Source organism: Natronococcus amylolyticus DSM 10524, from assembly GCF_000337675.1.
GTDB classification, from domain to species: domain Archaea; phylum Halobacteriota; class Halobacteria; order Halobacteriales; family Natrialbaceae; genus Natronococcus; species Natronococcus amylolyticus.
Genome location: NZ_AOIB01000014.1, coordinates 54688 through 151020 on the forward strand (window position 1 = coordinate 54688; position 96333 = coordinate 151020).

A 96333-nucleotide genomic window follows, 5' to 3' on the forward strand; every position below is an offset into this window, starting at 1 on the left:
GTCCTCGCTGGTTGACTCGGCCGAAGCGAACGACGAGGACGTTCACATCGGTCCGATCGTCTCGGACGACGCCTACTACGCCGAGACGGACGAACACGTCGCCGACTGGGAGAACGCTGGCTTGCTCTGCGTCGAGATGGAGGCCGCCGCGGTCTTTACGCTGGCACGCCGGCGCGGACTCAGTGCGGGCGCGATCTGTACCGTCGACGGCAACCTCGTCGAGGGGACCCAGAAGGGGACCGACACCGAGGACGACGAGCTCCCCGAGAAGGCCAAGAACAACGTCGGCCGCGCGATCGACATCGCGCTCGAGGCGACGACGCAGCTCTGAGCCGTTCCTGGTGAAAAACTAACCCGTTAGGAGTCGTACCGGACGTATGGGAGAAACACTGTTCGAACTCGAGCACGCCTACGACCGCGACGAGCTGGCCGCTATTTTTCGCGAGTTCGCCGTCGCGCTCGAGGCCGAGACCCCCATCGAACTGCACAGCGGCGAGCGCCGGCTCACGATCGACGTCCCCGCGGACGTCGTCGCCGAGCTCGAGGGCGAACACGAGGACGGACGAACCGAACTCGAGTTCGAACTGGAGTGGGACGATCCCGACGGAACCGGCATCCGCGTCACGGACGCCGAGACTGAAGGGGGTACCGAAGACGCCGAAACGACTGCCGTCGACGAGAGCACGAGTACGGGCGCCGACGAGACGAGCGATCGGGTCGAGACGAGTGAGTCTCCAGGACGGCGAAGCCGATTCGAGGTGTACGAGGACCGCGCCGAGGAGTGGCGCTGGCGGCTCGTCCACTGGAACGGCAACGTGATCGGGGACAGTGGCGAGGGGTACGCCTCCCGGTCGAACGCCGAGCGGGCCGCCCGAGGGGTCATGCGAAACGCGCCGACCGCGCGGATCGAACGCCGCGACGAATAGTCGATGACGGCTAGCGCTCGAGCGTCTCCTCGAGTTTGAGGGTCTCACGACGAGTCGCCCGCTCGTACTCGAGCGACGGCGACGCGGTCTCGGGGATCGCCTCGTACTCCCGCAGGAAGTCGAGGACACCGTGCTTGCCACCGAAGTCGCCCCGGTACCGCCAGAAGAGCCGCGGTACGGTCGCGACACCGTCATCGGGGTCGTAGCCGACGGTTTCCTCCAGGTGCCAGCGGATCGAGATGTCCAGTTCCTCGTCGACGTCGGCCGCGGAGTAGACGGCGATCGGCGGACAGTGGTCGCCACCACGACTCAGCGCGAAGTGGATCCGCGGATCGCACTCCTCGAGTCGGAATTGGCGCTCGAATCGGGAGGGGAACGGCCGCGGAACGTAGCCAAAGCCCCAGGGATGTTTCGATCGGCGGAGCATGCCGTGCTGGATATCGTTGAGGCTCAGCCAGACACCGCCGACGGGGATTCGATCGCGGCCGAAGAACGTCCAGCGGTCGACGAGCCCGCCCTCGAGAAGTTCGGGCGACTCCTCGAGCAGCAACTGCGCGTAGGCGTTGTAGCAGTTGAACCAGAACGCCAGTCGGCGCTCGCGACTCGAGAGCGCCCGCTCGAGCCGGGAGCGCTCGAGGGTCGCCAGGTGCGTTCGCAACCAGTCGTGGTCCCCCTCGGTTTTGACCGTGTAGAGAAGATCGGCCGACAGCGAGAGGGGATCGAGCTGGGTCGACATCCGAACTAGGCTAGGTGAACCAGCTTCTTGAAGGCGTGTTGCGACTGGCTACGACACTCCGTTGTCGGAATATGTCGGGTCCGGCTTTATCTTCACGACGCTGGAACAGTAAGTCGTGAATCGCAGCAAAGGGTATCTACTCGTTCTCGTCGCGATTTTTGCCTACCTCTCCTGGCAGCTCGTCGTCCCGTTCTTCCAGTACGTGTTGCTCGCGCTGTTGCTCGGCTTCGTCCTGTTCCCGCTGCAGCAGCGACTCGAGGAGTACGTTCCGCCGGCGCTCGCCGCGCTCTCGCTCGTCTTACTGGCGATCGTCGGCTTCATCGTTCCGTTCGTGCTCGTCGCCGCGGTCGTCGCCGAGGACGCGGCGGAGCTGATCCAGGAGACCGATCCCGACGACCTCCAGATCGCGGAGATCGAGGCGCTGATCGAGGAGGAGACCGGCATCGAGGTCGACATCGTCGGAACGGTCGCCGACTCCGCCCAACAGATCGGCTCGATCGCTCTCGAGCAGGCGACGGACTGGTTCAGCGCGCTCACCAGCGCGCTGATCGGGTTCGGGCTGGCGCTGTTCCTGCTGTTTTACCTGCTCAANCGCTCAGAGATGTGTATAAGAGACAGGTTTTACCTGCTCAAGAGCGGCGACGACCTCATGGACTGGATCCGAGCGCGGACGCCCCTTCCCGACGACGTTCAGGACGACCTCTACGGCGATCTCAACGAGGTCACGTGGGCCGTCCTCGCGGGCCACGTTCTGATCGCGATCATCGAGGGCGTCATCGCGGGCCTCGGACTGTTCGCGGTCGGCATCCCCAACGCCGCGTTCTGGACGTTCATCATGGTGATCCTCTCGCTGGTGCCGCTGATCGGCGCGCCGTTCGTCTGGGTCCCCGCCTCGCTGTACCTCTTTGCAACCGGCGAACCCATCCTCGCCGCGGCGCTTGCCATCTACAGCGCGGTCATCGTCGGCATCTGTGACGACTACCTCCGACCGGTCGTCGTCGACCGCTACGCCGAGATCAGCCCCGCGGTGATCATCCTCGGCGTGCTCGGCGGGATCTACGCCTTCGGAATCATGGGCGTGTTCTTCGGTCCCGTCGTCGTCGGTGCGTTCATCGCCGCCGTCAACGTCCTCGACGAAAACTACGACCGGCTCGGGGCTGAGTCGGGATCGAGGTAAGAGTCACGGAGCCGGCTACCGCGCTCGGCGCCGCATCATCCTGTAACCGGCGTACGCGAGTCCGGCGAGCCCGAGCCCGAACCCGAACGTCGCCTTCCCGGGCGTTCGCCCGCGCTGTCGCAGCCTGGTGTAAAGACTCGACTCGGCGACGTACCCCTCGTAGTCGCCGCGTTCCTCGAGGTCACCCGCGGGCACCTCGAGCCCGCTCTCGGCGTCCGGCCGCGGCGGCTCGTCCTTGCGCTGCTGAGGGCCGAAGACGGTCTTCATCAGCGTGTCCATCAGCTTCGGGGTGTACTTCCCGAGCAGCGTGAACTGTTTCCCCCCGCCCCCGACGGTAACCTCCCGCTGGGGGTGTTCCGCGGCGTGGAGGATCGCCCGCGCGACCGTGTCGGGCGCGTACACCGGCGCCGGTACCGTCGCCGCCTCGTCCATGTGGTTCTCCGCGTTTTGCGGGTAGGGCGTGTCGATCGCGCCCGGTTTGACCAGCGTTACGGTGATCGGTCGCCCCTCCTCCTCGAGCTCCATCCGCAGGGCGTCGGTGAAGGCCTTGACCGCCTGTTTCGACGCCGAGTAGCTGCCCTGCAGCATGATCGAGCGATCGGAGACGATGCTGCCGACGTTGATGATCGTCCCGCCCTCTTCGAGGACGTCGAGGGCCTCGAGCGAGCCGTACAGCAGGCCCCAGACGTTGGTGTCGAACTGCTCACGCATCTCCTCGACGGGGATCTCCTCGAGGCGGCCGTAGATCGAGACCGCGGCGCCGTTGATCCAGGTGTCGACCCCGCCGTAGGTCTCCTCGGCGACGCGGGCGATCTCGCGGACGTCCTCCCGGTTGCCGACGTCAGCGACGACGGAGGTGGCGTCGCCGCCGTCGGCCTCGATCCCCGCGACGGCCTCCCGGAGGACGTCCTCGCTACGCGCCGCGAGGACGACCCGCGCGCCCCGATCGGCGGCCATCCGTGCGGTCGTCAGTCCGATTCCCGACGAGGCGCCGGTGATCACGATCACCTGCTCCTCGAGCGGTTTCGGCTCGGTCTCGGTCTCTCGTCCGCTGGTGAGTCCCTGGAACATCGCTATCGTCCCAACGGGGACGACGGGTTTGCGCTCGGGGCCTGTATGCGCGTGCACGGCGTCGCTCGAGCGCCGCCTCGGAGACTGACGCGAACGGCCCCGATCCGTCGGGCTTTTGGCTCGCGGGATCCGAACGGTACTAACGACGATGGCCCGGTACCACATCGAGACGTACGGCTGCACGTCCAATCGCGGGGAGAGCCGCGAGATCGAGCGACGGCTCCGCGACGCGGGCCACCACCGGGTCGACGGCCCGGACGAGGCCGACGTGGCCATCCTCAACACCTGCACGGTCGTCGAGAAAACCGAGCGCAACATGCTCCGCCGGGCCGACGAGTTGGCAGACGAGACCGCCGACCTCTACATCACGGGCTGTATGGCCCTGGCCCAGGGCGAGGAGTTCGCCGCGGCCGACGTCGACGGACGAGTGCTCCACTGGGACGAGGTCCCCGAGGCGGTCACAAACGGCGAGTGTCCGACGACGACCCCAGACGCCGAGCCGATCCTCGACGGCGTCGTCGGCATCCTCCCGATCGCGCGGGGCTGTATGTCCGACTGCTCGTACTGCATCACCAAGCGCGCGACGGGCAAGATCGACTCCCCGAGCATCGAGGAGAACGTCGAGAAGGCCCGGGCGCTCATCCACGCCGGTGCGAAGGAACTCCGGATCACGGGCCAGGACACCGGCGTCTACGGCTGGGACGAGGGCGAGCGCAAGCTGCATCGCCTGCTCTCCGAGATCTGCGACCTCGAGGGCGAGTTCCGCGTCCGCGTCGGAATGGCCAACCCGAAGGGGGTCCACGGCATCCGCGAGGAACTCGCCACGGTCTTCGCCGAGAACGACGAACTGTACGACTTCCTGCACGCCCCGGTGCAGTCCGGCTCGGACGACGTGCTCGGCGACATGCGCCGCCAGCATCAGGTCGAGGAGTACCTCGAGGTCGTCGAGACGTTCGACGACCACCTCGACTACTGGACGCTGTCGACGGACTTCATCGTCGGCTTCCCGACCGAAACGGATCACGACCACGCCCAGTCGATGGCGCTGCTCCGCGAGACCCGCCCCGAGAAGGTAAACGTCACTCGCTTCTCGAAGCGGCCCGGCACCGATGCAGCCGAAATGAAGGGCCTCGGCGGGACGATCAAGAAGGAACGGTCGAAGGAGATGAGCGCAGCGAAGCGAGAGATCGTCGGCGAGGCCCACGCGTCGATGGTCGGCGAGGTCCGCGAGGACTGTCTCGTCGTCGAGGACGGAACTGCCGACTCGGTGAAGTGTCGCGACTCGGCGTACAGACAGATAATCGTCCAGAACGCCAGCGACCACGGCATAGAGCCCGGCGACTTCGTCGACCTCGAGGTCACGGCCCACGAGACGATGTACGCCTTCGGCGAGCCCGTCTGAACCGCTTCGACCCGTTCGACTGTCCCCTCCCGGGCGCCACCGACACTTTTGCCACACCCGTCCGTACCCGCACGCGATGCTCGAACTCTACCAGCTCGAGGGCTGTCCGTACTGCGAGGTCGTCGCCGACCGGCTCGACGAACTCGAGGTCGACTACGAGAGCGTCTGGGTCGAAGCGCTCCACTCCGAACGCGACGAGGTAAAACGAGTCTCGGGCCAGCGGGGGGTTCCCGTCGTTGTCAACGAGGCCTACGGCGTGACGATGGCCGAGTCCGAGCGCATCCTGGAGTTTCTCGAGTCGACGTACGCCTGAACGGCAGCGCGAAGCGGGCGACCGCTACTCGCTCCCCTCGTCGAACTCGCCGGGATCCCGCCCCGGGTCCTCGACGTTCGGCGCGCCGACCGCGAGGACGATCCCCTCCTCGTCGCCGACGTTGCGGTGGCCGTGGCCGACCTCGGGTCTGGCCAGCCAGAACGCGCCGGCCTCGACCTCGCGGCGCTCGGTGTCGCCGTCGGGGCCGAGGGTCAGCTCGAACTCCCCCTCGAGGGCGAAGTACAGCTCCTCCTGTTCGGCGTGGGCGTGGTACCGGATCTCCTCGTCGGGCTCGAAGTACCAGAGCTTGAGCTGGACGTGCTCGCTCGGGAGGAAGTCGTCGATCGCCCGCATCTGTAGATCCGAGGGCACCTCGTCGATCTCCGAGAGGTCGGTTAGCGGGACGTCGTCGGTGTGTACCACCTCGTACTCCATAGCGTCCTACGTCGAGGCGACGAGAGGGAAAAAACGTCCGGTCGAGCGGTCGAGCTTGCCGGCACCGACCGTTCCCAAGGGACGTTAGCGATCGAGCGCACTCTCGTCGGTCGCCGCGGACCTCGACACGACGCCGATCTCGCCCGCGATCTCCTGGGGACCGGTCCGTCCGAGATCGACGCCGGCCTCCTCGAGCCGATCGACGATCTCGCGGGCGTACTCCGATCGGATGCGACCGTACGTGATCCGATCGGGTTCTGCGATCCACAGCGAGGCGACGACCTCGACGGTCTCGCCGAGGTCCGTAACCCGCACGATCGGCTCCGGCCGCTCGAGGACGTCCGGATGGTCGGCCGCCACCTCCGAGAGAATGCGGACGACGGCGTCGAGGTCGTCACCGTAGTCGACCCGCACCGGGACCGTCAGGCGGAGTCGACCGTTGAGTACGGTGTTGGTGACCGCGTTCGCGGTCAGCTCCGAGTTCGGGACCGCGATCACCTCGTTGTCGAAGGTTCGAACTCGCGTCGACCGGAACCTGATGTCCTTGATCACCCCCTCCTTGTCGTTCCAGCGGATCCAGTCGCCGATGTTGAACGTCGGGTCGGTGACGATGAAGACGCCGCTGACGAGATTGCCAACCACGTTCTGGGCCGCGAACCCGAGCGCGACGGTGAAGGCGGCGACGAGGATCGCGGCGCGCTCGAGGACGAAATCGAGGCCGGCCAGTGAGAGGCCGGCAACGACCGCGGCGACGACAACGCCGACGGTGGCGACCCGCTCGATCCCCTCTCTGAGGGTCCGCTCGGTTCCCCGAAGCTCGAGCGCGAGTCCGAGGGCCGGAAGGACGACGAACCGTCCGACGGCGTAGATCAGCGCGACCGTCACCAGAAACGTCGCGAAGTTGTCGAGCAGAGTGAGGTACGCGCCGAGCAGCTCCTCGAGCGGACGCAACGCGGACACGACGTTCGTGTTCGGTCCCGTCCCGCACAAGGGTTCGGCCGGCACTCGCGGCGTTCCCCGGTCTGCGACCGCCCGCAGTCGGCTCGCTTACTCGAAGATGACGGCACCAGCATCGGAAACGGTCGCACCCTCCTGGTCGGCGAACGCCTCGCGGACGCGCTCGTAGGTGTCCTCGAGGGCCTCGACGATCACCGACGTATCGCCGATGACCGGCATGAAGTTGGTGTCGCCCTCCCAGCGCGGGACGACGTGGGTGTGGAGGTGGTCGTCGATCGAGCCGCCCGCGCCGTCGCCCAGGTTAAGTCCGGCGTTGAACCCGTCGGGGCCGAGTGCGGTCTCGAGGGCGTCGAAGGTACGCTGTTTCAGGCGCGCGTGATCGAGCAGCTGCTGGTCGTCGAGTTTACCGTAGTCGCCGGTGTGTGCGTCGGGGATCACCATCGCGTGGCCAGGGTTGTACGGGTAGTTGTTCAGCAGGACGAACGCGTGCTCGCTGCGCGCGACGACCAGGTTCTCCCGGTCGGCGTCGTCCGCCGAGAACGTACAGAACACGCAGCTGTCGTCGGGGTCTCGCTCGTCCCGTTCGACCCACTCGATCCGCCACGGTGCGAACACCTGGTTCATATCGCGGTACACTCGAGGGATCCCTATAATCGGATCGAAGGACGGCGGGGAGGCCATTCGAGAGACGAACCACAGTATTCCGGTTGTATGACGGAACGTGGCGCCGAGTGGGAAACGTTTCGGAGAAGGGCCGATGAACGATATAAGCGGATCTGAGGGCGTATCGGGGACGAGATCCGGTCGACGAACACGTCAGTTTACTTCTCGAAACGATACAGAGGTTTAAGATGGTACTCCGAGAAGAGAGAAGTAATGGCAACCACAGACGACTCGTTTAACGGGCTGACCGAACACTGCGAGGACTGCGACCTCGATACCCCACACGAGGTGTCGGTCCAGCTCCGAACCGAGAGCCGAAAGGAGGAGAACGCACAGTTCTCCCGGGAACCCTACCGCGTCGCCGAGTGCAAACGCTGTGGTACGCGGACCAGCCAGCGGATGAACAACGCCTAGCGATCCGAAACGATCAGGCCGTCGTCACTTCGCAGCCGTCCTCGGTGACGATGACCGTGTGTTCTTTCTGACTGACGAGACAGCCCTCATCCTCTTTCAACACCGGATAGCCGTGGACGATGTCGTTTCGCTTGAGTCGGCGCAGCGCCATCTCCGGACGACTGGTCTCGAGCCAGCGGGTCGCGAACGGGAGCGTGCGGAACTCCTCGGTGATCTGTTCTAAGGCCTTGCGGGCGTCCCGGTTTCGAACCGATCCCTCGCGCTCGAGCGCGAAGATCTCCTCGCTTGCCCCCTCGGTTACCTTCCCGCCGCCGTCGGTCGCGAACGGCTCGATCGCGACGACGTCGCCGACCTCCAGGGTCGTCCCCTGCGAGACCGCGCGGTTCGGGATCGTCGGACTGGTGTGTTGCTCCCAGTGGCCCAGCCCGTGACCGGTGAGGTTGACGACGGGGTTGTAGCCGTAGCTGGTGATGACGTCCTCGATCTCGGCGCCGATATCGCCGGTCTCGACACCGGGCTCGATCATGTCGATCGCCGCCTCGAGGGCCTGCTCTGGCGCCTCGGCGAGCTCGGGGTTGCCCGAGTGGTCAACGGTGATCGCGGTGTCGGCGAGCCAGCCGTCGATGCAGACGCCGATGTCGAGGTTGATCATCTCCTCGCCGAACGTCGACTCGTCGCCGATCGAGGGGGTCGCGTGGGCCGCCTCCTCGTCGATCGAGATGTTTACGGGAAACGCCGGCTTCCCGCCGAGTTCCCGGATGCGGTCCTCGGCGTACTCCGCGATCTCGAGGTGGCTCGCGCCGACCTCGACGCGGTCTGCGGTCTCTGCGCGCACCTTCGAGAGGATCTCCCCGGCTTCGCGGAGCTTCTCGTACTTCTCGGAGTCGAAGTCCACCTCGGATTCGGCCATGTACCGGAGTTACACCGGTCGGCAAAAAGAGGTTCCGTCTCCCGACGGGCGAGGCGTTCTACCGTTCGGACGCCGACGACGCGATCCAGCGACACGCCGGACAGGTTTCGAGACCCTGGACATTCGAGAGGGTGGTCTCACACTCCGGACACTGTCGAGCGCCGTGGTGGGGTGGCTTGAGCATCGACTCGGAACTCGGTACGACAATAAATAAAAGTATTTCACGACGATCGTCGATATCAGCCAACTGGCCGAGTGCAGTGGTACCGATGAACTAGCCGTTACGCGGAGTAACCAGGCGCAACTGCGCGAAACGGTCGTCGCGGTTTTGTCGCTCGAGAGCGTCCGTGCTCGCGGCGTGAGAGACGCCAGTTCGGGTACCGCACGTGCCGACCGATCCCCGGGGTCGACGGTTCGCACCCGGCGTAACGACTCCCCGGGGATCGTTACCGGTCAGTCGCTCGAGCGGTTTGCATTCCGTCGCTGTTGTATGCCGAGCCCAGCCGACCCCGAGCGTCGATGGCGATGACACCGGCGGTCGCGCCGGTGAGTTCGGCGAACTCCTCGATCGCGAGCTCCGCGGCGGCGTCGGCGTCGAGGCCGCGCTCGACGTGGCCGGCGACCCGTTTCGAGAGGGTTACCCGCGCGATGTCCTCACCGGCACCGGTCGCACTCACCGCCGCCGAGGGACAGCAGTAGAAGCCGGAGCCGACCTGCGGAACGTCCCCGACGCGGCCGGCCAGCGCGAGCCAGCGTCCGCCCGTCGACGTCGCGGCGGCGAGTGCCTCGCCGTCGAAGGCGACCGCACCCACCGTATCGTGGTCGAGGTCCGCGGCGTCCGCATCGACCTCGGTCCCCTCCTCGTCACGGCCGTCGGGATCCGTCCGGCCGTAGCGTTCTCGGATCCACTCGAGTTCGCTCTCGGTACCGCCGCTCGGCGGCTCGAGGTCGGCCCACTTCTCGCGCGTGCGTTCCGACCAGAGGTCGACACCCGTCTCGACGCCGAACGCCTCGGCCAGCGAGACGGCGTGCTCGCCCGAGACGAACCCGTGGGGCGTCTCCTCCATGACGAGTCGAGCGACCTCGACGGCGTGTTCGACGTCGGGCATCGAGCAGGCCGCGCCGACGGAGCGGTCGTCGGTCATAATCCCCGCGTCGGTTCGGATGCGGCCGTCGCTTTGAACCGCGCTGCCGACGCCCGCGTTGAATCGGGGCGAGGACTCGAGAACCCCGACCGCGGCCTCGACGGCGCCGACCGGGGTCGGTCGCTCGGTTCCGGTTTCGGCCGCCCGCTCGAGTACTTGTCGTCTCCGTTCCGGCTCTTCAGGCGTGCTCCCGGCACCGCCGTGGACGAGTAGCTGCATACCGACCCCTGGTGAGGCGAGCACGGTAACGGTTTCGTGACGGTCTGAAACCCTACACACTTACCAGCGGGGGCTGAGTAGCAACGTCGAGGATGACGTCGGCCCTCCTGCTCGCCGGGTTCTGTGCCGCGATGACCGCAGTCGCCGTCGGTCGGCTACTGGCCGGCGACGAGCCGACCCCCTACCAGGGCGGGATCGCGCTCTTCGTACTCGGGATCACGTTACTGGCCGGTTTCTGGAGCGCGATCAGGATGGGATGGTGGACGGAAACGGGACGAGCGCTGCTCGGGGCGAGCGGCGTCGCCGTCGCGGTTGTCGGTGCCGTCCTTCTCGTCCGGTACTGGGGAGCGGCGACCGACGGGGCGCGCGATCCCGCGGGGTGATCGCCGTTCGTCGGAGACGGGTTCGACAGCCGACGAACGAGTGTGTAACGATCGAAACTGTGTTTTACCGGTATGAGGGGTGCTCGAGCGGATTTTTCGACGATCGGCTGCGGTCGACCGATTGACGGTGGAAATCGGACGCAACATCGGCGGAAATGGGAGCCCTTTTAGCCCCATCGGAGCACGGTACAGACGAGATGAGCTACGACAAGATCGAGGTCCCCGAGGAGGGGGAGAAGATCACGCTGAAGGAGGGAACCGACAACGAGCTGGAGGTCCCCGACAACCCGATCATCCCGATCATCTACGGTGACGGCGTCGGCAGCGACGTCGGCCCCGCCGCCCAGAAGGTTCTGGAGGCCGCTGCCGAGGCGACCGGTCGCGATATCAACTGGATGCGCGTCTACGCCGGCGAGTCCGCCCGCGAAAAGTACGACGAGAACCTGCCCGACGAGACCGTCGAGGCGATCAAGGAACACCGCGTCGCGATCAAGGGTCCGCTGACGACGCCCGTCGGCGCCGGCTTCCGCTCGCTGAACGTCGGTCTGCGAAAGCTGCTCGACCTCTACGCGAACGTTCGGCCGACCTACCACCTCGACGGCGTCCCGTCGCCGGTCAAATCGCCCGAGCAGATGGACATGGTCACCTTCCGCGAGAACACGGAGGACGTCTACGCCGGCATCGAGTGGGAAGCCGGAACTGACGAAGTCGAACAGGTCAAGGAGTTCGTCGAGGACGAGATGGGCGAGACCGACATCATCCACGACGGCCCCGTCGGCATCGGCGTCAAGCCGATCACCGAGTTCGGGACGAAGCGACTCGTCCGCCGCGCGATCGACTACGCCCTCGAACACGACCGCGACTCGGTCACGCTGGTCCACAAGGGTAACATCATGAAGTTCACCGAGGGCCAGTTCCGCGACTGGGGCTACGAGGTCGCAGAAGAGGAGTACGGCGACGAGGTCATCACCGAGGACACCCTCTGGGAGGAGAACGACGGCGAGGTCGACGACGACACGCTCGTCGTCAACGACCGTATCGCCGACAATATGCTCCAGCAGATCCTCACCCGTACCGACGAGTACGACGTCATCGCGACGATGAACCTGAACGGCGACTACATGTCCGACGCCGCCGGCGCCCAGATCGGCGGCCTCGGCATCGCGCCCGGTTCGAACTTCGGTGACGGCCGTCTGCTGGCCGAGCCCGTCCACGGCTCCGCGCCCAAGTACGAGGGCCAGGACAAGGTCAACCCGACCGCGATGATCCTCTCGGGCCGCATGATGCTCGAGTACCTCGGCTGGGACGACGCCGCCGACCTCGTCCGCGACGCCGTCGAGGAGACCATCTCCGCGGGCAAGGTTACCTACGACTTGGAGCGCCAGCTCGAGGACGCCGAGAAGCTCGCCACCAGCGAGTACGCTGACGAAGTCGTCAGCAATATCGAAAAGCTCTCGTAGGGAGCTTTTCAAACGATTAGGTGCCTTCGGCGTCTGATAATATTAACGAGCTCTCGTAGAGAGCTTCTCGGGCGGATATATCTCTGATTCTGGCATTTTTGATAACTGTCGTGGACCGTACTCCGGCTCGTCCGCTCTTCCAGGGCTCGGCGGTTCTCGGCGGGCAGTTTAGGTAGTGGATAGTCTCGTCTCGGCCGGATCGACGGGGAGCACGGTCTCGTTTAGAGACGACATAGATACAAATCTTAAAAATTTAGAGGGGCCATATGTGGAAGAAGCAATATTAACAAGGTGGATACGCCCGACTGCTCCGAAGATCGAGACAATATCCATCAGTTTCGTCGATTACGACGGAAGCTATAGAGAAGATTATGAAGTAGCGCCGAAGAGACGTCGGAACGAAGGCATGATACTCGAGGGAGCACACAGTCGGATCTCGACGGGGGAAGGCCACCGATCGGTCGGCGCTAGCGAGGCCGAGCGAACCACGGACAGCGCGTCCGAGCGACGAACGGGCACCGGAGTCGGGGGACCTCCGAGCCGGCTGCCGGCTCGAGGTGAGCCGTAGATGCGTCGGCGGAATCTGCTGGCGGTCCTGGGGGTCACCGCGGCCGGCGGCGCCGCTACCGCGTACAGGGTTTCTCAGCGCGACTCCGACGAGAACGGCGGGACCGGCGACGATCAAAACGAATCGGACGGAAACGGGGACGACGAGTCGGGAAGCGAGGAGTCGAGCGACGAGTCGGCCGACGACGAACAGGCGGACGACCTCGAGGAACGCCTCGAGGGCAGCGAGGGGATGCTCGTCTTCACGTACGACGACAGTCCGATCGAGGACTACACGCTCACCTACCAGGTTCACAAGGAGTACGACGTTCCCGGCTGCGTCGCGGCCTGTCCCGGCTGGATGCAAGACGACGGCGGCGGCGAGTACCTCTCCCCGGACCAGCTTCGCGAGATGTACGACGACGGCTGGGGGGTCATGTCCCACACCTACTACCACCGCGCACTCGGCGAGATAGAGCTGACCGAAACGGCTCAGGAGGGAGACGACCGCATCTACGTCGAGGCGAACCGACACGCGGACATCGAGGAGGATCCGCTGGTGATCTTCGACGACGAGAACAGAGCGACCGCGACCGTCGCCGGCGGGGGGAGCGACTCCACCGGGGAGTACGTCGAACTCGCCGAGCCCCTCGAGGAGACGATCGACGCCTCGGGCCACGTCAGGTATCCGGAGGAGTTCATGCAGGATATCCTTGACGACACGGACGCACAGCTCGAGGAGTGGGGGCTCACGGTCGTCGGATTCGTCTACACGTACACGCGCTACCACGGACTCATCGAAGATCTCGTTCGGGATCACTACGACGCTGTCGCGAACCACCGCTTCGGCGGCGGCCACAACGAGATCGACGGACTCGATCCGACGACGATGCAGCGCCAGTACATCGAAACCGATCGGGCAACCGAGGAGGAGATCGAGGAGTTCATGCAGACCGCCGCCGAGGACGACGTCCTCTCGATCGTCGGCGGCCACTCGCAGTTCGAGACGATCACCGAGGAGCGACTCGAGTACACGATCGAGACCGCTCTCGAACACGACCTCGCGATCGTCACGATGGAGGAAGCGCTGACCGAACTGGGACACCTGTAGCCCCTCAGCCGGTCGGATCGTAACGCTCTCGAGTCACATCGCCGTAGTCGCCCACGATGACCGAAACCCGCGTCGTCGACTCCGACGACGAGCGCGAGGACGCCCTCGCCGTTCGTCACGCGGTGTTCGTCGAGGAGCAGGGCGTCGACGAGAACCTCGAGTACGACGAGCACGACGCCGACGCCGTCCACGTCGTCGCCTACGATGGGTGCGAGCCCGTCGGCGCCGCGCGACTTCGAGAACTCGAGGACGGCGCCGGCAAGGTCGAGCGCGTGGCCGTCCTCGAACCGCGACGGGGCGAGGGGATCGGCCAGGAGCTGATGGCCGTCCTCGAGAAGCGAGCTCGAGCGGACGGGTTCGACGAGCTGAAACTTCACTCCCAGACGCACGCGGCCGAGTTCTACGCGGAGCTGGAGTACGAGCGGTACGGCAAGGTGTTCGAGGAAGCCGGCATCCCCCACGTACGGATGCGAAAGAAGCTGTAGCTGCGAGCGGGCCCGTCGCTATCCCGAACGGGTACGAAGCCGATCCCGAACCGCGGTTCCGACGAGTCCGACGATCGCGAGCGCCATCGCCGCGGCGAAGGCGACGACGAACAGCGCGGTCGGATCGCCCGCCGACGCCGCCGGCAGCTCCTCAAGGACGAACTCGCCCGCCAATACGACCGCGACCGCGAAAAGGGCGAGCCCGCCGAGGTTCTCGAGGAGGGAGTTGGTCTCGCCGACGACGTCGGTATCGTTCAGCAGGACGAGGATCACCGCGAGCGCGAAGGGAGTTCCGACGAGACCGAAGGCGAGCACGAGCACGAGCAGTTCGAAGAAGGCGCCCTCGAGGAAGGCGCCGACGGCGGACGCGAGCGCGACGGCCACGAGGGCGACCCGATAGCGCGGGTCCTCGACGGACTGTTCCCAGCCGAGTTTGTCGGCCAGCAGATATGGCGGAACGATCGTGTTTCCGCCGAGCGTCGAGACCGCGGCGCCCCAGAGTCCGAACAGGAACAGCCAGGTCGCGTATTCGCCCGCAACCGGACCCAGCGCCTGCGCGGCCTGGATCTCGTCGATGGTCGCGGGATCGACGCCGGCCTCGGGGAGGACGCTCGCCGCCACGAGAAAGACCGCGAGACTGAAGATCCCGAAGGCGACGAGCATCGAGCTGACGACGTCGAAGCGCGCGATTCCGCGGTCGCGCTCGGTCCACCCTCGAGCGCGCATCGTGTAGCTCTGCATCGTCAGCAGCGTGATGTGGACGGCTCCGCCGAGGACGCCCGCGGCGACGACCGCCCCGCCGACGCCGGCCGGCATCGATGGAACCAGTCCGGTCGCGGCCTCGGTCGGATCGATCGGGACGACGAACGCCGAGGCGACGAACGCCAGTACGACGAGCGAGACGAGCAGTTTCGCGCCGAGTTCCGCGACCCTGTACCCTCCGCCCGCGAGTCCGAGCGCGAGAATCACCGCCCACGTCACGCCCCACAGCCGTGGGTCGGCCAGCGCCGCGATTCCCGCCGAGCCGACGATCGTCGCGCTGACGTCGGCCAGCGTCTTCATGATCACCAGCTGTGCGAGCCCCGCCGCGAGCACGACGTCGATCACGAGCACCCATGCCCAGAACGAGCCGAGGCGGTCCTCGACGACGGCGACGATCCCCGCCTCGGTGAGCAGGCCGAGCCGCATCGCGAGGTACTGGCCGAACGTTCCCAGGATCGCCGAGAGGACGACGACCCACAGCAACGTGTAGCCGAAGCTCGCGCCCGCGACGAGCAGGCTGACCATCGTCGCCGGCCCCGCGGCGATCGCGCCCGCGAGCCAGGTCGGCCCCAGCCGCTCGAGATAGCCGGTCACGCGTCCGATTCCCCAGCGATCCGACGATCGCGTCTCCGTTCCCATCGGTGTCCCTTTCGCCGAGACGGGTATAACTCCGTGGTATTCGTCAGTTGGGGAGGAATGGTCCGACGCTCGTTAGTCGTCGCCTGGGATCCGGTCCGTCGGGGAGACGTCCGACGCGAACGCCGCGGACGGCCGAGAGACGAACGCGAACGCGAGGAGTCCGAAGGCGAACATCACCAGCGCGACCGGGCCGGCGACCTCGCCGTAGCCGACCTCGGGATCGATTCCGATCGCGGCGGCGCCGCCCAGGAACGCGACGGCGACCGTTGCCGCCGGGAGCGAGCCTCGAGCCGGAATCGCTGGCGGTCGGGAGACGCGCCCGGCGACGGCATCCAGGCTCGCGTGACGGCCGGCGAGAGTGGCGGCGACGATCGCGCTCGCGAAGACGAGGGGAGCGAGGCGAACGAGTCCAAGCGCCGTCAGCAGCGTGAGATAGCCGACGGCGGCGACCCCCGCGACTCGCGTGCGATAGCCGACGAGTAGTGCGATTCCGATCACGGTCTGAACCGCGGCGAACGCGAGGACCCACGCGCTCATCGCCGGCAGCACCGCCAGTTCGATGAACGCGCTCACCGGTGCGACGTGGGATGCGGCGATCCCCTCGAACACCTCGGCCTGGGCGTCGGCGCTCGCCCAGCCCGGGAGGGCGTTCGCGCCCGGCTCGGATCGGACGACGATCTCCTGGAGGAACCGGTAGCCGACGAAGACCCGGAGCACGTCTGCGGCGACTGCCATCGGGTTCGCTCCGCGATAGACGTACGAGAGTCCCCCGGCGACGAGTCCGGCGAAGACGGTCAGCTCGAGGCTCGTGAGGTGGACGCGGGTGTCGACAGTCTCCGGAATCGAGAGCAGGTAGTACGCCCCGACGACGGCGACTGCCGCAGCCAGCGGCGGGTACCAGGCGCGACGGATCGGCAGCGAGGCGTTGACGGCCCGCGTGAGCCGGCCGAGCACGTCCGAACGGTTCCAGAGGACGGCGTCGAGCCCGTAGTACCGTCCGGCGTTCGCCACGAACGCGAACGCGATCGGGACGGTAAACAGCGGCGACGTCCTGATCATCCCGAGGTGAAACACCGGGAGGAAGTAGACGATGCCGAGCAGGGCTGCCGGGCGCGTCCAGAGACCGAGAATCAGTCCGACGGCGGTGGCGATCTGTGCCGCCAGCGCGAGGACGGTCCAGAGCTCGGGAGCCGGGAGGACGACGGCCTCGAGCAGCGCCGCGAACCAGCCAAACGTGCCCTCCTCGATCGCCTGTTCGGAGACCCCGTACACCTCCGCGCCGGCGTCGGCACCGACCCACTCGGGATTCGGCCCAGTCGTGATCCAGCCGAGTTTCCACCAGCCGCCGAGGGTCAGTTCGTACAGCAGGAGAAAACCCGCGAAAATTCGGGCGAACGCGATCCACGGTTCCGCGCGGTCGTCGAGCAGCGATTCCGTCTCCGTGTTCCGAATATTTGGCATGTGATGCTAGTGAATTAGTAACTCTTAATAATTCTATCGAAGATGTTGTTATGGTGTGGGCTGGCTGAAAGCTGCCCCCTCGAGCCTCGAGCGAAACCGGTGTCGCCGCTGTCGAGCGGTATCGTCGGAGAACGAGCCGGTCGGCCGTGCCTTCGCTACTCCTGCCAGGTCGGGTTCTCGCGGGGCGGGCTGAAGATGTCGACGCCCCGAACCGTCTCGTCGCCGCGGTTCTCGGCGGCGTGGGGCTGGTCGCCCGGAATCGCGTAGGAGTCGCCCGGACCGCAGACGGTCTCGTCCCCGTCGCTGTGGAAGGTCAGCTCGCCCTCGTAGATGAACCCCGTCTGTTCGTGGGGGTGGCTGTGCTCCTCGACGGCGGCACCCGGCTCGATCTCGAAGTGCTGGACGTTCATCTCCTCGGCGCCGGCCATGATCGCGAGGTGGACGCCGTCGGCGGCTTCCGAGGTCTCGCTGTCGGAAAGGGACACGCGTTCCATACGTCTCGAGAGGCGAGGGCGGAGCTAATAGTAGTACGCCTCAACTATCACTTTCGCTCCGCGTACCGAACTTTGAACTGCGGTCCGATCCCATCTCGAGCTAGCATGTACGCCGTCGTCGGCTGCAGCGACTGTTCGCACCTCTGGATGATCGAGGGCCGCTCCGAGACGACCCAGTGTCCCCGCTGCGGTTCCAGGAAGGCCTACGAGAAGCGCAAGAAGTTCGTCGAGACCGACGACGCCGACCACGCTCGCGACGTCCGGGCCTCGATGCTGGCGAACCGCCAGGGGGAGGGCGAAGCCTTCGCGAAGCTAGATTCCTTTTCCGATCTCGAGGGCGATGTCGCTGACGGCGTCGTCGACGACGAGGAGTACCTCGAGGCGTCGGGACTGGACACCGACGAACTCGAAGCGGCGGGCGAGCGCGACCCCCGCGGTTCGACGAACAGCGGCAGCAAGAAGGAAATCGTCGAGCGGGCGCTGGCGGAACTCGAGCGACCGACCGAAGCGGAGGTCGCCGACTACGCGAGCGAACGCGGCGTGTCGGCCGGCTACGTCGAGGACGCCCTCGAGAAACTGACCAGACGCGGCGAGGTCAGCGAGAGCCGAGGGCGGTACCGGCGTCTTTGAGCGCGGCGCCCTGCTCCACAGCCACGGCCCTCGAGCGGCAGTTCTTTGCATCCTCAGAGGGTACGAAACGACAATGGACGAGACGGTCGACGTGCAGGCAGTGACGATCGGCGTCGGGACGGTGGTTGCGATCGCGGCGCTGGTCTACGGCGCCGCCGTCGGCGATTCGCTGCTCGGCGTCGACACCACGACACTCGCGGTCGGTGCGTTCGCCCTGACGTTCGGCGCCCTCGCGGTCCTCCACGGCGCGTACGGCCGACGAGACTTCACCGCCGCCTACGGTGTCGCCGGAATCGGACTGGGAGTCGTCGCCGTCGCCTCGAGCGGGTTCGGGGTGCTCGGCGGCTACCTGCTGCTCGCCGTCGGCGGGGGGTACGTCGCGGTCGCGACGGTCCGAGCACGGGCCGACGGGCCGACGCTGCCGCAGTAGCGTTGTGAGACGAGTTTTCGGCGGGGCTCGCGGATCAGGGGCCGGTTCCAACCGTTTTGACCGTCCCCGAGAGAAGCATTGCCACTTCGTCCAGGTCGTCGGGATCGACCGCGACGACATACTGGTGGTTCGCCTCGAGGATCGTGTCGGGCCTGGCGACGTGGCTGGCGTCCGCATCGGTGATGACAAGACAGCCCTCGGGGAGAGGCGCGTCGGCGAGGGTCTCCCCGACGAGCGGGGCGTCCTCCCCAACCTTTACGCGAACGATCTCGATGTCCCCGGTCAGCGCGTTGAAGACGCGGGGCGCGTTGCCGACGATCTCGTTCGCGATGAGCCTCGCCCCGGCCGCCTCGGGGTAGACGACGCTATCGACCAGTTCGCCGTACTCGTGTCTGGACTCGGTATCCGTTCGCAGGATCGTGTAGATCGACTCGTTCATTCGCTGGGCCGCCAGGCAAACCGCCAGGTTCGTCGCGCCGTCCTCCGTCAGCGCGGCGATCGTCTCGCTCGCCGCCGGGTCGGCCTCTCGAAGCACAGGCGGCAGCGTCGCGTCGGCCTCGATCACGGTCGGGAAGTGTTCGTCGATCTCCGCACAGCGGGACGGATTCCGTTCGATGACGACGACCTCGTGGCCGTACCCGTCGAGCAGTCGGCCCGCGCGGTAGCCGACGCGTCCGCCGCCGACGATGATTACGCGCAGCGAATCTGTAGACATGCGATCGATCGTTTCTACCCTTCGCGCTCGGCTTTCTTAGTGGTATGCCAACACATATATCAGTAGATACGCTCTCAGTCGAGCGAAGCGACTCGAGAGACGGTTCACGCGGTGCGAAAACGGGTTCGATTCCCCTGGCGCTACCGCCCGAGGTCCTCGTGGGCGCTCGCGAGGTGGTTCGACGCCAGCGCCGCGAGAAGCGAGAGTTCGCCCGCGAGTGCCGCGACGGCGATGATCTCCGCCAGGGCGTCGGCGTTCGAGCCCGCGGGGTCGCCTCCGCCTCGAAGTCCGAGGACGTCGAGGGCCTCCGACTGCGTGGGGAGCTTGGTACCGCCGCCGACGGTGCCGACCTCGAGCGAGGCCAGCGAGACCGAGGCGTAGAGGTCGGTCGCGCCGTCCTCCGCGTTTCGGGTGTCCATCGTCGTGATCGCGTTCGCGCCCTCGACGACCTGGGCCTCGTCCTGGCCGGTCGCGAGGAAGGCGGCGCCGACGACGTTGGCGGCGTGGGCGTTGAAGCCCAGGCTGCCGGCCTTCGCGCTCCCGACGAGGTTCTTCCGGGTGTTGGCCTCGACGATCGCTTCGGCGGTGGTGTGCAGGCGGTCCTCGACGAGTTCGCCGGGAATCACGACGTCGGCGGTAACCGACCGACCCCGCCCCTCGACGGCGTTGATCGCCGCGGGCTTCTTGTCCGAACAGAGGTTGCCCGAGAGCGCGACCAGCGAGGCCGGCGTCTCGCTCTCGACGACCTCGCAGGCCACCTCGGTCGCGATCGTGGCCATGTTCATCCCCATCGCGTCCTTCGTGTCGTAGGCAAAGCGCAGGTAGACCGAGTCGCCGACGACGTACGGTTCGACCCCCAGCAACTCGCCGTGGCTCGTCGTCGATTCGGCCGCCTCGCGAAGCGCCTCGAGGTTGGCCTCGAGCCACTCGACGGTCTCGGCGGCCTCGGCGACGCCGTCGACCCGAAACACGGGGGCGCGGGTCATTCCGTTCTTCGTGACGCGGGCGTCGGCGCCGTCCGCGGATCCGATCACCGAGAGCCCGCGGTTGACCGACGCTAAAAGCGCGCCCTCGGTCGTCGCCAGCGGAAGGTAGTGGTCGCCGTCGGCGGCGCCGCCGGAGACGGCGACGGGGCCGACGATACCTAACGGAATCTGTGCCGCACCGATCATGTTCTCGATGTTCGGTTCGGCTCGTTCGGCCGGGAACGCGTAGTCGCCGATCGTCTCGAGGTCGGCGTCGGTCTCGCGCTCGACGAGCAGCCGGCGGGCCTCGGCGGCGGTGTCGAAGTCGGCCTCGGCCTCGAGTTCGTGGATGCGAAGCTCCCCCTCCTGGACCCTGTCGGCGAGGGACGCGGGATCTGTCATAGTGGGGCCAACACGCGGCCCGGCCCTAAGGATTGCTGATCGCCTCGACTACCGTCGGGATGCGGTGTCGTCGTTCGCATTGCCGCTCCCGATCGACTCTCGGTAAGCCGCCTGGATCTCGCGCCGGCAGACGACCAGTAGCGCGATCCCCGCGGCGCCGAACAGAAGCAGTGACGGCGTTCCGGTCGGCGCCGCGACGAACCCGACCGCGAACAGCCCCGCGAGGACGGCGGCAACCCCCAGCCTGGTTCGGGACGCGACCTCGTCGTCCGTCAGCGCGAGGTACAGCTGTGGAAGGACGATCGCAACGGCGAACGCGAGTGCGGCGAGCGGGCCGTCGCCGACCGGGACGCCGAGCGTCCCCTCGAAAACCGCGAGGACGGCGAGGGCAAGCACGAACACGCCGAAGGAGGCCATGATTGCCCGGTTCTCGCGGCTTGGCATGCGTGTATCTTCGATTCCAGGATACTACTAGATTCTGGCCTGACAGGGTTGGCTCGCAGCGAGACGTTCTCGAGACGGCGACCACTATCGTTTTGCTCCTCGCGTGTAGGATTTTACCTATGACCGAGGCTGCCGATCTGGTGGTGACGAACGCGCGGATCTACACGCTCGCGGGCGAGGACGACGGTGACGGGGAGGCCGAACCTGACCCCGAGGAGGCGCTGGCCGTCCGGGACGGCGAGGTCGTCCGCGTCGGCGACACGTACGAAATCGAGTTCCTCGAGGGCGTCGAGACCGAGCGGATCGACTGCGAGGGGCGGGTCGTGCTCCCGGGCTTCGTCGACGCCCACACCCACGTCGAGAACGCGGGCCGATACCTGGTCCACGCCGACCTCTCGGACGCCGACGACGCGGCGGACTGTCTGGACCGCCTCGCCGAGCGGGCCGCGGAGACGGAATCCGGGTGGGTGCAGGGCTTCGGCTACGACGAGAGCGAGTGGGACGGCGACGACGGCTACCTCACCCGCGAGCAGCTCGACGAGGTGAGCGAGGACCGTCCCGTCGTCGCCCTGCGGATCGACATGCACGCCGCGTCGCTGAACTCCGTTGCCCTTCGGGAACTCGAAGGTGAACTCCCCGAGGACGACGTTCGCCGCGCGGGCGGGGAGCCCACCGGGGTCGTCGTCGAGGACGCCGCCGAGCGGGTTCGCGAGCACATCGCGCCCGGCTACGACGAGACCCGAGAACTCGTCACGTCGGGCCTCGAGCGAGCGGCCGAGAAGGGCGTGACGGCCGTCCACGACATGGTTCGCAACTCCCGCTCACCGCAGGTGTACCGCGACCTCGAGGCCGCGGGCGAGCTGCCGATCCGGGTGCGGATCAACTACTGGGCCGACCACCTCGAGAGCGCGATCGAGGTCGGGCTCGCGACGAACGCGGGCAGCGACCGGGTGCGGACGGGCGCGATCAAGACCTACACCGACGGCAGCATCGGCGCGCGGACGGCGAAGCTGTTCGAGCCCTACGAGCCCGACGAGAGCGAGGCCGAACCCGTTCCCGGGGACGACGGCGAGTGGGTCATCACCCCCGACGAACTCGAGGAGATCGTCGAGCGGGCCGACGGCGCGGGCTTTCAGGTGACCGCCCACGCCATCGGCGACGAGGCGATCGAGGAGGCGCTGTCGGCACTCGAGACGACCGCCGATCCCGGCGGCTCGCGCCACCGGATCGAACACCTCGAGCTAGCGACTGACAACCAGCTCGAGCGGATGGCGGAGGCGGGCATCGTCGCCTCGATACAGCCGAACTTCCACCAGTGGGCCGGCGAGGGGGGCCTCTACGACCAGCGGCTCGGCCGGGAGCGACGGAACCGGACGAACCGCCTTCGTCGGGTCCTCGAACACGGGATCCCCCTCGCCTTCGGATCCGACTGTATGCCGCTGGATCCGCTGTTAGGGATCCACCACGCGGTGAACGCGCCGACCGAGGCCCAGCGGCTCTCCGTGACCGAGGCGATCCGGGCCTATACTCGAGGAGCGGCCTACGCCGGGTTCGACGAGGACCGGCTGGGAACGCTCGAGGTCGGTATGCGAGCCGATCTGGTCGTCCTCGAGGACTCGCCGTGGGCCCAGCCGGAGCGGATCGACGGGATCGACGTGGCGACGACGATGGTCGACGGCGAGGTCGTCTTCGAGGGGTAACGGGCCGATCCGCGACGCCGCTGCGGGAGCCGTTGGGAGTCGGCGACGCGCCGACCGATCGGTTCCGTCGGGGGCCATCGAACACGTCGGAAGACGATCATGTTGTAAGGGTTAAGACGACAAGTCGTGTACACCCAATGACAGATGGTGGCACACGACACTGGTCCGGGGGCGGCCGCGGTAACGGCCGAGAGCGTCCGCCGAACGTACCACCTCGCCGAGCCGGTTCACGCTATCGACGGCGTCTCGCTGTCGCTGGGTAAGGGTTCGTTCACGGCCGTTATGGGGCCGAGCGGCTCCGGGAAATCGACGCTGATGAACCTCGTCGGCTGTCTCGACACGCCAGACGAGGGACGGATCGAGGTCGGCGGACACTCGGTCGGGGAGCTGTCCGATGCCGAACGGGCGCGGCTGCGGGGTACCGAGATCGGATTTGTCTTCCAGACGTTCAACCTGATGCCGCGGCTGACCGCCGTCGAGAACGTCCGGCTGCCGATGGTGTTCCACGACGGCGTCGAGGCCGATCGACAGGAGCGCGCGCGGAGCCTGCTCGAGCGAGTCGGTCTCGGCGACCGTCTCGAACACGAGCCAAGCGAGCTCTCGGGCGGCCAGCGCCAGCGGGTCGCCCTCGCGCGGGCGCTGGCGAACGAGCCGACGCTGGTGCTGGCCGACGAGCCGACGGGAAACCTCGACACGGAGACCGAAGCCGAGATCATGGAGCTGCTGGTCGAACTCAACGAGGCGGGCGCGACGATCCTGCTGGTCACCCACGAGCGGGCGGTCGCCGAGTACGCTGACCACGTCGTCAACCTGCTCGACGGCGAGATCGAGTCCCTCGAGCACCTGAGCGACGCCCGTGACGTGACCGCCCGCGAGCAAGCGGCGGGCGGGGCGGGGAACCGACGGTCGACGGGGGAGGGTGAGGCATGAACCTCCGGGAGAGCCTGCGGATCAGCTGGCGCTCGATCAGAGCCCACAAGCTGCGGTCGGCGCTGACGACGCTGGGCGTCATCATCGGCATCGCCGCCGTCATCACGTTCATGGTGCTCGGTGGCGGGTTCTCCGAGGACATCGTCGGTGACATCGAGGCCGAGCAGGAGCCCGCGATGACGGTCCAGACCCAGACCACGCCGGAGGACGGGTTCGGCGTCATGCTCGTCGAGACGCCGATCTACACCGAGAGCGACGTCGACGCGCTCGAGCAGCGGGAAGGAGTCGAGTACGTCGCGCCACAGGGATCCCTCGACGTCGTGCAGGCGGAGTCCGGTGGCGAACAGCTGACGGGCGTCGTCGACGCCCAGGCGACCACGGCCGACCGGTTCGAACACGCGACGTTCGTCGACGGCGGGCCGTTCGACGGCGCGGACGAGGCGGTCGTCAACGAGCAGGCCGGCCAGGCCTTCGAGGGGAACGTCTCGGTGGGCGACGAACTCGAGCTCACCTTCGAGGACGGCGAGACGACGACCGTGACGGTCACCGGCGTCGTCGAGAGCGAGCTCGGCGAGCAGACGCCGCCCCAGGTGTTCGTTCCCGCGGACGAACACTACACGACGACCGTCGAGACGCCCGACGGCGACGAAGAGCGGGCGTACCCGACCCTCCAGATCGGCGCCGAGGGACTCGACGACGTCGACCCGGTTCAGGAGACCGCCGTCGACTACCTCGAGGAGGAGTCCCACGCCGCGGAGCTGAAAGGGGACGACGACGAGATTGCCGTCCAAACCGTCGAGGACGCGATCGAGCAGTTCGACGACCTCGTCGGACAGCTCACGGTGTTCATCGGCGCCGTGGCCGGGATCGCGCTCGTCGTCGGCTCGATCGGGATCGCCAACATCATGATCGTCAGCGTCACCGAGCGAACCCGGGAGATCGGGATCATGAAGGCCGTCGGCGCCACGAAGCGCGATATTATGCAGCTGTTTCTCGTCGAGTCGGTGGTCCTCGGCGTGATCGGCGCGGTCGTCGGCGTCGCCGCCGGCCTCGGCTTCGGCTACCTCGGCGTGTGGCTGCTCGGCTGGCCGATGGTCTACCCGCTCGAGTGGGTCGCTATCGCGGTCGCCGTCGGGACCGGCGTGGGGGTCGTCTCCGGGCTCTACCCCGCCTGGCGGGGCGCCCGCGTAGATCCGATCGAGGCGCTGCGCCACGAGTAGCGCATCCGGGGGCAACCCCTGCGCCAACGTGTCGCTTTCCGTACCGGTATCATTATTGTCATCTCGCGACGATACGGACGCATGTTCGGCCCACTGCTCGTCCTCGGCGGACTCATCGCCCTCGCGATTGGGCTGTTGAAGCTCAGGCCGGCCTACCACGTCTACCGGGGCGAGACCGACGACATTGTCGCGGTCGAGCGCGCCGAGGGGCCGGTCGAGATCGAGGGAACCGCGACGTCGCTCGGCGACTCGCTTCGGGCACCGATTACGGGGACGGACGCGATTGCCTACGAGTACGAGGTCGAAGAGTACCGCTCGAGCGGGAAGAACTCCTCGTGGAAGACCGTCGACGAGGGACGGGATGCGACGGTGTTCCGGCTCGAGGACGAGACCGCGAGCATCCGGGTCGAGCCTGCGGGCGCCGAGCTTGCGCTGTCGACCGACACGACGATCGAGGTCGGCGGCGGCGAGCCCGAACCCGAGCCGATTCGGGAGTTTCTCGCCCACGAGTCCGACCTCGAGTCGGAGAACACCTCGCTCGATCTGAAGGTGGTCGAGCTCGCGACCGGAAACGATCGACGGTATCACGAACGTCGGCTCGAGCCCGGCGGCGAGGCGTACGTGTTCGGCCAGTCGAGCTACGACGTCGACGCCCGGGAGATGATGCGTGACGTGAGCGCGGTCGTGAGCGACGGCGACGGAACGCCGGCGTTCGTCGTCTCGGACTCCGGCCAGGAGGGGACGGCGCGGCTGCTGGTGAAGCGACAGCTGCCCTGGCTGGTCGGCGGTCTGCTCGCGATCGGCGTCGGCGTCTGGCTGTTGCCCTCGTCGGGGCTGTTCTGAGCCGACGGGGCGACGCTGCGTCGATCCCGGCGACGGCACCGACGCTTTTGTCCCCGCCCCTCGTCGGATCCTCCATGGACACGGGACTGTTAACGACGAGCACCGACGAGCTCTCGGAGGCCGACGTCGCCGTTCGCGCCGAGGAGCTGGGATACGACGACGTCTGGCTGCCCGAGCTGTGGGGCGAGAGCGGCGTCGTCCGGGCGACCGAGATCGCCACCCGAACCGACGAACTCGGGATCGGGTCGGCGATTCTGAACGTCTACTCGCGTTCGCCGGCCGTCCTCGCGATGACCGCCGCCTCGTTGCAGCGGGTCTCGGACGGTCGGTTCGTTCTCGGAGTCGGCACGAGCACGAAGAAATCGATCGAGGACCTCCACGGCGAGGCGTTCGACCGTCCCGTGCGGCGCGCCCACGAGACCATCGAGCTCGTCCGCGCGTTCACCGCGGGAGAGGGTCGGGTCGAGTACGACGGCGAGTTGCTCGAGGCGAAGGACTTCCCCTCCCTCGAGGCGCCGACGCCGATCTACCACGCCGGGCTGGGCCCCGCGAACCGCCGGGTGGTCGGTCGGCTCGCCGACGGCTGGATCCCGCACAACATCCCCTTCTCACGGCTCGAGGACGCCTTCGAGGAGGTTGCGGCGGCGGCCCGAGAGCGGGACCGAGACCCCGAGGAGATCGCCGTCGCGCCGTACGTTCCCGCGGCCGTCAGCGAGGACCTCGAGGCGGCCCGGGACGCGATCCGCGGCCACGTCGCCTACTACGTCGGCAGCGGGGAGGGGTACCGACGGGCCGTCGGCGCGGCGTACCCCGACGAGGCCGATCGGATCGCCGAGGCCTGGCGCGACGGAAACAGGGGCGAGGCAGCCGACGCGGTTACGGACGAACTGGTCGCCGACCTCGGCGTCGCGGGGACGCCCGAGGACGCCCGAGATCGCCTCGAGTCCCTCGTCGCCGAAACCGGGATCGACCACCCGATCGTGGTGGTTCCCGACCCCGCCTCGGACGAGATCGTCGAGCAGACGCTCGAGTCGCTCGCACCGAGCTAGCGGAGGGCGGATAAACGGGTTGAAGCCGCCGCACTAACGGCTCCGCCGTCGGTCCATCCGTTCTCGCAGTCGATTCATAATCGGTATCTCGAGCGCACGTCGTCGAATTTCTCCCGAGCCGCTCGGTTCCGGGGTTTCCTCGTCGAGTCCGCCGTTCGTCTGTCGCACGACCTTGAGCTCGTCCCACGGTCCCAGGACCAAAACCGGTCGTCGGCCCCAATTAAGGGTATTATCCTTCCAATCCCTAACCAGTTGATGGTACCTGTGCATGGTCCTATATCGAATAGAAAAGTTATTCAATAGTGGTTGGTGTGTGCTACTAGCCACAGGTAACCCAAATGGCCAAACTAGAAACCACGGAGCTCGAAACTGACCTGAGCCTGTTCAAATATGACCACCTCGAACAGCTTCCCTCGGAGTATCGAGGTCTCGAAGAGGACGAGCGAACGAAGCGAATCGAGGCCGCCCTCGAGATCCTCGGCGACGACGTCGTCGTCCTCGGGCACAACTACCAGCGACGGGAGATCGTCGAGCACGCCGATTTCGTCGGCGACTCCTACGGGCTCTCGAGGGAGGCGGCCGCGGCCGACGCCGAGTACGTGATCTTCGGCGGCGTGACGTTCATGGCCGAGAGCGCCGACATCATCACCGACGACGACCAGACCGTGATTCTCCCCAGTATGGAGGCGTCCTGCCCGATGGCCGGGATGGCCGAGGCGCTGCAGGTCGACGCCGCCTGGGCGGAGATCACGGCAGCCGCGCCCGACGCCGAGATCGTTCCGATCACGTACATGAACTCCTACGCGGACCTGAAAGCGTTCTGTGCGAGCCAGGGCGGACTGGTCTGTACGTCCTCGAACGCCCACGAGGCCTTCGAGTGGGCCCTCGAGCGCGGCGACAAGGTCCTCTTTCTGCCCGACAAGCATCTCGGGGAGAACACGGCCCACCGGCTGGGGATGGCCGACGAGACCGTCGCGTGGGATCCGTGGGATCCCGAAGGAAAGGACGACGACGAGGTCGCCGAGAAGGACCTGATCCTCTGGAACGGCTACTGCCAGGTTCACGAGCGGTTCAGCGAGGCTCACGTCGAGCGAGTACGGAAGGAGCATCCCGATGCGAACGTGGTCGTCCACCCCGAGTGTCGCCGCGAGGTCGTCGAGGCCGCCGACGTCGTCGGCTCGACGGCGACGATCCGGGAGACCGTCGCCAACGCCGCCCCCGGCGAGACGTGGGCGATCGGGACCGAAATCCACCTCGCCGAGCACCTGCAGCGCTGGCACCCCGAGGTCGAGGTCGTCCCGCTGTGTGGCGACGCCTGCATGGACTGCAACGCCATGCGCCAGATCGACCCCAACTACCTCGCCTGGGTCCTCGAGGAGCTCGTCGCGGGCCGGGAGCGCAACGTGATCGAGGTCGCTCCCGAAGAGAAGGAGCTGGCCGAACTGGCACTCGAGCGCATGCTGGAGCTCTGATCGACGATGCCCGAGACACCACCCCACGACACTGCGGACGTCCTCGTCGTCGGCAGCGGCATCGCGGGCTGTGCGGCCGCGCTGCAGGCCGCACGCGAGGATGCAGAGGTGCTGCTGGTGACGAAGGCCGAGCGACCCGCCGACGCCAGCACCGACTGGGCCCAGGGCGGCATCTCGACCGCTCGCGGCGACCCGGAGGCGCTGAAACGCGACGTCCTCGCGGCCAGCGACGGAACCGCAGATCCCGACGCCGTCGACGTCCTCGTCGACGAGGCCGACGTGGCCGTCGAGGACGTCCTCCTCGAGACCCTCGAAATCCCCTTCGACGAACGCGAGGACGGCGCGTTCGACTACGCGCGCGAGGCGGCCCACTCCGAGCGACGCATCCTCCACGTCGACGCCGCAACCGGGACTCACATCCTGCGCCCGTTCCTGAACTACCTCGACGACCACGAGCGCGTCGAGGTTCGACAGGACACCGCCGCGCTCGAGCTGATTACCCACGAGGGCCGCGTCCACGGCGTCCTCACCGACGAGGACGCGACGGGCCACCCCGTCTACGCCGGGGCGACGGTGCTGGCGACGGGCGGAATCGGCGCGCTCTACCCGCGCTCGACGAACCCCGACGGCGCCACCGGCGACGGGATCGCGATGGCTGCGCTCGCTGGCGCCGACGTCGCGGACCTGGAGTACGTGCAGTTCCATCCGACCGCGTATGCCGGCGACGACCCGTTCCTCCTCTCGGAGGCGCTGCGCGGCGAGGGCGCCGTCCTTCGGAACGCGGACGGCGACCGCTTCATGCCCGACTACCACCCTGACGCCGAACTCGCGCCCCGGGACGTCGTCGCCCGTGCCGTCGAAACCGAACGCGAGGAGACCGGCGAGGTCATTCTGGACGTACGGACGCTCGAGGGCGGTTTCGAGGACGAGTTCCCCGGCATCGCCGAGAGCTGTCGCGACCGCGGGATCGACGGCGACGAAATTCCGGTCGCGCCCTGCGAACACTTCCTGTGTGGCGGGATCGACGTCGACCACCACGGACGAACCACCCTCGAAGGACTGTACGCCGTCGGCGAGTGCGCCAGGACGGGCGTCCACGGCGCAAACCGCCTGGCGAGTACGAGCCTGCTCGAGGGGCTGGTCTGGGGATTGCGGGCGGGCGAAACTGCGGCCGGCTGCGAAGCGAACCCACAGATACTCGACGCCCCCGAACTCCGGAACAGCGATCCTGCCCTCCCCGAGCGCTTTGCGGCCGAGAAGTTCGACCGACTGCAGCGGACGATGGACGACTCGCTGGGCCTCGAGCGCGACCCCGACGAGATCGCCCGTGCGAGCGCCGTCCTCCGACGGCTCAAGGGCGAGGTCGACGCTTACACCCGCACCCGGACCTCCCGCGAACTCTATGAGCTCCGGAACGCCTGCGTCACCGCACTGTTGATCGCGCGGGCCGCGGGCGAGAACGGGGAATCGCGAGGCTGTCACCACCTCGTCCGCGAGGACGGACCGACCGCCGAGCCGGAGGCACCCCGATGATCACCGACGCGCAGGTCGAGCGCTGGCTCCGCGAGGACGTCGGCCACCACGACGTCACGAACCAGGTCCCCGGCGAGACGACCGGGCGTCTCGTCGCGAAAGAGCGGGGAACCGTCGCGGGGCTCGAGGCCGCCCGCGCAGTCTTCGAGTATCTCGGCGTCGACGTCCGCGAGGCACTCGAGGCGGGGACGCCGATCGAGCCCGGCGACGAGGTCCTCCGCGTCGAGGGGGCCACGCGCGAGGTCCTCCGAGGCGAGCGCGTCGCGGTGAACCTGGTCGGGCACGCCTCGGGCATCGCAACCCTGACCCGCAGGGCGGTCGACGAGGCACGCACGGAGTCGGACGACGTCCGGATCGCCGCGACCCGAAAGACGACGCCTGGCCTGCGGGGTCTCGAGAAGCGAGCCGTCGTCGCTGGCGGGGGCGACACCCACCGCCTCGACTGCTCCCATATGGCGATGGTCAAGGACAACCACGTCGCCGAGCTGGGCCTCGAGGACGCCGTCTCGCGATTCCGGGAGCGAGCCTCGTTCGCGACGAGGGTCGAGGTCGAGGTCGAGTCGCCGGGGGACGCCCCCCGGGCCGTGGAGGCCGGTGCGGACGTCGTCCTGCTCGACAACCTGTCTCCGGCGGAGATCCGGCAGAGCGTCGACCTGCTCGCCGACCGTGGGGGCGTGCTGACGGAGGCAAGCGGCGGCATCACGCTCGAGGACGTCCCCGAGTACGCCGCGACGGGCGTCGACGTGATCTCGATGGGGTCGCTGACCCACTCGGCGCCCGCGCTGGATCTATCCTTTCGAACCGGCGAGAGAGTAGCGTAGAACGCGCCGCTTCGCACACGGTCTTTTTTGTTCTCGAGCGCTACCGACCTCTCGTGACGGAGCCAGCTCGAACCTGCGCGGAGCACGGCCCGTTTGCGACCGACGACGGGAGCTGTCCGCGCTGTGGTGCCCGCGGGACGGAGCTGCTTTCGGGGGCGCGGCGGCGTCGCCTCTCGAAGTTCACGAGCGGTGCTCTCCGACACTTCCCGGAGGACGCCGGTCTCGAACTCGACGACCGAGGGTGGACGACCCTCGAGGAGGTGGTTGCCGCTGTCGAGGGGAACTACGACTGGGCGGAGGCCGAGCACGTCGCGGCCGTGATCGCAACCGATCCAAAGGGGCGGTTCGAGCGAACCGATGGGACGGACGGCGACGACCGCGTCCGCGCGGCCTACGGCCACTCAGTCGACGTCGACCTCGAGCCGATCGACGCGCCGGTGCCTGACGAGCTCTACCACGGCACCGCCCCGGAGAACCTCGCGTCGATCCGCGAGTCGGGCCTGCGGCCGATGTCCCGCCAGCACGTCCACCTCTCGGAGAGCCCTGGGGCCGCCCGCCGAGTCGGGCGTCGTCACGCGAGCGATCCCGTCGTCATCGCCGTCGACGCCGCGGGGATGCTCGCGGACGGCCACCGGATCACGAAACGCGGTCGCGAGACGTACACGATCGATCGGGTGCCGCCGGTGTATCTCGAGGATTTCGTCGCGAGCGACAATCCCCGTCGTTAGAGCAGGAGCGACGGTTCAGACCCGGTCGGTGCCCGTTTTTGGCATTGGACGAGGGCCGCCCGTAACGGATCCTGCGCTGTATCCGACGCGGACTGAGACGCGCCGTACCTGGGCGGCGAGCGGGTTGATCACCGCCGCGGCGGACACGGTCCCTCGAGACTGGCGGCGAGAGCGACGCGGAGGCGGTCGAACTCGCGAACGGCAGGATCCACGGGCCGCCGGGATCGGTCCGCGTCGAGAGGGTCGCGCAGGCCCGCTGTTTGCGGACTGCTACCAGGAATCGACAGGAAATTTATCCGTTTCGGTAGCCATTTCGCGGACATGAGTACGGGAGCGAGTCCCGAGGAAGGGGACGGACGGCTCTGGGGGAGCGTCGACGACGACGCGGCGCTCGAGCGGTATCGGGCGCTCGTCGGTGCGATCGACGACGGCGTCTACCAACTCGATGCGGACGGGACCTTCGTCGCGGTCAACGACGGTCTCGTCGAGATAACGGGCTACGAACGGGCCGATCTCCTGGGGGAACACGTCTCGCTGATTCTGGACGACGGCGACGTCTCAGCTATCGAGGACGCGGTGTCGGCGCGTCTGGAGGGGGCGAGCGAGGGACGCGAAACGTTCGAACTGGGCGTTCGGGCCGCCACCGGCGAGGTCGTCCCGTGCGGACTCCGAGTTAATCCGCTCGCGGACGACGGCGAGCTTCGGGCCACGATCGGCGTGGTGCGGGACCGAACCGAGCCGAAACGGCGACTGGACACGTTCGAGTCCCCGGACGCGCCGTCGGGATCCGTCACCGACGTCCTCGACGAGGCCGACATCGGGGTGTTCGTCCTCGACGACGCGTTCGAGGTCGCGTGGGCCGACGAGACCGTCGAACGGTACTTCGGACTGGATCGGGACGCGATCGTCGGCCGCGACAAACGGACGCTGGTGGAGGAAACGGTAAAACACGAACTCGAGGATCCGGAGCGGTTCGCCGAGACCGTGCTGGCCACCTACGACGACAACAGCTACATCGAGCGCTTCGAGTGTCGCGTCACGGCGGACGACGGTCGGGACGGTCGGTGGCTCGAACACTACAGCAAACCGATCGAGTCGGGCCGCTACGCCGGCGGGCGGATCGAGTTCTACTACGACATTACCGACAGGAAACGCTCGGAGAGCGCCCTCCGGGAGAGCAGGGAGGAGTTTCGCTCCCTGGTCGACGCGATCGAGGAGTACGCCATCTTCCGACTGGATCCGGCGGGTCGCGTCATCAGCTGGAACACGGGCGCCGAGCGGATCAAGGGGTACGACCGCGAGGAGATCCTCGGCGAGGAGTTCTCGGTCTTTTACACGCCCGAGGACCGCGCGGCGGGCGTTCCGGAGCGGAACCTCGAGCGGGCGACCGAGCGCGGCTCGTTCGAGGACGAGGGGTGGCGCGTCCGTGCTGACGGGTCGCGGTTCTGGGCGAACGTTACCATCACGGCGGTCCGGGACGCGGACGGCACTCACCGAGGCTACCTGAAGGTGACGCGGGACGTGACCGAGCGCCGACGATACGAGCAACGGCTCGAGAGCGAACTCGAGGAGGTCTTCGGGCGGATCTCCGACGCGTTCTACGCGGTCGACGAGGAGTTCCGGTTTACCCACGTCAACGACCGCGCCGAGGACCTCCTCCAGCACTCCGCGGACGAACTGCTCGGCGAACGCCTCTGGGACGTCTTTCCGTCGGCCGCCGAGATCGACGAGGTCTGGGACGCGTTCCACACGGCGCGGGAGACCCAGGAGGCGACTAGCTACGAACTCTACTACGACACGCTCGGGTTCTGGGTCGAGGCAAACCTCTATCCCTCGGAAACCGGGATCTCGGTCTACTTCCGGGATATCACCGAACGCAAGGAACGCGAGCAGTATCTGGAGGAGACCAAAGAACAGCTCGAGGCCGCGACCGAGGCCGGCGCGGTCGGGACCTGGGAGTGGGACGTAGCCGAGGACACGTTCGTCACCGGCGCCTCCTTCGCGCGAACGTTCGGACTCGACCCGGAGCGCGCCCGAAAGGGGGTCCCCCTCGAGCGGGTGCTGTCCTCGATCCACGAGGACGACCGCGACCGGGTCGTCGCACGGATCGAGGACGCTCTCGAGACCGGGGGCGAGTACCAAGCGGAGTACCGGGTTCGAAACGCCGACGGCGAGATCCGCTGGGTCTTCGCTCGCGGCCACGTCGAGTGCGACGGGGCGGGCGAGGCCGAGACGTTCCCCGGCGCGCTCACCGATATCACGGAGCGCAAACGGGCCGAACTCGAGGCCGAGAGCCAGCGCCGGCAACTCGAGACGCTGTTCCGAGTGTTACCCGTCGGCGCCGTGGTCGCGGACGGGGAGGGATCGCTGATCAGAGCGAACGCCACGGCAAAGGAGATCTGGGGCGGCGACGTCTTCGATGCCGACTCCGTCGCCGAGTACGAGAAGTACACCGCCGTCTGGGCCGACTCCGGCGAGCCGGTCGAACTCGAGGAGCGGACGATGTCCCAGGTGCTCCGCGGGGAAGAGGTGACCGAACCGAACGTCTACGAGATCCGGACGTTCGACGGCGAACGGCGGATTGTTATGGAACACGGGATGCCAGTCAGAGACGAACGCGGCGACGTGCGTCGTGCGGTCGTTACGGTCACGGATATCACCGAGCGCCGCGAGTACCAGCGGAAGCTCGAGGAGACGATCGAACAGCTCGAGACCTCGAACGAACGCCTCGAGCAGTTCGCCTACGCGGCCTCCCACGATCTGCAAGAGCCCTTGCGGATGGTCTCGAGCTATCTGCAGCTCATCGAGAGCCGCTACGGCGAGCTGTTCGACGCCGACGGCGAGGAGTTCCTGCAGTTCGCTATCGAGGGTGCAGAGCGGATGCGAAGCATGATCGACCGCCTGCTCGCGTACTCTCGCGTCGAAACCGGCGGAAGCTCCTTCGAACCGATCGATCTCGATCGGCTCCTCGACGACGTTCTCGACGACCTTCAACTCCGCCTCGAGGAAAGCGGTGCCGGCGTGACGGTCGAAACCCTCCCCCGGGTGAACGGCGACGCCGATCAGCTCCGACAGGTGTTCCAGAACCTGCTCGAGAACGCGATCGAGTACAGCGGCGACGAACCGCCGACGATCCGCGTCGACGCCGAACGGCTGGACGGGACGTGGAAGATCGCGGTCCGCGACGAGGGGATCGGGATCGCTCTCGACGATCAGGAGCGCGTGTTCGAGGTCTTCCAGCGGCTCCACGGCCGCGGCGAGCACGAGGGAATGGGGATCGGGCTGGCGCTCTGTCAGCGGATCGTCGAGCGCCACGACGGCGAGATCTGGGTCGACTCCGACCCCGGCGAGGGGACGACGGTCTTCGTTACGCTCCCGGCGGTCGAGGGGTCGTAACGGCCGGGCGACCCTCGAGAGGAACTGGGACGGCGGGCGACCTCGAGCCGAGACCCGGGAAACGGCGCTCCGGCGTCTCGCATATTCCGTGCGGCGGCGCCGGGGTAGCCGGTTCGCTCGAGGCAGGCTTGACGGTTTTTTGAACTGCGAGGGAAGAGATTTGAACCACGCCCGAGAACCTGCTCGCTCCGCTCGCAGAACCTCGGTCTGATTCGAACCCTTCGTTTCGCAGCTACCGCTCACGGGTGTTCGCGGTAGCATGCGAGGGAAGGGATTTGAACCCTCGGACCCCTACGGGAGCGGGTCTTAAGCCCACCGCCGTTGGCCTGCTTGGCTACCCTCGCACAGAAGTGCGCTCGAGGGTAGCCACTGGGCGGGAATGTGTGTTTCGGTGTCCGCTCGGTTCCTGGCTTCGGCGGCCGATCTCGGAGCGTAGTTATTTGAGGAGCGACCGATTATCGGAGTGTATGAGTGAGAGTAACTTGCAAGAGGAGCAGGAACCGCTGAAGGCCGAGTACGAGGAGGACCCGGAGTCGGCCCAGATCACGCTGACCGCGACCGGCGAGGAGCAAGACGACAGCCGGAGCTGTAACGTAGACATCGGCCGGGCGATCTACGAGGCAGAACTCCACGAGGGCGCCGGCGGTCCCGGAACCGGGGCCTGTTCGGGCGACCTGTTGCTGGGCGCGCTGGCGGCGTGCTCGCAGCTCACCGCCCAGGCCGTCGCGGAGAACTTCGGCCTCGAGGTCGATATCGGCGTCGAGGCTAGCGGTGACCTCGACCTCCGCGGGACGATGGGCGTCGACGCGGACGCAGCCGTCGGCTTCCAGGACATCCGCCTCGACGTGACTGTCGACGGCGACGTCGACGACGATACGAAGGCCGCACTGCAGAAGTACACCGAGCGGTACTGCGTCGTCTACCAGACCCTCGCGGAGCCGTCGGCTCTCGAGACCGAGTGGACGTTCCGGGAGGAAGAAGCGGACTGATCGAGCGAACGACACGTCGGGGCTGTGCCCTCGCTACCAGTCGACGCTCAGCGTGCCGTCGCCGTGGGGATCTGGAGCGATCTCCTCGTCCGTGCGGCGGTCGATAACGTGGATACAGCCGTCGCCCTTCTTGGCTGGGCAGACCTCCGCGGCCCGAACGTTGTGCTCGAGGTCGTCCTCGCCGAAGAAGTAGGCCTCCAGCTGAGCGATTCCCGACTCGAGGGACATCCCCCAGTTGTCGCTGACCTCGGCGCATTTGCCCGCGCCGAAGCACTTGTTGGCCTCGAAGACGATCTTGTACGGCTTCTCCGAGACCGGCGGCGCGTCCGCGGAGCCGACGTCGCTCGCGCGCGTAATCTCCTCGTCGCTCATTGCGTAGGGATTCGGCCGAACCGTCTTTCACGTTACGGTCGGCTCGAGGAACGGCCGATTAACTCCGGGCCGGAACGCCGGCTTTCGGCTCCGGGAGGTCGTACGTGACACCGGTCAGGTCGCTCGAGACCGCCCACAGCCAGCGGGCCGTCTCCTCGTCGTACGATCGCTTCGAGGAGGCCTGGCGTTCAGGTGTCCCCTGTATGCTCGCGAGTCCGCTAGGGCCGTAGTAGGCGCCGCCCTCGGCCTCGGGCGCGGTCGCGGCGTACAGCGTCGGCAACGCGCCGTCCGTCGAGGGCTGGGCGATCACCGCGTTCATGAGTTTCATCGCCGCCATCCGGAGCCGACTCCCCCGCATTTCGGGGCCTCGGTACTGCAGGTTCGTGTCCGCGTAGCCCGGGTGAACCGCCATGCTGTCGGCGTTCAGCCCGGCCGTGAGAAACCGACGCTCGAGCTCGTACGCGAACAGCACGTTCGCCAGCTTCGACTGCGCGTAGGCCTCCCACTCGTCGTAGGATCGCTCGCCGTGGAGATCCTCGAAGCGGATCCGGCCCCGCTCGTGGACGGCACTCGAGACGGTGACGACCCGCGCGGGCTCCTCTCCGTCGGTCGCGAGGTTCCCGAGGAGCAGGCCGGTCAGCGCGAAGTGGCCGAGGTGGTTGACACCGAACTGCGTTTCGAACCCGTCCGCGGTCTCCGAACGGGGGATCGCCATGACGCCGGCGTTGTTGATCAGGACGTCGATCTCGTTGCCCTCGAGCCGATCGGCGAAGGCCCGAACCGACTCGAGGTCGCCCAGGTCACACTCCTCGACGCGAAGGTCGGCGTCGGGCGCGTCCCGGCGGACCTCGCGTGCGGCCTGCTCGCCCCGGTCGGTGCTTCGACAGGCCATGATCACCCGAGCGCCGTTGCGTGCGAGTTCGCGGGTCGTCTCGAGGCCGATCCCGCTGTTGGCGCCCGTGACGACGATCGTCCGGTCGCGCTGGTCGGGAACGTCCGCAGCCGTCCAGTTCATACGACAGCCAGGGAGGGCATGCTCCTAAGCGTAGCCGTTGCATCGTTCGGCCGAACCGGGAGTCGATCCGGCTCCGTCGATCTCAGTCCTCTCTGAGCGACGGCGACGCGGCGTCGATCGTCGCCTTGAGCTTGAACCCGTCGTAGACGGCGGCGACGGGAAGCTCGAGGAGATCGCCGTCGGTGTCGGTGTAGCCATAGTGTTCCTCGTCGGGTTCGAACTCGCCGAAGACCCGCAGCTCCTCGGCGTCGGTGGTGGCGAGGAACTGCTGGAGGTCGCCGGTGTCGTACCCGATCCAGAGGAGGCCGTCCTCGATCTCGGCGGAGACGGGGTCCGGTGCGTCCTCGTCGACGTCGGCCGTCGCGCCGAAGAACGTCTCGGCGTCGCCGATCTCGGCCGCCCCCTCGGGGACGTCGAAGCAGAGCAGCGTTCGGCCGTCCTCCCGACGAACGGCTCGATAGCTCCCGACGTCCTCGTCGACCCGCAGGATGCGGTTCTCGAGTTCGGGCTCGACCGGGCTGTGCTCCTCGACGTACTCCATCACGGCGGGGCCAAGGACGATCCCGCCCTCCCAGAGCAGCTCCGCGTCGCTGAACGGTGCGTAGTCCTCCGCGGTGTTCTTGAGGTAGTCGGTCGTCGAGACGACGTACGTCTCGTCGGGCTCGAGGGGTTCGCCCTCGACGTAGACGTCACCGACCTCGGGCTCCTCGTGGCCGCTCCACTCATACTGGAGGCCGCCGACCTGCTGGCCCTGCTGGGCGCCGAAGGTGTTGTCCGGGAGCGTGTCGATGCGGTTCTCGAGCACCTGCAGGATCTCCTCGCCGGTCGCCTCGAAGACGACCGCCTCGTTGCCGAACGGGAGGATTCCCAGTACGTCGCCCGCGGTGAGTTCGCCCGGACCGTACGTGGTGTTCGTTCGGATCCCGCCGCCGTTCTGGAAGGCGACCTGCGCGTCGGGGTGCAGGTCGAGCATCGTGTCCGTGAGGAGGTTGCCGATCAGGGCCTCGCGGCCGTAGGTGATCGAACCCGAGGTGTCGAGTTCGACGGCCGTCTCGCCGATCACCTCCGAGAGCTCCTCGTCGAGCTCGTCGTACTGGGCCTCGATGCGCTCCTTGAACTCCGGATCGGCTTCGGTGTCCTCGTCCAAGTCGAGGCGCTCCCAGCTCACGAGATTCCCCTCGGAGTCGAGGGTCATCACGCCCAGGTGGAAGTAGGCGTAGCCGACTTCGCTAATGACGGTTCCTTCGTATTCCTCCGCGGTATCCATCGTGTAGTGGGAGTGCGAGCCGAAGATCGCGTCCAGCCCGTCGACCTCCTCGGCGAGCTCGAAGTGGGTCTCGTGGGGCGTGTGCGACGAGCAGACGACGACGTCGGCGTCCTCCTCTTCGCGAAGCAGCTGGGTCATCTCCTGGGCCGTCTCGACCGGGTCGCGCTGCTCGTAGTCGTCCGGGTAGTCCGTAATCCCATGAAAACCCCGTAGAACGACGTTGAACAGGCCGACCGTGAGGTCGCCGATCTCGAGGGTGGTGTACTCCTCGGTCTCGGGGAACAGCTCGCCGTCGGGCGTGTACAGCGCCGAGTTCAGCCACGGGAACTCGCTGTCAGCGAACCGTTGCTCGGCGACCTCGACGCCGTAGTCGAAGTCGTGGTTGCCGACGCCCGCGGCGGTAAGGTCCATGTCGTTCATGAAGTCGATCTTGTGCTCACCCTCGGTGAAAAACGAGATCGTCGAGGAGCCGAGCTCGTCCCCGTTGGCGAGGAAGACGGCGTCGTCCCGATCCCCGAGTTGCTCCTGGACCACGTTCCAGTAGCGCGCGATGTTCGGCTCGCCGGGTTCGCCGATCTCGCTGTGGGTGTGCAAGTCGTGGACGATCGTGACGGTGTCGCCCTCGGGCTCCTCGGCCGCGACGCCGGAGACCTGCGAGCCGAGCGTCAGCGCACCGGTGGCGGCCGCGGTCGCCCCCATGAACGTTCGGCGGGTGTGCGTTCGTCCGCAGCCACACTCCCGAGCTACCTCCGAGGGCTCCTTGGGACGGAGTTCGCCGTCGTCCTCGACCGCGTAGACCTGGCTCCGCTCCGTCGCCGGTTCGCCCCGCGTCGATCGACTCCCCGTTCGCCGTCCGCAGTCCGACTTGTCGGAAGACATCGATCGGTAATTAAAAATCATCAGTGAAAGTTGTTCTCATACACATCTATACCTGGTGTAATCTGACACGACGGGTAAAACAATCCGCTCGAGCAGCGCATCAAATCGACAGGAGCAGCTCGAAACCGTGGAAACGACGGGCGCAAAACGAGAGAAACGCTCGGGTCCCTACTCGTAGTCGACCGACACCGACTCGAGGACGACGTCCTCGCGCGGTCGGTCGTTGGCGTCGGTCTCGACGTCGCCGATCTCGCGGACGACGTCCATCCCGTCGGTGACCTTGCCGAAGACGGCGTGGCGGTCGTCGAGATGTGGCTGGGCGCCGAGCGTGATGAAGAACTGCGAGCCGTTGGTGTCGGGTCCGGAGTTGGCCATCGAGAGGATCCCGGCGTCGTCGTGGCGCAGGTCCTCGTGGAACTCGTCGTCGAACTGGTAGCCGGGGCCGCCACGACCGGTTCCGGTCGGGTCGCCGCCCTGGATCATGAAGTCCTCGATGATCCGGTGGAAGACCACGTCGTCGTACAGCGGCTCGTCCTCGACCTCCTCGCCCGTCTCGGGGTCGGTCCACTCCTGGCCGCCCGTCGCGAGTCCGACGAAGTTGTCGACGGTTCGCGGCGCGCGCTCGTCGTAGAGTTCGACCTCGATGTCGCCCTCGCTCGTGTGCAGGGTTGCAGTAACGTTGCCCATACGTCGGCCGACGGCCGGACGGGTGAAAACGGTAGTGGTCTCGGAACGGTGTGACCGCCTGCCGCAGGTACATACCGCCGGGCGTAAAACGGTCGTCCATGACCGCCGGAACGCACACGACCGAGGAGGTGACGCTCGCACGGTTGCCGTCGGGCGTCGAGATCACGACGACGGTACACAGCTACGACGGCGCCGACGACGGGCCGACGCTGTACGTCCAGGCCGCCCAGCACGGCCGCGAGATCAACGGCACCGAGGTGTTGCGCCGGTTTCACGACCGCCTCCCGCTCGAGTCGCTGTCGGGACGGATCGTCGCCGTCCCCGTCGCGAACCCGCTGACGTTCGATCGGGTCTCCTACACGACCCCGGAGATCATCGACAGCGTCAACCCGAACATGAACCGGGTGTGGCCGGGCAACGCCGACGGAAGCCTCCACGAACGCATGGCCGCTCGGCTCTGGGAGCACGTCGGCGACGCCGACGCCGTCGTCGACCTCCATACCGGGAGCCCGGACATGCTCCCCCACGTCGTCTTCCTCGAGGGCGACGAGGAGTCGCGAGCGCTGGCCGAGGCGTTCGGCACCGACCTCCTGCTCTCGGAGGAGGCCGACGACGAGGCGAGCGAGGAGTGGCACCGCCGCGGGTTCGCCGGCAAACTGCGGGTCGCGGCCGCCAACGAGGGGATTCCGTCGATCACGCCCGAACTGGCCCACAACAAGCAGATCCTCGAGGACGCCGTCGAGATCGGCGTCGACGGGCTGCTCGATGTCTGTCGTCAGCTCGGACTACTTCCCGGTGAGGTTCCCGCGCGCGAGCAGACCCTCGCCAGGAACCACCTCGGCCAGGTCGTCGCCGACCACTCGGGGCTGTTCCGGCCGGATCCGGCCCTCGAGATCGGCCAGCCAGTCTCGGAGGGCGACGTGCTCGGCACGGTGTACGATCCGACGACCTACGAGGCGCTCCAGGAGGCCGTCGTCGGTCGCGAGGGACTGTTGTACACGCTCACCCAGGAGGCGACCGTCCCGGCCGGCGAAAAGCTCGCCAGCGTCGCGTTGATCCGCGAGGAGTGAGCGGCTACGACAGCCCGAGCGCGGAGAGGCCGGCCACCGAGCCAGCGACGAGCACGACGGTCCAGGCGCCGAGACCGATCGTCAGCCAGACCGCGACGCGTCGCGGACGGCCGTCGACCGTGACGGCGATCAGTGCCGCAAGGTGGATTCCCGCAAGTATCGGCCCGACGAACGCGAACGCGACGAGCCCGTACCGCTCCCAGACGCGTCGCGCGCGCCCGGCTCGGCCGCTCGAGGGTGACCCGTCATCGCCGGAGTGTCGCCGCCACAGGGCGAGTAGGCGGTCCTGGAAGGCGACGAGCAGGAAGACCACGGTGACGCTCCCGGCGAACGCGGCGACGCCCGTCGCGACGGGGTCGAGTCCGAGCCCGATGGCGACCGGAATCACGGCAAACGGTTCGACCGCCGGCACCATCGCGAGCACGAAGACGAGCGCGTACCGGACGAGCCCGCCCGCATCCTCGAGTTCGGTGCCGACGTCGACGAGTGCAATCGAGATCGACATACGAGTGGCACGACGTACCGACGTCGCTAGTGACGACGCAAACAGGCGAGAAAGCGATTTTGGTTCCCTCTCCAAGCGAGCCTCAGCAGGTCGAAAAGCCGCCGTCGACGACCAGCCCGTGACCGCTGACGAACGAGGCCTCGTCGCTCGCGAGAAACAGGATCGCGTCGGCGATCTCCTCGGCTTCGCCGAGCCGCTTGAGCGGGTACTCTTCGGCCATCGCCTCGCGGGCCGCCTCGGGGTCGTCCCGCATCGCCAGATACTGCTCGAGCAGCGTCGTGTCGGTAAAGCCCGGACAGACGGTGTTCGCCCGAACCCCGTAGGGACCCGCCTCGGCGGCGATCGCCCGCGTGAGGTTGAGCACGGCGCCCTTGCTCAGCGAGTAGGCGGCCTGCTTGGGTAACCCGAGGATGCTCGCCAGCGAGCCGACGTTGACGATCGACCCCTCACCCTGCTCTTTCATGTGCGGCAGAGCGGCGTGACAGCCGTTCCAGACGCCCTTGATGTTGACGTCGATGACGAAGTCCCGGATCGAGTCGTCGGTCTCCTCGAGCCGCGAGGAGGGGTGGCCCGTCCCCGCGTTGTTGACGACGATATCGAGCCCGTACTCCTCGGCGACCGTGTCGACGACCGCGTGAAACTGCTCGCTGTCGGTGACGTCGAGGTCGTAGAACTCCGCTTCGGTGTCGCCGTCGGCGAGTTCGGCCGCAACGGCTTCCCCGCCGTCGCTGTCGATATCGGTGACGATGACGCGTGCGCCCTCGTCCGCGAAGCGTTCGGCCGTTGCGCGTCCGATCCCCGACGCTGCTCCCGTGATGAGGGCCGTCTCGTTCTCGAGTCGCATACCACGATGCTCGGACGGCTACTATATAAATTCGTTCGTGGTTTCGACCGATTCTCAAACTTCGTTCGAGATATCGGCACAGATTCAAAACACTGGTAAGCCCGCTCGAGCCGATCGTTAGAACTCGCTTTCGGCGTAGACGCCGATAACGCCACCGAGGGCGCTCAAACCGACGGTGTATATCGTCACGAAGAGGAGCGCGACCAGTCCCAGCAGGCCCAGCACCGCCGAGTTTGCGCCGAATCCGAGGAGAAAAAGCAGGAAGAACCCGATGACGCTCAGCGGGAGCAGCACGACCAGTCCGGCGAGCGCGCCGACCCTCAGTCCATCGTTGGTGTCGCCACCCTCGAGGTAGCCCGCGACGGCGCCCCCGAGCACCGGCGACAGCGGAACGAACGAGAGGACGATCCCGACGACGCCGCCGAGGACGGCGTTGAGCGCGGTACTCGTGCCGCGTCCGGGATCCTGTTCGTCGACCGGGGGCGGCGTCGAGTTCTCGAGCGACGACGGCGGATCGTTCGGAGCCATACGCCAACCAATACACGATAGTTGATATATCTGGCTGTCAGGTCGCCGTAGTGGGCGGGACGATTACCGGCGAGGACTCGATCAGTACGTGCCGACCGCCAGCGGGCTCGACCGTGACGGCTCCTCGTGCGAGTCCGAAGGAAACTCCTCGGCTCAGAACTCGCGTAGCTCCTCGAGGACCGCCTGCGCACTGCTGTCGGCGATCACGTCGCGGGCCCGCTCGAGGACGTGGACGGTTCGGAACGAACGCTTATCCGATACTCCGTCCTATCGTTGGCTATGACCGCAATCGAAATTCCGGAGGAGGTCTACGACGCGCTTCGGCTTCCGGAAGACGAGCGAGAGGGGGTCATGCGCGAGGAGCTCGCGTGTTCGCTGTACAATCGGGGGGCCCTTTCGTTCGGGAAGGCACGGGAACTCACGGGGCTGTCGAAACGGGAGTTCGGCGAGCTACTCGGGAAACGCGGTATCGAACGCCACTACACCGACGAGGAATTGGCCGAAGATCTCGACTATGCCGACCGATGAGGGCGTCGTCGCCGACACGTCACCCCTGCTCAACCTCGCGCTGATCGATCGACTCGAGTTGCTCCGGTCGCAGTTCTCATCGATCACCGTTCCCGAGGCGGTTCGCTCGGAACTGCTCGCCGGTGAGGGCGAGGTCGATCGGCTCGAGTCGTTTCTCGAAAGCGGGTTCGTGACCGTAACCCGGCCACAGCGGACCGATCTCGTTCGAGAGTTTCAAACTGAACTTGACGAAGGCGAGGCCGCCGCGATCGCGCTGGCGATCGAACACGGCGCCGAACTGGTGTTGATCGACGAGCGGGACGGGCGGCAGGTCGCACGCCGTCACGATCTCCCGGTAACCGGCGTTGTCGGTGTCCTGTTGAAAGCCGCCGAACGCGGCGAACTCGCGATCGCGCCGGCCCTCGATGCGCTTCGCGACGCCGGATTCTGGATCGACGACGAGTTGTATCAGCAGGCGATCGATGCCGTCGACGACGGTCAAGACGGAACGTGATTCGTGAATCTGCGTTTCAGAACTCGCGTAGCTCCTCGAGGACCGCCTGCGCGCTGCCGTCGGCGATCACGTCGCGGGCCCGCTCGAGGCCCTCCTCGAGCGAGTCGACGTCCTGACGGGCGTACATCCGGAACGCGCCGTTGAGCGCGATGGCGTCGGCGAACTGATCCTCGCGCTCGCCAGCGAGCACCTCCTCGGTGATCGTCGCGGAGTCGGCGGCGACGTCGTCGACCGCGAGGTCTTCGCTCTCCATCTCCATGCCGTACTCGGCGGTTTCGATCTCGTAGTCGGTCAGGTCCTCCCCCGCGTTCCACTCGGCGACCTTCGTGTACCCCGGCCGAATGTCGTCGTACCCCTCCATCCCCTGGAAGAAGATCGCCCTCGAGTAGTCGAGTTCCTCGCTTTCTCTGAGCAAGTCGGTCAGCTTCTTCGCGAACGCGAGGTGGTAGAAGGAGCCGAGGTGGACGTCAGCCTCGGCGGGGTTGGCGACTGTCTCGATCGTGTTGACGAACGTCCGGACGCCCATCTCGTCGCGTCGCTCGAACAGGTCGTCGATTCCCGGATTGAACGCGGGCTGGTAGTAGAAGCCGAAGCCGGTCTCGTCGACCATATCGGCGCTTTCGTCGGGCTCGAGTTCGGTCCGAACGTCGAGCTCGTCAAGCACGTGCTTGTAGGCGGTCTCCTTCTGGGTCGGAACGCCGTCGCCGGAGTGGACGACGACCGGAGTGCCGGCGGCCGCGGCGACGACACCAGCACCGACGCCGAGCAGCGCGGAGGTGTGCTTGCCGTCGTAGTTCGCGCCGCAGTCGACGGGGTCGCAGTCGGGGGCAGCGGTGACGACCGACTCCTCGCGCATGACGTCGGTGTAGGCCGCCAGCTCCTCGGGGGTGTTTCGCTTCCAGCGGTTGGCCAGCCAGAACGCGCCGAGTGTCGTCTCCTCGGGCTCGCTGGCGAGGATGCGCTGGAACGCCTCGCGGGCCTGTTCGCGGGTCATGTCGTCGGCCGATTTGGGACCGGAGCCAACGATCTCGGTCAGCAGCCGCTTGAGCGGCCACTCGCCGAACGTCTCGGAGTTGTTCGTCATGGATCGTCGTTACCGAAGCGGGCGCAAAAGATTCGCGTTTCCGGCGCTTTTTCGGGGCCGTCTCCGACGCCGAGCGACGTGGCTGGATTCGGACCGGGCCTCGCTCTCGAGGCGTCTTGCGGTTCGTGACCGATCCGAGTGCCAACACCGAGGGCTGTCTCAGCGGACGATCGTAACAGGCACCGGCGAGCGGCGAGTGACGGTCTCGGCGACGCTACCGAGCAGGATGCGACTCGCGCCCGAGCGACCGTGGCTTCCCATGATGATCCCGTCGACGTCGTGGTCGGTCGCGTAGTCGACGATCGACCGAGCGACCGAACCAGTGACCCACTCCGTCTCGATCTCGGCGCCGCGTTCGGCGGCCGTTTCCTCGACTTCCTCGAGGAGCATCCGGGCCTGCTGCTCATAGTTCTCCTGGATCTGCTCGTAGTTGGTCGTGATGCTGCCCTCGATTCCGGTCCCGGAGTAGAACTTCCGCGGATCGACGACGTGGAGTGCCGTGATCGTCGCGTCGGGGTGGACCTCGAGGGCGTACTCGAGGGCCTCGTTCGAGCGCTCCGAATCGTCGATCGGGACGAGTACGGTGGAGACCATGGCGAGTCCTACGACAGGCAGTGCCATAAACCGACTCCTCGAGTGCTGATCGGTCGACTGCTCGCTTGATTCGTCGCTCCGAATCGCACTCCGTCCGCCGATGGATTCCTCTTTCGATGTTTCTGACGAGTAATATTCGGATTGAACGTATATAGTTCACAGAATATATCGATCGGTTGTATCCATAGATTATTTTACACTATCCTGGTAACGTATCTCGCGCCGTATGACACGAAACAGATCGCGTCGAGCAGTGCTAGCGGGAACGGGCGCCGCGGTCGCCGGACTCGCAGGGATCGGATCCCAGGCGGCCGCCGACGGACACGACGTGCCGGTCGTCATCGGGTCGGTGACGCCCGAGCAGGACCTTATCGTCCTGCGCAACGAGGGGGAGTCGACCGTCGATCTTTCCGGCTACATCGTCGACTGGCTGTACAACAATCCGGACTACGACCAGTCCGACTCGCTGCCGAGCGGAACCGAGATCGCGGCGGGAGGAGAGCTTCGCATCACCTCCGGATACTACGACACCGACGCCGACGTCACCTACGACTACGAGGCCGGACGGATCGACAACGAGGGCACGAACGTGATCGCCCTGTACACGCCGAGTCGGTCCAACGCAGTCTCGGTCTACGACACCTCGACGGGTGAAACGGAACCCGGCGATCCCGTCGACGACCCGGAGGACGAGGAGGGCGAAGACGAGGAGCCGGAGGACGAGGAAACTGAAGACGAAGAGCCCGAAGACGGTGAGGAAGAGCCTGACGAGCCGGAGCCCGAGGACGGAGAACGCGAAGACGAGGGGGAGGAAACTGAGGAGAAGCCGGACGAGTCGGAGCCTGAGGCCGAGGAAGAGGAGACGGCCGAACGGAAGGAAGACGACTGCCCCGAGGGGGAAGCTGAAAAAGAGGAGCCCGAAGAGGACGATTGCCCCGAAGAAGAGAAGGAGAAGAAAGATTCCGAAGACGACGACTGCCCGGAGGAAGAGGAGGAGCCCAAGCCCGAGAACGACGACTGTCCCGACGAAGAAGCGGCGGAGCGATCCGAAAAGGGGGAGACAAAGACGGACGAATCGGAGCGCACGGAAGACGACTGCTAACCAGTAACCGGGTAGCGCGATTCGTACCCGGGCCGTAATTTCTTGTAACGAGAACGGCTCGAGCGGGAGCTACCGAAGCGCGGCGTCGACGAGCTGGATCGGCGTCGGGGGCTCCTCCGTGTCTCCGTCGCGGTTCTGCAGCTGGGTCCGACACGAGGCGCCAGGGGCGACAACCCGCTCCCCGGGACTCGAGTCGACCTGGTCGTAGAGGATCGAGGCGATCGCGTCACTCATCGAGCCGTGTTCGGCCTCGTACCCGAAGCTGCCGGCCATGCCACAGCAGCCCGAGTCGAGAGGGTCGACAGCGTAGCCGGCCCGCCGGAGGACGCCGACGGCGTGGTGGTCCTTTGCCGTCGCCTTCTGGTGGCAGTGACCGTGGTAGGTCAGTGACTCCTCGGGCGCGTCGAACGCGAGGCGTTCGTCGAGTCGGAACGCATCGATGTACTCACAGATTCCGTAGCTCGCCTCCGCCAGGGTCCGAGCCTCCTCGTCGGAGAGCAGGTCGAGGTAGTCCGACTGGAGCATCACCGCGTCGGAGGGTTCGATCACGACCACGTCCCACCCTTCCTCGGCCAGCGGGGCGAGCGCCCGGACGTTCTCGCGAGCGGTCTCGCCGGCCTGCTCGAGAAAGCCCTTCGAGAACGCGGGTCGGCCCGTGTCGTCCAGGTCGTCGGGCACCCTGACGGGGACGCCCGCGGCCTCGAGGACGCGCACGGCAGCCTTCCCCGCCTCGGGGTGGCTGTAGTTGGTGTAGGTGTCGGGGTAGACGATCGCCTTCCGATCGGCGCCGCGCTCGGGAACGCGCGAGCCACCTCGCTCCTCGAACCAGTCCCGAAACGTCATCGGCTGGAACGACGGCAGCGGTCGGCTCGAGTCGATCCCGATCGTCGCCTCGAGCAGCTTGCGGGCACCGGGGAGCTTCGGGGCAGCGCTCGAGAGCAGCGGGAACTTCGACCCCCACTTCGAGAGGGTCGAAACGTTCGCGAAGAGCCGATCCCGCAGCGACGAGCCGTTTCGCTCGTGGTACTCGTGAGTGACCTCGGCCTTGAGCTTCGCCATGTCGACCTCGCTCGGACAGTCGATCGCACAGCCCTTGCAGCCGATACAGAGGTCCATCACCTCCTCGACGAACTCGTCGGAAAAGGCCTCACCGGGCTCGAGGTCGCCGCTCATCGCCTGCCGGAGCGCGTTCGCCCGGCCGCGGGTGCTCGTGATCTCCTCCTCGCTCGCCCGGAACGTCGGACACATCACGCCACCCGTCGTCGACTGCTCGCCCCGACAGCCGCCACAGCCGTGACAGAGTTCGACCATCCCCTGAAAGCCGTTGTCGTTGTCCCACTCGAGGGTGGGGTCGAAGCCGGGTTCGAACTCGTAGTCGGGGCCGAAGCGGTGGTGCTCGGTCATCTCCGTGGGATCGTCGTCGCGGAAGACGACCTGGCCGGGATTCAGGAGCCAGTCGGGGTCGAACGCCGTCTTCAGCTCCTGGAAGGTCTCCCACAGCTCCTCGCCGTACAGCTTGCGGTTCCACTGGGTTCGCGCGCGGCCGTCGCCGTGCTCGCCCGAGACCGAGCCGTCGTACTCGACGACCAGGTCCGTCACCGCGTCGGCGATCGATCCCATCTCCTCGAGGCCCGCCTCGGTCTTCGTGTCGATCAGGGGTCGGATATGCAAAACGCCGGGTCCCGCGTGGGCGTAGAAGCTGGCGTAGGTGTCGTGATCCTCGAGTACTTCCTGGAAGTCCGCGACGAACGCCGGGAGGTTCTCCGGCGGGATGGCGGTGTCCTCGAGGAAGGCGATGTGTTTCTCGTCGGTCGTCCGCGAGAGCAGGATCGGGAGTCCCGACTTTCGTAGCTTCCAGATTTGGCTCCGGCTCTCGGCGTCGTGGGCCTCGATCGCGTCGAAGGCTCGGACCTCCTCGTCGGCGACGACCCGCTCTTCGGGTGGGTCTACCTCGCCGACGGGATCCACTGACGGACAGCGGTCCGCGAGCAGGTTCGCGACTCGTCGTTTTCCGTCGGCGTCGTTCTCGGCGTAAAACTCGACGATGAGGACGGCGCCGGTCCCCTCGGGTAGCATCTCCGTGACGGACGCGAACTCGGCGGTGTCCCGCGCGAGGTCGATCAGTACGTCGTCGATGACCTCGACCGCGGCCGCGTCGTGGTCGACAATCGCCGCCACGTCGTCCATCGCGTCGAGGACGGTGTCGTAGGCGAGCAGCGTCATGCTCTTCTCGGCGGGGATCGGCTCGAGCGAGACGGTCGCCTCGGTGACGATCGCGAGGGTCCCCTCGCTGCCACAGAGGAGCTTCGCGAGGTTGACCGTCCCGCCCTCGGCGTCGGGCTCGCCCACCCCGCGCTCGGCTCCGCGGGCGTCCTCGACGAGCCAGTCCAAGTTGTACCCCGAAACGTTGCGCTTGAGATCGGGGTACGTTTCTGCGATCAGGTCGCCTCGCTCCTCGAGGATCCGCGCGACTTCGGCGTAGATCGCCGACTCGAGGTCGTCGCCGGCGGCGAGCTCGGGCAGGTCCTCTACGGCGACCTCGCCGAACCGCGTTCGGGTGCCGTCCGCGAGGACGACCTCCACTTCCTCGACGTAGGCGTCGGTCTTGCCGTACTGCAGGGAGTGGGCGCCCGTCGAGTTGTTCCCGATCGCGCCGCCGAGGGCGCTCTTGTCGCCCCAGGCGGGGTCGGGCGCGAACTTCAGTCCGTGGGGCTCGAGGGTCTCGTTCAGGGTCTCGAGGTAGATTCCGGGCTGGGCGGTCGCCCGACGTGCGTCGGGGTCGACGTCGACGACGCCGTCCATAGACAGCGTGAAATCCAGGACGACGGCCTCGTTGACCGTCTGGCCGGCGAGGCTCGTCCCGCCGCCCCGCGGCAGTACCGGGATCCCCCGTTCGGCGCAGTACTCGACGGTCGCGGCGACGTCGTCGGCCGACAGCGGGAAGACGACGGCGACGGGCGTCACCTCGTAGATGCTCGCGTCGGTCGCGTACAGCTCCCGCGAGTACGAGTCCGCGCGGACGTCGCCGTCGATCAGCCCGCCGATGTCCTCGACCAGCGCCGGCCGATCGACGTCGTCGCTCCGGTAGTCGTAGTCGGCTCTGGGATTGTCGGCCGGGTCGGATCGGGAGGGTGGCGTCGTAGTCATGGGAACGATCGGTGTTCGCCCGCGGTGAAAGTTCCTGTCGCGATACTTGAACGACCGCCGAGAACCGAAGGGGGACGGTCACTGCCGCGCTCGAGGGAGAATCGAACGGCCATTATCCGACCATGAGTGGACCCCACATATAGTTGCTGGGCTAGAGGACGGTTTTCGTCACAGCCCCTCGCGGTCGACCCGCGAACCGACCCCTCGACGGCACCGGGGAGTCGCTCCCAGTGAGTGAGACAGCCACTCGAGGGAACGGGTTGCACAACAGTAATGTGGATCGGGTCGCAGGGTCGAGATATGAGTACCGAATCAGGGTCGCTTCGACGGCGGTTTCAGGATTCCCTCGCCGACCTCGAGGTCGGAGTGAGCCGAACCGAGCCCGCCTCGTTCGAGGCGACGCTCGAGGACGTCGTCGACGACCCCGTCGTGGGAACCCCCCTCCCGTTCGACGGCGTCTCGCTGCCGGCGTGGGTCGACGAGGAACCGTCGCCGCGGACGCTCGAGGCGGCGACGACGGGCGTCACCGCCGCCTCGTTCGGGATCGCCGACTACGGCAGCGTCGTCCTGCCCTCGACCGAGGACGGCGCCGAGCAGGTGAGCCTCTTCCCGGACCTCCACGTCGCCGTCCTCCGGGAGGCGGATCTGGTCCCCGACATGCCGACGGCGATCGACTGTCTCGGGCCGACGCTTCGCGACGGGGAGAGTGCGATCCTCGCGACGGGTCCGAGCGCGACCGCCGACATGGGGTCGCTCGTGAAGGGCGCCCACGGGCCGAAGGACGTCCACGTCGTCCTGCTCGAGGAGGGAACCGATGAGTAAGTCCGACGACCGACAGGCGAAGGCGGCCCGGATTCGCCACCTCCTCGAGACCGAGGGCGACGCCGTCGAGGCCAACACCGCCGGCTTCAACCGGGGACGGTACGAGGCCGTCGCCGATCTCGAGGCCTACGAGGAGCTGAAAGGTGAGGCCCGGGCGATCAAGGAGGACGCGATCGAGCGCCTGCCGGAGCTGCTCGAGCAGGTGACCGAAACCGTCGAGGCAAACGGCGGGACGGTCTACCTCGCCGAGGACGCGGCCGACGCCAACCGCTACATCCGGGAGGTCGCCGCGGAGAAGGAGGCCGACCGCGTCGTCAAGTCGAAGTCGATGACCAGCGAGGAACTCGAGGTCAACGAGGCCCTCGAGGGCGACGGCGTCGACGTCGTCGAGACCGACCTCGGCGAGTGGGTGTTACAGGTCGCCGACGAGACCCCCTCCCACATCGTCGCGCCGGCGATCCACCGCTCGCGCGCCGAGATCGCCCGGCTGTTCAACGAGCGGTTCGACCTCGAGGAACCGCTCGAGACCGCCGAGGAGCTGACGATGTTCGCCCGGGAGCGACTCGGCGAGCAGATCCGCGGGGCCGACGTCGGGATGACAGGCGCGAACTTCATCACGGCCGACTCGGGGACGATCATGCTCGTCACCAGCGAGGGCAACGCCCGCAAGACGGCCGTCGTTCCCGACACCCACGTCGCCGTCGCGGGCGTCGAGAAGGTCGTCCCCTCGGTCGAGGACCTCTCGCCGTTTATCGAGCTGATCGGTCGGTCGGGCACTGGCCAGGACATCACCTCCTACATCTCCCTGCTGACGCCGCCAGTGGAGTCGCCGACCGTCGATATCGACGAGCCCGACGTCGCCTTCGCCGACCGCGAGGACGACCGCGACTTCCACCTCGTGTTGATCGACAACGGCCGTACGGCGATGCGCGAGGACGACCAACTCCGCGAGACGCTGTACTGCATTCGGTGTTCGGCGTGTGCGAACTCCTGTGCGAACTTCCAGTCGGTCGGCGGCCACGCCTTCGGCGGGGAGACCTACTCGGGCGGGATCGCGACGGGCTGGGAGGCCGGCGTCCACGGCGCCGACAGCGTCGCCGAGTTCAACGATCTCTGTACGGGCTGTTCGCGCTGCGTCAACGCCTGTCCGGTCGAGATCGACATCCCCTGGATCAATACGGTGGTTCGGGACCGGCTCAACCGCGGGGGCGACCCAGGTCGATTTGAGTTCCTCTACGACGAGCTCGTCCCCGACGAGGAGCCGAGCGGACTCGACCTCCAGAAGCGACTGTTCGGCAACTACGAGACGCTCGCGAAGCTCGGCAGCGCGACCGCACCGCTGTCGAACCGGGTGGCTGAACTCGGGCCGGTTCGGTCGCTGCTCGAGCGGTCCGTCGGCGTCGACAGCCGGCGCCCGCTGCCGTCGTTCGAGCGCGAGACGCTCCGTGAGTGGTACGACGAGCGAGGCCCCCGAGTCGCGGCGAGCGAGGCCGATCGCGAGGTCGTCCTCTACCCCGACACGTACACGAACTACGTCGACGTCGATCGCGGGAAGGCCGCAGTCAGGGTACTCGAAGCGCTCGACGTCCGCGTTACGATTCCCGACGTCGGCGAGAGCGGGCGGGCGCCGCTCTCCCAGGGGATGATCGCGACCGCCGACGAGCAGGCCAGCGAGGTGTACGCGGCGCTGGCCGAACACCTCGACGCGGGCCGGGACGTCGTCGTCGTCGAACCCTCGGACCTGGCGATGTTCCATCGGGAGTACGAGAAGCTGCTTCCGGAGCGCTCGTTCGAACGGCTCCGGGACGGGAGCTACGAGATCCTCGAGTACGTCTACGGCTGCCTCGAGAACGGCGCCGATCCCACTGTCCTTCACGCGCCCGAGAAGCCGATCGCCTACCACAGCCACTGTCAGCAGCGAACGCTGGGACTCGAGGCGTACACGACGGCCGTCCTCGAGGAGCTCGGCGCCGACGTCTTCGAGAGCGACGTCGAGTGTTGCGGGATGGCCGGTAGCTTCGGCTACAAGCAGGAGTACTACGAGCTCAGCATGGACGTCGGCGACCGACTGCGCGACCAGTTCCAGAGCCCGACCGCCGAGGACCGACTGGTCCTCGCCAGCGGCACCTCCTGTGAGGATCAGCTCGACGACCTGCTCGAGCGCGAGGCGAGCCATCCGGTCGAAGCGATCGATCCAGGTGGTGGCGTCTAGCCCTAATCTATCAGTCTCGGGATAATCAATTGAAATTAACAGGTTCGATCGATCGCCGTCGGGGGAAGTGATTCCGTCGAGCCACTCCACGGGGGCAAACTTCAAACCAGATGTCGATTCGCCTACCGGTAGGCGGCCTCGGACAGGAGGTCTCTCTCCTCGAGCGATCGTCTTCCGGAGCGTACAAGACCGTATTCGAACGAGAGGAGGTCCGAACTAGTTGGTTAATCTATTCTGATACTACACAGTTCCACTTCATATTGGTGTCAGTGTTTTCATCCGGACAGGAAGAGTCGAACACATTGCCGCGCGAAATGACCAGGTTTCGTCGACCGAACGCCTCCCGCCCCGGGAGCGACTACAGCAGTTGATCGGCGATGATGTTCTTCTGGATCTCGCTGGTTCCCTCGTAGATCTTCGTGATCCGGGCGTCGCGGTAGTACCGCTCGGCCGGGTAGTCGGTGACGTAGCCAGAGCCGCCGTGAACCTGGATCGCCTCGTCGGCGACGTCGACCGCGTGCTCGGAGGCGAACAGCTTCGCCATGCTCGAGAACCGGGCGGCGACCTCCTGGTTGCCCTGCTCGACCTGGGTCGCGGCGCGGTAGGTCAGCGAGCGAGCGGCCTCGACGTTCGTCGCCATCTCGGCAAGCTTGTGCTCGATCGCCTGGAACTCGCTGATCTTCTGGTCGAACTGCTCGCGCTCGGTGGCGTACTCGAGGGCCGAGTCGAGCGCTCCCTGGGCCGCGCCGACCGCCTGGGCGGCGACGCTGGTTCGTCCGGCGGCAAAGAACTCCATCAGCTGGTAGAAGCCCTTGTCGACCTCGCCGATGACGTTCTCCATGGGGACGCGGACGTCGTCGACGATGACCTCCGCGAGGTCGGAGGCACGGATGCCGAGCTTGTTGTCGATCTTCTCGGTCTGAATCCCGTCAGAATCCATCTCGACGAGGAAGGCGGTAATACCGCGGTGGCCCTCGTCGGGGCTCGTCTTGGCCATCAGGACGCCGACGTCGGCGACGGTGCCGTTGGTGATCCACATCTTGTTCCCGTTCAGCACGTACTCGTCGCCGTCCTTCTCTGCGCGAGTCTCGATCCCGGCGACGTTCGAGCCGTGTGCGGGCTCGGAGATCATCGAACACGACGCCGTCTCGCCGTTGGCGATCTTCGGCAGCCACTCCGACTTCATCCACTCGTCGCCGAACTCGAGGATCATGTTCGTCCCGAAGCCCGCGGAGCCGACTGCGGAGCCGATTCCCGGATCCGCGCGCCACAGCTCCTCGGTGACGATCGTCGAGGAGAGCTTGTCCATCCCCGCGCCGTCGTACTCGAGCGGAATTCCTGGCGCGACGAGATCGTACGTCGCCGCCTCCTTGCGGATCTCCTCGGGATACGTGCAGTTCCGGTCGTACTCCTCGGCGACCGGCTCGATCTCGTTTTCGCCGAACTCGCGGACGGCCTCGCGGATCGCGCGGTGCTCGTCGGACAGGGCGAATGCCATACCCGGATATCGGAACCTGCGTACAAAATACCTTCGCCTCTGCTAAACATTGTAAGGTATTGTAAGATATATGGAATTAGTGTAAGGAGTTGTCAGCGAGAGGTTCGCTCGAGCAACCCTGTAGACTGAACGGACGACCCCGATCGCGACGTGTGACAGAATGCGTACCACAATGCCTATTGGCTCGTTGGCGTACTATCCGGTATGCTGGATTTCGTCCAACTCGAGGCCGATCTCGACCAGGAGGAGCGCATGATCCGGGATACGGCCCGGGAGTTCGTCGAGGAACACGTCAAACCCGACATCGGCGACCACTTCGAGGCCGGAACCTTCCCCGAGGAGCTCATCCCGAAGATGGGAGAGCTCGGCTTCTACGCGCCGAACCTCGAGGGGTACGGCTCGCCGAACGTCTCGGAGACCGCGTACGGACTGCTGATGCAGGAACTCGAGGCCGGCGACTCGGGGCTGCGCTCGATGGCCTCGGTCCAGGGCGCGCTCGTGATGTATCCGATCCACGCCTACGGCAGCGAGGCCCAGAAGGAGGAGTGGCTCCCATCGATGGGACGAGGCGAGGCGATCGGCTGTTTCGGCCTCACCGAACCCGAGCACGGCTCGAACCCCTCGGCGATGGAAACCTACGCCGAGGCCGACGCGGACGGCTACGTCCTCAACGGCTCGAAGACCTGGATCACGAACTCGCCGATCGCCGACGTCGCCGTTGTCTGGGCGCGGGACCGCTCGAGCGAGGACGACCCCGTTCGCGGATTTCTCGTCGAAACCGATCGGGACGGCGTCTCGACGAACAAGCTCACCGAAAAGCTCTCGCTGCGCGCGTCGATCACGGGCGAGATCGGGCTCAACGACGTTCGCGTCCCCGAGGAGAACGTCCTGCCCGGCGTCTCGGGGATGAAGGGGCCGCTGTCGTGTCTCACGCAGGCCCGGTTCGGGATCGCTTGGGGTGCGGTCGGGGCCGCGCGGGACTGTTTCGAGGAGGCCCGCGCCTATGCTACCGAGCGCGAGCAGTTCGGCGGGCCGATCGGCCGCTTCCAGCTCCAACAGGAGAAGCTGGCCGAGATGGCAACCCAGATCACGCTCGCTCAGCTGCTGGCCTACCGTCTGGCGGAGCTCAAGGAGCGCGGCGAGATGCAACCGCAGCACGTCTCGATGGCGAAGCGAAACAACGTCCGAACCGCCCGGGACCAGTCGCGAGTCGCCCGCGAGATGCTCGGCGGGAACGGGATCACGACCGACTACTCGCCGATGCGCCACATGGCGAACATGGAGACGGTCTACACCTACGAGGGGACCCACGACATCCACACGCTCGTCCTCGGCGAGGAGCTGACGGGCTTTCAGGCGTTCACATAGCGGTGGTGATCCGCGACGACTGATCCGCCTATTACCGAAAACAGCAGCCGCTCGAGCCGAACCGCTAGATCTCGGAGACGACGTCGTGGCTCTGGGCCAGCTGTTCGGCGTCCTCGTCGAGCAGCGCCACGACGAGGTACGGCGCGTACGACTCGAAGTACTCGACCAGCGCCGTGATCCGCTCGGCGTCGATCGCCTCGAGGGAGTCGAGCAGCATGAACGGCACCGTCTCGTAGACGTCGTGGACGAGGTAGCCCGCCAGCGCGAACACCAGTCCCGTCACCTCGCGTTCACTCTCGCTCAGGTGCTCGATCGCGTCCTCGTAGGCCGCGCCCTCCTCGGTACTGCGGACGATCTTCAGATCGAACGAGGACCGCGAGACCTTCCGGCGACCCTCGCGGACCTCCCGCGTGGTGCGGTCGATCCAGATCCGATCGAGGTTGCCGTAGCCCAGCGTCTCGAGCAGGTTCTCCATGTGCTCGTTGAACGCCTCGACGGCGTCCTCCTCGATGCGATCGATGCGGGTTCGAAGGTCGGTCAGCTCCTCGGTCGTCTCCTCGCGGCGGCTCTCGAGACCCTCGCGCTCGCCGAGTCGGTCCTCGACGTTGGCGATCTCGTCTTCGATCTCGTCGCGCTCGCGCTCCTTGCGCTCGAGTTCGAACTCGAGCTGGTTGACCTCGCGGTGTTGCTCGAGAATGTCCTCGGAGCCGTCGCTCTCGAGGTCGTCGATCTCGCTTTCGAGGTCGTCGATCTCCTCGGTGAGCGACTCGCGCTCGTCGGTGAGATCGTCGGTGCGGTCGCGCCGGCGCTCGATCTCGTCGTCGATCGAGTCGAGGCGCCGATCTGCCCGGTCGTACTCCGTTCGGTTCTCGTTTATCTCGGTGAGCGTCGCCCGCTTCTCGTCGAGTTCGTCGTCGATCGCCGAGCGCTCCTCGAGTCGGTCCTGGTGGACCCCGCGAAGCTGCTCGAGCGTGCTCTCGATCTGATCGGTAGCGACCGACGAGCCGCAGGTCCAGCAGGTGACCGTCTCGGAGTCGCTGTCGGCCAGCAGCTGGTCGGTAACGGCGCCGCCGTCGTGTTCGTGACCGTCGTCGCCGAGGAACTCCCCGGCCTCCTCGAGCAGCCGTTCGTTGAACTGCACGGTCCGCTGGAGCTGCGAGATCTCCTCGTTGAGATCGTCCTTCTGGGACTGTAGCGAGTCGATTTCGGCCTCCAACCGGCTGACGTCGGCTTCCTCACCCGTCGAGAGCTCCTCGAGCTGTGCCTCGACCTCCTCGCGTTCGTCCTCGAGGGCCTCGATACTCTCGCGTTCGGTGTCGATCCGGTCGCGGGTGCGCTCGAGGTCGGACCGGGTGCCGCGGAGTTCGTCCAGTTTCGTCTCGAGCTCGGAGCGTTCCTCGCGGCGGGTTTCGACGTCGACGTTCGTCGCCTCGAGCTGTGCTTCCGCTTCCTCGAGTTCTTCTCGGAGAGACTCGATCTCGTCACTCACTCGCGTCCGCTTGGCCTCGAGATCGGGAAGCCGATCCTCGAGGTCGTCGAGTTCGTCGAGTTCGTCGTCGATACGCTGCTTTCGCTGTTCGAGCTGCTGGATCTCGGCCTTGATCGCGTCGGTGTCGACCGGACGCATGATCAGGTCCCGGAGCTCGTCGCCTCGAGCGACGGCCCGACGCGCTTCGTTGGACTCGAGCAAGAACGCGAACAGATCCGCAACCTCCGGATCCTCGAGGTAGGGGTCGCCCTCCGTGACGACGGTCCCGTTCTGACGGTGGAGCGTTCGGCGGTACGTCTCGTCGCCGAACTCGAGGGTAGCTTCACCTTCCTTCGCGTCGGCCTTGAGACTCGCCCGGTCGCTGCCGAGTGCGGCCATGATGCCCTGGAGCAGCGACGTTCTGTTGGTCGCGTTTCGGCCCGAGAGGACGGTGATCCCCTGCTGGAACGAGACGGTCGTCTCCTCGATACCGCCGATGTTGCTTACCGAGAGCGTCGTCTGGTCTGGAGTCTCCCGATTCGATACGTTCTGGCTCGTCTTCATACAGCCCGATAACGCGGCCGGGCAAATAGGTATTGTCCATTCAGCTTCCACCAGGACCGGATTCAGCTCTCGTTAGGCTGAACAGTCGCAGGCTCGCTCCTCGAGGAGTTCGCGCACTGTATACTGCTGCTGGCACTCCTCGCAGGTCACCGTCACGGAGACGAGCACGTCGAACTTACCGATGTCGACGACGTCGTTGCGTCGCAGTTGGGCGATCGTATCGCCCGTGACCGCCTCGGTCCGGTTCTGGAGCGCACCCAGTTTCTCCTCGGCTCGCTCGAGCCGTTCCTCGTCGCTCGGGGTCGCGAGCTCGGCCTCGAGACACTTGGTGAGGTGGTTGTAGACGGTCTGGTGGGAGACGAAGTTCGATTCGACGTCGTCGACTGGGACGCCGTCGCGCTCGAGTTCGTTGCGCGTCTGGACTCGAGTCCCGCTCGTCACGTCGTCGGCGCTGAGCAGCCGATAGGTGTTCTCGATCTCCCCTTCCTTGTACGAGACGCCGGCCGTCTCGAAGGCCGCCTCGAGGATCCGTTGGTTGACGATCCTCGCCAGCTCTCGCGTGCTGTACTGTTCGTCGCCCGTCCCGGTCCAGTACGAGACCAGATCCTCGTCGAGTCCCGAGAGCGAGTACGTCTCGGCGACTCGGCCGAGCTTGCAACACGTCGCGTCACGGTCAGCCATTAGTACGGCGAACGGCGTACCAAGCAAAAAGGGTTCCGAGACCGCGGTGCGTTTACACAGGTATGTCCGTAATACGGACTGGAAGGTCAGTAGTAAGTACCAGGTAAGAATGATACTAGCTTTCTCTATCTATCGACACAAGCTCGAACGATACAGCGACGAGCTGATCTTCAGTTTCGAAATATTCCATGAAATTTATTCTAATTATTATGCCCAAATTTTCCTAAGTATCGTCTTTAGGTCCCAAAATGGCTCCTGGCCGATTCATCACCGAGGTGCCCTATTCAGGCACCTCGTACTCGAATCCGGCTTCGTGTATTTGTCTATTTTCGTAGTACTACTTCTATACATATAGAGTATGATTGGTTGCGGCATTTGTGATCGAACTGTCCCTTCCGGTTCCACGAATTTATATATCAAACCGAGGCCAACCGGGGTATGACAGATCGAACGAAACTGTCGCGACGAACCGTCCTTCGAACTGCGGGCGCACTCGGGATCGCTTCGGTCGCCGGATCGGGCGCGGCCGCTGCGCGATCGGAGTCGGCCTCGAGCGAGGGCGTCGACCAGTACATCGGCGTCGTCGATCGGATCGTCGACGGCCGACACGTCGTAATCCTGCTCGAGGAGGACAACCAAGTGGTCGACCAGCTCGTCGTCGACGTCGACGAGTTCGACGAGATCGACGAACGAGACGTTTTGCTCGTCGTTGTCGAGGACAGAGCGCTCCGTCGCTACCAGCACCTGCCGGAAAAACCCGAGAGCACCGGTCGGCCCTGACGCTCTCGGGAGCGGCGGCGGCGATTCACGACGAGTCAGGTCGACGACGCGGCGATTCGCGATCGAAACGATGTCGACCAGCGACGACACGGGCAGCGACGACAACAGTTCGCGCTCACGCGTCAGTTGGCCGCCCGAACGTCACGACTTCGGGCCACGGTTCGAACGGGACTGCTCACCGGAGCGTCCGTGGCCCGTTTCGTCGTCGCCGCCGAAGCCGGCGCTGATGATCCGCGTCAGCGCGGACTCGGTGCTCTCGTCGAGCTCCGTGATGTCGTCGGGGTCGGCCTCGAGTACGAAGCCCGTGGAGATGTTCGGCGCCGTCGGCAGGAACAACAGTATCTGGTCGTCGTCCGTCTGGTGGCCGGTTTTGAACGCCGTCATTCGGACCCCGCGCCAGATCTCGAGTTTGACCGGTCCCTGGACGGAGTCGGAGCCGACCGTCACCTCGGTCGTCGTCTTCGAGGCGTTGTAGACGAGCCGCAACCCCGGCACGCGGTTCGCGGCGCGGTCGAGCCAGGCCTCGAACAGCTCTCCGGCCGTCGTCCGCGCGAGGTGGCCGAGCAGGTACATCAACGCGGCGACGATCGAGAGGACGGTAACGACGCGCAACAGTCCTGCAATGGCCTCGCGCGCTCGGTCACCGACGCCGGGGAGGACCGGCTCGAGAGCGGCGCCGTCGAGCAGCATCGTTGGAACGAACGTCGAGACGAACAGGTAGAGCACGTAGACGAGAAACGCCGTGATCGTGATCGGAACGATGACGATGAGTCCGCGCCCGAAGTCCCGCTTCCACGTGCTCAGGTCGGTTCGTTCCACACTCACGGGTAACCGCCTCGTCCTATGAATAGGTTTAGATCGCGACCGACGGGGATCAAACCGTCCGCCGGAGTTCCGCGAGCAGGGACGCCGGCAGATCCAGCCCCGCAAGCAGCGTCTCGCGCTGGCTTCGATCACCGTATCCGGCGACGAATCCGTTCAGTCGCGCAATGATCGTCGAGTCGACGAACGAGTCGCCGTACAGCGTCTCGAGTTCGTCCCCGACCGTCGGTCTCGAGCAGAGCTCGTACTTCTGGTGGGATGGCTCGGCCGAATAGAACGCCGAGAGTCGTTCGATATCGGTCGCCGGCGACCGTCCCGTTCGGTCCGCGATCGCGGCCCGCTCCCGACTCGCGGTTTCGTACTGGTTGTCGTCGTGAGCGAGAACGACGCTGCGGTACTGTCGCTTCGGCGCGCTCGAGTGCCAGTCGTGGTTCGCCCAGAACGTCTCGAGAAGCTCCTCGTAGGACAGCAACTCGGGGTCGTAGGCGACCCGGACGACTTCGGTGTGGTCGCCCAGCGCGAAGTAGGTCGGATCGGGCTCGGTCCCGCCCGCGTAGCCGACCCAAGTTCGGGCGACGCCCTCGAGCGCGCCGAAGCGGGCGTCGGGTCCCCAGAAACAGCCCATCCCGAACGTCGCCGTCGCGGTGCCGTTCGGGAGTTCTAGTGGGGCGTCCTCGAGCAGTGCCGGCTCGTCGGCCGTAGACTCCGTCGGTTCCATACCGGCTCTTCGGGCCGAGCCTGATGGGGCTGTCGCCGTCCACCGGACGGGGCCGTGCCCATCGGCACGTGCAGCCCCTAGTTCCTTGCTCCCCGTCGGTGGCTCTCCGAACGTTATGGGAACAGTTGACGTAGCGATCGGCGTCGACGCGGACTGCGTCGCCGGCTGGCTCGGCTCGTACGGCGGCGAGGACTCCCCCGCTGACCTCTCTCGAGGACTGTCCGCCGGAAGCGAGGGGATCCCCCGAATGCTCGCGCTGTTCGAGGAGCAAGATATCGAAACCTCCTGGTACGTTCCCGGTCACACGATCGAGACCTTCCGCGACGAGATCGAGGCGGTCGCGGCCGACGGCCACGAACTGGGCGTCCACGGCTACTCCCACGAGAATCCGACTGACCTCTCGCGGGAGCAGGAAGACGAGATTCTCGAGGTCTCGATCGAGCTTATCGAGGACGTCACCGGCTCCGAACCTGTTGGCCACCGGGCCAGCTGGTGGGAGTTCAGCGAGAACACGCCGGAACTCGTCCAGAAACACGGCTTCGACTACGACAGCAGTCTGATGGAACGGCAGTTCGAACCGGGCTGGATGCGCGAGGGCGACAGCTGGGAGAAGATCGACTACGACGAGAGCCCGGAGAGCTGGATGGAGCCGTACCAGTACGGCGAGGAGACCGACGTCGTCGAGATCCCGATCAGCTGGTACCGCGACGATATCCCGCCGATGCTATTCATTAAGCAGCCGGTCTACCACGCCGGCTACAAGGACCCCGAAATGATGTACGAACAGTACTACAAGCGTCAGTTCGACTACCTCTACAACCGGCGAGGATCGGGCGTCTACACGTTCACGATCCACCCCGACCTCCACGGACTCCCGCACATGATCCCGCTGTTCGAGGAGTTCATCCAGTACGTCAAGAGCCACGAGAACGCGCAGTTCGTCACCCTCGAGACGGTCGCCGAGCGGTTCAGGGACGATCCGTCGGTGTACGAAAGCGAGAGTAACTACGTGTGATCGGCCGAATCGGAGCCGGTCTGCGGACGACGACCGTCAGCCGAGTCGTCGGCCGACGGCATCCCCGATCTCGTTGCGAACCTGCCGGACGGTCGGCATCGGATCGTCGCGGTGGAGGAAGTCGAACGATCGGTCCTCGACGCACGATCTGGCGATCTCGCCGGCCCGCCCCGCGAGCGATGGCCGTTCGACGAACGGCGACTCCTCGCGAGCGACGCTGACGAGGTGCTCGAGCTCGCCGTAGAGGTAGTGCGTGCTGACGCCGGTCTCGTAGGTGGGATCGATCAGCTCGCTGCGACCCGTCGCTGCGAGCCAGTACCAGGCCGGGAAGTCCGCGCCGGCCTTGACCGCACAGGCCAGCGACTGCCACATCCGCGGGTTGATCTCGACGATCGAGAACTCGCCGGTTTCGGCGTCCTCGATGTACTCGATGCAGGCCAGCCCGTGCCACTCGAGTTCGTCGAGGATCGCCCGACCCGCTTCCTCGAGTTCGGGGATGTGGACCGATTCCCGATAGACGCCGCCGCTGCCGGTGTAGGAGTCGCCCCGGAGCTGACGGTGCTGGAAGGTGCCAAGCGCCTCGCCATGTTCGTACATCGCGCCGAAGACGTACTCGTCGGCGCCCTCGACGTACTCCTGAACGATCGGCTCGTGGCCCATCTTCTCGATCAGCGCGTCCGTATCGGGCGTCTCGCCGGGCGCGATATGTTCGACGGACTTGGCGATCTTCGAGTCCTCGAGTTCGAACTCCTCGAGATAGGCGTCGGTGAGCAGGTTGTAGCGGGACTTGACGATCCGGTTGTCACTCCAGTCTTCGACCTCGGAGAGCAGTTGCGTCTCCGGGATCGCCACGCCCGCGTCGGTCGCGATCTCCGCGAGCCGTTTTCGATCGTGGACGTTGCGAAGCATCTCCATCGGCGGGACGACGAGGTCGACGTGGCGGTCGAACGCCTCGTACTCCCGCGAGAGGATGTAGGTGTCGTGGGGACGGTGGGGGATGATCGTTCGAACGTCGGGACGGGCGGCCAGGCCGAGCAGCGCGTCCCGGTAGGCCGGGAGATCGCTCGGCGGCGGTACGAGCGCGGCCTCGTCGCAGTACCGCGAGGCGGTGACACTGAGGTTCAGATCGTCGACCGCGGCGATCGTGTACACGCCCTTCGACCCCAACGAGCGGACCGAGGTGTAGCCGTGTGGATACCGGGATGCGGGGATGACGACCGCGTCGCGTTCGTCACTCAACGTCGATCACCCTCGATTGACGGTACCGCGAGGCGTTCGGTTTCGCTCGGTTCGGGTCGGTCGTCTCGGAGTCGGTGAGGTGGGCGGTTACTGGCATGGTCAGGACGGTCAACAGCGTGTACAGCTCTCCGACGCGGTCCTCGTCGTGGCAGTGCGTGTGGTACAGTCTGCGGATCGCATCCGCGTTCGGACCGGGGAACGCGTCGGCCAGGTGGCCGCGCTGCTCGAGGACCTCGCCTGTGAAATCGAACGACCGGAGCAGTTCGGCGTCGTCCAACCACGGACCGTCGGTCAGGTACGGCTTCGGCGGCGTCCGCTTGGTCACGTGCTTTCGCCAGAACTCCAGGAAGTGTTCGCCGGCGTACTCCACCGGGAACGATCGAGAGAGCGAGACGCCGGTGCTGGCGTGTGGGATCGCCGCGAGGTCGGGATCGAGCCGAGTAACGGCCTGTCCGATCAGATCCCGACGCAGCTTGTACCGGGGCGGCATCGACAGCGAGAGATCGAGCAGTCGGTTGTCGAGGAACGGCGATCGGTACGGAAGCATCCGGCGGAGATCGCTGTGGAACCGCATATCGTCGTCGTTCGAGAGCGGGTAGCAGTCGCCGTAGTAGACGACGTCCTTGAGCGACTCGTAGGTAACGCCGTGGTGGACGACCTGATCGCCATCCCGGTAAATGTTCGACTCGAGGATCGTGCGGAGATCGGTCGGCATCTCGAGGTCGTCGGCTGCGGTCTCGAGCAACAGGTCGATGTACTCGTCGACGGAGTCGACCGGCCGTTCGATCGGGACCGTCATCGAACCCAGGGGCCCGAGCGAGACGTTCGGCGACGGCACGCCGTACTCGCCGAACAGCGAGTCGCTGTACAGTCCCGATAGCACGCCGTCGACCTGACTGGTGATCTCGGTTTCGAACCCGCTGGTGTACGGCTGACTGAACCAGCCGTTGAAGGAGTCGGCCCAGCGGTTCCGTTCGAGCGCACCGATTCGGTAGTCGGCCCCGCGCTCGAGCAGTCGGAACTCGGCGCCGGCCTCGAGGGCCACCCGCTCGGCGATGCGCGCCTCGCGGTTCATCCAGTCGTTCATGTGGAACGCGGTGGCGTTGTCGAGAGCGGCGAGGACGAGCCGGGAGTCACTGCCCCCCGACAGTAACACGCCGTACTCGCAGTCGTCGTGTGTCCACTCGTCGACGACGGTCCGGAACCGGTCGGTGAACTCCTCGACGAACCACTCGAAGGACTCGTCACGTGGTTGGTACTGGGGTCGCCAGTACTGGTCGGCCCGAACCGATCCGTTCTCGAGTCCGATCGACGTGATCGCTCCGGGCTCGAGCTTTTCGACGCCCTCGAGCGGTGTCTTGACGCCAAACGTGCGCCGGAACGCGAGATACTCGTGGAGATATGCCGGATGGAACGCGGTGTCGACGTCGGGGTGGAACGGGATCAGTTGGACGTTCGTCGAGAAGACGATCCTGTCGTCGTCGGTTCGCGTCCAGTAGACCGGAACCGTCCCGAACCGATCCGTACAGAGAGTAAAGTGGCGGTTCTCACGATCGTAGAGCAACAGCGTGTAGTTCCCGTTGAGTCCCTCGAGGAACTCGAGTCCCGTTCGTTCGTACAGAGACAGACAGTACTGTGCGGGGTCGATGTCGGCGGGACGGGGCTCGTAGCCACCGGATCGACCCACGCCGCCGGCTTCGTAGCCGTAGACGTCACCGAGCAGCCAACAGCGAACGGACTCGTTCCCGGCACCCGCAGACTGACCCGACGAGTGACACTCGTTGGGGTCGGTCGCGATCGCAACGTGGTCGGTCGTGTACTGAATCGCCGGTTCGGACGGAAGCCACTCGTCGAACGCTCCGTCCGACAGCGACCCATCAGCACAGACCACACCGTTCGTACACCTCACGAAATGTCACCTCAGCTCCGGATCGGCGACACCGGTTCGGCCGATCGGTAGCAGTCGGTGGTTACGGACTGGCAACATCACAGTCAGGAGAAATCTATTCTGGCTGTTTATTATAGCGTCGGTAAAGATCACTCGGCGGGAATCGGGATGACCGAAGATCGATGACGCCCACAGTCGCGGACGGATTCGGTCCCAAACCGATCCTCGAAAAGCGCTTAATTGACTGTTAACCGTCCTGACTGGAACGTGGACGTGTCACGGCGAACCGACTCGAACCGCTGCAACGATGGACGAAACGAATTGAAGAAGAGGCTATATTGTACCGGCACGACCACCAACAGTTCCTCACGGGCGGACCACTCGACTGACCGACGGTCACCGCCTCGAGACGCTGTCCGTAGAACGGGGTGACTCGGACAGTGCTTGGGCTGTCTGTCCGAGCCGACACCGGTTGGAAGTTCGGGGTCGTGTCTTCACAACAGTTTGGTAGGGCCACTCTCGAACTCGGTCGCTACAAAATGATGGACACGATCAGACCGTAGTCGACTCGAACTCATTTCGCTCCCGTTCGCGATCAGCGGCCAGCACGACAGCGTCTCAACTCTCGAAGCAGCACGTGCTCATCGTTTACGGATCAGTTCGGAGCGAGAAGTGGGCCAACTCGGATTTGAACCGAGAGCCTCCACCTTATCAGAGTGGCGCTCAACCTAATTGAGCTATTGGCCCGCGTCCGCATCAGTCAGTTGTGCGCTGGGATGGTTAAGTGTTTCTTTCTGGAAGAGGCGTGAGAATCGCTACCGGGCGTAGGGGTCGTCGGGATCCTCGTCGCTCGAGTCGGTACGTTCGTCGCCGAACTCGACCGTGTACGACTCCTCGCTGTCGACGCTGTAGTCGTCCTCGCTGAGGTCGTAGGTGTTGCCCCCGTCGGACCACTGGGCCTGTCCCTCGCTTCCGTTGGCGCTGCCCTCCGGGAAGCCAAACGTCCAGACGTTCCCGCTCGCGAAGCCGCCGGTCTTCTTGTCCGCGTACGGAACGATCACGTAGCGTTTGAGGGCGGTTCGGATCGGGATCCGGGTCAAGGGAACGACAAGCAGGAATCCGATTAGGTCCGTGACTAGCCCCGGGGTAAGCAGGAACGCACCGGAGGCGATCAGGAACCCGCCGTCGAGGAGTTCGTCGGTCGGCGGCTTCCCCTCGGCGAGCGAGCGCTGCATCTTTCGGATCGTTCGTCGCCCCTCGGCCCGGACGAGTAACATACCGACGAGACCGGTCAGGACGACCAGCAGTACCATCGGCACCCAGCCGATGTAGGCGGTCGCGACGAACCCGAGGAGTATCGCATCGAGAAACGGGATCAGCAGTAGTGCGAGGATCCACCGGAGCATGCCCCAACGTAGCCGGCGACGAGTGAAAACCCTTTACACTCCCTCCCGGCGGTTCGGAGAGAGCCGAACGAAGCGCTTACCCTGCCGACGGCCCGACGACCGGTATGAACGATTCGACGCGCGTCGAGTGGCGCGAGTGGGGTCAGGACGCCTTCGACGAGGCCGAGACCGACGACGTCCCGATCCTGTGCGCCCTCACCGCGACGTGGTGCGATCACTGTCACGAGATGGACGCCGAGACCTACGCGGAACCCCGCATCGCGGCACACATCAACGACGGGTTCGTCCCGGTTCGAGTCGACGTCGACGCCCACCCTCGCGTGCGCGATCGGTACAACATGGGCGGGTTTCCGTCGACGGTCTTTCTGGCTCCCGACGGCACCGTACTGACCGGCGCCGGCTACCTCGGGCCGGACGGAATGCGCCAGGTGCTCGACAGCGTCCGGACGATGTGGGAGACGAAGGGCAGCGGTGCCGGTCGCGTTCCCCGACCGCTTCGGGAAGACGAGCCGCCGGCGGGCGAGCTCTCGAGCGACATCGAGGCGTCGATGCTCGGCCAGCTCACCGAATCCTACGACGAGGTCGCCGGCGGCTGGGGGGCCGAGCCGAAGTTTCCCCTGCCGGACGCCCTCGAGTTCGCGCTCAAGCGCGACCGCGAGATGGCGCTGCGTTCGTTCGACGCCGTCGGCGCGAACCTGTTAGACGAGTACGAGGGTGGGTTCTACCGGTTCGCGGCCGAGCGCGACTGGGCAGGGCTGCAACACGAGAAGCTGCTCGACTCCAACGGCGCGCTCGTGCGCGCGTTCGCGAACGCCTACCTCCACACGGGGAAAGACGAGTACCGCGAACCCGCCGAACGAACCGTCGAGTTCCTGACGACGACCCTGTGGAACGGCGACGCCGAGGCGTTCGCGAACAGCCAGGCACCCGGTGACCCCGAGAGCCACGGGCTCGAGCCAACCGAGCGCGAGGCAGCCGACGATCCGCCGGTCGACGAACGGGTCTTCGCCGGGCCGAACGCGCTGGCGGTCGAGGGGCTACTCACCTACTACGCCTACACCGACGACGAACGGGCGCGGCGATACGCTGAGCGCGCGCTCTCGACGCTTCGGAGCGAACTGCTCGAGGGCGGGGTCGCCAGGCATCGACTCGAGTCCGACGCCGAAGACGGACGTTCCGAGGCGACGTGTCTGCTCTCGAACCAGGCTCGAGCGCTCGCCGCGCTGACGACGGCGGCGAGCACCCTCGACGCCGACGCGGTCGCCGAGGCCGAGGCGGTGGCGGACGCGACGATCGATCGACTCCGCGACGGCGACTCGTTCCTCGACAGCGAGGGCGACGGCGTCGGCCTCTGCGATCGGCCGCTGCGACCGCTGGATACGAACGTCGCCCTCGCCGATGGGTTAGTCGAGCTTGCGGTGCTTTCCGGCGAGGATCGGTATCGGGAGGTCGCCAGAGAGACCCTCGAGGAGTTCGCCGGCGCCAGCGACCGCTTCGGCGTCCAGATCGCTCGGTACGCGACGGCTGCTTCGCGGCTCCTCGAGGGACCGCTGGTGATCCGGGTCGGCGGCGAGCCGGGTTCCGATCTCCACCGCACAGCGCTGCGACTCGCGGACCACGAGAAGGTCGTCGTGCCCGACGATGGCGGTCTGGAGGCCGGAACCGGGCGAGTCGAGCTCGGCGAGAACGTTTCGGCAGTCGCCGAAACTCCGGAGCAGTTGAGCGAAAGCGTACAGGAGGTTCTTGACCGGCACACGTAGTGAGCCCCCCGAGGGCGAATCGGAGGCAAACCACCACAGCGTTTTTGTTTCTCGGGTGAGCGTCTACGGTATGGCCAGTCTCAGGGATCTCGGGCTCTCCGAGTACGAAGCTCGTGCGTATCGAGCACTGCTGAATACGGGCCCCACAACGGCCAAGGAGTTGTCGCGCGCGAGCGACGTGCCGATGGGGCGAATCTACGACGTCCTCAACAGCATCGAACAGTACAACCTCGTCCGCAGTCAGACCGCGAGCCGGCCGAAGAAGTACGTCGCGGTCGAGCCCTCGACCGCGCTGGACCGCCTGCTCGAGGACAAGAAGCGCGAACTCGACGAGAAAGTCGACCAGTACGAGTCGATCGTCGACGACCTCGCCGACGAGCTCGACGCGGCCGACCCCGTCGAGGAGCAGTTCTGGACCGCCGCCGTCGGTCCCGAAGAGACGATCGACCTCCTGCTCGAGCGGCTGGCGGCTGCTGACGACCACATCGTGATGGTCGCCGCGGATCCGGTGCCCGAACGGGATATGCAGGCCGTCAGCGAGGACGTCCTGGCCCAGCTCGAGGACGCCCTGGATCGAGGGGTATCGGTCGATATCCTGATGACCCGAAAGATGGTCGACTCGCTCTCGGCGAACGTCGGCGAGCGCTACCGGACAACGTTACAGAGCCGCGACGACTTCCACGTCCGAACGAACGACGACGTCACGGGATCGTTCAACATCATCGACGGCGTCGAGATCTGCATCCAGGTGCCGAATCCGCTGTCGTCGGGCGACGCGTTCGGCATGATCGACCTGAAGGATCCGGAGTTCGCCGCGAACGTCCACGGGGAGTTCGCGCCGCGGTGGGAGGAAGCGGAGCCGCTCGTCTTCTAGTCGTCGACTTCCGATCGGAGCTGGTCCATCTCGACGACGCGCTCGGCGTGGGCGTTGTGCTGGTGGATCGACTCGTCGTTCGATTGTTTCATCGTTACCACGGCGTCGTCCGGTAGCTGGTCGAACTCGTCGACGACGCCCTCGGCCATCGAGCGCACGCAGTCCTCGACGAACTTCGCGTCTGCGTGGGCTGCGTAGGTCATGTGATCCTCGTCGGGTCGCTTCGCCAGGTTGTAGATCCGGGCGCTCATCGAGTCCCGGGCGATGTCGATGACGTCGTTCAGATCGACCTCCGGGTCGCCGCCGGCTTCGACCGTCAGCGTCGCGTGGCCGCGCTGGGAGTGGCCGGGCTGTGGCACCTGCTCTAGGAACTCCGTGATCGTCTCCCCCTCGACGCCCAGGTCCTCGAGCGTCTGTTTCGCGCGCGCGGCGGACATCCCCTGCGAGCAGGGACAGACGGTCATACCGACGACTTTCGCGCCGATCTCCTCGCGGGTGCCGTCCTCGGTCGCCGTCGCCGACGCGATGATGTCGACGGTGTGTTGGGTCTCGCGGTCACTGGCGGGGGTCTGCTCGCGGCGCATGAACTCGGCCTCCATCGAGACCTCCGCACGGGAGGTGTAGTCGTGTTTCCCGAGCAGGCGCTCGGCGACCTCGCCGCAGACCTCCTCGACGCGGTAGGCCTCGTCGCGGGTCGCGTCCTCTAAGATTTCGTCGATGACCTCCATGTTGCGGCTCATGTCCGCGCCCTTGCGCCACGATGGGAGGTCGACGAAGACCTCGAACTCGGCCGTGAGCACGATCGGGCGCTTGTCTTCGCGGGCGATCTTGACGAGTTTCTCGACGCCGGTGACGCCGACCTGGCTCAGGCCGACGGTGACGTCGGGCGAGGACGCCTGAACGTCCGGGAGCTGCTGACTCATTGCCCGTATTCAGGGTAGCGTGCGATTCAACCTTTCGGAAGCGGGGACGTTATCCGATCACACGGCGCTCCGACAGCGAGCGCTGCCGTTCGTCGGGAGTCGATCGTGTCGCCGGGGCGGCTACGCCGACCGTTCTTTAAGTGCCTCTGGCAACAAGGTAGAGATACGACGGGAAGTCGTCGTTCTCCGAGGACTCCAAATTCATGGAGCCTCGCGTCCGCCGTCCAGCCGTTTCGAGGGAATCCTCGAGCGCTCGTCCTTTAAGTGGCTCTGGTCACAAGGTGGAGCTATGACGGGAAGTCGTCGATTCTACGGTGTCCAACCCTACCACAGCCGCGCGTCTCGAGCGGACTCGAGATTCGAAGCGTCAGGGAGCAACGGACGGTAGCGATGGCATCGGTCCCCCGCCACGTACGCGAGACGGTAGACCGACACCTAAACGAGATCGAACGCGTCCGGGAGGTATCGGTCGTTCTGGCGGTCGCCCGCGGGAGCCACGCCTGGGGCGCGGCGGGACCCGACAGCGACTACGACGTCGGCTTCGTCTACGCGCCGGCGGATCTCCGGCGGTACGCCCATCTCGGCGGCGTCGAGGCGGTGTGCCTCGAGGAGCGCGAAGAGTTCGAGTATCAGGGGTGGGACGTCCGCAAGTTCGCGGCGCTGCTCGCCGACTCGAACGACGGCGCGATCGACCTTCTCAGGAGCCCGATCCGGTACCGAACGCGCTACGATCCCGGCTCGCTTGCCGACTACGTCGAGCGGACGTACAACCCGATCGAGCTCTATCACGCCTGGCGCGGGATCGCGACGAACAACTACCGGAAGTACCTCTCCGAGCACCTGGTTCGGAACGACGACGAGATCTTCCCGATCCTCGAGCACCGCGAAGACGAGTACCTCGTCGAAACCGACGAGGGGACGACAATCGTCGCTACGGACGACGAGCGATTCACCGAGACGGGGACGCGGCCGACGGTCAAACGGAACCTGACCGTGATGCGCGCCGCGATGGCCGCGCGCTACCTGCGGGCGACCGGCGAGCGCGGCAATCACGAACTCCCGGCACTCGAGTTCGAGACCTTCCTCGAGACGCAGGCGCCCGCGGTGTTCGACGACGAACGGATCGAACGGGCCCGCGACCTGCTCGAGCGAAAGCGTGGCGGCGAGGGCGGTGTCCGGATCGGCGACGCCGTCGGTCGTGCGTTCGCCCACCCGCCGAAGCGCATCGATCCAGCCGTGCACGCTCGAGGTGGCCCCGATCGGGCACGGCTGAACGACGCCATCGACGAGCTGATCGCGGCGAGTCGGTAGTGTGGGTCGCTTGTTCTTTAAGTGTCTCTGGCCACAAGATGAAGATACGACGGGAGGTCGTCGCTTCTCACGTTCCTCGCTTCGGTAGCCACACGTATCCGACGGAAATCCGACCGTGCCGGTCGCCTTTTAAGTGTCTCTGGCCACAAGATGAAGATACGACGGGAGATCGTCGCTTCTCGTGTTCCCACCTCGGTAGCTATGGGTATCCGGTGAAAATCGGTAACACCGCTCGTTCTTTAAGTGCTTCTTGTCACAAGGTAGAGCTACGAAGGGCTTTTCGCGGACGGGTTCCCGAGCCAAACCTCATCGAGCGGAGGCTCTCGGGTTCGGTGAAACGAGCAAGTCTTTTTCCGTCTCCCGGTCTGAGCGACACACGATGCACGACGGTGTTGACTCCGGGCCAGCCCTCCAGCGGGAATCCGCCCCCGACGGCCTCGAGGAGGACCGTCGCCTCGAGACGCGTCCCGGTTCCGGGGCGCTCTCCCGGGCGGACGTCCAGCGCGACTCGACCGTCCGCCAGTGGGGCGTCGTCACCCCGAGCGCGACCGTCATCGGGCGTGCGGATTCGCCCGAGGCGGATCTCCCCGAGAGCGTTCGACGGCTCCACGACGAACAGCACGGCGCGACGCCGGGGTACAGCGAGCGCGCCCACAGGCTCGACCGACTGCGAACGACCCAGGCGCTGTGTAACGCCCTCGATCTCACACCCTGGCAGCGGGATCTCGCACTCGGCGTGATGGACGAGATCGACCTCACCGAGTTCGGCAGCCAGCGGGCGATCCCCAAGGTCGCTCTCGTGGTGATCCGCCACGTCGTCGACGTCGATCGACGGGCGTACTTCGGGCTCGACGAGGTCGACGTCTCCGCGCTCTCTCCCGATCGGATGGACGAACTGTTCGGTCAGTACCGGGCCCACGACATCACCGACGAGGAGACGTTCAAGCGCCTCGCTGCCGATCACGGACTCGATACGACGAGCCTGAACCGCCTCCGGCGCGTGCTGAAGGCCCAGCTCGAGGACGAGCTGCCAGCCTACGGGCGCAACCCCTACCGGGATCCGAACCTGCCGAGCCTCGAGGATCGAGCCGACGAGGAATCGGTGGAGACGACCGAAAGCGAGACGACCGACGATCCGGACGCCACCGAGTAGGTTCGGCCCGCGTCGCCCGTCCGGAGCCGTCGCCTTTTCCGTCACGAGGGCCTATCGCGACCATGTCAGCGACGAACGGCGCCGATCGACTCACGATCTACGCCGACTACGTCTGTCCGTTCTGTTACCTCGGCAAGCAGTCCCTCGAGCAGTACCGCGAGCGACGAGAGGAACCGCTCGAGGTCGAGTGGCACCCGTTCGACCTGCGGCGGGACAAGCGCCGGGAAGACGGCTCGATCGACCACTCGGTCGACGAGGGAAAGGACGACGACTACTTCGAGCAGGCCCGGGAGAACGTCCGTCGGCTCCAGGCGGAGTACGACGTCGAGATGAGCCAGGCGCTCGCGATCGAGGTCGACTCGCTGCCGGCACAGCAGGCCTCGTGGTACGTCTTTCAGCACTACCCCGACGAGTGGCCCGCGTTCGACGCGACGATCTACGAGGCGCTCTGGCAGGCAGAACGGGACATCGGCGATCCCGACGTGCTGGTCTCGCTCGCGGCGGATACCGGCCTCCCCGCCAACGAGATCCGCGACGCGATCGAGGACGACGGGCTCCGAGCGGAGCTCGAGAACCTGTTCACCGACGCCCACCAGCGGGGGATCACCGGGGTCCCGACGTTCGTCCACGATGGGTACGCCGCCCGCGGTGCGGTCCCGCCGGCACAGCTCGAGCGTCTGCTCGAAGGCGAGTGATCACTCGAGCTTCTCGAGGGCTTCGAAGAAGTCGGCCTGAGGTCCGGCGAGCGTGACCGGATCGTCCGCGACCGAGACGTCGACGGTCGCCGGGGGCTCGAGTTCGCGTCTGTTCCGCCCGTCGCTGATCGCGTACGCGGTCTCGGCCTCCGAGACGGCGAGCGTGATCTCCGCACCGCGGTCGACGACCAGCGGAGGCATCGCGTCGCTCGCGGCCATCTGCGTAACCACCAGGGTATCGCCGTCGGGATGGACGAGCGGTCCGCCCTCCCCGAGGTTGTACGCCGTCGATCCCGTCGGCGTCGCGACGAGGACGCCGTCGGCGTGGCTCTTCGCGTACCGGTCGCCGTCGACGCGGATCTCGATCGTCGCGCCGCCGCCGTGACCCCGCCGCGGTCCGTGGACGACGACCTCGTTGAGCGCCGGCTCGAGGGTCCACCCCTCGCCGTCGGCCCGGAGTCGATCGAGTTCTCGACCGTCGACGGCACCCGTCCGCCGGAGTGTTTCGACGGCGTCGGCGACGGCGGCGACGGCCTCGTCGGGAGAAACGGCGTTGAGAAATCCCACCTCGCCGAGGTTGACTCCGAGGATCGGCGTCCTGCCGACCTCGCGGGCGACGAACAGCAGCGTTCCGTCGCCGCCGATGCTCACGACGAGGTCCCGGTCGGCCATCGATCCGACCGGAACGCCGTCCTCGCCGACCGCGGCGCTCGTCGCGTCGTCGACGACGGTGGAAACGCCGTCCTCGAGGGTATCGACGAGCGTCGTGGCGAGAGTCTGTGCCCGCTCGTTGTCCCGCTGGGCGACGATTCCGACGGCGACGTTCATCGTCACCGTATAGCTGCCCGCGGACAAAAAGGCCACCCGTCTCACTTCGGTCCGTGCGCCGGGGTATGCAATGTGATCGCAGCCCATAGTTTCTTTTTCGGGCGTCCGTTAGCTGCGGATATGGCCGAACGAACGACCAGCGACGAGGTAATGAGCCGAAGCGAACTCGCGACGTACCTCTCGGAACTCTCCCATCGGTTCGAGGACAGTGAGGACGGCGTCGACGTCCCGGTCGGGAACAAGACCGTCTCCCTCGGCCGCTCGGACGACGTATCCGTCTCGGTCGACGTCGTCGAGCGCTCGTCCAGACTCCGCGGGAACCGCGAGACGGTGACAGTGACGATGAGCTGGAAGCCCGAGTCGTAACGATCGCGGAACAACCGGTGTCGATCCCGTGATGGGCCGGTAGAGATGTCGACGCCGTCGGGAGAGCTCCGGCCACAGCAACGGGTAGATTGATACGGTAGCTCTCACAACTGATCGGAAATGCGTCGTTCGCACGCGGTTGCAGTCGCCCTCGTCGTCGTCGCGGTGCTGTTTATCGGCGGCCCGTCGCTGCTGTTTGCCGACTCAGTGGACGAGCAGGTGACCGAGGATACCCAGGAGACGCCGGAGCTCGTCTCCCTCGAGGACTCCGAGAGCGAGTTCTGGCGGTTCCTGAGTCCCGAGGAGGAGTTCCACGAACGAAGCCCGATCAACGTCATCGTCCGCGGTGAAAGCGAGGACGTCCTGCGGGCGATGAGCGAGCAGGGCGACGGCGACTGGGAGGAGATCGAAGCGGTCGAGGAGGAGGTCGAAGAGGATGCCGAGGACGGTCCCGGGAACGGGACGGTCCTCGAGAACAACACCGTCCTCGAGAACACGACGGTGCTCGAGGAACACCACCGCCACGCGACGGGCATCGCGTGGGGTGAAGCCGATGGGACCACCCGCTACGCCTGGGTCGACCCCGGCGAGGGCGAGGACGGCTACTGGGCCACCGAGTCGCTCCAGCTCGAGGAGGGGGACTACTACGGCCAGCGCTACCACATCCGGCTCTACGAGAGTCCGAACGCCGACGACGAGTGGATCGCCATGCAGGCCCACACCGAGCACTTCGACTGGTTCACGCTTCGCCACCGCGTCGACGGCGTCGAAGCCGCCCAGACGAAAGTCGAGCAGGACTTCATGAATCTCCCCGGCGTCGACGCCGAGACGGACGTTCGTCGGATCCACATCGACAACGCCGGTCCCTCCGACGCCGACGGCTGGACGACCGTCGTCGACCTGACGTCGATGGTCGTCCTTCCCGCCGGCGTCGGTCTCGCGGCGGGCCATCGCTACCGGCGCTCGGCCGCGGAGAGCGTCGGGAAGGAGCGACCGCGTCCCGCCGAGGAGGGCGCCCCCGAGCGCGGCCTGACTGACGTCGATCGACAGCGACTCGCGGCCGCCTACGACCGCCTCGAGGCGGGCCACCTCGTGCTCGTCTTCGCCATCCTCGCGCTGTTTCTGGGGGTTCGGATGGGCGGGCTCCTGCTCGAGCGACGGGCGAGCTTCCTCACGCCACACATGATCGCGGCGCTGCTGTACCCGGTGATCGCGGTCGGAATTCCCGTCGCGACGTACCTGATCGCACGCGGGCTCACCAGCCGGCTCGACGCCGCGATCGCCGCCGCCGGTTCGCTGTCGCTCGCGATCTGGCTCGACTACGGACTGCTCGGCGTCGACGTTATCCGGCTCGACGTCGTGCTCCAGCGGAGCCTCGTCGTCATCGCGCTCGGGCTGATCGCCGCCGGCGCGGCGAAACGCGCGACTCGAGAGAGCCGATTCAACGACCTGCTGCTCGCCGGCGTCGCGATGTGGGTGCTGGTCCTGGTCGGAACGCTGTTCGGCTACCTCTGAGGAACAAGCCAGCAAACTCCTTCCAAGCCGGGATCGCACCTGCGTGCAGTCCGCATACGGAACTCGCCGCCGTACCCGTAGTATGGCGATCTGTCCACACTGCGACGACGAACTGGAACTCGAGGTCGAGCCGGATACGGTGACGGTCCACGAGGGCGAAGCGAGTCGGACGATCGAACCCGACGTGTTCACGTGTTACTCGTGTGATGCGGTGCTGTTCGCGACGGTGAGCCGGGAACTCGCCGGTGACTGACTCGAGAACTGCGTCGGCCGGGAATTGAACCCGGGCTATGAGCTTGGGAAGCTCATGTCCTACCACTAGACCACCGACGCTCGTTCGCTCGCGGCAGTTGGCCGTAATCATCGATCGTACTTCAACATAGCGTTCTGCTACGGCCCGCGGCCGAAAACTGACCGATTGTCCACGTTGTACCGTTTGGGGGAGCCTATTAGGGCAGTCCCTCCGTACTACCGGTCGATGCTCGAGCTTCACTTTTCGGACGCGGAGCTGGACGAACGACACGATCACATCACGAACTTCGTTCGCGAACAGGTCGACGCAGCGGGTGCCGAGGGGGCCGTTCTCGGCCTCTCGGGCGGCATCGACAGCACGCTCGTCGCACACCTCGCAGTCGACGCGCTCGGCGCCGAAAACGTTCACGGGCTCGTGCTTCCCGCGCGGGTCAGCGGCGACGACAACATGGGCGACGCCGAACGCGTCGCCCGTGATCTCGAGATAAGCTACGACGTGATCGAGATCGAGCCGATCGTCGAGTCGCTGCTCGAGGCCTACCCCGAAGCCGAGGGCGACCAGATGGCGGTCGGCAACGCTCGAGCGCGCGTTCGGGGAGTCCTCAACTACCTCGTTGCGAACCACGAGAGTCGGCTCGTGCTCGGAACGGGGAACCGAAGCGAGGGCGCCGTCGGCTACTTCACCAAGTACGGCGACGGCGCCGTCGACTGTCATCCGATCGGGAACCTCTACAAGGCACAGGTCCGCCAGCTCGCCCGCCACGTCGGCGTGCCGGAGGACCTCGCGGCCAAGCCCGCCACCGCCGAGCTCTGGGAGGACCAGACCGACGAGGACGAGATGGGCATGGACTACGAGACGCTCGACTCGATCCTGGTCACGCACATCGACGGTCCGCTGTCGGCTGGCGTGGCCGCTCGAGAGCTCGGCGTCGAGGTCGAAACCATCGAGAAGGTTCGGCGGATGTACGAACAGAGCATGCACAAGCGCCGGGTGCCGCCGTCACCCGATCCCCTCGAGTAGTCAGGCCGAGGCCCACTCCTCCTCTAAGAGCCCATACCGGTGGACGTCGTGGTACTCGCCGTCGACGAACGCGGCGTCGCGGTGAACACCCTCCTCGGAGAAGCCGACGGACTCGAGGAGGCGCTTCGAGCCGTCGTTGAACGCGAACACGCGGGCCGACAGCCGGTGGAGGCCGAGCTGATCGAACCCGTGCTCGAGTACCAGCTCCGTGGCCTCGGTTCCGTACCCTCGCCCGTGGTGGTCCGGAGCGATCCAGTAGCCGACTTCGCCGCTACCGGCTCGCCAGTCGATCGCGTCGAGTCCGACCGTCCCGACTGGGGTCGAGTCGACGGCGATCAGGAGGTGGATCGAGTCGTTCGCACAGACGGCCTCCTCGAAGAACTCCCGTTCCTGCTCGGCGTTGAGCGGCATCGAGTTGCCGATCGGTCGCCAGATCGCGGGGTCGTTGACCTGCGTCTGGAGAAATTCGAGATCCTCCTCCTCGATCGTTCGTAGCGCGACAGTTTCACCGGTCAGAAAGGCGGGTCCGGGCATCTACCGGTAGCCTCCACGCCGGAGGGAAAAAGCGATTCGGCCGTCCGAAGGTCACTCGAGCAGTCCCTCGAGCGACCCGGTGTGTGCGTCTACGAGTTCGCCGAACGCCTCGGCCTCCCGTCGCTCCTGGGTCTCTCGGTCGGCATCGTCGCGGATTCGGCGCTTCAGGACGGCGAGTGCGCCCGTCTCGTTCGCGGCGAGCTCCTCGGAAACCGCCCGCGGCTCGGCCTCGATCCTCGAGAGCAGCCCCATCCGCAGCGCCTCCTCGGCGTCGACGACCCGACCCGTGCAGGCGAACTCGAGGGCGTCGCCCTCGCCGAGGACCCGCGGGAGCCGGACCGTCCCGCCCCAGGCGCCGAACAGGCCGAACGTGGCGCCGGGCTCGCCGTACGTCGAGTCGGGTGTGCCGACCCGCACGTCGCAGGCGAGCGCGAGCTCGAGTCCCCCGCCGCGAGCGGGGCCGTCGATCTCGGCGACGACGATCGCGTCGCTGTCTTCGATACGTCGGGCGACCCGCTGGCCCAGCCGGGCGAACGCCTCGGCCCCGTCCCGCTCGAGTTCGGCGACGACGGAGAGGTCGGCACCGGCACAGAACGCGGGGCCGGCGCCACGAAGCGCGATGATGGGCTCGTCGGAGCCGGCGATGGCGCGCTCGAGCGCCTCGAGTCCCGCCTCGGTCAGCGCGTTCCGTCGGGCCGGCCTGTCGATCGTGACGGTCCGGATCGCTCCCTCGCTGTCGACGTCGATCATGGAACGAGTCGACTCGGTGTTTCCAAAGGTCTTTGCCTGCTCCCTCGTAACGGCCCTATGATGGAACTGGCGGACAGCTGTCGGCGTGTGGCCATCGAGGCCGTCACGGACGTCGAACCACCGGCGCTCTACGAGCTTATCGAATCCACGCTCGAGAGCGCGTCGATGCTTCCCGGCGCGCTCACCCTCGAGAGCGCCGGAGCCGTCGCACCGAGCGAAACGGCCGTCCGGAACGGGGACGAGCCGGACGACGGGATCGTCACCCACGCCGCCGGCGTACAGCTCATCTACGAGGGGCTCCGACTCACGCGATCGCTGGCCCACGAGGAGCCCTGGAGCGACGGCGACGAAACCGACGTCGACGGCGACATGGAGATTCTCGCGGCCGATATCCTCGTCGCCCGCGGCTTCTACCTGCTGGCCCGGACCGACGCTGCGGACAAGGCGGTCCGCACTGTCCAGGCGTTTGGCCGCGAACAGACCCACCGCCTCGACGAGCGCGACGACGGGCCCGCGGCGACGGCCCACGATGCGACCCTCGAGCGGGACGTCCTCGAGCTAGCCGTTCTGGCCGGCGCCGCGGCCGTCGACGAGCGCCCGTCGCCGTCGCTGCTCGAGCGCGCCGACGAGATCGCCGCAGCCGTGGGGACGTCGTTCCCCCCCGCCGAGCCGTCGACGACCGGCTCCGAGAGCTGCGTCTCCGAGCGCTCCCTCGAGGAGTCGACGACCGACCGGGCGACCTCCGTGACCGACAGCTGACCGAGTCAGGTCGACCCACGCCCGGTGGCGAATCGAAACCCCTAAAGTGGACTCGACGCAACCAACGAGTGCGCCTGGGTAGCTTAGCGGTAAAGCGCGTCCTTGGTAAGGACGAGACCCCGGATTCAAATTCCGGCCTAGGCTCTCGCCGATTCTCGCGTCGTCTCGTTCGCTCGAGTCGCTGGTACCGGACAGAAGCTGGTAGCGACGCTGGGTTACGTTTTGGCGCTCGGTTGTGAGTTCGCTCGAGCGGTGGCTCTCGCGGGACGGGTTTCGAAAGGGATAAATTCGCCTCGAACGAACCACGAATTACGCGCCTGGGTAGCTTAGCGGTAAAGCGCGTCCTTGGTAAGGACGAGAGCCCGGGTTCAAATCCCGGCCTAGGCTTGAAGCGTTTTATCCATAGCTGTCCGACCGAGCGTCTGCTCCGGAGTTGTCGTCCGATCCCGGTGTCGGGAGCTGGTCACGTTCGCGAGGGTTACGAGTCCGACACGACCAGTGAGGGAATCGAACAGGTAAGAGGACGGCAGAGCGGTTCGCTCTGCCGACACTTTCGAGGGACGCTCACCGTCAGAGTCGAAGGTGGGTTCGATCGCACTTATCCCGTGGTTCCGTCCCTCGGTTTCCCTGTAACCGTCGGCGAAGAACTCTCGAGCCAGTGGCTCCGTGCTTCGGGTGACCCACGAGCCGAATCGTCGATCTACGGGAGAAGGTGGTCGCTCGGTGCGTCCTCCTCCTCACTGTTTGCGGGCGCTGAGCGAGATGCTCTTGACGCCGTACTTCCCGCAGGCGTTCGCCGCCTGCTCCGAGACGAACTCGTACTGCGTGTTCTCCCGGAGTTCCAGTACCTCGAGGCCGGCGGCTTCGATCGATCCCGTGTACTCGTCGGTCTGTTCAGCGCCGCCGATACACGCCGCCCAGAGATCCGCGTCGGTCTTGATGCTCTCGGGTAGCTGCCGTTCGCTGATGATGTCGGAGAGGGCCAACCGTCCGCTCGATTTGAGTACGCGACTGGCCTCTTCGAAGACGCGATCCTTCTCCGGCGAGAGGTTGATCACGCCGTTCGAGATCACCGCGTCGAACGATCCGTCCTCGAACGGGAGCTCCTCGATGTACCCCTCGCGGAAGGTGACGTTGTGGAAGCCGTTGTCCGCGGCGAGGCTGGCTGCCTTCTCGAGCTGTTCGGAAGTCATGTCGACACCCGTAACCGACCCGGTTTCGGTGACGTTCATCGCGGCGTAGAAGGAGTCCATTCCCGAACCGCTACCGAGGTCGAGGACCCGCTCGCGCGGTTCGAGAGCCGCCAGGTCGAAGTAGTAGCCGACACCCGCAAACGAGTCGATCGCCTCGTCGGGGACGTAGGTGAGGGTGTCCGGATCGTAGCCGAGGCGTTCGGCGAGGTCCCGTCCCGTCTCGAAGTGGAACTCGGCGTCGGCGGACACCGCGACCTCCTGATACATCGATTTGACCTCGCGTTCGAGTTTGTTCGTATCGAGTGACTTGCTCATCGTTGCTCACCGTTTGTCGTCGCCTCGTCGGGCGTATCGATGATCATCTCGAGGGCTCTGCTGTGCGCGATTTGCTGGTCGTCGGTCATGGTGTTCATCTCCGGCCAGAGACAGTACGAAGCCGAGGATGGTGTAGCTATTTTGTGACAGCGCTGCAGTCCCTACCGTTCGTTCACCCACTGCAATCGGTGCACCAACTGCAATCCGATCGAGACCGCTATCGACCGGGTCTCGGTCCACGCTGGACGGCAAACGCAGAATACGTATCGTGCTGAGGGAACTCAGTCGACGAGCTGGCGGGGCTCGATCGGCCGGGCGTCGGAGCGATAGCGTTCGTACACCGACCGCGCCCAGTCGCGGACTGCCGGGACGTCGGTATCGATCATCGCCTGAGCCATCCCGCTGTCCTGCTCGTAACAGCTGATGACGACGCGGTCGTCGAGCAGACCGGTGCCGTACGGCGGGAGGTCGTCGTGCTGTAGTACCGTGAAATTAGTCCGTCGCAGCAGTTCGGCGCTGCGCTCCGGGTACGTCGTAAGAAAGTACAGATGGCAGTTCGGCCGGTCGATCAACGTCACGTCCACACCGCTGTCGACCCGTTCGTGGAGACGGTTGAGACAGGGGTCCATCAGCGCAACCTCGGGCCGAACGAAACGTAGCGTGGTCGTCCGCTCGAGAAGCGACTCGAAGCGGTTTACCGGACGGTACGGCAGTTCGGGGTCGGCGACGGTGACGGTCAGCTCCGACCACGTTTCGGTCGGGAGTTCGCCGACAACGTCGGGAAGCCGGTGCCAGACGTCGCGCAACTCCCGTTCGGTTTCGACTCGATCGATCGCGTCTTCCATCACGGATACGATCGCCTCCCCCGGCGGTGTTGCCACGTACTGGTGGCCGTCCTTACGGATCCAGCGCCGATCTTCGAACTCGTTCACCGTCCGTCGTATCGTAGAGGAGGAAACGCCGGTCTCCTCGCAGAGTTCGGACCGACTCCGAGGGCGTTCCGCCAGCGCAGCGAGTGCCGGAATACGGTGTTCCGACCGCGCGAGATACGCGATGTCACCGATCGGCGAATCTGCCGTCCGGCCCCAACCGATATTGGGTGCCATGGTACACGTACGCAAGGGACCACGAAAACCGTTGGGACTGTCCTTCAGCGTGGATCGTTTGGGACGAATCGAACCCGTCCTCGCTATCGTCCACCCGGCTTCCGGCAATGATCGGACAGTTCCGTAGCGAAAGTCGCGTACGTCGCGCGCCAATCTATCTCTCCGCAGGTGTCTTTGTTCTCCTCCCAGCGTTCGAGAACCGACGACTCCCTATATGGGCTGGGCAGTCGAACGATGTAGCATGAGGATTCTCGTTCCACTCGACGACTCCGAACCGGCACGGGCAGCACTCGAGCACGCGTTCGAAACGTTTCCGGAGGCCGACGTCACGGCGTTGCACGTCGTCAACCCGTCCGTCTCCGCGTACCGAAACGACGCACCCTACAACTTTCCGCGAGCTGTCGAGCTCGAGGAGGAGAAAGCCGAGGGGCTGTTCGAGATGGCCCACAAAGTCGCCGACGAGTACGGTCGGTCGGTCGAGACCGAAACCGTCGTCGGCTCGCCGCCTCGAGGGATCGTCGAGTTCGCCGAGGAGCACGACGTCGACGGGATCGTGCTCGGAAGCCACGGCCGGTCGGGCGTCTCGCGCGTCCTGCTGGGAAGCGTCGCGGAACAGGTCGTGCGACGCGCACAGGTTCCGGTGACGGTCGTCCGGTAGCTACGCGCCGAGCGATCGCGGCCGCTCGAGAACGCGTCGACCATCGCCACGAACGACGCGCCGATCGCCGTTCGTATCGGTATCGACGATTCCAGAGAATCGAGAATCGGGTTGCAGTTCACTACCGACGGTCCCCTCACTCTCGACTGATGGAAACGAACGAATTCCTCGACGGCGAGGCACTCACTGGAAAGCACGCGGCGATCGTTTTCGGACTGTGGATCGGACTCGTGGTCGTCGGCGCCTTCGTCCTGACGTTCGTGGTGTAGCGAACCGTTTCTCGTTGGGGAGATGGAGACACCCTTTTGCAGAACAAAGCAGCAGCGAAACCTGTCCGGTTCGCGGATCGGGCGAAGGACCGTTCCGACGAACGGTACCTCCCGAATCGAAAACGAAAGCGAAGCGGACACCAGTCGTGTGGTCTGTCGTACCGGGAGCCCGGAGACTGCAGGACGGCTTGCGGTCTTCGAAACTGGCGGAGAGGAGTCCGAATTAGTCGTCGCCGGCCAGCCGTCTGAAGACGACGTAGAGGACGGCGAACATCACGAGGAACGTGAGTAATCCCTGCGTGGCCTTCGCGAACGCGCTCTTCCCGTCGGCCTCGGTCTCGTCGTCCTCGCCAGCCGGACGTTCGTCCTCGCCGCCCTCGTCGATCTCGAACTCGTCCTCGCTGCCCTCGACCGCATCGTCGGTCGTCCCGGCCGACTCGTCGATCGACCCCTCGACGGCCTCAAGGATCGGCTCCTGCAGCGGCGTCTCCATTGCGGCGCGGACCGCCTCGTGGGCGAGTAGCTGAACCAGTTCGTGCTCCAGATCGAGTTCCTCCATCGTCGGTCTCATCGTGACGAAGGCTTGAACGTACAGTCGGATAACTGTTGCAACTTGCGAGACGCCGGTCAGGCCTGCTCGAGAGCGTAGGCCGCGTTCAGCGCCGTGACATCGTCGAACCTCGAGGAGACGAGCATCAGTCCGACCGGAAGCCCGTCGACCTCGCCGGCGGGGACGCTGACACCGGGATGACCGGTTCGGTTGAACGGCGTCGCGTTATGGACGATGTCGCTCTCCCGCAGGCGCTGGTGCTGATCTCGCTCGGGCTGGTGTTCGGGGGGTTTCGTTACCGCCGTCGGCATCGCCAGCAGGTCGTACTCCTCGAGGGCCGCGTCGTACCGTTCGGTGAGGTCGACGACGAGGTTCATCGCGCGGGCGTAGTACCGCGAGTGGTACTCGGTGTTGGTGTACGACCCCATGAGCAACAGCAGCTTGAGCCGTGGCGGGAAGTCGTCGCTCTGGGCCCGTCGGTACTTGCCGAACGACTCGATCCACGAGCGATTGTACCACGCCTTCCAGCCGTGGCCCAGGCCTTCCCCGGAGATCGCGTCGAGCAGTCCCTCCGAGGTACAGACGTCGTGGATGTCCTTTGAGTCGAGGTGCATCGGTATCGAGACCTCCTCGACGGAGGCACCTTCGGCCTCGAGTCGGTCGATCGCGTCCCGCGTGGTGTCGAGGATCTTCTCGTTGGCGCCCTCGCGGTCGAACCCTTCCTCGAGCACGCCGATCGAGAGGTCGGAGACGTCGCCGTCCAGTTGCTCCGCGTACTCTTCGACCGGGACGGTGCTGTGGTTCCGGAGGTCACGTTCGTTGCTCCCCGCGATCGTCGTGAGGGTGCGCGCGACGCTCTCGACGTCGGGCCCCATCGGTCCCGGGTGGTCGATCGCGTGCTCGATCCCGATACAGCCGGTGTAGGGAACCAGCCCGTAGGTGGGCTTGTGACCGACGATCCCGCAGAATGCCGCTGGGACGCGGACGCTGCCGCCCTGATCGGAGCCGATCGCGACGTCGACCTGGTTTCTCGCGACGGCGACCGCGCTCCCCCCGCTCGAGCCCCCCGCGAGGTAGTCGTCGTCGTGGGGGTTCAGAACGGGGCCAAAGGCGCTGTGGCCCGTCGAGGTCATCGCCATGTCGTCCATGTTCGTCTTCCCGACGATATCGGCCCCGGCCTCAAGCAGGCGCGTGGTGACCGTCGCGTCCCGGTTGGGGACGTAGCCCTCGACGACGTAGGAGCCACAGGTCATCTCGACGCCCGCGACGGAGACGTTGTCCTTGATGCCGATCTCCCAGCCGTCGAGGTCGCCGCCATCGTCGCCGCCGACGAAACACTGGGTCACCCACGCGTTGTGTGGGTCCTCCTCGCTGGTCACGCGCCGGCCCGCGTTTCGCGTCCGGTTCTCGTCGCCGCCCAGTCGTGGCTTCGGATCGTACGACATAACCGTCTCGTAGGACCCCATCTTCTCCTCGGCCATCTCGACGAAGAACTCTAACTCCTCGTCGGTGAGATCGAGAAACAGATCTTCCCCTAGCTCCGCGAAAACGTCTTCCGTCGGTACCCGCAGTGGCATACTCGAATAGTGGGCCGTCCGGTGGAAGTGAAAGGCGGTGGCACGCGCAAGCAGCAGGTTCCGAAGTCAGGAAGAGCGAGTGGCGGCGAAAGCGGTTCGTCGACCGATCGGATTCGGCGTCCGACCGGAACTAGGTTCGTTTCAGGCGGATCTCCCGATCGGTGACCGCCTTTACGTTGTTGTCGTCGATCGGATACGACTCCTCGTCGTCGGCGTCACCCCAGCCGAGCTGGGATTTGAGCGTGTCCGTCATACCCGGATCCGGGTTCACGTAGGCGGTTCCCGCGTCGACCTCGCTGACGATGCCGATCTGGTCGCCGTTGGCGTTGACGACGTCCTTACCTTCGTCCTCCTCGGTGAACGTTGCACACATACATCGAAATCATCGGATGCCGCGTGGGAATAGCCACCGCAGGAGACTGCAGGGGACCGTGACCCTCTCGGATTACCGAGTGTCTCGATCGTCGACCGATACGGGGGAACGCTTTCGTCGCTCGAGTTCGCATCGCTACCGATGACACGACTGGTCGAACTCGAGGCGAACGGGCCACGAAAGCTCGAGCCGTCGGATATCGACGACGAGAAGGGCGACGTCGCGGTCTGTCAGTGCGGGCTCTCGGCGTCGTTTCCGTTCTGTGACGGCAGCCACCGTCGGACGGGCGACGAGGAAGAAGCGACGACGTACGTCTACGACGACGACGGCGAGCGGTCGGTCGTCGAGCGGGTCGTGACCCGCGAGGACGTCGACGGAAGCGACGAGTAACGTCTTCAGAGCGAGCGAGCAGAGTTCAGGACGACGAGCAGACTGCTCGTCGCCATCGCGACAGCGGCAAACAACGGGTTGAGCAGCCCGGTGATCGCCAGGGGGATCGCGACGGCGTTGTAGACGAACGCCCAGCCGAGGTTCTGGCGAATGCGCCGGTTGGTGGCGGCCGCGACGTCGAACGTCTCCGCGACCAGTCCGAGGTCGTCACTCACGACGACGGCATCTGCGGCGTCAGTCGCCAGTTCGGTACCGCTTCCCAGTGCGATGCCGACGTCGGCGGCGGCGAGCGCCGGCGCGTCGTTGCTGCCGTCGCCGACCATGGCGACCGATCCCCTCGAGCGGAGCCGTCGAACGGTCTCGGCTTTCGCCTCGGGCGGGACGCCAGCGAAGACCTCGTCGACGCCGTCGACGTCCCGAAACTGGTCCGCCGCGGCGCCCTCGTCGCCGGTGAGGACGACGACCTCCCGGCCGTCGGCGAGGGTCGCGACTGCCTCCTGCCACTCCTCCCGGGGCGCGTCGCCGACGGCGATCACGCCGCGAGCGCGGCCGTTCCAGGCGACGACGACCGGGACGGCGCCGCTCTTGCGAATCGAGTCGATCCGGGACTCGAGTTGGGACGGGACCGACTGTCCCAGCTCTCGACAGCAGTCGGGGTGGCCGGCGACGACGCGGTCGCCGTCGACGCGAGCGCTCACGCCCCGCGGATGGCGTTCGAAGCCGTTGACGTCGGCGGGTACGAGCCCGGATTCGCCGTCGGCTTCGACCGCGTCGACGACGGCGGCACCGATCGGATGCTCCGAGAGCGACTCGACGGCTGCGGCTCGTCGAAGGAGGTCGTCAGCGTCGATCCCGCCGACGGTGTGGACGGCGTCGACCGACATCGATCCCTCCGTGAGGGTGCCCGTTTTGTCGAGGACGACGACGTCGATCTCGGGCGCCGCCTCGAAGATCGTCTCCGCGGCGACGACGATCCCGCGTCGGGCCGCGTTCTGGACCCCGGAGGCGATCGCCAGCGGTGTCGCGAGCCCGAGCGCGCAGGGACAGGAGACGATCACGACCGTCAGGCCGACGAGAAACGCCGTCGAGAGGGCGGAGCCCGTCGCGAGCAAGAGGGCGGTGGCAACGGTCGCGAGGGCGAGGACCAGCGGCACGAAGATTGTCGCGAGTTTGTCGGCGAGTCGCTGGGCCCCCGGCCTCGAGCTCTGGATCGACCAGAGCAGCGAGACGAGCCGGTCGTGGGTGCTCTCGGCGTCGTCGCCGACTGCGAGGACGATCGGAGCGTCGGTGACGACGGTTCCCCCACGGAGGGGGTCGCCGACCGCCTTCTCGACGGGGAGGGATTCGCCCGTGACCAGCGACTCGTCGACGGCAGCCCGACCCTCGCGGACGGTGCCGTCGAGCGGAACGCGCTCGCCCGGTCGAACGAGCAGGCGGTCGCCCGGGTCGACGGCGGATATCGGCACGGTGTCGCCGGTGTCGGCGCGGCGGGCCTCGTCGACCTGCGCCTCGGTGAGATCCGAGAGCAGACCGGCTGCGCGGCGCTTGATCCGTCCCTCGTAGTAGCTGCCGGCGGTGACGACGAGGACGACCGCGACCGAGACGTCGAAGTAGAGGTCGGTCCGACCGAGCCCCATCGCGAGGGTGCTGTAGGCGTAGGCCCCGAGGGCGGCCAGCGAGACCAGCAGGTCCATGTTCGGCATCCCTGCCCTGAGGCTGACGTACGCGCCCCGAAGGATCGGCAGGCCGGTGTAGAAGAGGACGAACGTCGTCATGAGCCAGATGTTGACGGCGACGTAGTAGCCGTCGTAGCTCCCGAAGTCGGCGAGTGCCTCGTAGCCGAAGTAGGTGGGGTAAAGAAAGACCGCGTACCAGATCATCACCATCATGCCGAACATCCCGCCGCCGATCAGGAACTTCACGAGGGCGGCGTCGCGGGGCTCCTCGTCTCGTCTCTCGCCCCGGTCCCGGGCCTCGTAGCCGTAGCCCGAGACGACCTCGGGCAGGTGTTCTGGCTCGAGCGCATCGGGATCGTAGACGAGTCGAAGCGTGTCCGTGGCGTAGCTCGCTTCCGCCCCACGGACTCCCTGGGCGTCGGTCGCCCGGGATTCGAGAAACGCCTCGCAGGTCCCACAGTGCATCCCCTCGACCGCGAGGAAGGCGTCTTCGCCCTCGAGGTCGTCGAGCGACGACGACTCGCCCTCGAGACGGTCCCGGATGGCCGTATCGTCGACGTCGTCGGCCGCCTCGAGCGTTCGGTGGACGTCGAGACAGCCTCGACAGCAGAAGGCACCCTCGACGTCGGCGTCGGTAACGGGATCGGCCGGCGTCGGCAACTCACAGAGCGTACACGCACCACTCTCGAGAGAACTACCGGCAGGATCGCGAACGGAATCGGCTCCGACCGCGTCGGAGCGGGCGTGTGAGGAGGTCATGGGCGCGGGAGGCGATATCGCGTGGGGTGCGGGAAGTGACACCGCTCGAGTCGCGGAAACACGGGTCCGACGCGGCGATCGACGGAGGCCGGTGCGGACTACGACGTCTCGCTCGAGTCGTGGCTGTGGCCGCCCGGAACCGGCGTGAACGCCACGTAGAGACAGGCGATGATGATCACGACGTTGATCGCGGAGACGACACCGGCCGAGAGCGAACTACCGAGACCGTACCAGGTAACCGGCAGGAGCGCGAGCAAGCCGACGACGAGCGCGGCCCGCGGGGAGAGCGCCTCGAGATCCATACACGAAGTCGGGGTGAACGACCCTTAATAATAACCCCCTTTCCTACGGGGTGAGAAACGGGTCGGTCGATTATGCAAGCCCCCTTCTTATCCGGACGTATGTGTCCGATGACGGATGAGTCAGAGCAACGGCGAGAGATCGGCCACGACGAGTACGATCCCGTCGGAACGCTCGCACTGATCACGGTGTACTTTCTCATCATCGCGTTGCTGTGGGTGTTCATGTACTTCGTCGAGTTCCTCGGAAACGAGCCGACTGTCGTCGGAACGTTTCTGACGGTGGTGGGGCTCGCATGAACGTTCACACCTACGAGAAGGTGTGGCTGATCGGAGCGATGGTCCTAATCGTCGGCTTTATCGTGACGATCACCTACGGCTCCGTCGGCCTCGGCATCGCGATGGTCGACGACAGCGAGGAGACCATCGAGCCGAGCGAGCTGGATGAGGACGAACGCTTTGCGGATCCGCGTGTCGAACAGGTCGGCGAGAACGAGTACGAGGCCTACGTCGTCGCCCAGACGTTCATCTTCCAGCCCGATCCGATCGAGGTGCCGTCCGGAAGCGAAGTGACCTTCTACGTGACGAGCCCGGACGTGATTCACAGCTTCAGCATCGTCGGAACGAACGTCAACACGATGGTCATCCCCGGCGAGGTGGCGACGATGACCGTCGAGTTCGACGAGGCCGGCGAGTACGGCGTCGTCTGTAACGAGTACTGCGGCTCCGGCCACCACACGATGGAGGGAGAACTCCACGTCGTCCCCGACGAGGAGTTCGACATGACCGAACTCTCCGTCGAGGCCGACGACGAGGTCGAAACCGGTGACGAGGCGACGATCGAGGTCGAGGTCGAGAACCGCATGCTCGAGGCCCTCGAGACGGCCGTCACACTCGAGATCGGCGACGAGACGCTCGAGGAGGACGTTACGATCGACGGCGGCGAGACCGAGACGACGACGTTTACGATCGACTCTGCAGACCTCGGCGAGGGCGACCACGACTGGACGGTTACCGTCGACGACTACGAGGACAGTGGGACACTGACCGTGACCGACGAGCTCGAGGAGGACGACGATGAGTAACGCGTACATCGACGACTTCCCGGCGGAGGCAAAGCTGGTCCGGACGGCCTTCTACAGCTCGTTCCTCGCGCTCGCACTGGGCGGCGTGTTCGGGATCATCCAGACGCTCCACCGGACCGGCTACTACCGATTTATCGACTCGGCGGACTACTACACCGTCCTCACCGCCCACGGCGTCTTCCTCGTGATCTCGTTTACGATCTTCTTCCTCGTCGGCGTGTTCACGTGGGCGATAACGACCAGTCTCGACCGCGGGGTCGAGGACCTCCGATTTACCTGGGGCTGGTACGGACTGATGGCGATCGGGATCACGCTGAGCGGCGTCGCGATTCTGGCCGGCTTCACCGACGCGACCGACATCAGCGCGTCCGTCCTCTTTACGTTCTACGCGCCGCTGCAGGCACACCCGATGTTCTATCTCGGGCTCGTCCTGTTCGTCGTCGGCACCTGGCTCGCGGGCGCCGACTGGTTCCGCTCGTGGTGGGCCTGGAAACAGGAAAATCCCGATGCGCGCATCCCGCTGCCGACGTTCATGGTGCTGACGACGATGTTGATGTGGTACATCGCGACCCTGGGGGTCGCTGCGGCGATCCTGCTGTTCCTGCTGCCGTGGTCGCTCGGGCTGGTCGACTCGGTCAACCCGCTGCTGACCAGAACGCTGTTCTGGTTCTTCGGCCACCCGGTCGTCTACTTCTGGCTGATGCCGGCGTACATGATGTGGTACATCATGTTGCCGAAGGTCTCGGGCGGGAAGCTGTTCAGCGATCCGCTGGCCCGCGTCGTGTTCGTTCTCTTCTTGATCCTCTCGGTGCCGACGGGGATCCACCACCAGTACCTCGATCCCGGCATCGCGGAGGGCTTCAAGTTCATCGCGATGACGAACACGATGTTCCTGCTGTTACCGAGCCTGCTGACCGCCTTTACGGTCGTCGCCAGCATGGAACACGGCGCCCGTCAGCGCGGCGGCGAGGGCTACTTCGGCTGGCTGACGGCGCTGCCGTGGCGCGATCCCGTCTTTACCGGGATGGCGCTTGCCGGGCTGATGTTCGCTGCCGCCGGCTTCTCGGGGATGATCAACGCCGGGATGAACATCAACTACCTCGTCCATAACACGTTCTGGGTCGTCGGCCACTTCCACCTCACCGTGGGTACGGCCGTCGCGCTGACGTTCATGGCGGTCACCTACTGGTTCCTCCCGCAGATAACCGGGCGGGCGCTGTGGAGTCGTTCCGTTGCGCTGGGACAGGTCGTGCTCTGGTTCGTCGGGATGACGTTCATGTCGAACGCGATGCACCGCGGTGGTCTGCTGGGCGTCCCTCGCCGAACGGCCGAACCCCAGTACGACGGGTTCGAGTTCGAGGCCGCCGTCGGAAGCATGGGCGAGCTTCAGGCCCAGATCGCGCTGGGCGGGATCCTGCTGACGCTCTCGCTCGTCCTGTTCTTCGCGAACGTCTTCGGAACCGCCCTCAACGGTCGCAGCGACGAGCTTCCGGCCAACGAGTACGCCGGGACGCTCTCGGGCCCCGAGGACGCCCCGCTCGTCCTCGACAACCTCAAGCTGTGGACCGCCATCGCGGTCGTACTCGTGATCTTCGCGTACACCTTCCCGCTGCTGTCGATCGTCGACCGCGGCGGGCTGTTCGGCCCCGATATCAACCCGCTCCCGGTTAGCCTCGAGACCGTCCACCTCCTCGCGTTCGTCCTCGAGTCCCACGCGACGGGGGCACTCGAGTCGATCGCCTGGCTGGGGGTGAGCCGGTAGTGCGGATCTCGAAGGCCGGGCTGTTAGTCGTCCTGGCGCTGCTCGCCCCGCTACTCGTCGAGCTACGGACGGTGTTATCCTGGGTGAACGTCGAGCTGACCGTTCTCGAGACCGCGGTCGTCGGCGCCGCCCTCGTCGTCGTGATCCTCGTCTGGGCGTTTCTTCCCGAGAACGGAGACGGGAAGACGGCTGAGGGCGACGCCTCGAGCGAAAACTGACCGGTTCTCCCCTACCAGGTTTCGATTCGACCCTCGCGAACGTCCTCGACGCAGCCCTCGCAGTCGGGATGGCCGGCCTCGTAGCAGGCCGGGCGGTACTCCTCGTCGAGCAGCGCGGCCCGTCGCTCGGCGTAGCGTCGACAGACGATCTTCGCGCGGTCCCGCTCGTCGGTCGGCAGCCCGCGGGCGTTTCTGGCCGACTGGTAGGCCTCGCGGGCCTCACCCAGCTGGCCGTCCGTCGAGTCCCGCAGCTCCTCGTACTGCTCGCCGGCCTCCTGGAGCTTCGTCCGGAGGAACCGCTCGAGTCGACGGCGGTCCGACATCGTCGTTCGGTTAGGTGGGCGGACACATAGTCCCGTCGCCGGACCGGACTACAGCTCCTGGCGGGTCGGCCGGATCAACAGCTCGTTGATATCGACGTGTGTCGGCTGACTCACCGCAAAGCGGATCGATCGGGCGACGTCCTCGGGCTCGAGCGGCGTTACCCCCTCGAGCATCTCGTCGACCATCTCCCGCTGATCCTCGTCGGGGATGTGTTCGGGAAGTTCGGTGTCGACGAAGCCGGGCTCGATGCTCGTCACTCGAACGTCCGAATCGGCGACCTCCTCGCGAAGCGACTCCGAGAAGGCCGTCACGCCGAACTTCGAGGCGTTGTACCCGCTCGAGCCGGCGTAGGCCTTCCGGCCCGCGACCGACGAGAGGTTGACGATGTCGCCCTCGCCCGACTCCCGCATAACGTCGAGAGCCGCCTGGGAGGCGACCATCACCGCCTGGACGTTCAGATCGAGCATCTGCTGCCAGTCCTCGGGATCCGCTGTCGCAACCGGCTCGAGCAGCATGACCCCGGCATTGTTGACGAGCACGTCGAGTCCGCCCAGCTCCGAGACGGTGGTCTCGATCATCTCCCGGACCTGGGTTTCCTCGGTAACGTCGGTTGGGACGACGAGCGCCTCCCCGCCCTCCGTTTCGATCTCGTCGGCCAGGGACTCGAGGCGGTCCTGGCGGCGGGCGGCGAGCGCGACCGACGCGCCTGCATCGGCGAGTTCGCGGGCCGTCGCCGCGCCGATTCCGGACGATGCGCCGGTTACGAGTGCGACCTGGTCGTCGAGTGGGTCAGTCGTCATCACTTCCCTCGAGGGATCTCCCACGGAAAGGCCGCCGGGAGCCAGCAATCCGCCCGGGATCCGGCAGACGGATCAGTACGCGCACGGTGCGGGCAGGCGGGTCGGTACGCACGGATCGGGAGGACGGATCAGTACGCACGAATCGGGTAATCTGGGGGATTCCGTGACGGAATCGGGATCGACTCATGGAGAAACGTTTTTTCGATCCGTGTTGCACGGAACCCATGGGCACTGAAGAGCGTCGAGCGAGCCGTCACGACGAGATCAAGGCGATCCTCGAGCGGAAGGGCGGCGCCGAGGAAGCCAGAGACGACGCTGACAAGTACACCGTCGTCGGCGCGGCGAACAGGAAGACGTACGCGAACTGGCTAACGCCGATCGAGGAGCACTTCGTCTGCCACCGCAACGACATGCCGGAGGCCGACGGGGACGGCGAGTGGACGGTCTCGTTGACGGGCTATCTCGAGGACGCGCACTCCGTCGCCGAGATCAGAGAGGAGTTCCCGACGGTCGCGGTCGCACACACGATGGAGTGTGCGGGTAACGGTCGCGGCCAGCACCGCCCGGAGACCGGCAGCGTCCAGTGGGGGTACGAGGCCGCCGGGACCGCGGTCTGGTCGGGAACGCCGCTGAGCGCCGTGCTTCGCGGGGAGCTCGAGGACGTTCCCGACGACGCGTGGCTCACGGCGGTCGGCGGCGACCCATCGGACGGCGAAGACGTCTTCGCGCGTTCGATCCCGCTCTCGAAGGCGGTCGACGACTGCATCCTTGCTTACGAGATGAACGGGCAGATGTTGCCCCGCGAACACGGCTTTCCGATTCGGCTGATCGTTCCCGGCTGGTACGGCGTCAACAGCGTCAAATGGCTCGACGAGCTCCGCGTGATGGACGAGATGGTCACCGACGAGTCGCTGGATCGGCCCGGCGACCACGCCTACTGGCAACAGGAGGCCTACCGGATCCACCCCGAAGGGGTCGAGCCAGCGGTCAACGAAACCGTCGAGACGGGCGACACCTGGGACCAGCTCGAGGGCGGCGAGCCCGCCCACCCCTACACGTTCGATCAGACCGTGATGTCGGTCATCGGCGAGCCCGACGGCGAGTCGGCCGTCACCGTCCCCGAGGACGGTACCGTCGAGATCACGGGCGTCGCGTGGGCCGGCGACGACGACGTCGCGGGCGTCGAGGTGTCGACCGACGGCGGCGACAGCTGGGCAGAGGCAGAGCTGTTCGGCCCCGACTACGCGGGCGCCTGGCGGCTGTTCCAGTACGACTGGGAAGCGACGCCTGGCGAGTACGTGCTGGCCTCCCGCGCGACCGACGACCGGGGGCGGCGCCAGCCGATGCGGATCTCGAACCCCGACGCGTGGCGCGACGCCCTCGACGACGACGAGTTCCCCTGGAACGAGGGCGGGTACGCCGCAAACGCCGTCCTGCCGAACGCCCTCGAGCTCGAGGTCCGATCGCCGTAATCGCCCGACGAGAACACTTTCGCTCCGGTGCCGGCAGTTTAAATACGATCGGGAGCGAACGTCGGTATGCCTCCCAGTGAAACAAAGAGGAGGCGTGACACAATGAGCGACGTACGACAGCACGCGGACGACATACACGACCAGTTTTCGGACCACATCGACGTCTCGGTCGACGACGTCGAGGATCGACTGACGACCCTCGTCGACGAGTACAAGGTCCCGATCGACGAGGCGCGCCGGAGCGTCACCAACCACTACCTCGAGGAGGCCGGCCTCGACCGCGAGGATCTCGCGGGCGGCTCGAGCGAGGCGGCCAAGATCGAGGACGTCGACGAACCGGAGCAGTGGATCGACATCACGGCCAAGGTCATCGAGCTGTGGGAACCCCGCAGCGACTCGGTGGCACAGGTCGGCCTGCTCGGCGACCCGACGGGGACGATCAAGTTCACCAAGTGGGCCAAATCCGAGCTCCCGACCCTCGACGAGGGCGGCGTCTACGAACTTCGCAACGTCGTCACCGACGAGTACGAGGGACGCTACTCGGTCAAGCTCAACTCGACGACCGTCATCGAGGAGCTCGACGAGGAGCTCGAGGTCGGCGACGACACGAGCGTGATCGAAGGCGCGCTCGTCGACATGCAAAGCGGCAGCGGGCTGATCAAGCGCTGTCCGAAGGAGGACTGCACGCGCGTCCTCCAGAACGGCCGCTGTAACGAACACGGCGAGGTCGAAGGGGAGTTCGACCTCCGTATCAAGGCCGTCGTCGACGACGGGCTCGACGCCCACGAGGTCATCTTCGACAAGGACGCCACCGAGAACCTGACGGGAATCAGCTTAGAGGAGGCCAAGGACATGGCGATGGACGCGCTCGACACGACCGTCGTCGCCGACGAGATCCGCAACCTGGTCGTCGGCACCTACTACCGGATCGAGGGGCCGACGTTCGGCCGCTACGTCCTGGCCGACGACGTCGAGGAGCTCGACGGGCCAGCCGATGCCGAACAGCTGCTGATCAAAGCGAGGTCGATGTAAATGTCTCAGGCAGAACTCACCCGCGAAGTCGCGCGTCGCGTCTTCGCCTCCGAATTCAACGACTCGACGTACACGTTCAAGGAAAGCGACGACGAGCGCGCCCCCAACTACGCCCTGCTCCCGACGGGCGACCGGGCCAACCGCGTGTTCGCCGTCGGGACGCTGACCGAGACCGAGGACGTCGGCGAGGACAGCGAGTACTGGCGCGGTCGCGTCGTCGACCCGACGGGAACGTTCTTCGTCTACGCCGGCCAGTACCAGCCCGAGGCCGCCTCCGTCCTCCGGGACACGGAGCCGCCAGCGTACGTCTCGGTCGTCGGCAAACCACGAACGTACGAGACCGAGGACGGCACGGTCAACGTCTCGGTTCGCCCGGAGACGATCTCGATCGTCGACGAGGCGACCCGCGACCGCTGGGTCGTCGAGACCGCCGAGCGCACCCTCGACCGCATCGAGGAGTTCGAGGCCTGGCAGGGCGAGCAGGAGGCCCCCGAGAGCGGCTCGACGGCGCCAACCAACGAGTACGCCCAGATGGCCCGCGAGCGCTACGACTCGCCGGTCGAGAACTACCGCCGCGACGTGATCCAGGCCTTGGAGAGCCTCGAGAACGTCGAGGACGCCGAAGCGACGGCCTGAACAGGCCGTAGCCCTTTCGATTTTCGCTTGTTATTCCGCTCCGAGTGACTCGAGCAGCGCGCCGATTACCTCGAACTCGTCGTCGGTGACCTCGTGACCGACGCCGGGATAGCGTCGTTCGGTGACCTCGGCCCCGGCGTCCTCGAGCGCTCGTGCCGTTTCGACGACGCGCTCGAGGTCGATCCGAGAGTCATCGGCGCCGTAGCCGACGAACGCGGGCGTTCCCTCGAGTTGACCCGTCACCGCCAGCTCGTCCTCCGGGCCGCCCGGTATCCCGCCCGAGAGGAGGAACACGCCACCGTGGCGCTCCGGTCGACGGCGGACGAACTCCGCGACGACCGAGGCTCCCTGGGAGAACCCGACGAGCACCGTCCGCTCGGCGGGGATGCCGATCTCGCGGGCCGACTCGAGGGCGGCGCCGACCGACTCGACGCTCGAGGACAGCGCCGGCTCGTTGGCCGCCCGTGGCGCGGTCGCCGGCCGCGGGTACCAGCTACCGCGTCGGGCTTGGGGCGCGAGGAAGGTG

General features: G+C 66.2%; 95 protein-coding genes, 5 tRNA genes and 1 pseudogene (1 of these 101 only partly in view). 53 read left to right on the forward strand and 48 right to left on the reverse strand.

From position 1 onward, the window contains the following. Together C491_RS04995 and C491_RS05000 are read left to right on the forward strand one after the other, a co-directional pair. Nucleotides 1-331: the end of a nucleoside phosphorylase gene (locus C491_RS04995; protein ID WP_005554267.1), read on the forward strand. Its footprint begins 398 nt before the window's first position; the window shows 331 of its 729 coding nt (coding positions 399-729); its start codon lies beyond the left edge, outside the window; its stop codon occupies nt 329-331. A gap of 46 nt (nt 332-377) precedes the next feature. Further along, the gene (locus tag C491_RS05000; protein ID WP_005554269.1) at nt 378-926 is read left to right on the forward strand and encodes an amphi-Trp domain-containing protein; all 549 of its coding nucleotides are present in this window, start codon (nt 378-380) and stop codon (nt 924-926) included. A gap of 10 nt (nt 927-936) precedes the next feature. On the opposite strand, the gene C491_RS05005 is transcribed toward C491_RS05000, so the two are convergent. Next, nucleotides 937-1662, reverse strand: a complete 726-nt coding sequence (locus tag C491_RS05005) for a DUF547 domain-containing protein (protein ID WP_005554271.1) — start codon at nt 1660-1662, stop codon at nt 937-939. A gap of 115 nt (nt 1663-1777) precedes the next feature. Between C491_RS05005 and C491_RS05010 the strand changes: the two genes are divergently transcribed. Further along, a complete protein-coding gene (locus tag C491_RS05010) occupies nt 1778-2839 on the forward strand; it encodes an AI-2E family transporter (protein ID WP_005554272.1) in 1062 nt (353 codons plus the stop codon). A gap of 15 nt (nt 2840-2854) precedes the next feature. Here the strand turns inward: C491_RS05010 and C491_RS05015 are convergent, their stop codons facing one another. Beyond that, nucleotides 2855-3910: an SDR family oxidoreductase gene (locus C491_RS05015; protein ID WP_005554275.1), complete on the reverse strand. Its 1056-nt coding sequence runs from the start codon at nt 3908-3910 to the stop codon at nt 2855-2857. Between the two features lie 148 nt (nt 3911-4058). On the opposite strand from C491_RS05015, the gene C491_RS05020 reads away from it, so the two are divergent. Beyond that, entirely contained in the window at nt 4059-5312 is a 1254-nt protein-coding gene (locus tag C491_RS05020; RefSeq protein WP_005554277.1) for a tRNA (N(6)-L-threonylcarbamoyladenosine(37)-C(2))-methylthiotransferase, read from the forward strand. A 76-nt stretch (nt 5313-5388) separates the two neighbouring features. Next, nucleotides 5389-5625 (forward strand): glutaredoxin domain-containing protein, encoded by a 237-nt coding sequence (locus C491_RS05025; RefSeq protein WP_005554278.1) that lies wholly within the window; start codon nt 5389-5391, stop codon nt 5623-5625. Nucleotides 5626-5649: 24 nt separating this feature from the next. Here the strand turns inward: C491_RS05025 and C491_RS05030 are convergent, their stop codons facing one another. The 3 genes from C491_RS05030 to C491_RS05040 form a co-directional block, all read right to left on the reverse strand. Further along, entirely contained in the window at nt 5650-6060 is a 411-nt protein-coding gene (locus C491_RS05030) for a cupin domain-containing protein (protein ID WP_005554279.1), read from the reverse strand. Nucleotides 6061-6144: 84 nt separating this feature from the next. Then, nucleotides 6145-7020, reverse strand: coding sequence for a mechanosensitive ion channel family protein (locus tag C491_RS05035; protein WP_241431290.1), 876 nt, complete (start codon nt 7018-7020; stop codon nt 6145-6147). Between the two features lie 87 nt (nt 7021-7107). After that, a complete protein-coding gene (locus C491_RS05040) occupies nt 7108-7641 on the reverse strand; it encodes an HIT family protein (protein ID WP_049891483.1) in 534 nt (177 codons plus the stop codon). A 252-nt stretch (nt 7642-7893) separates the two neighbouring features. On the opposite strand from C491_RS05040, the gene C491_RS05045 reads away from it, so the two are divergent. Then, entirely contained in the window at nt 7894-8094 is a 201-nt protein-coding gene (locus tag C491_RS05045) for a DUF7835 family putative zinc beta-ribbon protein (RefSeq protein WP_005554282.1), read from the forward strand. Between the two features lie 13 nt (nt 8095-8107). Here C491_RS05045 and map read toward each other — a convergent pair whose 3' ends face one another. Continuing rightward, nucleotides 8108-9004, reverse strand: coding sequence for a type II methionyl aminopeptidase (gene map, locus C491_RS05050; protein WP_005554283.1), 897 nt, complete (start codon nt 9002-9004; stop codon nt 8108-8110). Between the two features lie 446 nt (nt 9005-9450). Then, entirely contained in the window at nt 9451-10368 is a 918-nt protein-coding gene (locus tag C491_RS05055) for an isoaspartyl peptidase/L-asparaginase (RefSeq protein ID WP_005554285.1), read from the reverse strand. 92 nt (nt 10369-10460) lie between these two features. On the opposite strand from C491_RS05055, the gene C491_RS05060 reads away from it, so the two are divergent. The 4 genes from C491_RS05060 (at nt 10461) to C491_RS05075 (ending at nt 14353) form a co-directional block, all read left to right on the forward strand. Then, nucleotides 10461-10751: a hypothetical protein gene (locus C491_RS05060; protein ID WP_005554286.1), complete on the forward strand. Its 291-nt coding sequence runs from the start codon at nt 10461-10463 to the stop codon at nt 10749-10751. A gap of 197 nt (nt 10752-10948) precedes the next feature. Next, complete coding sequence (icd, locus tag C491_RS05065; protein ID WP_005554287.1) at nt 10949-12211, forward strand: isocitrate dehydrogenase (NADP(+)); 1263 nt, start codon at nt 10949-10951, stop codon at nt 12209-12211. 568 nt (nt 12212-12779) lie between these two features. Then, a complete protein-coding gene (locus C491_RS05070; protein WP_005554289.1) occupies nt 12780-13868 on the forward strand; it encodes a polysaccharide deacetylase family protein in 1089 nt (362 codons plus the stop codon). 56 nt (nt 13869-13924) lie between these two features. Further along, on the forward strand, nt 13925-14353 hold the full coding sequence (locus C491_RS05075; RefSeq protein WP_005554290.1) for a GNAT family N-acetyltransferase: 429 nt from the start codon (nt 13925-13927) through the stop codon (nt 14351-14353). Between the two features lie 18 nt (nt 14354-14371). Here C491_RS05075 and C491_RS05080 read toward each other — a convergent pair whose 3' ends face one another. From C491_RS05080 to C491_RS05090, 3 genes are all read right to left on the reverse strand, one after another. After that, nucleotides 14372-15754, reverse strand: coding sequence for an NRAMP family divalent metal transporter (locus C491_RS05080; protein WP_005554291.1), 1383 nt, complete (start codon nt 15752-15754; stop codon nt 14372-14374). Between the two features lie 72 nt (nt 15755-15826). After that, on the reverse strand, nt 15827-17215 hold the full coding sequence (locus tag C491_RS05085) for a DoxX family protein (RefSeq protein WP_005554292.1): 1389 nt from the start codon (nt 17213-17215) through the stop codon (nt 15827-15829). A 155-nt stretch (nt 17216-17370) separates the two neighbouring features. Next, nucleotides 17371-17709: a cupin domain-containing protein gene (locus C491_RS05090; protein WP_005554293.1), complete on the reverse strand. Its 339-nt coding sequence runs from the start codon at nt 17707-17709 to the stop codon at nt 17371-17373. 105 nt (nt 17710-17814) lie between these two features. Here C491_RS05090 and C491_RS05095 point away from each other — a divergent pair, with 105 nt between their 5' ends. Continuing rightward, nucleotides 17815-18339: a DUF5817 domain-containing protein gene (locus tag C491_RS05095; protein WP_005554294.1), complete on the forward strand. Its 525-nt coding sequence runs from the start codon at nt 17815-17817 to the stop codon at nt 18337-18339. 73 nt (nt 18340-18412) lie between these two features. Further along, nucleotides 18413-18769 carry a hypothetical protein gene (locus C491_RS05100; RefSeq protein WP_005554295.1) on the forward strand — a complete coding sequence of 119 codons (357 nt, stop codon included), beginning with the start codon at nt 18413-18415 and terminating at the stop codon, nt 18767-18769. Nucleotides 18770-18803: 34 nt separating this feature from the next. Here C491_RS05100 and C491_RS05105 read toward each other — a convergent pair whose 3' ends face one another. From C491_RS05105 to C491_RS05115, 3 genes are all read right to left on the reverse strand, one after another. Then, entirely contained in the window at nt 18804-19484 is a 681-nt protein-coding gene (locus C491_RS05105) for a potassium channel family protein (protein WP_005554298.1), read from the reverse strand. A gap of 140 nt (nt 19485-19624) precedes the next feature. Next, complete coding sequence (hmgA, locus tag C491_RS05110) at nt 19625-20851, reverse strand: hydroxymethylglutaryl-CoA reductase (NADPH) (RefSeq protein WP_005554300.1); 1227 nt, start codon at nt 20849-20851, stop codon at nt 19625-19627. Nucleotides 20852-20899: 48 nt separating this feature from the next. Continuing rightward, nucleotides 20900-21295 carry a hypothetical protein gene (locus C491_RS05115; protein ID WP_005554301.1) on the reverse strand — a complete coding sequence of 132 codons (396 nt, stop codon included), beginning with the start codon at nt 21293-21295 and terminating at the stop codon, nt 20900-20902. Between the two features lie 119 nt (nt 21296-21414). Between C491_RS05115 and C491_RS05120 the strand changes: the two genes are divergently transcribed. The 10 genes from C491_RS05120 to C491_RS05165 all read left to right on the forward strand — a co-directional run bounded on the left by C491_RS05120 (nt 21415) and on the right by C491_RS05165 (nt 34987). Next, entirely contained in the window at nt 21415-22995 is a 1581-nt protein-coding gene (locus C491_RS05120) for an amidohydrolase (RefSeq protein ID WP_005554302.1), read from the forward strand. Between the two features lie 144 nt (nt 22996-23139). Next, entirely contained in the window at nt 23140-23925 is a 786-nt protein-coding gene (locus C491_RS05125) for an ABC transporter ATP-binding protein (RefSeq protein WP_005554304.1), read from the forward strand. After that, on the forward strand, nt 23922-25145 hold the full coding sequence (locus tag C491_RS05130) for an ABC transporter permease (protein WP_005554305.1): 1224 nt from the start codon (nt 23922-23924) through the stop codon (nt 25143-25145). Before C491_RS05125 ends, C491_RS05130 begins: the two co-directional genes overlap by 4 nt. A gap of 81 nt (nt 25146-25226) precedes the next feature. Then, a complete protein-coding gene (locus C491_RS05135; protein ID WP_005554306.1) occupies nt 25227-25988 on the forward strand; it encodes a GIDE domain-containing protein in 762 nt (253 codons plus the stop codon). A gap of 74 nt (nt 25989-26062) precedes the next feature. Further along, entirely contained in the window at nt 26063-27037 is a 975-nt protein-coding gene (locus C491_RS05140) for an LLM class flavin-dependent oxidoreductase (protein ID WP_005554307.1), read from the forward strand. Between the two features lie 338 nt (nt 27038-27375). Next, the gene (gene nadA / locus C491_RS05145; protein ID WP_005554308.1) at nt 27376-28509 is read left to right on the forward strand and encodes a quinolinate synthase NadA; all 1134 of its coding nucleotides are present in this window, start codon (nt 27376-27378) and stop codon (nt 28507-28509) included. Nucleotides 28510-28515: 6 nt separating this feature from the next. Further along, a complete protein-coding gene (locus C491_RS05150) occupies nt 28516-30042 on the forward strand; it encodes an L-aspartate oxidase (RefSeq protein WP_005554309.1) in 1527 nt (508 codons plus the stop codon). Next, nucleotides 30039-30863 (forward strand): carboxylating nicotinate-nucleotide diphosphorylase, encoded by an 825-nt coding sequence (gene nadC, locus C491_RS05155; protein ID WP_005554311.1) that lies wholly within the window; start codon nt 30039-30041, stop codon nt 30861-30863. The genes C491_RS05150 and nadC overlap by 4 nt, the downstream gene beginning before the upstream one ends. A gap of 53 nt (nt 30864-30916) precedes the next feature. Further along, a complete protein-coding gene (locus tag C491_RS05160) occupies nt 30917-31591 on the forward strand; it encodes an RNA 2'-phosphotransferase (protein WP_005554313.1) in 675 nt (224 codons plus the stop codon). A 321-nt stretch (nt 31592-31912) separates the two neighbouring features. After that, nucleotides 31913-34987, forward strand: coding sequence for a PAS domain-containing sensor histidine kinase (locus C491_RS05165; protein ID WP_005554314.1), 3075 nt, complete (start codon nt 31913-31915; stop codon nt 34985-34987). Between the two features lie 260 nt (nt 34988-35247). Here C491_RS05165 and C491_RS05170 read toward each other — a convergent pair. Then, nucleotides 35248-35331 (reverse strand) — tRNA-Leu (locus C491_RS05170). 123 nt (nt 35332-35454) lie between these two features. On the opposite strand from C491_RS05170, the gene C491_RS05175 reads away from it, so the two are divergent. Further along, nucleotides 35455-35976, forward strand: a complete 522-nt coding sequence (locus tag C491_RS05175) for an OsmC family protein (RefSeq protein ID WP_005554315.1) — start codon at nt 35455-35457, stop codon at nt 35974-35976. Nucleotides 35977-36009: 33 nt separating this feature from the next. On the opposite strand, the gene C491_RS05180 is transcribed toward C491_RS05175, so the two are convergent. The 4 genes from C491_RS05180 to C491_RS05195 all read right to left on the reverse strand — a co-directional run bounded on the left by C491_RS05180 (nt 36010) and on the right by C491_RS05195 (nt 40196). After that, a complete protein-coding gene (locus tag C491_RS05180) occupies nt 36010-36348 on the reverse strand; it encodes a ferredoxin (protein ID WP_005554316.1) in 339 nt (112 codons plus the stop codon). A gap of 58 nt (nt 36349-36406) precedes the next feature. Next, on the reverse strand, nt 36407-37363 hold the full coding sequence (locus C491_RS05185) for an oxidoreductase (RefSeq protein ID WP_005554317.1): 957 nt from the start codon (nt 37361-37363) through the stop codon (nt 36407-36409). Between the two features lie 82 nt (nt 37364-37445). Then, nucleotides 37446-39509 (reverse strand): bifunctional metallophosphatase/5'-nucleotidase, encoded by a 2064-nt coding sequence (locus tag C491_RS05190; protein ID WP_005554318.1) that lies wholly within the window; start codon nt 39507-39509, stop codon nt 37446-37448. Nucleotides 39510-39677: 168 nt separating this feature from the next. Further along, nucleotides 39678-40196 (reverse strand): peptidylprolyl isomerase, encoded by a 519-nt coding sequence (locus C491_RS05195; RefSeq protein ID WP_005554319.1) that lies wholly within the window; start codon nt 40194-40196, stop codon nt 39678-39680. A 98-nt stretch (nt 40197-40294) separates the two neighbouring features. Between C491_RS05195 and C491_RS05200 the strand changes: the two genes are divergently transcribed. Then, the gene (locus tag C491_RS05200) at nt 40295-41266 is read left to right on the forward strand and encodes a succinylglutamate desuccinylase/aspartoacylase family protein (RefSeq protein WP_005554320.1); all 972 of its coding nucleotides are present in this window, start codon (nt 40295-40297) and stop codon (nt 41264-41266) included. Between the two features lie 4 nt (nt 41267-41270). On the opposite strand, the gene C491_RS05205 is transcribed toward C491_RS05200, so the two are convergent. From C491_RS05205 to C491_RS05215, 3 genes are all read right to left on the reverse strand, one after another. Then, nucleotides 41271-41771, reverse strand: coding sequence for a small multi-drug export protein (locus C491_RS05205; RefSeq protein WP_005554321.1), 501 nt, complete (start codon nt 41769-41771; stop codon nt 41271-41273). A gap of 82 nt (nt 41772-41853) precedes the next feature. Continuing rightward, nucleotides 41854-42615 (reverse strand): SDR family NAD(P)-dependent oxidoreductase, encoded by a 762-nt coding sequence (locus C491_RS05210; RefSeq protein WP_005554322.1) that lies wholly within the window; start codon nt 42613-42615, stop codon nt 41854-41856. Between the two features lie 117 nt (nt 42616-42732). Next, nucleotides 42733-43143 (reverse strand): DUF5518 domain-containing protein, encoded by a 411-nt coding sequence (locus C491_RS05215; protein ID WP_005554323.1) that lies wholly within the window; start codon nt 43141-43143, stop codon nt 42733-42735. Between the two features lie 279 nt (nt 43144-43422). Here C491_RS05215 and C491_RS05220 point away from each other — a divergent pair, with 279 nt between their 5' ends. Continuing rightward, nucleotides 43423-43671 (forward strand): UPF0175 family protein, encoded by a 249-nt coding sequence (locus tag C491_RS05220; protein ID WP_005554324.1) that lies wholly within the window; start codon nt 43423-43425, stop codon nt 43669-43671. Beyond that, nucleotides 43658-44164, forward strand: a complete 507-nt coding sequence (locus C491_RS05225; RefSeq protein WP_005554325.1) for a DUF3368 domain-containing protein — start codon at nt 43658-43660, stop codon at nt 44162-44164. Before C491_RS05220 ends, C491_RS05225 begins: the two co-directional genes overlap by 14 nt. 16 nt (nt 44165-44180) lie before the next feature. Here C491_RS05225 and C491_RS05230 read toward each other — a convergent pair whose 3' ends face one another. Together C491_RS05230 and C491_RS05235 are read right to left on the reverse strand one after the other, a co-directional pair. Then, nucleotides 44181-45248, reverse strand: a complete 1068-nt coding sequence (locus tag C491_RS05230; RefSeq protein WP_005554326.1) for an anthranilate phosphoribosyltransferase — start codon at nt 45246-45248, stop codon at nt 44181-44183. Nucleotides 45249-45407: 159 nt separating this feature from the next. After that, complete coding sequence (locus tag C491_RS05235; RefSeq protein WP_005554327.1) at nt 45408-45842, reverse strand: universal stress protein; 435 nt, start codon at nt 45840-45842, stop codon at nt 45408-45410. A gap of 226 nt (nt 45843-46068) precedes the next feature. On the opposite strand from C491_RS05235, the gene C491_RS22885 reads away from it, so the two are divergent. Beyond that, the gene (locus tag C491_RS22885) at nt 46069-46944 is read left to right on the forward strand and encodes a hypothetical protein (protein WP_160167141.1); all 876 of its coding nucleotides are present in this window, start codon (nt 46069-46071) and stop codon (nt 46942-46944) included. Nucleotides 46945-47013: 69 nt separating this feature from the next. Here C491_RS22885 and C491_RS05245 read toward each other — a convergent pair whose 3' ends face one another. After that, nucleotides 47014-50091, reverse strand: a complete 3078-nt coding sequence (locus C491_RS05245; protein WP_005554329.1) for an FAD-binding and (Fe-S)-binding domain-containing protein — start codon at nt 50089-50091, stop codon at nt 47014-47016. 300 nt (nt 50092-50391) lie between these two features. Between C491_RS05245 and C491_RS05250 the strand changes: the two genes are divergently transcribed. After that, on the forward strand, nt 50392-50913 hold the full coding sequence (locus tag C491_RS05250) for a LutC/YkgG family protein (protein ID WP_049891512.1): 522 nt from the start codon (nt 50392-50394) through the stop codon (nt 50911-50913). Next, complete coding sequence (locus tag C491_RS05255; RefSeq protein ID WP_005554332.1) at nt 50906-53125, forward strand: LUD domain-containing protein; 2220 nt, start codon at nt 50906-50908, stop codon at nt 53123-53125. Before C491_RS05250 ends, C491_RS05255 begins: the two co-directional genes overlap by 8 nt. Before the next feature lie 358 nt (nt 53126-53483). On the opposite strand, the gene C491_RS05260 is transcribed toward C491_RS05255, so the two are convergent. Further along, a complete protein-coding gene (locus C491_RS05260) occupies nt 53484-54623 on the reverse strand; it encodes an acyl-CoA dehydrogenase family protein (RefSeq protein ID WP_005554334.1) in 1140 nt (379 codons plus the stop codon). 204 nt (nt 54624-54827) lie between these two features. Between C491_RS05260 and C491_RS05265 the strand changes: the two genes are divergently transcribed. Further along, nucleotides 54828-55991 (forward strand): acyl-CoA dehydrogenase family protein, encoded by a 1164-nt coding sequence (locus C491_RS05265; protein ID WP_005554335.1) that lies wholly within the window; start codon nt 54828-54830, stop codon nt 55989-55991. Nucleotides 55992-56055: 64 nt separating this feature from the next. On the opposite strand, the gene C491_RS05270 is transcribed toward C491_RS05265, so the two are convergent. Both C491_RS05270 and rdfA read right to left on the reverse strand, forming a co-directional pair. Next, nucleotides 56056-58023, reverse strand: a complete 1968-nt coding sequence (locus C491_RS05270) for an archaea-specific SMC-related protein (protein ID WP_005554336.1) — start codon at nt 58021-58023, stop codon at nt 56056-56058. A gap of 72 nt (nt 58024-58095) precedes the next feature. Further along, the gene (gene rdfA / locus C491_RS05275) at nt 58096-58704 is read right to left on the reverse strand and encodes a rod-determining factor RdfA (RefSeq protein ID WP_005554337.1); all 609 of its coding nucleotides are present in this window, start codon (nt 58702-58704) and stop codon (nt 58096-58098) included. Between the two features lie 438 nt (nt 58705-59142). Here rdfA and C491_RS05285 point away from each other — a divergent pair, with 438 nt between their 5' ends. Beyond that, nucleotides 59143-59484, forward strand: a complete 342-nt coding sequence (locus C491_RS05285) for a hypothetical protein (protein WP_005554338.1) — start codon at nt 59143-59145, stop codon at nt 59482-59484. Nucleotides 59485-59625: 141 nt separating this feature from the next. On the opposite strand, the gene C491_RS05290 is transcribed toward C491_RS05285, so the two are convergent. After that, nucleotides 59626-60303: a DUF502 domain-containing protein gene (locus tag C491_RS05290; RefSeq protein ID WP_005554339.1), complete on the reverse strand. Its 678-nt coding sequence runs from the start codon at nt 60301-60303 to the stop codon at nt 59626-59628. A 55-nt stretch (nt 60304-60358) separates the two neighbouring features. Beyond that, on the reverse strand, nt 60359-61024 hold the full coding sequence (locus C491_RS05295) for a peptide-methionine (S)-S-oxide reductase (RefSeq protein WP_005554341.1): 666 nt from the start codon (nt 61022-61024) through the stop codon (nt 60359-60361). Between the two features lie 115 nt (nt 61025-61139). Here C491_RS05295 and C491_RS05300 point away from each other — a divergent pair, with 115 nt between their 5' ends. Next, nucleotides 61140-62039, forward strand: coding sequence for a polysaccharide deacetylase family protein (locus tag C491_RS05300; RefSeq protein ID WP_005554343.1), 900 nt, complete (start codon nt 61140-61142; stop codon nt 62037-62039). A gap of 36 nt (nt 62040-62075) precedes the next feature. Here C491_RS05300 and C491_RS05305 read toward each other — a convergent pair whose 3' ends face one another. The 4 genes from C491_RS05305 to C491_RS05320 form a co-directional block, all read right to left on the reverse strand. Continuing rightward, a complete protein-coding gene (locus C491_RS05305) occupies nt 62076-63278 on the reverse strand; it encodes a carboxylate--amine ligase (RefSeq protein WP_005554345.1) in 1203 nt (400 codons plus the stop codon). Beyond that, nucleotides 63271-65169, reverse strand: coding sequence for an asparagine synthase-related protein (locus C491_RS05310; protein WP_005554346.1), 1899 nt, complete (start codon nt 65167-65169; stop codon nt 63271-63273). Before C491_RS05310 ends, C491_RS05305 begins: the two co-directional genes overlap by 8 nt. Nucleotides 65170-65839: 670 nt before the next feature. Beyond that, a tRNA-Ile gene (locus tag C491_RS05315) sits at nt 65840-65913 on the reverse strand. 68 nt (nt 65914-65981) lie between these two features. After that, complete coding sequence (locus C491_RS05320; RefSeq protein WP_005554347.1) at nt 65982-66572, reverse strand: FxsA family protein; 591 nt, start codon at nt 66570-66572, stop codon at nt 65982-65984. A gap of 104 nt (nt 66573-66676) precedes the next feature. Here C491_RS05320 and C491_RS05325 point away from each other — a divergent pair, with 104 nt between their 5' ends. Further along, a complete protein-coding gene (locus C491_RS05325) occupies nt 66677-68332 on the forward strand; it encodes a DUF255 domain-containing protein (protein WP_005554348.1) in 1656 nt (551 codons plus the stop codon). A 70-nt stretch (nt 68333-68402) separates the two neighbouring features. Then, nucleotides 68403-69206, forward strand: a complete 804-nt coding sequence (locus C491_RS05330) for a TrmB family transcriptional regulator (protein ID WP_005554349.1) — start codon at nt 68403-68405, stop codon at nt 69204-69206. Here C491_RS05330 and mptA read toward each other — a convergent pair. Further along, nucleotides 69203-70129: a GTP cyclohydrolase MptA gene (mptA, locus tag C491_RS05335; protein WP_005554351.1), complete on the reverse strand. Its 927-nt coding sequence runs from the start codon at nt 70127-70129 to the stop codon at nt 69203-69205. The two genes, C491_RS05330 and mptA, sit on opposite strands and share 4 nt — an antisense overlap. A gap of 390 nt (nt 70130-70519) precedes the next feature. Here mptA and C491_RS05340 point away from each other — a divergent pair, with 390 nt between their 5' ends. The 3 genes from C491_RS05340 to C491_RS05350 all read left to right on the forward strand — a co-directional run bounded on the left by C491_RS05340 (nt 70520) and on the right by C491_RS05350 (nt 73288). Further along, complete coding sequence (locus tag C491_RS05340) at nt 70520-71440, forward strand: nucleotidyltransferase domain-containing protein (RefSeq protein WP_005554352.1); 921 nt, start codon at nt 70520-70522, stop codon at nt 71438-71440. Nucleotides 71441-71819: 379 nt separating this feature from the next. Further along, nucleotides 71820-72593: a hypothetical protein gene (locus C491_RS05345; protein ID WP_005554353.1), complete on the forward strand. Its 774-nt coding sequence runs from the start codon at nt 71820-71822 to the stop codon at nt 72591-72593. Between the two features lie 62 nt (nt 72594-72655). Next, nucleotides 72656-73288 (forward strand): DsbA family oxidoreductase, encoded by a 633-nt coding sequence (locus C491_RS05350; protein ID WP_005554354.1) that lies wholly within the window; start codon nt 72656-72658, stop codon nt 73286-73288. On the opposite strand, the gene C491_RS05355 is transcribed toward C491_RS05350, so the two are convergent. Continuing rightward, nucleotides 73289-74116: an NAD(+)/NADH kinase gene (locus tag C491_RS05355; RefSeq protein ID WP_005554355.1), complete on the reverse strand. Its 828-nt coding sequence runs from the start codon at nt 74114-74116 to the stop codon at nt 73289-73291. Nucleotides 74117-74236: 120 nt separating this feature from the next. On the opposite strand from C491_RS05355, the gene C491_RS05360 reads away from it, so the two are divergent. From C491_RS05360 to C491_RS23140, 3 genes are all read left to right on the forward strand, one after another. Continuing rightward, nucleotides 74237-74482 (forward strand): amphi-Trp domain-containing protein, encoded by a 246-nt coding sequence (locus C491_RS05360; RefSeq protein WP_005554356.1) that lies wholly within the window; start codon nt 74237-74239, stop codon nt 74480-74482. 120 nt (nt 74483-74602) lie between these two features. Next, nucleotides 74603-75997 (forward strand): hypothetical protein, encoded by a 1395-nt coding sequence (locus C491_RS05365; protein WP_005554357.1) that lies wholly within the window; start codon nt 74603-74605, stop codon nt 75995-75997. 82 nt (nt 75998-76079) lie between these two features. Next, a complete protein-coding gene (locus C491_RS23140) occupies nt 76080-76250 on the forward strand; it encodes a hypothetical protein (RefSeq protein ID WP_169331729.1) in 171 nt (56 codons plus the stop codon). A 9-nt stretch (nt 76251-76259) separates the two neighbouring features. Here C491_RS23140 and C491_RS05370 read toward each other — a convergent pair. Further along, nucleotides 76260-76330: transfer RNA gene (locus tag C491_RS05370), tRNA-Gly, on the reverse strand. A 145-nt stretch (nt 76331-76475) separates the two neighbouring features. On the opposite strand from C491_RS05370, the gene C491_RS05375 reads away from it, so the two are divergent. After that, nucleotides 76476-77270 (forward strand): NAD+ synthase, encoded by a 795-nt coding sequence (locus C491_RS05375; RefSeq protein ID WP_005554358.1) that lies wholly within the window; start codon nt 76476-76478, stop codon nt 77268-77270. Here C491_RS05375 and C491_RS05380 read toward each other — a convergent pair whose 3' ends face one another. Together C491_RS05380 and C491_RS05385 are read right to left on the reverse strand one after the other, a co-directional pair. Further along, a complete protein-coding gene (locus tag C491_RS05380) occupies nt 77271-77804 on the reverse strand; it encodes a GNAT family N-acetyltransferase (protein ID WP_005554360.1) in 534 nt (177 codons plus the stop codon). Between the two features lie 51 nt (nt 77805-77855). Next, nucleotides 77856-78554 carry an enoyl-CoA hydratase/isomerase family protein gene (locus C491_RS05385; RefSeq protein WP_005554362.1) on the reverse strand — a complete coding sequence of 233 codons (699 nt, stop codon included), beginning with the start codon at nt 78552-78554 and terminating at the stop codon, nt 77856-77858. Between the two features lie 60 nt (nt 78555-78614). On the opposite strand from C491_RS05385, the gene C491_RS05390 reads away from it, so the two are divergent. From C491_RS05390 to C491_RS05400, 3 genes are all read left to right on the forward strand, one after another. After that, nucleotides 78615-79313: a DUF7114 family protein gene (locus C491_RS05390; protein ID WP_005554363.1), complete on the forward strand. Its 699-nt coding sequence runs from the start codon at nt 78615-78617 to the stop codon at nt 79311-79313. A 72-nt stretch (nt 79314-79385) separates the two neighbouring features. Beyond that, nucleotides 79386-79457: transfer RNA gene (locus C491_RS05395), tRNA-Thr, on the forward strand. Nucleotides 79458-79628: 171 nt separating this feature from the next. Further along, nucleotides 79629-79700: transfer RNA gene (locus C491_RS05400), tRNA-Thr, on the forward strand. 350 nt (nt 79701-80050) lie between these two features. Here the strand turns inward: C491_RS05400 and C491_RS05405 are convergent. Both C491_RS05405 and C491_RS05410 read right to left on the reverse strand, forming a co-directional pair. After that, complete coding sequence (locus C491_RS05405; protein ID WP_005554366.1) at nt 80051-80821, reverse strand: methyltransferase domain-containing protein; 771 nt, start codon at nt 80819-80821, stop codon at nt 80051-80053. A 281-nt stretch (nt 80822-81102) separates the two neighbouring features. Next, nucleotides 81103-81927 carry a helix-turn-helix transcriptional regulator gene (locus C491_RS05410; protein ID WP_005554367.1) on the reverse strand — a complete coding sequence of 275 codons (825 nt, stop codon included), beginning with the start codon at nt 81925-81927 and terminating at the stop codon, nt 81103-81105. Nucleotides 81928-82168: 241 nt separating this feature from the next. Here C491_RS05410 and C491_RS05415 point away from each other — a divergent pair, with 241 nt between their 5' ends. Next, nucleotides 82169-82585, forward strand: coding sequence for a universal stress protein (locus C491_RS05415; RefSeq protein WP_005554368.1), 417 nt, complete (start codon nt 82169-82171; stop codon nt 82583-82585). Between the two features lie 492 nt (nt 82586-83077). Here the strand turns inward: C491_RS05415 and C491_RS05420 are convergent, their stop codons facing one another. The 3 genes from C491_RS05420 to C491_RS05430 all read right to left on the reverse strand — a co-directional run bounded on the left by C491_RS05420 (nt 83078) and on the right by C491_RS05430 (nt 85354). Further along, nucleotides 83078-83425 (reverse strand): hypothetical protein, encoded by a 348-nt coding sequence (locus C491_RS05420; protein WP_152421281.1) that lies wholly within the window; start codon nt 83423-83425, stop codon nt 83078-83080. 56 nt (nt 83426-83481) lie between these two features. Continuing rightward, nucleotides 83482-84981, reverse strand: coding sequence for an amidase (locus tag C491_RS05425; protein WP_005554372.1), 1500 nt, complete (start codon nt 84979-84981; stop codon nt 83482-83484). Between the two features lie 130 nt (nt 84982-85111). After that, nucleotides 85112-85354, reverse strand: a complete 243-nt coding sequence (locus tag C491_RS05430; protein ID WP_005554374.1) for a PRC-barrel domain-containing protein — start codon at nt 85352-85354, stop codon at nt 85112-85114. 141 nt (nt 85355-85495) lie between these two features. Between C491_RS05430 and C491_RS05435 the strand changes: the two genes are divergently transcribed. Further along, nucleotides 85496-85744 carry a CDGSH iron-sulfur domain-containing protein gene (locus tag C491_RS05435; protein WP_005554376.1) on the forward strand — a complete coding sequence of 83 codons (249 nt, stop codon included), beginning with the start codon at nt 85496-85498 and terminating at the stop codon, nt 85742-85744. 5 nt (nt 85745-85749) lie between these two features. Here C491_RS05435 and C491_RS05440 read toward each other — a convergent pair whose 3' ends face one another. Both C491_RS05440 and C491_RS05445 read right to left on the reverse strand, forming a co-directional pair. Next, nucleotides 85750-88179 carry a heavy metal translocating P-type ATPase gene (locus C491_RS05440; protein WP_005554378.1) on the reverse strand — a complete coding sequence of 810 codons (2430 nt, stop codon included), beginning with the start codon at nt 88177-88179 and terminating at the stop codon, nt 85750-85752. Between the two features lie 98 nt (nt 88180-88277). Beyond that, nucleotides 88278-88481, reverse strand: coding sequence for a hypothetical protein (locus tag C491_RS05445; RefSeq protein ID WP_005554380.1), 204 nt, complete (start codon nt 88479-88481; stop codon nt 88278-88280). A 99-nt stretch (nt 88482-88580) separates the two neighbouring features. Between C491_RS05445 and C491_RS05450 the strand changes: the two genes are divergently transcribed. Genes C491_RS05450 through C491_RS05465 form a run of 4 tightly spaced genes read left to right on the forward strand, consistent with a single transcriptional unit; the run spans nt 88581 to nt 91543 of the window. Continuing rightward, entirely contained in the window at nt 88581-88778 is a 198-nt protein-coding gene (locus C491_RS05450; protein ID WP_005554382.1) for a hypothetical protein, read from the forward strand. After that, on the forward strand, nt 88775-89563 hold the full coding sequence (locus tag C491_RS05455) for a cytochrome c oxidase subunit II (protein ID WP_005554384.1): 789 nt from the start codon (nt 88775-88777) through the stop codon (nt 89561-89563). Before C491_RS05450 ends, C491_RS05455 begins: the two co-directional genes overlap by 4 nt. Further along, the gene (locus C491_RS05460; protein WP_005554386.1) at nt 89556-91325 is read left to right on the forward strand and encodes a b(o/a)3-type cytochrome-c oxidase subunit 1; all 1770 of its coding nucleotides are present in this window, start codon (nt 89556-89558) and stop codon (nt 91323-91325) included. The genes C491_RS05455 and C491_RS05460 overlap by 8 nt, the downstream gene beginning before the upstream one ends. Continuing rightward, complete coding sequence (locus C491_RS05465; protein ID WP_005554387.1) at nt 91325-91543, forward strand: hypothetical protein; 219 nt, start codon at nt 91325-91327, stop codon at nt 91541-91543. Before C491_RS05460 ends, C491_RS05465 begins: the two co-directional genes overlap by 1 nt. An 11-nt stretch (nt 91544-91554) precedes the next feature. Here the strand turns inward: C491_RS05465 and C491_RS05470 are convergent, their stop codons facing one another. Both C491_RS05470 and C491_RS05475 read right to left on the reverse strand, forming a co-directional pair. Beyond that, entirely contained in the window at nt 91555-91866 is a 312-nt protein-coding gene (locus C491_RS05470) for a DUF7091 family protein (protein ID WP_005554388.1), read from the reverse strand. 48 nt (nt 91867-91914) lie between these two features. Further along, nucleotides 91915-92667: an SDR family oxidoreductase gene (locus tag C491_RS05475; protein WP_005554389.1), complete on the reverse strand. Its 753-nt coding sequence runs from the start codon at nt 92665-92667 to the stop codon at nt 91915-91917. A 224-nt stretch (nt 92668-92891) separates the two neighbouring features. On the opposite strand from C491_RS05475, the gene C491_RS05480 reads away from it, so the two are divergent. The 3 genes from C491_RS05480 to C491_RS05490 all read left to right on the forward strand — a co-directional run bounded on the left by C491_RS05480 (nt 92892) and on the right by C491_RS05490 (nt 95807). After that, on the forward strand, nt 92892-94139 hold the full coding sequence (locus tag C491_RS05480) for a sulfite oxidase (protein ID WP_005554390.1): 1248 nt from the start codon (nt 92892-92894) through the stop codon (nt 94137-94139). Nucleotides 94140-94241: 102 nt separating this feature from the next. Next, nucleotides 94242-95171, forward strand: a complete 930-nt coding sequence (locus C491_RS05485; protein ID WP_005554391.1) for a hypothetical protein — start codon at nt 94242-94244, stop codon at nt 95169-95171. Then, nucleotides 95172-95807, forward strand: a complete 636-nt coding sequence (locus C491_RS05490; RefSeq protein ID WP_005554392.1) for an RPA family protein — start codon at nt 95172-95174, stop codon at nt 95805-95807. It abuts the gene before it with no gap. A 30-nt stretch (nt 95808-95837) separates the two neighbouring features. On the opposite strand, the pseudogene C491_RS05495 reads toward C491_RS05490, so the two are convergent. Beyond that, a pseudogene (locus C491_RS05495) lies at nt 95838-96293 on the reverse strand (alpha/beta hydrolase); the annotation flags it as partial. Nucleotides 96294-96333 lie beyond the last annotated feature (40 nt).

Excerpts from the sequence above, each read along its gene's own strand:
- C491_RS05040 (WP_049891483.1), bottom strand. The coding sequence starts at position 7,641 with ATGAACCAGGTGTTCGCACCGTGGCGGATCGAGTGGGTCGAACGGGAC.
- C491_RS05175 (WP_005554315.1), top strand. The coding sequence starts at position 35,455 with ATGAGTGAGAGTAACTTGCAAGAGGAGCAGGAACCGCTGAAGGCCGAG.
- C491_RS05300 (WP_005554343.1), top strand. The coding sequence starts at position 61,140 with ATGGGAACAGTTGACGTAGCGATCGGCGTCGACGCGGACTGCGTCGCC.
- C491_RS05215 (WP_005554323.1), bottom strand. The coding sequence starts at position 43,143 with ATGGCTCCGAACGATCCGCCGTCGTCGCTCGAGAACTCGACGCCGCCC.
- C491_RS23140 (WP_169331729.1), top strand. The coding sequence starts at position 76,080 with ATGGCGATCTGTCCACACTGCGACGACGAACTGGAACTCGAGGTCGAG.
- C491_RS22885 (WP_160167141.1), top strand. The coding sequence starts at position 46,069 with ATGACACGAAACAGATCGCGTCGAGCAGTGCTAGCGGGAACGGGCGCC.
- C491_RS05030 (WP_005554279.1), bottom strand. The coding sequence starts at position 6,060 with ATGGAGTACGAGGTGGTACACACCGACGACGTCCCGCTAACCGACCTC.
- rdfA (WP_005554337.1), bottom strand. The coding sequence starts at position 58,704 with ATGGCTGACCGTGACGCGACGTGTTGCAAGCTCGGCCGAGTCGCCGAG.
- C491_RS05285 (WP_005554338.1), top strand. The coding sequence starts at position 59,143 with ATGACAGATCGAACGAAACTGTCGCGACGAACCGTCCTTCGAACTGCG.
- C491_RS05180 (WP_005554316.1), bottom strand. The coding sequence starts at position 36,348 with ATGAGCGACGAGGAGATTACGCGCGCGAGCGACGTCGGCTCCGCGGAC.
- C491_RS05015 (WP_005554275.1), bottom strand. The coding sequence starts at position 3,910 with ATGTTCCAGGGACTCACCAGCGGACGAGAGACCGAGACCGAGCCGAAA.
- C491_RS05235 (WP_005554327.1), bottom strand. The coding sequence starts at position 45,842 with ATGGTCTCCACCGTACTCGTCCCGATCGACGATTCGGAGCGCTCGAAC.
- C491_RS05475 (WP_005554389.1), bottom strand. The coding sequence starts at position 92,667 with ATGACGACTGACCCACTCGACGACCAGGTCGCACTCGTAACCGGCGCA.
- hmgA (WP_005554300.1), bottom strand. The coding sequence starts at position 20,851 with ATGACAGATCCCGCGTCCCTCGCCGACAGGGTCCAGGAGGGGGAGCTT.
- C491_RS05060 (WP_005554286.1), top strand. The coding sequence starts at position 10,461 with ATGACGTCGGCCCTCCTGCTCGCCGGGTTCTGTGCCGCGATGACCGCA.
- C491_RS05135 (WP_005554306.1), top strand. The coding sequence starts at position 25,227 with ATGTTCGGCCCACTGCTCGTCCTCGGCGGACTCATCGCCCTCGCGATT.
- C491_RS05025 (WP_005554278.1), top strand. The coding sequence starts at position 5,389 with ATGCTCGAACTCTACCAGCTCGAGGGCTGTCCGTACTGCGAGGTCGTC.
- C491_RS05385 (WP_005554362.1), bottom strand. The coding sequence starts at position 78,554 with ATGATCGACGTCGACAGCGAGGGAGCGATCCGGACCGTCACGATCGAC.
- icd (WP_005554287.1), top strand. The coding sequence starts at position 10,949 with ATGAGCTACGACAAGATCGAGGTCCCCGAGGAGGGGGAGAAGATCACG.
- C491_RS05085 (WP_005554292.1), bottom strand. The coding sequence starts at position 17,215 with ATGCCAAATATTCGGAACACGGAGACGGAATCGCTGCTCGACGACCGC.
- C491_RS05365 (WP_005554357.1), top strand. The coding sequence starts at position 74,603 with ATGCGTCGTTCGCACGCGGTTGCAGTCGCCCTCGTCGTCGTCGCGGTG.
- C491_RS05105 (WP_005554298.1), bottom strand. The coding sequence starts at position 19,484 with ATGTCTACAGATTCGCTGCGCGTAATCATCGTCGGCGGCGGACGCGTC.
- C491_RS05425 (WP_005554372.1), bottom strand. The coding sequence starts at position 84,981 with ATGCCACTGCGGGTACCGACGGAAGACGTTTTCGCGGAGCTAGGGGAA.
- C491_RS05350 (WP_005554354.1), top strand. The coding sequence starts at position 72,656 with ATGTCAGCGACGAACGGCGCCGATCGACTCACGATCTACGCCGACTAC.
- C491_RS05450 (WP_005554382.1), top strand. The coding sequence starts at position 88,581 with ATGTGTCCGATGACGGATGAGTCAGAGCAACGGCGAGAGATCGGCCAC.
- C491_RS05055 (WP_005554285.1), bottom strand. The coding sequence starts at position 10,368 with ATGCAGCTACTCGTCCACGGCGGTGCCGGGAGCACGCCTGAAGAGCCG.
- C491_RS05185 (WP_005554317.1), bottom strand. The coding sequence starts at position 37,363 with ATGAACTGGACGGCTGCGGACGTTCCCGACCAGCGCGACCGGACGATC.
- C491_RS05390 (WP_005554363.1), top strand. The coding sequence starts at position 78,615 with ATGGAACTGGCGGACAGCTGTCGGCGTGTGGCCATCGAGGCCGTCACG.
- nadA (WP_005554308.1), top strand. The coding sequence starts at position 27,376 with ATGGCCAAACTAGAAACCACGGAGCTCGAAACTGACCTGAGCCTGTTC.
- nadC (WP_005554311.1), top strand. The coding sequence starts at position 30,039 with ATGATCACCGACGCGCAGGTCGAGCGCTGGCTCCGCGAGGACGTCGGC.
- C491_RS05340 (WP_005554352.1), top strand. The coding sequence starts at position 70,520 with ATGGCATCGGTCCCCCGCCACGTACGCGAGACGGTAGACCGACACCTA.
- C491_RS05225 (WP_005554325.1), top strand. The coding sequence starts at position 43,658 with ATGCCGACCGATGAGGGCGTCGTCGCCGACACGTCACCCCTGCTCAAC.
- C491_RS05000 (WP_005554269.1), top strand. The coding sequence starts at position 378 with ATGGGAGAAACACTGTTCGAACTCGAGCACGCCTACGACCGCGACGAG.
- C491_RS05080 (WP_005554291.1), bottom strand. The coding sequence starts at position 15,754 with ATGGGAACGGAGACGCGATCGTCGGATCGCTGGGGAATCGGACGCGTG.
- C491_RS05355 (WP_005554355.1), bottom strand. The coding sequence starts at position 74,116 with ATGAACGTCGCCGTCGGAATCGTCGCCCAGCGGGACAACGAGCGGGCA.
- C491_RS05190 (WP_005554318.1), bottom strand. The coding sequence starts at position 39,509 with ATGTCTTCCGACAAGTCGGACTGCGGACGGCGAACGGGGAGTCGATCG.
- C491_RS05480 (WP_005554390.1), top strand. The coding sequence starts at position 92,892 with ATGGGCACTGAAGAGCGTCGAGCGAGCCGTCACGACGAGATCAAGGCG.
- C491_RS05195 (WP_005554319.1), bottom strand. The coding sequence starts at position 40,196 with ATGGGCAACGTTACTGCAACCCTGCACACGAGCGAGGGCGACATCGAG.
- C491_RS05165 (WP_005554314.1), top strand. The coding sequence starts at position 31,913 with ATGAGTACGGGAGCGAGTCCCGAGGAAGGGGACGGACGGCTCTGGGGG.
- C491_RS05220 (WP_005554324.1), top strand. The coding sequence starts at position 43,423 with ATGACCGCAATCGAAATTCCGGAGGAGGTCTACGACGCGCTTCGGCTT.
- C491_RS05230 (WP_005554326.1), bottom strand. The coding sequence starts at position 45,248 with ATGACGAACAACTCCGAGACGTTCGGCGAGTGGCCGCTCAAGCGGCTG.
- C491_RS05020 (WP_005554277.1), top strand. The coding sequence starts at position 4,059 with ATGGCCCGGTACCACATCGAGACGTACGGCTGCACGTCCAATCGCGGG.
- C491_RS05245 (WP_005554329.1), bottom strand. The coding sequence starts at position 50,091 with ATGACTACGACGCCACCCTCCCGATCCGACCCGGCCGACAATCCCAGA.
- C491_RS05125 (WP_005554304.1), top strand. The coding sequence starts at position 23,140 with ATGGTGGCACACGACACTGGTCCGGGGGCGGCCGCGGTAACGGCCGAG.
- C491_RS05415 (WP_005554368.1), top strand. The coding sequence starts at position 82,169 with ATGAGGATTCTCGTTCCACTCGACGACTCCGAACCGGCACGGGCAGCA.
- C491_RS05115 (WP_005554301.1), bottom strand. The coding sequence starts at position 21,295 with ATGCCAAGCCGCGAGAACCGGGCAATCATGGCCTCCTTCGGCGTGTTC.
- C491_RS05485 (WP_005554391.1), top strand. The coding sequence starts at position 94,242 with ATGAGCGACGTACGACAGCACGCGGACGACATACACGACCAGTTTTCG.
- C491_RS05200 (WP_005554320.1), top strand. The coding sequence starts at position 40,295 with ATGACCGCCGGAACGCACACGACCGAGGAGGTGACGCTCGCACGGTTG.
- C491_RS05150 (WP_005554309.1), top strand. The coding sequence starts at position 28,516 with ATGCCCGAGACACCACCCCACGACACTGCGGACGTCCTCGTCGTCGGC.
- C491_RS05455 (WP_005554384.1), top strand. The coding sequence starts at position 88,775 with ATGAACGTTCACACCTACGAGAAGGTGTGGCTGATCGGAGCGATGGTC.
- C491_RS05435 (WP_005554376.1), top strand. The coding sequence starts at position 85,496 with ATGACACGACTGGTCGAACTCGAGGCGAACGGGCCACGAAAGCTCGAG.
- C491_RS05380 (WP_005554360.1), bottom strand. The coding sequence starts at position 77,804 with ATGCCCGGACCCGCCTTTCTGACCGGTGAAACTGTCGCGCTACGAACG.
- C491_RS05375 (WP_005554358.1), top strand. The coding sequence starts at position 76,476 with ATGCTCGAGCTTCACTTTTCGGACGCGGAGCTGGACGAACGACACGAT.
- C491_RS05345 (WP_005554353.1), top strand. The coding sequence starts at position 71,820 with ATGCACGACGGTGTTGACTCCGGGCCAGCCCTCCAGCGGGAATCCGCC.
- mptA (WP_005554351.1), bottom strand. The coding sequence starts at position 70,129 with ATGAGTCAGCAGCTCCCGGACGTTCAGGCGTCCTCGCCCGACGTCACC.
- C491_RS05140 (WP_005554307.1), top strand. The coding sequence starts at position 26,063 with ATGGACACGGGACTGTTAACGACGAGCACCGACGAGCTCTCGGAGGCC.
- C491_RS05470 (WP_005554388.1), bottom strand. The coding sequence starts at position 91,866 with ATGTCGGACCGCCGTCGACTCGAGCGGTTCCTCCGGACGAAGCTCCAG.
- C491_RS05075 (WP_005554290.1), top strand. The coding sequence starts at position 13,925 with ATGACCGAAACCCGCGTCGTCGACTCCGACGACGAGCGCGAGGACGCC.
- C491_RS05045 (WP_005554282.1), top strand. The coding sequence starts at position 7,894 with ATGGCAACCACAGACGACTCGTTTAACGGGCTGACCGAACACTGCGAG.
- map (WP_005554283.1), bottom strand. The coding sequence starts at position 9,004 with ATGGCCGAATCCGAGGTGGACTTCGACTCCGAGAAGTACGAGAAGCTC.
- C491_RS05430 (WP_005554374.1), bottom strand. The coding sequence starts at position 85,354 with ATGTGTGCAACGTTCACCGAGGAGGACGAAGGTAAGGACGTCGTCAAC.
- C491_RS05325 (WP_005554348.1), top strand. The coding sequence starts at position 66,677 with ATGAACGATTCGACGCGCGTCGAGTGGCGCGAGTGGGGTCAGGACGCC.
- C491_RS05260 (WP_005554334.1), bottom strand. The coding sequence starts at position 54,623 with ATGGCATTCGCCCTGTCCGACGAGCACCGCGCGATCCGCGAGGCCGTC.
- C491_RS05070 (WP_005554289.1), top strand. The coding sequence starts at position 12,780 with ATGCGTCGGCGGAATCTGCTGGCGGTCCTGGGGGTCACCGCGGCCGGC.
- C491_RS05265 (WP_005554335.1), top strand. The coding sequence starts at position 54,828 with ATGCTGGATTTCGTCCAACTCGAGGCCGATCTCGACCAGGAGGAGCGC.
- C491_RS05270 (WP_005554336.1), bottom strand. The coding sequence starts at position 58,023 with ATGAAGACGAGCCAGAACGTATCGAATCGGGAGACTCCAGACCAGACG.
- C491_RS05360 (WP_005554356.1), top strand. The coding sequence starts at position 74,237 with ATGGCCGAACGAACGACCAGCGACGAGGTAATGAGCCGAAGCGAACTC.
- C491_RS05490 (WP_005554392.1), top strand. The coding sequence starts at position 95,172 with ATGTCTCAGGCAGAACTCACCCGCGAAGTCGCGCGTCGCGTCTTCGCC.
- C491_RS05120 (WP_005554302.1), top strand. The coding sequence starts at position 21,415 with ATGACCGAGGCTGCCGATCTGGTGGTGACGAACGCGCGGATCTACACG.
- C491_RS05095 (WP_005554294.1), top strand. The coding sequence starts at position 17,815 with ATGTACGCCGTCGTCGGCTGCAGCGACTGTTCGCACCTCTGGATGATC.
- C491_RS05405 (WP_005554366.1), bottom strand. The coding sequence starts at position 80,821 with ATGAGCAAGTCACTCGATACGAACAAACTCGAACGCGAGGTCAAATCG.
- C491_RS05210 (WP_005554322.1), bottom strand. The coding sequence starts at position 42,615 with ATGCGACTCGAGAACGAGACGGCCCTCATCACGGGAGCAGCGTCGGGG.
- C491_RS05410 (WP_005554367.1), bottom strand. The coding sequence starts at position 81,927 with ATGGCACCCAATATCGGTTGGGGCCGGACGGCAGATTCGCCGATCGGT.
- C491_RS05250 (WP_049891512.1), top strand. The coding sequence starts at position 50,392 with ATGAGTACCGAATCAGGGTCGCTTCGACGGCGGTTTCAGGATTCCCTC.
- C491_RS05445 (WP_005554380.1), bottom strand. The coding sequence starts at position 88,481 with ATGGATCTCGAGGCGCTCTCCCCGCGGGCCGCGCTCGTCGTCGGCTTG.
- C491_RS05330 (WP_005554349.1), top strand. The coding sequence starts at position 68,403 with ATGGCCAGTCTCAGGGATCTCGGGCTCTCCGAGTACGAAGCTCGTGCG.
- C491_RS05320 (WP_005554347.1), bottom strand. The coding sequence starts at position 66,572 with ATGCTCCGGTGGATCCTCGCACTACTGCTGATCCCGTTTCTCGATGCG.
- C491_RS05440 (WP_005554378.1), bottom strand. The coding sequence starts at position 88,179 with ATGACCTCCTCACACGCCCGCTCCGACGCGGTCGGAGCCGATTCCGTT.
- C491_RS05255 (WP_005554332.1), top strand. The coding sequence starts at position 50,906 with ATGAGTAAGTCCGACGACCGACAGGCGAAGGCGGCCCGGATTCGCCAC.
- C491_RS05005 (WP_005554271.1), bottom strand. The coding sequence starts at position 1,662 with ATGTCGACCCAGCTCGATCCCCTCTCGCTGTCGGCCGATCTTCTCTAC.
- C491_RS05295 (WP_005554341.1), bottom strand. The coding sequence starts at position 61,024 with ATGGAACCGACGGAGTCTACGGCCGACGAGCCGGCACTGCTCGAGGAC.
- C491_RS05205 (WP_005554321.1), bottom strand. The coding sequence starts at position 41,771 with ATGTCGATCTCGATTGCACTCGTCGACGTCGGCACCGAACTCGAGGAT.
- C491_RS05460 (WP_005554386.1), top strand. The coding sequence starts at position 89,556 with ATGAGTAACGCGTACATCGACGACTTCCCGGCGGAGGCAAAGCTGGTC.
- C491_RS05090 (WP_005554293.1), bottom strand. The coding sequence starts at position 17,709 with ATGGAACGCGTGTCCCTTTCCGACAGCGAGACCTCGGAAGCCGCCGAC.
- C491_RS05420 (WP_152421281.1), bottom strand. The coding sequence starts at position 83,425 with ATGAGACCGACGATGGAGGAACTCGATCTGGAGCACGAACTGGTTCAG.
- C491_RS05100 (WP_005554295.1), top strand. The coding sequence starts at position 18,413 with ATGGACGAGACGGTCGACGTGCAGGCAGTGACGATCGGCGTCGGGACG.
- C491_RS05130 (WP_005554305.1), top strand. The coding sequence starts at position 23,922 with ATGAACCTCCGGGAGAGCCTGCGGATCAGCTGGCGCTCGATCAGAGCC.